Source organism: Bradyrhizobium sp. S3.7.6, assembly GCF_054061875.1.
This window is the reverse complement of sequence record NZ_JBSSEQ010000001.1, coordinates 2699637-2813046: the sequence shown is the minus strand read 5'-3', so window position 1 is coordinate 2813046 and position 113410 is coordinate 2699637. Positions and strand designations below refer to the sequence as shown.

Here is a 113410-nt window from a genome sequence, read left to right as displayed (position 1 = left end):
GCGACGAATGCCTTCTTTAGTCGGTCTCTCTCCACACGTGGCACGACTTGTACGCAGAACCAAGGCGTAACAAGTAGGCGACGCGGCGTGAAACTCGTCAATTCGACGCCCGGGGACTCATCTCCCTCGAATTTTGAAATCTCGTAAGGGGCTCTTCCATACCAAGCAAGACTCCTTGCAATCTCAGTGACCGCATCAGCGATCAATTGCTTTACGTTTGTTCGATCGTATCGAACGAACATTTGGAGAAGATCTACCGCCTGCGCAACATCGCGAGGGTCCCCAGTGATCTTTGCGTCGTACGTGCCTTCCCTGGAATTGATCGGCATTATGGACAGTGGAATGTCTTGAATGAACATCGACGCGCTTGGACTCATGTCGATTGAGCTCTCCCTCAGACTAGGGAAGTGACTTACAGCTCGCAAAGTCGAGCGTCGCTGCGCGCGCGATCTCGGAGACAATCTAATCCTCCTCGTCATCAAATTCTTGCTCGTCATCAACATCACGCGCGTCGGCTTGAGACCACCTTTTCTTCTCCCGAGCGATGGTTTCACCGAGTCTTAACCGACGAGGTTTAATTGCGACGCCGGCAGTATCCGCTCTCTTCTTGAGCAACATCTCTACGAAGACATCGACTCCATCGTAACTCGGCAGAAAGTCTGCTTCTGCAAACACTCGCACGAGAGCACTTTCATGGTCCGCCACGCTCCGATGTATTCCTCCAAAGCGGCTCCCAACTCTAATATTACGCCGCTTAATTTTCCCGAGTGCGTGCGCGACCGATTGGAGCCAAGCCGTTCGAATCAGCGATCTATGCGCAATCTCAAACGCAGAATCTGTTATTGAGATCGCCGAGATCAGCAGCGTAAGCACATCGGCGCCGCTGCCTTTTGAACTGTCCAAGTATTCATTCCAAACATCAATGATGCGGCTCGCAAGTTTGGGGTTGTTATGCACCTCTGCAAGCAGCAGGCCGTATCCACTTGCACTCATCAAATCCAAGACCGGAGCTATCGCCACTTTCATCGCGGATACTCCTCGCCAGTCTTGAACATCTGCCTTTGCTCTCAGGTGATCGAATTGCATCAAACTGCTTACAAAGTAGTACCCGAAGCTCTCATTGACGGCTTCAGCATCATTATCAACGAGAGCGGCAAGCAACCGCTCTCCAACTGAGTGGAGAAATTGGCCGGCAAAATCGGGGTAGGCAGACGGTCGGTTTAACGCCCCCAAACGAGTCGATTCTTCGGCCATCATTTTTGATAATAACTTTTTGCGGCGCGCCTTACGCTCTTCTAGATCATCGAAATCAACCTTTGGCCAGGGCAGACCCTCGATTCGGTTATCAGCGCTCAGCTCATCCCAATGACGGCGCAGTCGGTAGAACTGGTAGTCAACCTTTGACCAGTACTCCGCTTCGCGGTCTATAATTGCAGCTCTTACCCAGTAGGCGCCTTGCTCGGCAGCAAACGCCAACCATTTATCGAAGACCTCCTGTGCAGTAACGATAAAAGCGTTGAGCGAGAGCTTAAGGTCTTCGCACGCTGCCTGACGAACTAGCTCAAATACGTACCAATCCGGGCTGCTCCTAGACGCCTCTGTGCGACGTTCAAATTCAATGCGTGGATATAACCATTCGAGTTGAGGCAGAAGATGCCTCGGCAACCCATGTTCGTAGAGTTCACTTCTCGAGCTCCAGCCTATTGACTTCACGCTCTTGAAAATCGCTTCACGACTATCCTTCACTATTGCCTCGGCGTAGGCCAAGAACAGTGTGATTGGTATCGTTGCCATTGTATCAGCTAGAGCGACGGCCTCTATCGGTTCGAACTCAGGGCCTTCGATCTTCTTAGGAAGAAGAGCTTTTGCGTAGCTTGTTGCAAGATCGTTGATGATTTTGAATCCGACAGGCACTTCGTGCGCGTGACCAAGCGAACGCGCTAGGATGTCGATCCCTTGAACAAGCCGCGTGGACAGATCGTATCGCCCATCATTGACATTCTTGAGGAACCCATCATGCACGATGGAAAGGATCGATCCCTCAAGCCATTGAGCGTCGCTAACCTCCTTCGGGTTCAGTCTTCCCGCGCCTTGAGAACTCAGGGAGGTGCTAGCATCGTTGGAACGGTACCAGTCAGCATGATCGTATTGCCTAGGATACCATCTGCTGTCGGTAGGAATTTTCCTCTTTTGACCACTGTAGTCTGCAAGCAGAAAGAGGAGATTTTCGCAAAGAGCGGCATAGGGCTGCGCGTTTAGTTTATCTTCCTTGCCGGTAATTTCCGCTAGCGCCTCGACGGTATCGAGCGACTGCCGCGCTGTCCGATATGCATGGCTCTGGAACGAGGGGTCCAACCAGCGAAATTGACGGGGACCAACTAGATTATAGGATCGCTTGATTTGCTGCACGAGTTCGCTTGCCAAGCTGGTCGGATCGAAAAGATAGAACGCACGTGCGCCGAGCTTCACAAACGCAATCACGGCAATGCCAGCGCCTATCAAAACCACTGACGCACCAAGCTTATTTGGCGCAAAGCCAGCAGCCTTCATTGAAAGAAGGACTACGCTTGTATAAGTTAGAAGCGCTAGGAAGCGCATATACACGTTGCCAACGCGTTCTCTGGCTAGCAAATCCCTAATGTTGTTAGGTACGCGCGCATAGATCGCGCCCGAGATCGCGATGGTCGCCGCATAATACAGGCCGATAAAGACGCCACCCATTCCAGCGATGGTCGCAAGAAGAGTAGAGTAAACGTCATTTAGGATGACCAGACCCGTGCGCTTGTAGTAATCGTCAAGCAGCGGATCTAGAAACTGAGTAACAGATGCGAACAAGACCGAAGCAAATATTGCGGCGAAGGTCGAGACACTGAGCCTCAGAAATGTTCCCGTTTGAGTTCTGTTCTCCCTGAAGCGCATCTTGGCGCCGAAGGCGCCACGACGGAAAACGAAACCAAGGGAAGAAAACTGATTTCGCAGTTTCCAGAAAACTCGGCGCCCTCCAAAGATTGCAAAGAGCATGGTACGCAAGGCGATTGCCTCACTTCGATAGTTGGGATGACGTGGCCGATGCTTTGGGTTGCATAGCGCAACTTAAAGGAAAAGCTGAAAACAGGTCAGTACGTATCGGCCCGAAACCAGGTTATTCACTCAAAAGTTGCAGATTTTTTTGTGGGGGCATCTAATACAAGAATCGGTGCACATCCCCCGTGCCTAACCTAGTTCGTCACGCCACGCAGTCACCTGCCAGGATGGTTTTCACAGGTGTTTGTGCAATCTTTTGGGTTAATTGGAATTCGCTGAATAGTATCGTTTCCGCTGCAACGTTTGAAGGTATCGAACTCGCCCTCACAAACAAACGCCGTTTGCGAGTTTCCGACGGTTGACCAAAGAGCTACTGCTAATGCGGCAGATGCCGCGAAGGCATACGTTTTCAAAGTCATTCCCTCCGAATACGTGGCCCGGCCCGGCTGCATCTGACGCACACAGTTGGCGCACGATCAACCCCTGATAGTACGCATCTTGGGATGCGCCCATGCTGCCGGCGGTACATCGGTGCGCGGGGTTGCATCCTTACTTGGTCCATTGCTCGCTGCGGCCAGCGCGATACCAGCTGTCGCGATGTTTCGACACCAGGCCCTCTGGCTTGTAGCAATTTCTTCCGTAACAATACCCTTGACCTGTTACGACCTTTCATAGAACATATCAACGGTCGTTGAGATGTTTCAAAATCGGATCAAAATTCATGAGAACGGCAATCGCTTACACCCGCGTCTCGACTACCCAGCAGGGAAAGTCCGGTTTGGGACTTGAAGCGCAGCAGGCCGCGCTCGCCCGATTCGCCGAGACGGAAAGGTTCGACCTGATACAGACGTTCCAGGAGGTTGAGACCGGAAAAGGGACCGATGCGCTCAACCGACGCCCACAGCTCGCCGCCGCCCTGAGGGCGGCAAGAAAGATCAAAGCGCCGATCATTGTGGCTAAGCTCGATCGCCTCAGCCGCGACGTGCATTTCATCAGTGGCCTGATGGCCCATAAGACCCCGTTCATCGTGGCGGAGCTGGGCGCAGACGCCGATCCGTTCATGCTGCATCTGTATGCCGCTCTGGCGGAGAAGGAGCGCGCCATGATCTCCCGCCGTACCAAGGACGCGTTGGCGGCCAAGAAAGCCCAAGGCATCGCGCTAGGCGGTCTCAGAGCCCATGGTGCCCAAGCTCACGAGGATGCGATGGAGCGCGCCGAGCAATTGCGCTCTGTGTTCGACGAATTGGCCAGTCTGTCGGCCCGGAAAATCGCTGCGACTCTAAACGAGCGCAAGATCTCTACACCCACCGGGGGTGTTTGGCATGCGGCCACGGTTATTCGAGTTCAAAAGCGGCTTCTTCTAACATAACAGCCTTTGCTGCACGCGCCGCCATTCCATAGTGGCTGTCACCGTTGTGCAATTATCGGTTGATGTGCTCCCGCGCGCGCGTATTGCGGGGCATCTGAACGTTGTTCTCTCGAACTGACGGCGTCGCCCCCTCATAGAGCGATCGCGAATTACCCTTCCCGCAACTCAATGCCCCGGCTCAATGCCGTTACGCTTTCCTGCGGTACGCGAGTTCGTGAGTACATGATCAACTTTTCAATTCCCATCTCTTAACTCCCGGCAATGCAAATATCCGTTGACAAAAATATGAGTAATATAGGCAGCCTAGGAAGGATGGAGTTACCGGATCACGTACACACGTACACACGTACATCGCGTTGCATCAGCAAGGCGCAGATGGCAATTGCACAGCAATCGGTACGGGCGGCATGGGCACTGATGGCGACGGGGATGGGAATTCCGGCCCCTTAACCATCGCATCGGCAAGTGAGAGCTGATCCGCTTTGCTCAGAGTGCGGCGGCCATAGACAACCCTGCGCTTGCCTGCAATTCGCCATCGACCGTCGTTCGCCTCTGGATTCCGGATCGCTTCGTAACCCGCATCTGCCATCCGATGCCCGATTTTCACGCTATTCCGCCGGTCGCCCAGCCAGGCTCGAAATTCCGGCGTAGCTCCTGGGCTATGTTCAAGCATTGCCAACGTCACCGCGTCAGGTCGCCCCAGCGCGTCCAATGCGTCATCAACGTCAGCACTTTCAGGTGCGCGCGCAGACTGCGCGATTTCCCAAAATGCCGCGGTCTTCGGCGGCGGGGCTTTCGCGTTGAACGCACTAATATCTAGTGCGGCCAGATAATGCGCAACAATCTCGTTACCACCTGTCCGGAACCAACGATACAGAGAGTCATAATACTCGGACGAGAAAGCGCCGGTCGGAGTCGGCGACCAGGCGACATAATGTCGACGATCATCCGGCGGGAGGTAGAGCCCACCTGCCTTGTGGTTTGTTGTCATGATCACACCACAGACATTTACCGCCTGATATTCTCGCATGTTTTTTTCATCGATCCGATGCGTGTCGGGCGGCGCTGCGCAGAGCGTCTTACATTTATCGTGAAAGGCGAACCGATCGATATCGCCAAGGTCATGGACCTCGCTGATTCGAAGTACGACTGACTTGAGGTGGCCATTAAATCTACCCATGACGTTCGTAGGCGAAACATCGCAGAAATTCCATGCGCCTACTGCCGCTTTGACTGGTTCCAATAGGGTGTCCTTACCAACTCCCGGCTCGCCTCCCAGCACCAACGCATGATTAATCTTTTCGCCCGGTCGCTGTACCCGGTGACCAAACCAATTGATGATGTGTTCCCAATCATCTGGATAGATTGTCTTGATGTGGTTTAGCCACAGTGACGCGTCGCCTTCGCGGGCAGCGATCGTGGGCGGTCGATAATTGTTGAGCGTCGTGTCACCAGGTTTTGCGATCCACCCACCCTCGACCAACAATCGATCCTTGATCAACATTGGCTCGCCTGGGCACCAGGCCATAGCGTCGGCCGCGCGGTTTTGAGAGAGCCATGTAGCTGCCCTAATCTTGCTGACGCCATTGACAGTCACGTCGCCGAGCTTCGCATTCGCACCGCTCGCCGGCCACATCTCCCGAGTCGGCAAATAACAAAACGTGCCGCCCGGCAAATACGCCACGAAATCTTCAAGTGCAAAGGCTTGGGGCGCAGTCAGGTTGGGATGGTTCGGCAACGGATCGGCAACAGCGCTCAATGTAACGTCCCGCAAAGGTGATGAAAGGCCCGTGAAGAGTGGCGTTCCTGATGTCGGCTTTCCCGGTTCGACAGTTGCCGCTGCCAATTTCGCCACTCCATTGAACATTGCCGAGAGAGATGTTCGAATGTTAAATTGCTTACCGGTCAATTCCTTGTAGCGGTGGATCATTGAGTTGATCCGACATCTTGGGCCACCGTCATCAACACTGGCCAATCTGTTCCAGCGGGACCAGAACGCTTCATCCGTCGCGTCGTCGGCTGTCATTTGCAACGCGACTTCGACTCCATTCTCTGTGTCCCCGAGCGCGAGTTTGATGGCCCCCATATATTTGAACCAGTCTGGCTCGGTGCTAAATTCCCCATACATATCTAGTTCTGCAACAAGCTTGGCAACATCAGCTTTATCGCTTGTGCCCGCTTGACCGCTGTAAGTCGCTTCAATTGTATTGAGCTTAATCGCCTCAAGCAGGCTCGCCGGCGCCTCATGCGGCGCTGGCGGGTCCGTCATCAGCACATACGGAAGACTGCCGGTCGCCGTGGAAAGCGTCGAGCCCGGCGCGACGCAATAGCCGCGGTTCTTGAACCCGACCACTTCGCCGTCTTCCTCGCCTTCGGTCAATTCCCGGAAATCGGTTATCTTCACCAGCGTTCCGCCACCGCGCAGGTCAGTCGCCGCGAAGTTCGCGGGACGTCTGAAAGGAATGTGCCACCCGCCGCGTGCGGATTGCGTCATCGGCGGGGCGGGGTCGGATAGCCCCCACTCTTGACAAAGCTTATGGTACGCACCCCACGCCTCCTCCCGCGTAACTTTCGACGAGTCCACGTCGATCATGAGAATCTCAGACTTGGCACAATCGATAGCAAGATTGTTGTGGTCGGATTGCCAAGCTGTCCATTGCGCACGATCGCGCGTCGATCCTGCCTTCCATTTTAGGATCGGTCGCTTCGTTCCTTGCGCACACGGAAAAAGTGCGAAACAGTTCTTTTCTGCGTGGTCGAAGAACGCGTTCATGCGCCACCCGTGCTTAGGACGTATTCGTGAATCGAGGGCGCGTCGTGTTTCCCCAACTCTTTTTCGATTTTCTCAGCGAGCCATCGAAGCTGAGAAGGCATTTCGCGTGCTTCGGCGCCACCGCGGATCATCAATTGGCTTCTGCTTTCGCCGTTGTGTTCCTCAAGGCCAATCATGAGCTGATCGTCTACTCCACGTTTCGGTCGAACGATAAAAATAACGGTTGTGATTCCGCTTTGACGACTGCCACGAACCAGCATCTTTTGTGGCGACGATCTTGGAGCAGATACCATCGGTGGAGGGATCAGCGGTATTGGTGGAGCGGTTTTACTCATTGCAGGGTCCTATTAGTGCTCGCTGTTCGGCGTTGAAGCTGCGACTGTCATCACCTTGGGGTCGCCGCATCGGTAACGGTGGTGTCCGGTTGGGACTCGGTCGAATGATGCATTGAAGGCGCGTTTAGGCGCCCCTCGCTGTCGCACCTTTGCTGTCGCCAGTGCGTTGACACTTGCCGGCCTCAAGCCAAGCGTCCAGGTCGTCGGGGTCATACCGAATTAGGCCGTTGCGCTTGATGAAGACCGGCCCACCACCTTTGCAGCGAAGTTTCTCGAGGTAGTTGGGCTGGACGCTAAGATACTCGGCGGCGGCAGGCGTATCGAGCGGCGCCCGTCGCTCTTTAGATTCTGGTGACATTTGGAAGCCCTCGGAAGCGTTGATCATTGGGAGACATTACAACGCAGCAGATAGCGTCCTAAACATTCATACAGAAATTAGCTGAAGGGTTGTTCCGGACACGAGAATGGATAGGCGGTGGAGAATCACGATAGTGGGCGCTGCGCGAGGGCCCCTGCCACGACGACCGAAGCGGACAAGTGCCAGGTAGCTAATTGGCCCGATAGTTGATTGGTTATCAATCTCGGACGTGTCGCCAAACGATCGGCATTGCTGACCGCGTGTTTCCGCGCGCGCCACTGCTATCGGCGAGTTTGTAAAAGCAGCGTGCAACGCAATTAGAGGTCATCCATATGCCCCTCTCGCTGCAGACGCTTCATCATGGCGGAGAATTCATCCCAACAAAGCTGTGCCCTGCGCCTTCCGATCGTCTTGCCGTACGTCGCCGCACACCAGTCGATAGCGGCGTCTAAAATCACTGCACGCTTTCCATGGAGGCGTTTTGCGACAATAGGTTTCGTTACGATATCTGAGAAGATTTCTGCTATGTCGGAGCTTATTCGCCTTACTGCTTCGCGATGAACGCGATGATTTCTAACCGCGACAGGAACTAACGCGAGTTCAGATTGGAATTGCTTCACGTCGCGCAGCTCGGGTCGAGCTCGATACTCTTCCATTGCGCGGTTTAAGGAAAGCTCCCGCCAAAGGCGTGCGCACTCGCCACCAACCGCTAACTTCTCGATCCAAGTAAGGATTGGTTTTCTACCTCGATGCACTATTCCCATCCTCGCAAATATAGCGTCACTGGTTAGATCGGTCGATCAGCGCGCCACAAATTTTGAATTTAGCCGCGCGCAATGTCCCCTGTTAGACAAGCACCCCACCCGCGAATGTTTTCATCATCTAGTCGTCGGATGAGTTTCGAACCAGCCTTGTAACCTTTACTGCGCAGACCGTAGACGAACTCACTTTCCGCGCCGGGCGGCGGCTGAAGGAATCTAACCGAGATTGTGTCAGCTTCAGTTCGATCGTTGGTGTGGATGCGGTTTCGCGAAACAACGAAGGTCAATTCAAATTCGTCGACATAGAGGTCCAACATGATGTGATGTCGAACCGCTACTTTCATCCCCTTCACGCGATCGAATGCATCGCCGGTCTCTCTCAGCCAAGTATCAAGAGCACCGCCGTTCAAATCCTTGGTAATGAGACCGACAAAAAAATCCTTGACCGAGCGGGCCCTGGTAATGGCAAAGCGTTTGTCGCCCGTAGAGCTATCGGCTCGGACCAATCGTTGCCACACGCGGACACTTTCTGCGGCCCTGTTGGCAATCTCCACTCCGCACACGCCCAAGAGCAAATTGATTTTGTCGTCTGCGGTCATCACTGCCCCACCTGGACCACGCCCCTGTGACGAGATCAGACCCGCCGGCCGCAACACACGCGCTACACTGCCGACGTGCGTCTCAGATATGCCCGTCCAAGCGGACGTATGGGGGATGAGTTCTGAAAGTTTCATTTGACGGTTCGTTGATATTGGTATTGGATACTGTTACTAATTCACAATGCGCGGTTAAGTCAACATATTCCGCATGGACACCATTGGGGTTCAAAATGTCAAAACGCATCGACCAGGCTATCCGCAAGTATCAAGCAACTGTCGCAACAGAGGCCGTCAAAGCCGCGCTCAAAGCATCCTCAGATCGCTCCGGCCTCTTTAACTCGAAGAGCATCCGCATGAGCGCGGCCTCCGTACTGCTAGATGTTCTCGCCGAAGAAGTTGCCCGCTAAAAATGTCCCGACGCGTCAGCACCATCCTTCAAGTCGACGTCGCCCGCGCGATTCGGGCGGCGAAGCAGAATGGTGCCGACGCGATTCAGGTGACACCGGATGGCACGATCACCATTCTGCTGAAGGCACCGACGATCGCCCCGGCCGACGAATTCGAAGCGTGGGAACGTAAGCATGAACAGGCGAAAGCTGCCCGGCGTCGCGAGCGCGACTAAGCGCCTCGCCGATGGCACGCACCGTAAATATTATTACGCGTGGCGCGGCGGCCCGATGCTCAAAGACGACAACGGCGCCCCCCTGCTCCCGAATGACCCGCAATTCGTGGTCGCCTATGCCGCTGCACATGCCGAGAGGAAGAAGCCGCCGAGCGGCAATCTCTTTTCGCTAGTTGCAGCCTTCAAAGCGTCGACCGAATTCACCGGGCGCGCGGAGAAGACTCAAAAGGACTATCGGCGATATCTCAAGCTCATTGAGGAAGAGTTCGGAACGATGCCGCTCGCGGTCGTGCAGGATCGCCGAGCCCGCGGCAAATTCAAGGAATGGCGCGACGGCATGGCCGCCAATCCACGAAAAGCTGACTATGCTTGGACGGTATTGGCGCGCGTCCTCGCCGTGGCCAAGGATCGGGGCTTGATTGCCGTGAACGTCTGCGAACGCGGCGGGCGGCTGTACGAGGCCGATCGCGCTGAGATCATTTGGCAATCGGAGCACATCAGCGCTTTCTGCGCCGCGGCCTCGCCCGAGCTGCAATTCGCGCTGCTGATGGCGCTCTGGACTGGCCAGCGCCAGGGTACGTTGATCGCCATTGCATGGTCTCAGTACGATGGTACGCACATAAGGTTGCAGCCGAACAAGCAGAGACGGGGCAAGAAGAAGAAGCGGATAATCATTCCGGTCGGCGCGCCGCTGAAAGTCGTGCTCGATGCTCGCCGGCCCGACAAAGCGGATGGGCCGATCCTGCGCAACACGTTCGGCGAGGCATGGACAAGTGACGGCTTCCGCGCGTCCTGGAGCAAAGCGTTCGATCGAGCGAAGCTCGGTGATGCCGATCTGCACTTCCACGATTTGCGCGGGACGGCGGTGACCAGGTTAGCGCTCTCGGGCTGCACGACCGCTCAGATAGCGGCGATCACTGGCCATAGTCCGCGCGACGTCGACGAGATTTTAAAAGCACACTATCTTGGCGGCCAGGCCGAGTTGGCCGAACAGGCGATCGTCAAGCTGGTGGCTACGTTTGGGTGAAGGCAGCTCATCCGTCAACGGCCCGAATGGGACATGCTCGAGCAGGGAATGGAGGGTCTATTGTTGGCAACCGACGCTTGGCAATAATGGCGGTGGTCGCGGGCAGACTTGGCGACTTTCTAAAAAGAAGAGGATCTGAAACGATGAATGAAGATACTTCCAAACAACAGTGGGTCTTAGTCGAAGGACCACCACTCGGCGCTGCCGAATTCCTAGGCCGTTGGCTAATGAAGGCAGCTGCGGCAGACAAACTACTGCAAAGGCAATTCAAGCGTGATCCCGCGTTCAAGCTTTCGGTCGCAACAATTGAGTTCGTAAACATATTTACGTTCTCACCAACGGCCACCAAATGCATCGAGCTTTTGATGAAGGATCTCACCTTCTTTTCGATGTCAGTATTCGAAGAACCTTGGGGAGATACTTTCGCCGTGATGGCGGAGATCGGATTCTTTTCGAAAACAGATGATCGCTATCAAATGACCGTTCCCAAAAACATCACCTATGAAAGGATAAAAGCTGCGCTCCAGCGGCTGGTTTTGACCCAAGACGAGGACGATCTCTTGCACCCCGAAGATCTGGTTCACTGTCTAGCCAAGGCCGACGTTCAAAATTGGCAGTTGACGTTGAGGCTTGAACGTCCGGCCCGGATGCACTGATTCTCTGCCGCACGGCTAACTGATGGGGCATTAAGTGAACGAAAACTGCAAACCGCGCTGCAAACCGGCCAGACCGTTCTGGTTCTGTCTCAGGCGAAGTTATTGAAATTATTGGTGGGCGCACCAGGGCTCGAACCTGGGACCCGCTGATTAAGAGTCAGCTGCTCTACCAACTGAGCTATGCGCCCGAAAGGCGGTCAATGCCTTGCGAGGCCGGTCGTTTAGCAAAGCGATCCGGGTATGGCAAGCGATGTGGCGCATGTTTTCCAAGGTTCTTCCACAGGCCCGAAAATGCGAAAAGCCGCTGGATTCCAGCGGCTTCGCCAAGGCCAATCCCGGGGTTAATTCCTCGGGAAATACGGGGTGGCTCAGAGCCGGCCCTCGCGATCCCGGTCCGGGCCGCCGTCACGGTCGAAACGGTCGCCGTGGAAGCGGTCCATGCCGCGCTCCATCATGCGGTCCATGCCCCGTTCCATGAAGTGTCGGGACGGGCCGTCCCCACCGCCGCCGAACGGGCCACGGTGGCGGGTCAGCACGGCAAGGCGCCGCTTCTGGCCCTCGTCGAGCGTCTTGTAGAGCGGATCGGCGGCATCGGCGATCTTCTTCAGGGCCGCGGAGGTCGCGCCCATGTCCTCGGCGCGCTGGCGCAGGCGGGCGATTGGATCCTCGGGCTTGTCGGCGTTCTTGCCGGCGTCACCCGGGCCGGCATTCATCCGTGCGTTGGCGCGGTCGATGCGCAGCTTGGCGAAGTCGCGCACGGCTGCCTCGACCGGCGGCCACAGCTTCTCCTGGTCGGCGTTGAGCTTCAGCCCGGCATGGACGGCGGCGATCCGCGCGTCGACGAAGGCGGCACGGTCCTCCGGGTTCATGCGGACGTGGCGGAAGTGCTCCATCCACGGGCGATGAAATTGGGCATAGACCGCGCCCGAGCCGGCGATGCTGAGCACGGCGATGGCGGCGATGGTGAACTTCCTCATACGGACCTCCTCTGGAAGGATGCCGGTGAGGATGAGCGCCGGACGGCTGACGCGCAACTTACAACTTGGACAGAGAGAGCGTTCTTACGAAGATGTAACTCCCCTGAATGTCCATTCAGATGCAGACTGAAATGTTTTGCAACAAAAAGGGCCTCCGCGCAGGCTGCACGGAAGCCCCTTCATTGATGGTCGATCCTGATCAGTTCGTCGTGCTCTTCGATTCCTTGAGGAACTCGTCGATCAGCGGCTGGCCGACGCGGCCTGCGGCGTCCTTGTAGACCGGCTCCATCGCCTTGCGCATCGCCTCGTCCTGCTGCGGCGTGAGCTTGATGATCTCGCTCTTGCCGCTCTTCTTGATCTCGGCCAGCGCGTCGTCGTTCTCCTTCTGCGACTGCGCGTTGTTGAAGTCGGTCGCCTCCTTCATCGCCTTCGACAGCTGATCGCGGATGTCGGCCGGCAGATCGTCCCAGAACTTCTTGTTCACGATCACGACGTAGCCGATGTAGCCGTGATTGGTCTCGGTGATGTACTTCTGCACCTCGTGCATCTTCTGCGTATAGATGTTCGACCAGGTGTTCTCCTGCCCGTCGACGACACCTGTCTGCAGCGCCTGATAGACTTCCGAGAACGCCATCACCTGCGGCAGCGAGCCGAGCGACTTGAACTGGGCCTGCAGCACGCGCGAGGACTGGATGCGGAACTTGACCCCCTGGTAGTCGGCGGGCGTAACCAGCTTCTTGTTCGCGCTCATCTGCTTGAAGCCGTTGTCCCAATAGGCAAGGCCGGTGATACCCTTGGAGTCCAGCAGCTTGAGCAGCCGGAGGCCGAGCGGGCCTTCCGTCACCTTCCGCAGCGTCTTCAGGTCCGGAAGGATGTAAGGCAGATCGAACACCTCGAATTCGCGGATGCCGAGCGGGCCGAACTTCGAGTTGGACGGCGCCAGCATCTGCACGCTGCCGAGCTGGAGCGCCTCGAGCTCTTCCTTGTCCTTGTAGAGCGTCGAGTTCGGATAGACTTCGATCTTGACCTTGCCGCCGGTGTACTTCTCGGCGAGCTCCTTGAACTTCTCCGACGCCTTGCCCTTCGGCGTGTCGGTGGCGACGACGTGGCTGAACTTGATGATGATCGGCGATTGCGCCGATGCCGGCCCGGTCAGGGCCAACGCCCCGGTCAAGACCGCAACCGATGCCGCAGCCCAAATGAGTTTCCGCATGCCTCCTCCCGCACGTTTTTTGGTGGGGCACGAACCGTCGCCCCCAAGCCCTAGATTCAAGACTTGAAGGCAGGATTATAGGGAAGCGGGCACAGGCGCCATTGCCCCTTAGCAGGGGGCGGCTTGCAAAAATGCGGTATCCGGAGGCGAAATCTGCTGGACTGGCTCACGCAGGTCGATGGCAGGGAAACCCTGCCATCGCCGCTGCCGCCTCTCGCAACCTCAGCCGTGCAGCGCCGGCGCGAGCTGGGCCTGCTGCGCGACCGCCGGATCGGTGATCAGGGTGCCGCCGTGCCCGTCCGAGGACAGCGCGAAATCGGCCGCGCTGTACTGACCGAGCAAGTGCAGCGTCGCGACGTGGGCGCCGTCGGAGACTGTCAGCGTGCCGCCGGTGTTGTCGCCATTCTGCGCATAGGCCATCGAGGTCAGACCGTCGCTGAACAGGATGTCGCCGAGATCGAGACTGTCATGGCCCTGCCAGCCGGAGATCGTTCCCGTGAAGGCCGACGCCTGGGCCAGCACCAGCGAGGCATTGGGACCGGCGAAGATCACATCGTCGATCGTCCCGCCCGCATGGACAAAGGCGAGCGCACCCGAGCCGATCGTGGTGTCATCAGCGCTGCCGCCGGCCTGCACGTGCTGCGTCCCGGACAGGACCGTCGTGCCGGTCGCGCTGCCATACACATATTGCACGCCGCCGTTAACGATGGTGGCGCTGGCGGCGCCCCAATCGATCTGGACGCCGCCGGCGTTGACCGTCGTCATCGACGCGTTGCCGTGGAGATACTGGAGGGCGCCATTGCTGATCGTGGTCTGGACCACCGTGCCGCCATAGACCGACTGGACGCCGCCATCCATGGTGGTGTTGATCGCGGTTCCACCCAGATAGACGTCCTGCCCGCCGCCATGGATCGTCGTGTCCGAGGCCGTGCCGCCGCTCTCGACGGCCTGCAGGCCCGAATTGATCGTCGTGAGGCTCGCCGACCCGAACACGTACTGACCGCCGCCGCTGATCGTCGTGATGATCGTGAAGCCCCAATCGATCTGGATGCCGCCGGCATTGATGGTGGATCCGGTCGCACTGCCGTCGATGTAGACGTTCTGCTCACCCCCGGCATTGACGATGGTGTTGAAAGCATTGTTGTGAACGTGCTGGAAGCCGCCATTCGCGACCGTGGTCTGGATCGCAACGCCGAAGACGTTCTGGGTGCCGCCGTCCACGGTGGTGTTGGTCGCGATACCACCGCCGAGGATATCCTGGTCGCCGCCGGCCTCGATCGTCGTGCCGTCGGCCGAGCCGCCGATCTGGATGTACTGATTGCCCGAGATCACGGAGTTCGAGGCCAGACCGAACACCAGCTGCGCGGCGCCCGCGGCAACCACCATTCCATTGGCCGAGCCCTCCAGCACGACCGCCGCGCCGCTCTCGACCTGGATGTCGGAATAGCCGGACGCATCCTTGATCCGCCAGACGCCGCTCTTGACGTCGAGCTTCTCGACATTGACGACGGTGCCAAGGAGCGAACCGGAGCCACTTCCCGACAGCACCAGCGTGTCGACGCCGTCGCCGCCGTCGATCGTGCCGGTGACGATCGAAGCGGTGGCGAGATTGATGCTGTCGTCGCCCGCGCCCATCGAGACGTCACCGATGATGGAGCCGCTGTTGGTGAGCGTATCGTTGCCGCCGTCGGTGGCGACGCTGCCGAAAATGCCGCCCGTGTTGGTGACGGTGTCGCCGAAGGTGCCGACGATCGAGATCGCCTCGCCGTTGTTGCCGCGGATCGTGCCGTCGTTGATGATGGTCGTGACGCCGAAGGCGCTACCGTCATTGCTGTCGTCCACGGTGATCGCGCGCTGATCGCTGATGATCAGGCCGCCCACCTCGTTGTGGACGAAGCCGCCGCCGATCGCGAGCGCCTCGTTGAGGCCGTTGGCGCCGCTGGTCAGGCCGACCGCCGCGATCGTCCCGAAATTGTCGATCGAGACCAGACCGTCGACATCGACGCCGTCGGCGTCAGCACCGCCGACCGCCGTGCCGGTGATGGTGCCGCGGTTGGTCACTGTTGTCGTCGAGTTCGGCGCGCTGTCCATGTTGATGCCGGAGCCGCTGCGGCCGGTGATCGTGCCGTCATTGTTGACGGTGATCGGTTGGTCGCCGGTGATGGCGTGGCGGGCGCCGTCGATGATTCCGCCGGCGTAGTTGTTGACCACGCCGCCGGTGTTGACCGACTGGAAGTCGATCGCGTCGTTGCCGGACGAGGCCGCCGAGGCATTGTGGCTGACGATCTGGCCGTAATTGTTGATGGTGGCGTTGGCGCCGGGCCGGATCGCGTCAGCATCGGCCGCCGAAATCACGCCGGTTGCCGCGTTGTTGATGACGGTATTGGCGCCGCTCGAATTGATGTCGTCAAGATCGAGCGCCTGGCCGGCATTGCCGCCGGTCCCCGTCGACGAGATCGTGCCCTCGTTGTTGACGGTGAAGGTGCCGCTCTTGCCCGAGACCAGGTTCGAGATCTTCACAGCGTCCTTGGTCGCGGTGATGGTGGCGCCGGCCTTGTTGTTGATGGTGAGGCTGCCGCTAGTCGAGCCGCTGGTGGCGATCGCGCGGCTGGTGCCGGTGATGGTGCCAGAATTGTCGACCAGCGCGCCGGGCGAGGTGCTGCCGCCGATCCAGGTGACCGGGGTCGAGCCCGACAGGGTCGCACCGGCGAGGACGGTCAGATGATCGTTGTTCGCCAGCGTGATCGGGTTCGACGAGTTGCCGGAGACGAGAGTGCCGTCGTCATTGGCGATGGTGCCGGTCGCCGTCGCGGTGCCGATCGTAACCGCCGCGCCCGGATTGCTGGCGCTGGTGAGCGTGAGCGTAAAATTCTCGTCGGGCTCCGCGGTGGTGTCGCCGGAGATCGTGATGGTGATGGTCGCCGAGGACGCACCGTCGGCGAAGCTGCCGCTGAAGGTCGAGGCCGGCAGCGTGCCGCCGAAATCGGTCGCATCGGTGGTGCCGGCGGCGAAGCTGCCGGAGAAGCTGAGCACGCCGGTGGTGCCGCCGGTGCGCGCAATGGTGAAAGTCATGGTCTTGGTGCCGCTCTGCCCCTCGGCAACCGACACGCTCGGCGACGAGAACGAGATCGTCTGCGTGGCGGGCGCGGCCACGGTGAAGGCGGTGGTCGGGAACGGCGCGTCGGGCGTGGTGCCGTCGGTGCTCTGGTCGCCGCTGCCGTTCTGGGTGGCCCAGTTGGCGGTGTTGCCGATCGCGGCAAGGTAGTCGGCGAAGCTGGCGAAGCCCGAGCGCGGTCCGTTATAGCCGACGATATCGAGGCCGCCGGTGAAGCTGACCGCGGTCTGGCCGGCAACGAGGCCGGTGCCGGTCAGCGTGCCGTCTGAGGTCGCATAGCCGACATTGGAGATCGCGGCGAGAAAGGTCGGCGCCGTCGAGGTGCCGACATAGGCGTAGACGACCTCGCTGTCGTTGGACAGGCCGGTATTGTTGGCGTTGGTGAAGGTGGCCGAGCCGGCGCTGGTGCCGAACGTGCCCTTGCCGATGTTGTTGATGTCGATGACGGTGCCAGCGGGAATCGCGCCGGTCGCGGTCCAGGCGATCGTGCTTTCGGCGTTGCTGCCGGTTGCGAAGGCGGAGCCGTTCCAGTTGCTGTCGGTGAAATTGATGACAGTGCCCTGCGGGATGTCGGTCAGGGCGACAAAGGATAAATTATCGTTGCCGTCACCGTTGAAACCGGTGAAGGCGATCGAACCAGCGGAAAGGGGCATTCCAAATTCTCCAGCAGCAAGGGCGCGCGACGCTGCCGGTTAATGGAATGTTAACATGACATGTTAATAACATATTTATTGCGATGCACCCCCACATGACGGGATCGTGTGCCAAACGAAAAACGCGGCGCCGAGGGCGCCGCGTTTGCCGATGAACTGGAGAGGATGAAGCGTCAGCTCGCCGCTGCCGTCGTCACCGTATCGCGCTGGCGCTTCATGACGATCTTGTTGAGCGCGCCGAGATAGGCCTTGGCCGAGGCCACCAGCGTATCCGGATCCGCTGCGCGTGCCGTCATGGAACGGCCGTCATGGGACAGCCGCACCGAGACTTCGGCCTGCGCGTCGGTGCCTTCGGTCACCGCATGGACCTGATACAGCTCGAGCTTTGCCTCATGCGGCACCAGCGCCTTGATGCAGTTGAAGACCGCGTCGACCGGCCCGTTTCCTTCGGCTTCCTCGATCTTGATCTGGCCGTCGACGTCGAGCTTCATGGTCGCGCGCTGCGGGCCGTGGGTGCCGGCGATCACGGTCAGCGAGGTCAGCTTGATGCGGTCGTGGGAGGCCGCCATCTCCTCGTCGACCAGCGCCTCGATGTCCTCGTCGTAGATGTCCTTCTTGCGGTCGGCCAGTGCCTTCATCCGCGTGAACGCATCCTCCAGCTGGTTGGCGCCGAGCTTGTAGCCCATCTCCTCCAGCTTGTGCACGAAGGCGTGGCGGCCGGAATGCTTGCCGAGCACCAGCGACGACTGCTTCAACCCGACCATCTCGGGCCGCATGATCTCGTAGGTCGAGGCGTCCTTCAGCACGCCATCCTGATGGATGCCGCTCTCATGGGCGAAGGCGTTGCGGCCGACGATCGCCTTGTTGTACTGGACCGGGAACGAGGTTGCGGCCGACACGACCTTCGAGGCGCGCGTCAGCTGCGTGGTGTCGATCTTGTTCCACCACGGAAACACGTCGTTGCGGACGTTGATGGCCATCACGACTTCCTCGAGGGAAGCGTTGCCAGCCCGCTCGCCGATGCCGTTGACGGTGCACTCGATCTGCCGCGCGCCGCCGGCAATGCCGGCCAGCGAATTCGCCACGGCCATCCCGAGGTCGTTATGGCAATGAACCGAGAATACCGCCTTGTCGGAGTTCGGCACGCGCTCGATCAGCGTGCGCATGAAACGGGCATATTCCTCGGGCGTGGTGTAGCCGACGGTATCGGGGATATTGACGGTGGTCGCGCCGGCCTTGATCACGGCCTCGACGATGCGGCAGAGATAGTCCATCTCGCTGCGGGTGGCGTCCTCGGCCGACCATTCGACGTCGTCGATCTGGTTGCGGGCGCGGGTCACGTTGGCGATCGAGAGCTCCATCACCTGCTCCGGCGTCATGTTCAGCTTGACGCGCATGTGCAGCGGCGAGGTCGCGATCACGGTGTGGACGCGGCCGCGCCTGGCGAATTTCACCGCTTCGGCGCAGCGGTCGATGTCCTTCGGGTTGGCACGCGACAGGCCGGCGATCACCGAGTTCTTGGAGCGGCGGGCGATCTCGCTGACGGCCTGGAAGTCGCCTTCGGAGGTGATCGGGAAACCGGCCTCGATGACGTCGACGCCCATGTCGTCGAGCATCTCGGCGATCTCGATCTTCTCCTCGAACGTCATGGTGGCGCCGGGGCACTGCTCGCCGTCGCGCAGCGTGGTGTCGAAAATGATGACGCGGTCCTTATCGGACTTGTTCACGGGGGCCATTGCAAAATTCCTTTTGAGCTTTTTTGCGCCGTCAGTCTGCTGGGCGCTTGAGGTGTCCGGTGATCTCGACCAACCCCTGAGCGCCCAGGCGCATGGCGCCCAGCCGGCCCTCAGGGGCAAGTAAGAAGAAGGCCGCCAATCAGGAGGGTGGGCAGCAGCGCGGCCGGGATCGTGGCGGCGGCCAGAGCCACCTCCCCCGAAATCCCATCAATTTGGCCGCGAATCAGCATTGCCAGACCCTTTTGAGCCCTCAAATCCTCGGTCAAAACCGTTGACGGTTGGTTGCCGGGAGGCTCGATGCGCCGTTTCTAGACGAGAAATGGCTGCAACCGCAACGCCAAAAGATGGTCAGGAGGACTGACCTGCCGCCAGATCTGCAATGTACGGCACGACGACCGGTCCGTCATCGCGCGGCTCATACGGCAAATCCGAATTACGTAGGCTGGAAATACGACGGTGTCGCCGGGCAGCGCGAGGGACCCACGAGACCGGAGCGATATACGGGAAGGTCGTCCGGATGTCGCACCCCGTACCCGCGTTGCGGTCAGGCTATCCCGCGCGGCGGGCGCGGGCCCTGCTCTCCCACCGATCCAGCATCTGGCCAAGCTCGCCGGTGGCCGGGGGCACGATCTCGTTGGTGTTGGCGGGTGCGGCGGCGCGGAGCCAACCCGGCTCGGTATATTCGCGCCAGCGGCGCGCCTCCGCGCGTCGTTTGCGGGAGGCGAGATCGCGGGTGAAATAGCCGGCGGCGAACGCGATGGCGAGCGCAATGACCAGTGCGACAACGGCTAACACAATGAACTCCGGCTGATACCCCGGAAACGTTCTGCCATCATCGCGCGTGAGGTCAAGGCTTGACAGGTCCTAAAAACGGCACCGGTTAACCGCGCAAAGCGCGACGACATGCCCCGAACGACGAGACCGGGACGAATTGCCGCTTCTGCCCTCGCCTCGCCGCAATGCCGCCGCGTTCCAGCCTTCGCAAGCCTGCCATCGCGCGGAGGATGCGCACCTGCCCCTCGCAACCGGCCGCGGACCGGACTAACCTTCGCCCGCTCGGCCGGATCAACCGGCCAGCCGAACATAACCGGGAGGACGCGATGAAACGCCCAGAGCAGCGTGACCAGGATGCTGCGCTTTCACGACGAACACTTGTGCGGGGACTTGCGCTCGGCGCTGCGGCGACCGTGGCCGGCCCTGCGCTGGCCCAGACCGGACCTGCCGCCCCGCCAACGACGATCACCACCCCGCCGCGCGATTTCGGCCCCAACGGCGCGCCGACGACTTATTTCTCGGACCCCGACATCATCACCGTCGATCCGTCCTTCGACGATCTGGCGCAGCCCAACACCGCGATCAAGCGCCTCTACACCGGCTTGTTGTGGGCCGAGGGCCCGGCCTGGAGCGCGCAGGGCCGTTATCTCCTCTGGAGCGACATCCCCAACAACCGGCAGATGCGCTGGACCGAGGACGACGGCCGCGTCAGCGTGTTCCGCACGCCCTCCAACAATTCCAACGGCAACTCGTTCGACTTCCAGGGCCGGCAGCTTTCCTGCGAACATCTGACCCGGCGGGTGACGCGCTACGAGCATGACGGTACCGCCACCGTGCTCGCGGATTCGTACCAGGGCAAACGCCTGAACTCGCCGAACGACGTCGCCGCGCATCCCGACGGCAGCTACTGGTTCACCGACCCGCCCTATGGCGGCCAGCTCTATGAAGGCGAGCCCGACGTGGCGGGCGGCCCGAGCAATGCAGGCGGCAAGCTCAATCCGCGGATCGGACAGCCGGCCGGCTTCGTGCCGGGCAAGCGCGAGCTGCCCACCAACTGCTATCGCATCGATCCAAGTGGCCGCATCGACCTCGTCGTCACCGAGGAGCAGGTGCCCGATCCCAACGGCCTGTGCTTCTCACCGGACTACAAGAAGCTCTACGTCGCCTCGACCGGCAAGGGACCGGGCGACACCGGGCCCGGCGGCAACGGCGAGATCTTCGTGTTCGACGTCGGCACCGACAACAAGCTCTCCAACGGGAAGAAGTTCAGCGACTGCGTGATCGAGGGGGTGAAGTGCGGGCCCGACGGCCTGCGCTGCGACGTCAACGGCAATGTCTGGTCCTCCAGCAACGCCGGGCGCGCCGTCGGCTATAGCGGTGTGACGGTGTGGTCGCCGGCGGGCAAGCTGCTCGGCCGCATCCGCCTGCCGGAAGTGTGCGGCAATGTCTGCTTCGGCGGCCCCAAGCGCAACCGCCTGTTCATGGCCGCGAGCCAGTCGCTCTACGCCGTGTACACGGCGACGCAAGGCGCCGGCCCAGGCTGACGCGGGACGAGCAGGATCACGACACGGCGCCGGCGTGCCCCGCCGGCGCCGAATGATGCTGTATTGCTCGTTTGAAGCGACCCAACATTATCCCCATTCGTGAAGATGCATCTCATGCGGCTTTACGCCCAGCAGGTCGATGGTCTCGGAGCCGACCTGCAACAGGGTTCCGCCATGATGGTCAGATGATTTCGTGACGTGAACGTCATTCGAAAATTGCAGTTTGTCCTGTTTGGGATCGAAGTCCGTGATGACCGCGGTGTTGTGCTTACCTGCGAGAACACCAAGGTCGAATTCGAATGTGTCGGCACCGGCACCTCCGGTCATGGTCATGCGGCCGGCCGCGGCGACCAGCGTGTCATCCAGATCTCCGCCGGTCAGGGTATCCCTGCCGGGAGATCCGACCACAAGCTGCGCCATGCCTGCTGCAGCCTTTTCTCCGGTCGGGTCTACGCCGCCCAGCGTGCCGCTGTGCCGCTCGGTGGCGACGAAGGCATCGCTCTGCATCGCAGTGGTATCGGTGTCGCGCAGAATGAGGTCCGACAGCGTGGTGTTCTTTATCTCATTCAGGGTCTGCTTATCGAAACCCTGGTTCTCGAAGTAGTAGCGATCGCCGTCGCGCAAAGCGGTGAACTGGTCGGCGATGATTATGCCGAAGGTGGGCCCGATGACGGCTCCTGGCGCATGATCCTCAGCCAATCCACCGGCCCACAAATCGACGGCATCGATCGAACCATAGGCTTTCTCGAACGCTGCTGCCGTCGCCGGATCAGAGCTGAGCTGATCGAAGCTGGTGTAAGGCGCAAGCCCCAGCGCCTCCCGGGTTTGGTTCAGTGTACCCAGCCCAAGATCATGGCCGCGTTGGATATTGATCGCTGCCAGATCCATGCCGTCCGGAGGATCGAACAGGAGGTTTCGCAAGCCATCGACAATGTGAGCGTCCAGCGGGTTGGCCAGGTCCCCCGACAGATGCCGCAGCAGGCCATCCGCTCCAGTCGCCTTGAAAGTCGCCGTGTCTTCGAAGAACGATTGCGCCAGCGTCTGCTCCGACGTAAAGGCACCCAGATTGCTGGTCGCACTGATCTCGTCGGAGACGATGGAGTGACCGAAGCGAAAGGCCGCACCGGCAAACTCTTCGGTGATCCGCGCGTCCGCCGTGCGATCATATCCGTTGTACGGCTTGATGGCGTCCTCGCCCAACAGATGCGGCAGGAACTCGTTGTAGGTGATGTTGACCATCTCGGCCGTGGTGATGGCCTTGGCCGTCTCGTATAGCTTGTCGCCGCTCCAGTTCGGATGGTCCTCGTGCAGTCGATCGACCTGGTAATTGTGCTCGCGCACAAACAAGACTTGCAAGGCGGTCAGGTCGGGATTCTCCTGCGCCCGTACGTCACCGGCCGCAAAGACGTTGCCGTGCTCGGTCTCGACGATCGGGAGATTGTCTCCCGCCGACACCTTCATATGGCCGTCGGCCGTTCGCAGGCTCGCTGCGGTGGCCGCGTCGGAACCGTAGATCTGCGAGCCGTCCAGCCAACCCGTCACCGTATTGATCGCGGCTGCCGGATGCCCGGTGACCCCCGTCGCAGGATCGATCGCCACCCGCGTCAACGGGATCATGCTGCCGGGCGGCAGAAACTCATCATCAGCCGGGACCTTGATCGAGATATCATCCGTGCCTGTGCCCTCCTTCTGCAGATCCAGATCGTGATCGATGAACTGGCCCCACGCATACATCATGCCTGACAGCGCGACGCCGGCGTCATCCACCAGATGCGGGCCTTCCTCGCCATCGCCAATATCCGTCTGCGCCACGACAATGTTGCTGATCTCGCGCGGATTCGGACCTGGCGTCATTTCATTGACCCCATCGACGAAATTTGCCGGCCCCAGCCGAGCAAAGTCGGTGTCGGCCTGGTTCAAGGTGGGATCCGCACGATTGTTGTTGGAGCCGTCGATGCTGCGGAATCTGAGCGCCATGGTTTACCCTCCCCGTAGAGTGTCCGCCCCAGCGCCTGCTCCATTGGCGGCTTGCGGCATGACGCTTTTGTGATTCTTTATGACGCTCGCATGATCGTTGAGTGACGACATTCGATATACGACAGAATTGCACCTCTAGCGGCGAAGCGGCAATCTTCGCCTGAACGATCGTGCCGAACAGGCGATGTTGCGCACATCAGCGCAGCACTATCCAAGGAACAAGCCATGCGCGTCATCATCTGCGGCGGCGGCGTGATCGGGGCCTGCACCGCCTGGTTTCTCCGGCGCCACGGCATCGAGGTCATCGTCATCGAACGGACCGAGGTCGCGGCCGCCGCCTCCGGCAAGGCCGGCGGCTTTCTGGCGCGTGACTGGTGCGCCGGCTCGCCGCTCGACGCGCTCGCGCGGCGGAGCTTTGCGCTTCACGCGCAGCTGGCGCAGGAGATCGAAGGTGATTGGGGCTATCGCCCGATGACCGCCTATAGCGGCTTTGTTGCTCCCGACGGCGATCCGCGCCGGAATGCACCATCCCCGCTCGGCTGGCTCGCCAACGGCGTCGTCATCGCGCAGCGCATCGGTACGACTGAGACGACTGCGATCGTTCATCCCCGCAAATTCACGTCGGCCGTTATGAACGCGGCAGTCGCGCAAGGCGCCGAGCTTCGCGTTGGCCGCATCACGGGCATCGTGCGCGACGCGAATGGCACGACCGCGAAGGGTGTCGAGGTCGAAGGAAGCCTCGTTGAGGCGGACGCCGTCGTGATCGCGATGGGGCCATGGTCATTGCTCGCCGCGCAATGGATGCGCCTGCCCGCTGTCTATGGCCAGCGCAGCCCGAGCATCGTGTACGACGTCGGCACCCACGTGCCGGCCGATGCGTTGTTCCTGGAGTATGACGAGGACGGCAGCGCCGTCTCGATCGAAGTCTTTCCACGCGCCGACGGCAGCACGCATATCACCGCACTCTCGGACATCGCGCCGCTGCCGCTCGATCCGGCAGCCGTGGCGCCGGACGTCGATGCGATCGCGCGCCTGCAAATCATGTGCGAACGGCTATCGCCACTGTTTCGCCCCGAAAAGATCATCGCGCAGCAGGCCTGCTTTCGACCGGTGACTGAGGACGGCTTGCCGTTGATCGGCAAGGTGCCGCAGAGCGAAGGTCTCTATGTTGCGACTGGGCACAATGTCTGGGGCATCCTCAATGCGCCCGCCACCGGCGAAGCGCTGGCGCAGCTGATCGCCAAAGATGCGACGCGTGGTGACTTGTCGCCATTCGATCCGGCCCGATTGAGGCCGCTCGATCCATCGCTGCTGCAAGCGCGCTGAACCGGCATCGCTGCTCGCCTTGTAGCCCGGATGGAGCCAGGCGACCGCCCGCTCCAAGGCTTCGACTATAAGGCTTCGATTCCAAGGCTTCGACGCTCACGCATGCCCGCCGACAGAATCTGCATGCCTGCGCGCGTCATGAGTGTCTCGCACCTATCCTGCCCGCAATTTGCGCAGCGCTAGACTTTGGTCCGTCTCTACCAATCCTGAACGCGGTTTCACTTGCCGAGAATGCCGTCGCCGTTATAGTTGCGACATAATGGCTCACAAGAGGCCTATTCAAAGGGAGAGAACAACATGAAAAAACGACTCTCTGTTGCATTGCGAATAGCGCTCGGTGCGGCCGCGACAGGCGCGATGATGGCAACGTCAGGCGCGGCACTTGCAGCCGATCCCCTCAGGATCGGCGTGATCGCGGAAGCGCAGGCGATCGCCGGCGCCTCCATTCCACAGGCCGCGCAGCTTGCCGCCGACGAGATCAACGCCAATGGCGGCGTCGACGGCCGCAAGATCGAGATCATCTCTTACGACAATCACTCCTCGTCGGCGGATTCAGTGCGCGCGTTCCAGCGCGCGGTGAACGAGGACAAGGTCAACGCGGTCATCGCCAGCTATATCAGCGAAGTCGTGCTGGCGCTGGAACCCTGGGCCTCGCGGTTGAAGACGCCGTTCGTCACGCCAGGGGCGGCCTCCAACGAGATCAGCAAGAGCGTCCACGCCGATTACGAGAAGAACAAATACACGTTTCACGGCTACCTGACCTCGGCGGCACTCGCGCTTTCGGTCTGCGACGGCGCCAAGGATCTGCTCGTCGACAGGATGCACATGAAGACGGCCGTCATCATGAGCGAGGACGCGGCCTGGACCAAGCCGCTCGACGTCGGTTACGAGGAATGCCTGCCCAAGATCGGGCTGAAGGTGCTCGACCACATCCGCTTCTCGCCCGATACGACCGACTTCACGCCGATCTTCAACAAGATCGAGGGCTCCAAGCCCGATGTGATCATCACCGGCATCTCCCATGTGGGCGTGCAGCCGACGGTGCAGTGGAAGAACCAGCAGGTGCCGATCCCGATGTTCGGCATCTCCTCGCAGGCAACCAACGAGACCTTCGGCAAGGACACCAACCAGGCGGCCGAAGGCGTGCTCTATCAGGGCGTCTCCGGGCCCGGCGTCGCGGTGACGCCGAAATCGGTGCCGTTCGCGGAGAACTTCAAGAAGAAGTTCGGCAATTATCCCTCCTATGCCGGCTACACCGCCTATGACGAGGTCTATTACATCGCCGACGCGGTGAAGCGCGCCGGCTCGACCGATGCCGACAAGCTCGTCGCCGCGCTCGAGAAGACCGACTGGGAAGGCACGATCGGCCGCGTCCAGTTCTACGGCAAGGACGATCCGTTCACCCACTCGATCAAATATGGCAAGGGCCTGATCACCGGGCTGATGCTGCAATGGCAGGACGGCAAGCAGAGCGCGGTCTGGCCCAAGGACGTCGCCAAGGTCGACGTCAAGTTCCCGAGCTTCATCAAGCTCAGCAACTAGCAGGAAATGCTCCCGGGACCACCTCCCGGGAGCTTCCACATGCGGCTCTCCGCAGCACCTTTCCTCAAAGCGGCAGCTCGGCTGCCACCCGGCCAATCATAGATGCGAGCTTTCCAGATATTGATCGATGGCTTTGCCATCAGCGCTCTCTACGCTCTCGGTGCCACCGGCTTCACCCTGATCTTCGGCGTCTCCGGCGTGCTCAACCTCTCCCACGGTGCCATCATGGTGGCCGCAGCGGTGGCGGCCTGGGCCGCTGCCAGCATCCTCAACGTCGGCACCTATGCCGGTGCGCTGATCGGAGTCGCCGTCGCCCTCCTCACCGCCTTTGCGACCTATTTCGCGGTGGTGAAGCCCATTCAGGACTCCCGGCGCATCCCCAATGAGGAGAAGGAGATCTTCGTCCTCACGGGAACGCTGCTCTGGGGCATCATGATCCAGGAATTGATCGCCTATTTCTTCACCAACAACGCCAAGACCGTGCTGCCGATCGTCGAGGGCGTCGTCGAGATCCTCGGCGTCCGCACGCCGAAGAACGAGATCTTCACAGCGATCGTGTGCTGCCTCGTGATCGCACTGCTGTGGTTGCTGGTGAATCGTACCCGCACCGGCAAGGCGGTGCTGGCGGCGTCGATGAACCCGCGCGGCGTCACCCTGCTCGGGCTCGAGCTCACCAACATCTACGTCGTGGTCTGGGCGATCTACGGCATCCTCGCCGGCATCGCCGGCGTGCTGCTCGGCATGTTCTTGGGCGTCAGCTCCTACAGCGTCGGACCGCTAACGGCGAGCGCGTTCTCGATCGTGGTGCTCGGCGGTCTCGGCAGCGTCTCCGGCTCGCTGATCGCGGCCTTCGTGGTCGGCTATCTCGAGACGCTGACGGCCTATTTGGTCTCGCCGGCCTACCGCACCATTCCGGCGCTGCTGCTGCTCGTGTTCGTGATGTATATCCGGCCCCAGGGCCTTCTGGGGAGGCGCTGAGATGTCCACCTTCTTCACCTCCCGCCTGTTCTTCATCTCGGTCGCGCTCGTCATCGTCGCGGCGACGCTGCCGCTCTACGTCTCCGGCTACGTGCTCGGCCTGCTCACCGTCGCGTTCTATTTCGGCGTGTTCGCGATGGCCTGGGACCTGCTGTTCGGCTTCGCGGGCGAGGTCAATTTCGGGCCCACTTTCCTGATCGGCGTCGGCGCCTACACCGCCGGCATTTTGAATGCCCAGTTCGGCTGGTCGGTCTATCTCTGCATCGTGCTGGGGGCGCTGGCCTCCGTCATCGCGGGCCTCGTGCTGGCGTTGCCGGCTTTGCGCGTGCGCGGGCCGTATTTCGGCCTGACCACGCTGGTCGCGGTGTTGATGTTGCAGAATTTCATCGTGGTGTTCGCCGATCTCACCGGCGGCGAGATCGGCCTGACCATCCCCGACGTCATCACCATCAACGCCGGCGCCAATTACTGGATCGCGCTCGGCTTCATGACGATCTCGGCGGCGATCCTCTACGGCCTGTCGCAATCGCCGATCGGCCTCGTGCTGCAGGCCAGCGGCCAGGACCCGGTGCAGGCCGGCGCACTCGGCTTCAACATCGTCAAGCACAAGCTCGCCGCCTTCATCGTCAGCGCGTTCTTCTCTGGTTTATCCGGAGCGCTGCTGGTGTTCTATTTCGGCACCGCCTCGGTCGGTACCGTCGTCGACGTCGCGGTCGGTGTGAACGTGATCGTCTCGGCCGTGCTCGGCGGCCGGCGCACCGTGCTTGGCGCCGCGCTCGGCGCGATCTTCCTGATCGTCGCCGGCGAATTCCTAAGGCCGACCGGCGAGCTCGCGACCTTCATCGTCTCGGCGGTTGCGCTGCTCGTCGTGCTGTTCTTCCCCGGCGGCTTCCTCGGAGCGGCCCTCTCGCGTGAGGCGCGCTCGTGATGGATATGATCGCAAACCGGCCCGTGCTCGACGTCCGCGGCCTGACAAAACGCTTTGGTGGATTGACGGCGGTGAAGAACCTCGGCTTCGAGGTCAACGCTGGCGAGATCTTCGGCCTGATCGGGCCGAACGGCTCCGGCAAGTCGACCGCGATGAAGAGCGTGATGGGCATCGAACGCCCGACATCGGGCGAAGTCATCTTCGAGGGCGAGAACGTCGCCGGCCTGCCCGCGCACAAGATCGCACGCAAAGGCTTTGGCATGGTGTTCCAGCACTCGCGGCCGCTGAACCGGCAGACGGTGCTGGAGAACATCATGGTCGCGCTGCTGCCGGACAGCCTGTTCATGCTGTTCCCGGACAAGGCGCTGGTCGAGCGCGCCAAATGGATCGCCGACCGCGTCGGGTTGGGCAGCGTGATGAACCGCCGACCGCCGACGCTGCCTTTCGCCGATTTGCGCCGGCTGGAGCTTGCGAAAGCGATCGCGCGTGACCCAAAGGTCGTGCTGGTGGACGAGCCCTTTGCCGGGCTGACGCGGGCGGAGGTCGACGTCTTCTCCGACCTGATCCGCAGCTTTCGCGACGAGGGTCGCGCCGTGATGCTGGTCGACCACAACGTCAAGAGCGTCGCCGCGCTGGTCGACCGCGTGCTCGCGATGTATCTCGGCGAGGAAATCGTCACCGGCAAGGCCGACGACGTCATGAAGAACGAGACGGTGCGCCGGGTCTATCTCGGCGGCGCCATAGAGACCCATGCGCGGCCCGAGACCAGCTTCAAGGACAAGGTGCCGCTGCTCCAGGTCGAGAATGTCAGCGTGTTCTACGGCAAGGCGCAGGCGCTGGAGAACGTCTCGATCCACGTCCACGAGGGCGAGTTCGTCTCCGTCGTCGGCCTCAACGGCGCCGGCAAGACCACGCTGTTCAACACCATCTCCGGCTTCCTGCCCTATAGCGGCGAGATCGTGCGCAGCGGCGCCAAGCTGCGCGGCACGAGCCCCGCGAAGATCGCGCGCAGCGGGCTCGTGCAATGCCCGGAATCGCGCGAGCTGTTCGGCGAGATGAGCGTGCGCGAAAACCTCGATCTCGGCGGCCAGCATCTTTCCGACGACAAGCGCGCCGCGCAGCTCGCCTGGCTGTTCGAGCTGTTCCCGATCCTGAAGGAGCGCCAGGGCCAGATGGCACAAACGCTCTCCGGCGGCGAGCAGCAGATGCTCGCGATCGGCCGCGCGTTGATGATGCAGCCGCAGATCCTGATCCTGGACGAGCCGACGCTGGGCCTCGCTCCCGTCATCCTCGAGCAATTGTCCAAGGCGCTGACGAAGCTGCGGCAGACCACCGCGATCACGGTGCTGCTCGGCGAGCAGAACGTCACCTTCGCGCTGCCGCATGCCGACCGCGTCTATGTGCTGGAGCACGCCCGCATCGTCTGGGAGGGCGATCCCGGCCGCTTCGCGAGCGAAGCCGGCGCCGATTTTCTTTAAGTCCGTCAACATCAATAAAAAACATAGAAAGGGAAACGACCATGCGACCTTCAATCCTCGGCAGCAGCCTCCTCACCTCCGCATTGGCGCTGTGCCTTGCCGCGCCCGCCTACGCGCAGTCGAACGATCCGATCAAGATCGGCGTCATCGCCGAAGTGCAGTCGATCGCTGGTGCTGCGACCCCCGGCGGCGCGCAGATCGCTGCCGACGAGATCAACGCCAAGGGCGGCATCCTCGGCCGCAAGGTCGAGATCGTCACCTATGACAACAAGAGCTCGTCGGCCGACTCGGTGCGCGCGTTCCAGCGCGCGGTGAGCGAGGACAAGGTGTCGGCCGTGATCGCGAGCTATATCAGCGAGGTCGTTCTCGCGCTCGAACCCTGGGCGGCGCGGCTGAAGATGCCGCTGATCACGCCGGGCGCCGCCTCGAACGAGATCACCAAGGCGATCCACAACGACTACGAGAAGAACAAGTACACTTTCCACGGCTATCTGACGTCGGCGGCGCAAGCCCAGCTCGTCTGTGATGCCGCCAAGGATCTGCTGGTCGACAAGCTCAAGTTCAAGACGGTCGCGATCATGAGCGAGGACGCCGCCTGGACGAAGCCGCTCGACGTCGGCTACGAGGCCTGCCTGCCCAAGGCGGGCCTGAAGGTCGTGGAGCATGTGCGCTTCTCGCCCGATACCACCGACTTCACGCCGATCTTCAACAACATCGAGGGCAAGAAGCCTGATGTGATCGTCACCGGCATCTCGCATGTCGGCGTGCAGCCGACGGTGCAGTGGAAGAACCAGCAGGTGCCGATCCCGATGTTCGGCATCAGCGCGCAGGCGCTGAGCCCGACCTTCTGGAAGGACACCAATGGCGCCGCCGACGGCGTGCCGTCGCTGGCAGTGGCGACGCCCGACGTCGCCGTGACATCCAAGACGAAGCCGTTCGCGGCCGCCTTCAAGGCCAAGTTCGGCACGCCGCCGGCCTATACCGGCTACACCGCCTATGACGAGGTCTACTTCATCACCGAAGCGATCAAGCGCGCCGGCTCGACCGATCCCGACAAGATGGTCGCTGAACTGGAGAAGACCGACTACGAGGGCACGATCGGCCGCATCCAGTTCTACGGCAAGGACGACGAGTTCACCCACGGCATCAAGTCCGGTCCCACGACCGTGTCCGGCCTCGTCTTCCAGTGGCAGGACAGCAAGCAGGTCGTGGTCTGGCCCGAGAAGATCGCGGAAGGCAAGCTGAAGTTTCCCGCCTTCGTGAAGCTGTCGCAGTAACCGGCTCGTCCCGGCATCAGGCCACCGCTCGTTCGCGAGCGGTGGGCTTTTCTTTGTTCTTCAAGAATCTTTGTCCTTCAGGAAACATGCTGCGCCGCGGCCGGCCCGTAGCGACCTTGGGTCACGTTGACGTTTTGCCGCAACCTCCGCCATCTACCCCGCCGGTGATGAAGCGGAGCATCTCAGATGGACGCAGGCATCTCTCCCGGACAATCCCCGGCACCTCAAGATTTCGCCCAGATATTCAGGCTGATCGGTGGGTACCGCATTTCGCAGGCCCTGCGCGTTGCCGTCGAGCTGGGCATTCCGGATCACCTGGCGGCAGGCCCGCGCCATTGCGACGATCTCGCGACAACGACCGGAAGCCATGCTCCGACCCTTTACCGGCTGCTTCGCTTCCTGGCCGGTGCCGGCCTGCTCGACGAGACGTCTCCGAAGCAGTTTGCGCTGACACCGCTTGGGTCTACCCTCCGCGCCGATATCCCAGCTTCGATCTGTCCGGTGGTGCGGCTATGGCTCAGCGAATCGCACTGGCAATCCTGGAGCCATCTTCTGCACTCTGTACAGACCGGCCAGCATGCCTTCGATCACGCACACGGGACCGGGGTCTTCGACTATTTGCGCGAGGACGCCGAGCTCTCCGCGATTTTCAACGCGACGATGACAACCAGCTCCGCCCGGTTGGCCAATGCGCTTCTCAAGCACTACGATTTTCACGGGATAGGCCGCATCGTCGACATAGGCGGCGGACATGGCTTCACGCTCACAACGATTCTGGCCGATCACCCGACCATGCAAGGCGTGCTGTTCGACCTTCCCGATGTCGTAGCCGGCGCGTCTCTGGAGGCGATTGGAGGCACGAACCGATGTGAGATCATCGGCGGGAGCTTCTTCGAAACCGTTCCGGCGGACGCAGACGCCTACATCCTGAAGCAGATCATCCATGATTGGGACGACGATCAATCGCTGGCGATCCTGCGAAATGTTCGCGTGGCAATGCCAGGACATGCTCGGGTTCTGCTGATCGAACGACGGATCGAGCCAGATCATCGCGACGCCATGCGCGTACTCCATATCGACATGGAGATGCTGGTCAATGTCTCCGGCATGGAGCGCACCGACGCCGAATATCGATCCCTGCTGGAGCAGGCCGGATTCCGATTGGCGAGGGTGGTGCGTTGCTCGACGGTGCAGGCTTTGCGGTATTCGAGGCCATGCGCTCCGACACGAACTGAGATCGGGCAGATCGCTCGATGCAGTCCGTCTTCGCAGTTGCGTTCTGCGCCATGCCCCGCCTATCGACCTTTCGCCATGTTGACTTTCCATCGTCCCGCTCCCCATAATTCGCAAAAAAATAACAAGACCAATCAACAGACGGGTTTTGAGGGAGGATAGGATGCCGACTTCACGCAGGCAGCTGCTGAAGAGCACTGCGGCTGCCGCCGCTGCACTCAGCCTCGATTGGACCCGGGCCCAGGCGCAAGCCGAGAATTTGCGCATCGGCCTGATCTACGACCTCACCGGCCCCTTCGCCGCCGGCGGCTCGGTCGCCTCGTCAATCGGCGCGCAGATCGCGATCGATCTCGTCAACGAGAAAGGCGGTGTTGGCGGCAAGACCAAGATTGCTCCGGTCGCCGCGGATTCCCAGAGCAAACCCGACGTTGCGATCAACGAGGCCGAACGCCTGATCAGTCAGGAGAAGATCGACATCATCAACGGCGTCTATGCGAGCTCGCATGCGGTGCCGCTCGCGGCCAAGGTCGAGCAGCAGAAGAAGATCCTCTGGATCACGACCGCGGTCTCGACCGCCGTGTTCAAGGACAAGAACCTGCAATACGTGTTTCGAGCGCAGATCCATTCCGACCAGTATGGCCAGGCCTTCGCGAGCTTCCTCGCCGAGCATGCGCAAGGCAAGCTCGGTATGGATCCGAAGGACGTCAAGGTCGCGCTGATCCACGAGGACGGCCCGTATGGCGTCGGCGTCGCGGCGGCCGACGAGGCCTATGCCAAGCAGGCCGGCATCCAGGTGGTGCTGCGCGAGGGCTACTCCGCCTCGGCGCCCGACCTCTCGGTGCTCGTTACGAAAATCAAGCGCGCCAAGGCCGACGTGATCTCGCATGCCGGTTACAACCCCGACATCACCCTGTTCCTGCGCCAGGCGCGCGAGAGCGGATTGCGCTTCAAGATGCTGTTTGGCGCCGGCGCCGGCTACAGCCAGCTCGACAAGCTGCGCGCGACCTTCGGCGCCGACATCGACAATTTCTGCAACATCGATCCGGTGCCGGCGCAATTGCTCGATCCCGCAAAGCTCGCGCCGGGCATCGGCGATCTGACCAACGCCATGGTCACGCGCTACAAGGCCAAGACCGGCGCGACCGAAGTGCCGCCGCATTGCTCGATGGGCTTCAACCAGACCTGGGTGCTGCTCAACAACGTGCTGCCGGTCGCCAAGGAGAAATACGGCAGCTTCGATCCCGAGGCCATCCGCAAGGCCGCGCTCGACGTCGACATTCCCGCCGGCGGCACCATCCAGGGCTACGGCGTGAAATTCTTCCCGCCGGGAACGCCGCTGTCCGGCCAGAACGAACGCTCGACGCCGGTCGTGATGCAGAACGCCGGCGATCGCATCTCGGTGGTGTGGCCGACGAACATCCGCACGCAGGACCCGGTGTTTCCGCTGCCGAAAGGCTCGACCTACGGGGCGTGAGGTGATGCGGACGGTCTCTTCCCCTCTCCCTTTGTGGGAGAGGGTGGCTCGCCGCGTAGCGGCGAGACGGGTGAGGGGTTATCTCCGCAAGCACATATCTTACGTTCGAACTCGCGGAGAGAGACCCCTCATCCGGCGCTTCGCGCTACCTTCTCCCACAAGGGGAGAAGGGATGGCAGCGTGCCTGCGGTCTCTTCAGCGGCCTACAACACCACCCGCCGTCCCTCCTCCGCGGCCCAGTAGCCCGCGTAGTTCACCTTGATCGTCTCATACGCCAGCGCCAGGTCCGACAGCGGCTGCCGTCCGCTCGACGCGCACTCCATGAAGTCCTGGATCTCCTGCAAGTACCCGCGCGTCCACTCCTCCTCGAGGCAGACATATTGCCAGCCGGTTTTACGATCGACCTTCTCTGTGATGTAGACGCTGGCGAGCTTCTCTTCGCTGGTCTGGTAGCTCATCAGATGCGTGTTCGGGGTGATGTTGGCGAACAGCGAACCGCCCGAGGTGTAGGTCTCGATCAGATTGCGGACGCCGCCCATGATCATGTCGCCGGAAAACACGGTCGCCTTGGTGCCGTCGGAGAAGGTCGCCGTCAGCGTGCCCCAATCCTCGACATCGACCGGATTGGCCTTGATGTAAGTGCGCTCCTCGGGCTTCAGGACGGCCGTGACGTTGCCGACATCGCCGGTGACGCTGGCGACGCGGATGGTTTCGCCGCGCGCCTTGGCCTCCACCTGCTTGAGATAAAGCACGGCCGAGAGCGGATGGCAGCCCATGCGGATCAGCGAGCCGCCGCCGGTCATCGCCCATTGCGCGGCATGCGCGGCGTGCGAGCCGGAATGACTCTCCTCGCCCTTCATGAACAGGATCTTGTCTTTGGTCGCCCTGATGATCTCCGCGGTCTTGGTCACCGCGGGCGCGTAGATCCAATCCTCCGCATACATGAAAAGCTTTCCGGTGCGCTCGATTGCGGCGCGGGTCGCGTCCATCTCCTCCAGCACCCGCTCATACATCAGCGCCTTCGGTACATGCTTGCCGATCGGCTGCGCGTCGCCTGCACGGCCGAAATAGCCGGCGAACGGCTTCTCGCAGATCACGTGCTTGCCGGCCTGCATGCTGGCGACGATCATGTCGGCATGGAGATTGGGCGGGGTGCAGATGTCGATGACATCGAGCTCGCGGTCCGCGATCAGTTCGGCGAAGCTGCGATAGACCCGCGGAATCCCGTGGCGGCCGGCGAATTCGACGACATGATCGCCGCGCGCCGCGACCGCCGCGACCTCGACATCCACACCGTAGACGCGGCGGAACGCATACATGTGCAGCTCCGACACGAAGCCGCAGCCGACAAGCCCCACCCGAATCCTGGCCATAGCGCCCCCCTTAGCCTTGCGTTGGGCGGCACTATAGCGCGACGGCCAGCCTATTCCACCGAGACCCGCACCACGCCGGCGCTCATCATGCCGAGCGCTTTGGCCGCCGGCACCGAGAGATCGACGATCCGGCCGCGGATAAATGGGCCGCGATCATTGACGCGGCACTGAATCGACCGGCCACCGTAGGACACCGTCAGCACGCTGCCGAACGCGCGCGTGCGGTGAGCGCAGGTCAGTTCGCCGCCCTTACCGGCTTTTCCGTAACCGTAGTATGAGGCAAGCCCGCTTTCGGCTTGCGCGACAGAAAATGCAGAAAGCGAAAAAGTGGCCAGACTGAAGAAAAGCGTCGTCTGCGTTCGCACGGCACCGCTCCCGGTTGCCCTGCCCGGCGCTGCAAACGTCGATTTGTTCCGGTAAGTTCCAGGAACACTGCCGGGCGCGCCCGGCAGTGCCATCACACATTGTTACTGTTTATGGAACACCAGCGTGCGGACCTCGATGCTTTCGCGCGGCGCCGCATCGGCCGGCGTGGTCGGATCGACGAAGGCGGTGTGCGGCCCGAACCGGGTGCGGCCGTCGGTTGCGGAATCATAACACTTGAGCAGCAGCGCCTCGTCCGGCGTCATCTCGGGGAAATAGAACCAGCGGTGGTTCGGATTGTATTTCACCGAATAGGTCTCGCCGCGGCGATTGGGATAGATCAGATCGGAGGCGACGAGATCGTCGGGCGCAACCGTCGTGCCGTCCGCCATCGCCAGCGGTGAATCGCGCAAGGGTCCGCGGATCGGCCGCCAGAGGTTGATCACCTGCACACGGCCTTTCAACAGCGCGTCGGCTTCGTCGGGCAGATGCTCACGCACGCGGTTGGCGCCGGAGACGGCGGTCTGGTCGACATGGACGCGCGTCGCAGGCTGGCGCGGGCCACCGTCGCGAATATCCGCCGCCCCCTCGACACGCCTGCGCACGGTGTGATCGAAAATGAAGACGCGATCGGCCTTCAGCGTCGCCCGCAAAAAGGCCTCGACGGCGGGATAGTAGACCGCCCGGATTTCCTCGTCGTTGTAAAAATCCTTCACCTGCGTCGGGTGACGCACCAGCGCAAAGCCCTCGCGATCCAGCGAGAAATTATCCGCGATCAGGCGCGCATCGAAGATCGGGACCTGATGCGGCTCCGGCAACGACGTGCTCTTGGGCTCGCCCGGCGGCGGATCGAAAGCATAGGTGCGTGGCTTGCCGGAAACCGGCGCGAGGTAGTTGAGTTCGGCAGTGACGAAGGGAAGCGATTCGATTTTTGTTTCTTGCAGGCCCATGGCCGGTCTCCCGATGTGGTCGTCTGTCTGATTTTTGACGGAGTGCGGCGTGCTGCAAGGGAGGCGGTGCAAATAGCAATGGGGGTGTTGTCGGGAGTTCGAAATGCAGAAGGAATGTTTCGAGGAAGGCGATTGCGCTGGAAACGTCCTCCTTTTCTCACGATCCCTTGAAGCGCCCGTGAGAGCGTTCTTCCTTCTCCCCTTGTGGGAGAAGGTGGCGCGAAGCGCCGGATGAGGGGTATCTATCCGCGGGCTCCATCGCGAGAGGTGAGTACGCGGAGAGAGACCCCTCACCCGTCTCGCCGCTACGCGGCGAGCCACCCTCTCCCACAAGGGGAGAGGGAAAGCGCCGCGTCCGGTTCACGAGTGGCTTACAACCCCGCCTTGGTGATCGCGTCCGCAAACGAGCGGTCCACGATCTCCGCCGCATCGAGCTTCTGCTTGATCAGGCCCCAGCGGAAATAGAGGTCGATCGTGCTCTGCTCGTCCGCGACCACGCCGTCGTCGATCGGCGCAATGCGGATCTTTGCGCGCGACAGCCAGTTCTGCGGCACGGCGGTCGGGATGTTCATCAGCTTGCCCCAGGTCGCGGCATAGCTATCGACGTTGCTCAGCGACCATGCCCGCGCCGCCGTGAGGCGCCGGATGAAGTCCGTCAGCTCCGCGCGCTTGTCGCGGATGGCGTCGGGCCGTGCGACCTGGAAGCTCAGCCCCGGCGTCAGGCCCTCCGAGGTGATGACACGGCGCGATCTGAACAGCACCTCCTCCTGGCTCACATAAGGCTCCCAGGTCGACCAGGCATCGACGGAGCCTTGCGTGTAGGCGATCTTGGCATCGGACGGCGCCAGGAACGCGATCTGCACGTCGGACCCAGCCCAGCCGTTCTTCTCGAGCGCAGCGAGGATCAATTGATGACCGATCGAGCCGCGGCCGGTCGCGATCTTCTTGCCGCGCAGGTCGGCGAAGGACTTGATCGGCGAATTCTCGGGCACGAGGATGGCGAGCCCCTCGCGGGTCTGACGGATCGCGGCGATCGCCTTCACCGGCGCTCCGGAGGCGGCGGCGAAAGTGAAGGGTGCATCGCCCACGATACCGGTCTCGATCGCGCCGGCGCTGAGCGCCTCCAGCAGCGGTGCCGCCGCCGGAAACTCCTTCCACTCGATCTTGTATGGGACATCCCTAAGCACGCCTGCCGCTTCCATCACGGCCTGCGAGTTGCCCTTCTGGTCGCCAACGCGCAAGGTGGTTTGCGCCGCCACGAGCTCCAACGAGCCGAACAGCAGCGCACCGGCCAGCATGAGACGGATCATTCCGCCGCCTCGCCGCGAACGGCCTGGCGCTTGGCGACCAGCTCGCGCGTCAGCGGGATCAGCTCGCGGCCATATTCAATGGCGTCGATCAGGGGATCGAAGCCGCGGATCAGGAAGTGGCTGATGCCGAGATCGTAATAGTCGCCGAACACTTCGGCGACTTGCTCGGGCGTGCCGACCAGCGCGGTGGTGTTGCTGTTGGCGCCGGTGAGCTTGGCGATCTCGGTCCAGAGCCGCTTGTCGATCAGGCTGCCCTGGTCGGCGAGCGCGAGCAGGCGCCGCGCGCCGGCCGTGGCATGGCCGTCGGCGGGCTTGCGGTAGCCGGTCTTGTCCTGGAGCGCGGTGGCACGTGCCAGAATCTCTTCCGCCTTCTCCCAGGCCTGCTTCTCGGTCGAGGCAATGATCGGCCGCACCGAGAGGCTGAAACGCGGCGTCGGCCGTCCCTGACGAACCGCCGCGTTGTGGACGCGGGAGGTGACGTCGCGCACCTGGGCATAGGATTCACCCCACAGCGCAAAGGTGTCGGCATGCTTGCCCGCGACCTCGATCGCCGCATCCGAAGCGCCGCCGAAATAAGTCCGGATGCCCTCGGGACGATACGGCTTCACCTGCGAGAACGCGTTCTCGACCTGGTAGTACTTGCCCTTGTAGGTGAACGGCTTGTCGCTGGTCCATTCGAGCTTGAGGACATCGAGGAACTCGGAGGTGCGGGCGTAGCGCTCGTCCTTGTCGTCGAGCGTGTTGCCATCCTGCCGAAGCTCGGTCGCATTGCCGCCGGTGATGACATGCAGGGCGACCCTGCCGCGGGAAAACTGGTCGAGCACGGCGAACTGGCGCGCCAGCAGCGTCGGCGCGGTGAAGCCCGGCCGCTGCGCGATCAGCACATTGAGGCGGTCGGTGACGCCCAGCACGTGCTGGGCAATCTGGAGCGCGTCCGGCGTCGTCGAATGAAACGCCAGCAGGGCGCGGTCGAAGCCGGCATTCTCGTGCGCCTTGGCCACCGTCTCGATGTGGGTGGGGTTGAGGACCGGCCCTTCGCGAACGACGGTCTCGGACGAATTGTTGTTGCTGATGAAGCCGATGAACTCGATCGACATGATCGTCTCCCTGTTTGTTGTCCTGAAAGCTAGAGGCCCAATGCGGCGCGGCCGAGGCCGGTGCGGGTGGCATCGTCCTGCGGCGTGTGCACGCGGCCGCACAAGACATCGCGATAGTGCCGCTCCAGCGGATTGGTGCGGGACAGGCCGTGATTGCCGGTCAGCGATAGTGCATCCTCGACCACGGCGACGGCGTTGTTGGTCACCGTCAGCTTGATCACGTTGGATTCGCCGGTGGAGAGATCGACGCCTTCGTCGAAGTCGCGGGCGAACGTCTCGATCAGCCGTGCATTGACTGCGAGCCTGGCCTCGATGGCACCGAGGATCTCCTGCGCCCGTGGCAAGGTCGCAAGCGGCGCGCCGAGGCTGGCGGGGACGCGCTGCTTCAGGAACTGGACGAACCAGTCGCGCGCGGCGCGGGCAACGCCGTCATAGATCGCGGCGACGAACACTGTGTGGACGGTCGCCTGCGCGATGTCGGGCGCACGCCACTCCTGGGGATTGCGGACATCGACCTCGGCATCAAGCGGGATCACGACATCGTCGAAGATGACATCATGGCTGCCGCTGGCGCGCAGGCCGTGATGATCCCAGGTCTCGACGATGCGGGTGCCCGGCAGTCCCGCCGGCACCAGGAACTGGCCGACGCGCGGCTCGGCCTCATCCGTCCGCGCCCAGACCAGATACCATTTCAGGATCGGCGACCCCGTCGAATAGATCTTGTGACCGGTCAGGCGCCAGCCGGTCTCGGTGCGGCGCGCGATCGTCGCCGGCAGGCCGCCGCGCGCGGGCGAGCCGAGCTCGGGCTCGACGCGGAGCGCGTTGACGAGCGCGAGGCCCTCGACGCTCTCACGCGCAAGCTTGCGCGACAGCTTCGCCGGCCAGGTCGGGCTGCGCCCCATCACCAGATGGTTGATGTAGTGCATCGACAGCACCAAGGCGGTCGAAGGATCGGCCTTGCCGATGATGCCGATGACGCGCGCGGCGTATCGTGCGCCCGCCCCGGCGCCGCCATGAACGGCCGGCACCGTCAGCGACAGCAAGCCCGCCTCGGACAGCTCGCGAAAATTCTCGAAGGGAAAGCTGCCGGTGCGGTCGTGCTCGGCTGCACGCGCAGCAAAGCCTTCGGCCAGCGCCTCGGCGCGCGCGATGTAGTCGGGCTCGCTATGGGCCGCCCGGCCCTTGGCTACAGAGGTCACCATGTAGCGTCCAATCCCAACAAGCCGAGGATCTGGCGGCGCAGATCCGCGAGATATGGATCGCCGCGATGGCGCGGATAGGGCCGGTCGACACGGATGTCGGCCTTCACCCGCGCCGGGCGGTCGCTGAACACGATGACGCGGTTGGCGAGCACCAGCGCTTCCTCGGCGTCATGCGTCACCAGCAGCGTGGTAAAGCCCTTGCGCTGCCAGAGCGAGACGAGCTCGGCCTGCATGGTGATACGGGTCAGCGAGTCGAGCTTGCCGAGCGGCTCGTCGAGGATCAGGATTTTTGGATCATTCACGAGCGCGCGGGCGAGCGCGACGCGCTGCGCCATGCCGCCGGAGAGCTGATGCGGATAAGCATTGCGGAACGACGACAGACCAACGAGATCGAGCGCGTCATCGACACGCTGCCGCTGGCTCTTCAAAATGCCCTGGGCCTCGAGGCCCAGGGCGACGTTGTCCCAGACCGACCGCCAGGGAAACAGGGTCGGATCCTGGAACACGACGACGCGCGATGGATGCGGCCGGGTGATGCGCGCCTCGTCCTCGCGGAGCGTTCCGGCCTTGGGCTTGTCGAGGCCGGCGACGAGCCGGAGCAAGGTCGACTTGCCGCAGCCGGAGGGGCCGAGCAGCGCGACGAACTCGCCCGGCTCAACGGAGACGCTGACGTCGCTGAGAACAGGCAGCTCAGTGCCATCGATGTCGAAGGCGTGGCTGACCTGCTCGATGTCGAGCGCGGCGCCGGCGGCCGGCGGGGGCGCGATTTCGGCCAGTGCGGTTGCGGCTACCATTTCACGGTCCCCTTCTGCCAGACCAGCAGGCGATCGCGGATGGCGAACAGCAGCGTGATGGCGCCGGAGCAGAGCAGCGACATCACGATCAGCGCCGCATACATGTTGGCGTAGGCGGCCCAGCCCTGCGCCCATTGCAGATACCAGCCGAGCCCGGCCTTCACGCCGATCATCTCGGCCACGACGAGCACGGCGAAGGACGAGCCGAGGCCCATGAACAGGCCGACGAAGACGTGCGGGAGTGCCGCAGGGATCGCGACCTTCAGCACCAGGAAGGACGGCTTTGCGCCGAGCGTGCGTGCGACGTCGTAATAGGCGTTGCTGACGCTCGCGACGCCGGACCAGGTCAAGACGGTGACCGGGAAGCCGGTCGCGAGCGCGATCAGGAAGGTCGAGGCGCTCCAGCTCGACGGGAACGTGAAGAAGGCGATCGGCAGCCAGGCGGTTGCCGGCAGCGGGCCGATGAAGCGCAGCACCGGATGCACCCAATAGCCGACCGCGCGCGACCAGCCGATCGAGACGCCGGTCAGGAAGCCGACCGTGGCGCCGATCAGATAGCCGCCAAGCTGCAGCTTGACCGAGGCGAAGACACTGTCGAGCAGCTTTGGCAGATCGTCGGTATAGACCTCGATGATCGACTGCGGCGGCGGGAAGAACGGCAGCGGCAGCCAGGCGAATTTTGCGGTGGCCACCTCCCACAGCGTCAGGAATGCGCCGAGCGCCACGAGCCAGGGCGCGCGCTGGCGCAAGGCCTTACCGGCGGAGCCGAGGTAGTCGGCGCCGACGGTGCCGAACAAGGCGATTGCGGCAACGATGAAGGCGGCGATGCCGAGCGAGTGCGTCCGCGACCAGTCGCCGACATCCTCCCACCACAGGCAGGACAGGCCGAACGCGATCCACGCGACGCTGGCGAGAATGCCGACGCCGGATTCCCGGACCCAGCTCGCAAGAACCGGCGCGCGCGAGAGGCGCGGCGCGCCGGAGGCGAGGCCGTCAGACAGCGAATACGTCGACATAGATGCGCTCCGCGAATTTGGCGGTATCGGTGCTTTGCTTGAAGACCTGGACGCTCTTCAAATCGTCGGCATAGGACTTCAGCTCGCGCTTGAGCACTTCACCGACGGGATGATGATGGTGGGTGTGGTAGCGCACCATGCCCTCGATATCGGCGAGTGATGCCGTCTTCGGCGCATAAGGCTGGAACGACTTCGCCGTTACGGTCGGGTTCTGCGCGGTGAACATCGCGGCATCGAGCAGCGCCTGCGTCAGGGCGCGCGCGACTTGAGGTTCTTCGCGCACAAGCGAGCCGCGCAGGCCGAGGATGCAGCAGCTCTTGTCGCGATATTCGCCGTCGAGATTGGAGGCGACTTCCTTGTACTGGCTGTCCTTGAGCCAGAGATAGCCCAGCGGATCGGATGACAGGAAAGCCTGCACCTCACCCTTCTCGACGGCGACGTTGAGCAGGTTGCCGGGATAGGCGCGCCAGTCGACATCCTTGACCGGGTCGATACCGAGCTTGGCGAGCTGAATGGAGAAGAAGTTCTTGTCGGGGCCACCGAGGTCGCCGACCGCGACGATCTTGCCCTTGAGGTCGGCGAGCTTGCTCAGGTTGGAGTCGGCGCGGGTCAGGACGCGCATGCAGCCGCCATGGGTGCCGGCGGCGATCTTGACGTCAAAGCCCTGCTCCAGCGGCTTCAGCCAACGCAGCGCCATGCCGAGCCCGGCATCGCTCTTTCCCGTTGCGATCGCCTCGAGCAGCTGGTCGGTCGAGCCGGAATAGTTGATGAGCTCGATGTCGAGATTGTGCTTCTGGAAGAAGCCGTGCTCGATGGCGACGAGAACCGGGGCGAGACAGACCGCGCCGGCGTTCCAGGAGAGTTTCAGCTTGCGCGGCGCGCCGGTGAGGACGGGGCCATCCGCGGCCGTCCGGCACAGCGGAAACTCAGAGAGATCGACACCGGGCGCGATCGCCTGTGGCGCAAAGGCCTGGGCTGCACCAAAGGCACCAAGCGGCGCGGCGAATGCCGCCGCAAGCCCCGCCTGCAGCAAATGACGCCGGTCGATGCCCGATCCGCTGCCCTTGTTGTCGTTGCCCATCAGTCCCCACTCCTGCGCTGGCACAGCTCCGCCATTCACGCAACGTCTCGCGTTGCGCATGTTCCATGTGGAGCTGCGTTGAGAGAATAATTTTCGCGGGCGCTTACCACGCCGATTGATGCGATGCGCAAATCATGCGGCGCGCCCGCCGCATCGTCAATGAAATGGAATTTCGAATGTAGCGCGAAGCGAGGTCATTCTCTCCATCAGCGCATGGGACAGCGATGAAACGATTTTGGTTGCTGCATCATCTTGCAAGGATGCGCCGCGACTCCGCACCTGCATCATTCTTGCGCATCACCCGCCGCGCACGCGGTGCGTTCTCGAAAGCGGCGCTGCGCTGAAACGTCATTGCCCGACGCATCTGCAATACGGATAGCCATTTCATTGACTGCGCATCGCGCCGTCATAGACTTGATCGTCTCGCTGCATCGCTCGCTCACGCGTCGTGAGCAAAGCAACAAGACAGGCCAAATGAGCATCAACTTCGACGACCATTCCATCACACGCCGGCTCGCAGCATCGCTGTTCGCCGCAGCCATCACCTTGTCGACGGCTGCCGCCTCGTTCGCGGCCGACACCGTCGTGCTGCGCGTCGGCGACCAGAAGGGCGGCAACCGCTCGCTGCTCGAAATCTCCGGCTATGCGAAGGACCTGCCCTACAAGATCGAATGGTCGGAATTCCCTGCCGCCGCTCCGATCCTGGAGGCGCTGAACGCCGGCGCGCTCGACGTCGGCTACACCGGCGATCTCTCCTTTCTCTCGGTCTATGCGGCCGGCGCGCCGATCAAGGCAATCGGCGGCACAAAGTCGGATGCGAAGACGCAAGCGATCCTCGTGCGCCAGGATTCACCGATCAAGTCGGCCGCCGACCTCAAGGGAAAACGCCTCGCCGGCACGCGCGGCGGCTGGGGCCAGTTCCTGATCGACGCGACGCTGGAGAAGGCGCAGATCAAGCTGGAGGACGCGACCTTCGCGCCGCTCGGCCCGGTCGACGCCAAGATCGCACTCGTCGCCGGCTCGATCGATGCCTGGGCCGTGTGGGAGCCCTACGTCTCGTTCGCGACGCTGAAGGACAAGGCCCGCGTGATCGCCGACGGCGAAGGCCTGACGCCGACCATCACCTTCATCGTGGCCTCCGACAACGCCATCGCCACCAAGCGCGCGGTGGTGCAGGACCTCGTGCAGCGGCTGAACAAGGCACGGCTGTGGTCGCTCGATCATGTTGCCGAATACGCAAAGAGCACGGCCGAGCTGACAAAACTGCCGGAGGACGTACTGCTGTCGGCCTACACCGCGCAGCGCACCAGCCCGATCGTGATCGATCAGAACGTGGTGAAGGAGGTGCAGGAAGCCTCCGACCGCTCGACGCGCTACGGCATCCTGCCGAAGACGCTCGACGTGAGCAAAGCCGTCGACCGCAGCTTTACAGCCGCGGCCGCGGGGTCAAACTAGCGCGGGGCGCGGCGGGATGCGCAAGTCCAGCCTCAAGGCCGGCCCGTTGCATCTCGCCGCGATCGTGCTCGCGCATTTCGCCTGCATGAGCCTGATCGTGTGGCTCTCGCTCTAACCGCGCAGGGTCCTTACCAATATCCGCGATCATAGGCCCGGTACGGCCGGTAGTAGCCGTAGCGAGGGCCGTAATATGGACGATAGGCTCGATAGCCGTAGTAGCTGGGACGCGCGTAGTAGCCGCCATACCCATAGCTCGGCCCGTAGCCGCCGTAATAGGCCGGCGCATAGCCATAGGACGGAGCGTAGCCATAGCCGTAGCCCGAGCCATAACCATAACCACCATAACCGCCGTAATACGGGCCGCCGCCATAGTAACCGTAGGGCGCGCTGCTCGCGATGGCACCTCCGATGATTGCTCCGGCGAGGAGGCCTCCTGCGCCCCATCCCCAGCCACGGCCGCGCCAATACACCGGGGTGACATCGTCACCAACGGCGGCCTTCATGGTCGCGACGTTGGTCGGCAGCGGAGCCGCTGCCGCCTGCTCGATTTGGCCGGCCATCACCGCGCCCGCCAGCGAACAGGCAATCGCCGTTTTCCAGATACTCATCGTCTTGCTCCCTGTCTGACGTTCGTTTGGAAAAGGATCGCAAGGCCATGATCGGGCATCCTTGCCCCAAGTCAAAGCCTCCGAAAGTCACAGCCTGCATTGCGTGCACCGCACAAGAATGCCCGCGCATGCCTCGATTGTGGTCCGGCCAACGCCAGCGCCCGCACGGGCATGACACCGGTGCGACGGAGCCATAGGCCACAGCAAAGCATTAAGCTTCCCGGGCGTTCGCAACCAACAAGCACCTTCCCGATTTACTATTCGTGCCGTTACTATCGGTTCCAATGTGCGCGGCCGGGAGGCTTCTCGCAAAGCGCCAGAGGTGTGGGAGGATGACATGAGTGCCGCGAGACCCGAGCCGCTTGCCCGTCAGGCGCTGGCGTTCGTCCTGGCCGGCGGACGCGGCAGCCGGCTTCTGGAACTGACCGACCGGCGCGCCAAGCCCGCGGTCTATTTCGGCGGCAAGTCCCGCATCATCGATTTCGCGCTGTCCAATGCGGTGAATTCCGGCATCCGCCGGATAGCGGTCGCGACCCAGTACAAGGCGCACAGCCTGATCCGGCACCTTCAGATGGGCTGGAACTTCTTCCGCCCCGAACGCAACGAGAGCTTTGACATCCTCCCGGCCAGTCAGCGCGTCTCGGAGAACATGTGGTATGTCGGCACGGCGGATGCGATCTATCAGAACATCGACATCATCGAGTCGCACAACGCACGCTTCATCGTCGTGCTCGCCGGCGATCACATCTACAAGATGGACTACGAGGTGATGCTGCGCCAGCATGTCGACAGCGGCGCCGACGTCACCGTCGGCTGCCTCGAGATGCCGCGCGCGGAATCTTCCGGCTTCGGCATCATGCATGTCGACGAGAACGGCTGGATCCAGCAGTTCCTGGAGAAGCCGGCCGATCCGCCGCCGATGCCGGGCAAGCCAGACGTCTCGCTCGCCAGCATGGGCATCTACGTGTTCGATACGAAATTCCTGTTCGACCAGCTCAAGCGCGACGCCGAGGATACGAACTCCAGTCACGATTTCGGCAAGGACATCATCCCCTATATCGTCAAGAACGGCCGCGCCATCGCGCATCAATTCTCGACCTCGTGCGTACGCTCGGGCAGCGATCCCCGCGCCTACTGGCGCGATGCCGGCACGGTCGATGCCTATTGGGCGGCCAATATCGACCTCACCGACGTCGTGCCGGAGCTCGACCTGTTCGACCGCGCCTGGCCGATCTGGTCCTATGCGGAGATCACGCCGCCTGCCAAGTTCGTCCATGACGAGGAGAGCCGGCGCGGCCAGGCCGTGAGCTCGCTGGTCTCGGGCGGCTGCATCATCTCCGGCGCCTCGCTGCGCCGCTCGCTGCTGTTCACCGGCGTGCGCGTCAACTCCTACGCCACTGTCGAGAACGCCGTGATCATGCCCTACGTGAACGTCGCTCGCGGCGCTCGCTTGAAGAACGTCGTGATCGACCGCGGCGTCGAAATCCCCGAGGGGCTCGTCGTCGGCGAGGACCCGGAGCTCGACGCCAAGCGCTTCCGCACCACCGAGCAGGGCATCTCGCTCATCACCCAGACAATGCTCGACAGGCTCAATACATGACGCCTGTTCGCGTCCTCGCGGTCGCCTCCGAAGTCTACCCGATCGTCAAGACCGGCGGCCTCGCGGATGTCGCCGGCGCGCTGCCGCTTGCGCTGAAGGCGCACGGCGTCGAGATGCGCACGCTGATGCCGGGCTATCCCGACGTGATGCGGATGCTGGGAGGAGCCGGCGAAATCCGGCGCTGGCCGGATTATTTCGGCGGCCCGGGCCGCCTGCTCGCGGGCTCGCATGACGGCCTCGACCTGTTCGTGCTCGACGTGCCGCATCTTTACGCACGACCGGGCAATCCGTACGTCACCCCTGAGGGCGTCGACTGGCCGGACAACGGTGTGCGCTTCGCGGCACTGTCGCGTATCGCGGCCGATATCGGCCACGGCCTCGTGCCCGCGTTCGTGCCGGATGTCGTCCATGCCCATGACTGGCAGGCGGGGCTCGCGCCGGCCTATCTGCACTATGACGGCGGGCCGCGCCCCGGCACCGTGATGACCATCCACAACATGGCCTATCAGGGCAAGTTCGATCGCACGCTGACAAGCGCGATCGGCCTGCCCGCGGCGGCGGCGTTCGACGTTCACGGCCTCGAATATTTCGGCGGCATCAGCTTCCTCAAGGCGGGGCTTCAACTCGCCGATCGCATCACCACGGTATCGCCGACCTATGCGCAGGAGATCCAGAGCGATGAAGGCGGCATGGGGCTCGGCGGCCTGCTGCGCGAACGCGCCGATGTGCTGAGCGGCATCCTCAACGGCATCGACACCGACGTGTGGAATCCGCAAACCGATCCGCACATCGCCTACCGCTTCGGCGCGGAGGATCTCACGTTCCGCGCCGCGAACAAGGCGGTGCTTCAGCAACAGTTCAGTCTCGATTCCTCGGACGAGGCACCGTTGCTCGGCGTCATCAGCCGCCTGTCCTGGCAGAAAGGGCTCGATCTCCTGCTCGAGGCCATTCCGACCATTTTGGGCGACGGCATGCAGCTCGCGCTGCTCGGCAGCGGCGATCGCGATCTCCAGGATCGCTATCAGGCCGTCGCCCGCGCGAACCCCGGGCGGATCGGCGTCGTGATCGGCTATGACGAGATTCTGGCGCACCTGATCCAGGCCGGATCGGACGCGCTCATCGTACCCTCGCGGTTCGAGCCGTGCGGCCTGACCCAACTCTACGCGCTGCGCTACGGCGCTGTCCCGATCGTGTCGCGCGTCGGCGGCCTCGAAGACACCATCGTCGATATCGGCGAGGCCAACACATCGGACCGCGACCCGACCGGCTTCAAGTTCGCGCCCGTCACCGTGGAGGCCCTCACCGGCACGCTGCGCAAGGCCAACACCGCCTTCCACAACAAGGCGACCTGGCGCCGGCTGCAATTGAGCGGCCTTGCGACCGACGTCTCCTGGCGCAACCGCGCCGGCGACTATGCCGTGCTCTATCGCGATCTCATGGCGGCGCGCCGCACCTGAGGCGGCAGGGCTGCCGCATGTGAATAGCGGCTTCCCTGCGGCCATCCTTCGAGACGCCCGCGTTCGCGGGCTCCTCAGGATGAGGGCGGAGTATGCGGCAGCAATTTCGACGGCACCGATGCTGCTTAGCCTCATCCTGAGGAGACCGCAGAGCGGTCGTCTCGAAGGACGAGGCGCGCGCGGGCCGCCGCCAAGAAGCCCGCGCCAAAAACACGGTCACCACCGAATCCATGCTATAGAGCCGGCATGGACCCTTTCGCGATCAAGCTGATCGGCTTTGCCGCCGCAACCTGCACCACCGTCGCGTACGCGCCGCAGTTCATCAAGGTCTGGAAGACCCGCTCGGCGCGCGACATTTCGCTCGGCATGTTCCTGGTCATGGTGCTGGGCCTGGCGCTCTGGCTCATCTACGGCCTGCTCTCTGGCGACGCCCCGCTGGTCGCGGCCAACGCCATCACCATGGTGCTCGCCGGCGGTATCCTGTTCATGAAGCTGAAGTATGGGTGAGGTTGAAGCTGCGTAGGACGGATTGGCGCGTGTACCCATAAAATCCGGGATGTCTGTTTTCGAGGGGCCCCGGAGCGGACATAGACAATCGATCATCGTGTGGTCCGTGCGGTACCTGAAAGGTAACGGTCCTTGATCCAGATCAAGTCAGACTGTTTGTAGCCCGCTGCTTAATTGCCAATATGCCAGGCCGCGGGAGCCGCCTCCGTAGCGGCGCCGGAAACATTCTTCGTCGCTACGACGCCGCCGCAATATGAAGGGGCGGCGACAGACGCATTCTCAACACCGATCTCGCGTTCCCAAGGGGGCGCCTATGAGTAGATCAGAAGTTGACGTCCAAGATCTGCGAATGATGGAAAGGTGCCTCGAACTCGCCCGGCAAGGGGTGAAGGAAGGAGAGCTGCCATTCGGCGCCGTAATCGCGTTTCGAGGACAGGTCATCGCAGAAGCGACCAACCACGTTTCATCGGAATGCGACGTGACCCGACACGCGGAACTCGTGGCTCTTTCAGAGGCGCAGAAGATTCTAAGACAAAAGCGTTTGCCGGATTGCACCTTGTATTCAATCGTCGAACCTTGCCCAATGTGTTCTTTCCCGGCACGGGAGGCGCGGATTGGTCGCGTGGTGTTCGCCATTTCATCTCCGATCATGGGCGGATTTTCGAGATGGGACGTTCTGTCGGACAACAGTTTGTCGAGCAAACTGCCTGAGGTCTTCGGACCTGCGCCGGAAATCGTCTCGGGCTTGCTATCCCAAAGGGCCGAGCAGGTTTGGCGCGACTGGAACCCGCTCGCCTGGCGATTTATGAGACGACGAGGCTGCTTCGGACGAGCGGCCGAGCAGACTTCGTGCCACGCGGGCGCGCCTCGGCCAACGTTTTCCTGGAACGCGCTGGCGGATATTTTGGCCGCGCCGGCTCTTTCGGTGAGTAACGTCTTCCTGCGCCGGCGTGCAGATTCAAACACCATCTCGGACCTGGACAAGCCTGGAGTCTGAGATCGGGAGCGCGCTGCTGCAGGATCAGGCGCGTGTGGCTATCGTTTCAAGTGCACGCGTCGGAATGGGGACGCGGTCTCGTGAACACAGGTGCGGGAAACCAAAGTGAGCTCCGAGCCGTCGCTTGGCGCTGCGCAAAGCCATCACCGCCATGACGGAGTCAATGGCGAGCCGGCCAAGACCAGGGAGTTGCCCCGGGTCTTGAACAAGCGAACGTCCAATCTTGCGCAGTTCAGGCTTACCTGCTGGCCCGATATCTATGAGCGCTGCCCTCGGAAGTTTTCGATGAGCGGGGTTTAGAACAACACGACAGACGGCAAAGGGAATTCTGAGTTCGGAAGCAATTCGAGCGACGATCTGCGACTCCATATCGGCGGCAACCGCCCCGGTGATGCCATGGAAATCCCGTCTCTCTTCAAGACTTGTCATCGGGGAAGCGACACCAGCTATCGCAGAGTAGCTGGCACCCGGGATCATCCGAAGGAGCTCCTCGGCCCAGGGGAGATCAGCTGGATAAGCTTCATCTTTCGCGGCAAATACCGACGAGGCGATGACAATGTTACCTGGTCGGAGCTTCGGATCTAGCCCGCCGCACACTCCGAAACTTATAATGCCGCGCGCGCCATGTCTGATGGCGTCGCGCAAGTAAAAGGCGGTCCGGTCACCTTCAGCGATCATCGCTGGCGCGCCGGCTATTCTGGCCTCGATCGCAAGTCCAACTACGGCGATGACCGCCTTCACGTCACAGCGGGGGGCGCCAGTCTGAGCGTCGTTGACCGTGACATGCAGCGTCATCAGAGGCGTCGATAATCCTGAAACCGAAGTATTTCCAGACTCGGACAATCGAGAGTAAGCCGGCACTAGCACTGTCCGTCTAGACAAAATCGACAGGCCTCCCGATTGGAAGCCAGTTGTTGGAGAACTGTGCCTCTGACACCACAGCTGCCGCCTGATCGCGGCGGAGACTCGCACCTTCAAAGGCGCAACGAAGCTGGCAGCATCCCCAATGCGCGCTCGTTAAAGACCGGTTCGTCTGGCGGTTCTCTTGTTTCGAACTCGCCTGTTGGCCCGAAGCGGCTGATGGCCGACGGGCAAAGCATGTCCGCTCTGCCCTGGTAATTCACACCAATTTGTTCGCCAATCGCGAGCACGTCCTCGATGCCGAGATAGCGCACCGTGCCTTCGATCTTGGTGTGGCCGAGCGAGAGCGGTGCCATCATCGAATTTTGCCGCTGTTTTGCCCGACGTGTCAAACCCGTCGAAATACCGCTCGCGTATCCTGCCCGGCAAAAGTACTCTGCTAAGCCATTCTATTTGCTGGGCCGTTCTACTGTGCATGGGGTTGTTTTCGACATTTTTAGTCGGAACCCCGTAGGGTGGATTAGCCCGCGGCTGCGCGAAGCGCAGTCCGCCAGCGTAATCCACCACCTTCATTGCGGCTCGATGGTGGATTACGCTGCGCTAATCCACCCTACGATTCATCCAAACACATACGACGCCATCGCGACGCTCGCGACCTCGTCGACGAAGACGCGCTTGCCCGCGTCGCTGCCGGCGGCACCTGCCGCGACCATCAGCGGCAGCAGATGGTCCTCGCGGGGATGCGCGAGACGAGCGCTCGGCGCGTTCTCCCAGTCGACCAGCATCGCGTTGCGGCGCGCCGCATCCGGGTTGCTGATCGCCTCGTTCAGATAGGCCTCGAAATCATACGAGACCGGCTTGGACTCCGGCCGGTTGAAGCCGCGCATGTTGTGATAGGTCAGCCCGCTGCCGACGATCAGAATGCCCTCGTCGCGCAGCGATGCAATCGCCTGCCCGACCTTGATGTGCTCGGCCGCATCGTAGCTCGCCTTCAGCGACAGCAGCACGATCGGCATGTCCGCGTTCGGATACATCAGACCGAGCGGCACGAAGGTGCCGTGATCGAAACCCTGATTGGGATCCTCCCGGCAATCGAGGCCCGCGTGCTCGAGCAGCGCCCTCACCTCCTCAGCGAGCTCGGGCTTGCCCGGCGCCGGATATTTGAGATGATAGGTATGCTCGGGGAAACCGTAGTAATCGTACACCATCGGCGGATGCGCCGAGGTCGACACGGTGAAGGCGTCGGCCTCCCAATGGCCGGTGATGACGAGCACGGCCTTGGGCTTCTCGGGGAGAAGCTGCGGCAGCCGGCCGAACTCCGCGGCCGTCTTGGCATATTGCACCCGCCGGTCCTCCATGAAGGGCCAGGGGCCGCCGCCATGCGACAGGAAGAGGGTTGGAAATCGCGTCATGGATGCCGGCTCGTCTCGTTGACAACATGCGCGTGCGAGCTGCCCGCGCGAACGGCGGCGAGCATAGGCAAACCGGTATGGTTAGCAAGTCGTTAACGATTTGCCGCCCACAATCCGGCCATGGCCGAAGGAGTCGGCCTGAAGACAAGCGGGACGTGAGATGAAGAAGTTTGCGCTGGGGGACGTCGTCAACAGTGACAAGGGCCGCCGCGGCGTCGTTCGCGCCGCCTACAGGTCCAAGGACGGTCAGCAGTTCTACGCCGTCGAGAAGGACGGCGCGATGGACCATCTGGAAGAACACCGGCTGAGCCCCGCGCCGCGCGTCGAGCTCGCGGCCTAAGCCCAACTCATTTTCTGCTCTCACTTGCAAGCCGGTCCAGGCGATCCGACCAGGGGTCGTCGCCGCTCGCAATGCGATCGTTCGTGATCAGCAGCAGGCGATCGCGGTCTGCGGCCGCGTCCCAATGCGGCAGATCCGGGCCGTTGGGATTGCCACTCCTTGCAAAGTTGATCCAGTAACCGCGCATGCGGTTCGCGACCTCGCGATCCCCCCATGTGAGCGGTCCCGCGCCGGGCACGCCTTCCGCGCCGAAGATGAATTGCAACTCGCGCCCGTGCCCTTCGTCGGGATTTGTGCGCCGGGCCTCGGTCACGTAAGCGAAGCGATAGCGAAACGTTGGCGCACCGGTTGCCGCATGGAGGCGGGCAAGCAGCCTGACCGGCTCGGAGAAAACCTTGTCGGTGTAGAATCTGGCTGCGCGCTCCAATGGCATGGCGATGTCAGGGTAGAGCTGGCGCAGCTCATCGCTGCTCTCGCCCGAGGCCGCCAGCGTCTCCTTGATCTCCCGCTCGCCGTCGAAACGCGTCTCGTCGTCATTCGAGCCGATCATAAGTGGAATGCGGCTTTCATGTCCTGTCGCAAATCCCGTGGCCACGTCTTCGCGCACCAGGATTCCATCCATCGCGGGCGCGAAGCTGCGTTCGGATTTGGCGAGCAGTTTTTGTTCGGCCGCAAGCAGCCGCGCCGGCGCGGCGACGCGCAAATCCGCCTCCTGCCCAAGCGCCGCCACGAATTGCCGGCCCATGGCCTCCGCCTCCTGCACCGGGCGCAGGCGCGCGCGGCCGGGCAGCGATTGCAGAATGGCTTTCTGGAACAGATCGCGCGATTGCGCACACAGCATCAGCAGCGCGATCGATGTTGCGCCTGCGCCGCCGCCGAACAAGGTGACATTGTTCGGATCGCCGCCGAAGGCCGCGATGTTGTCGTGCACCCAATGCAGCGCCGCGATCTGGTCCATCAGGCCGTAATTTCCGGAGCCGCCTTCCGACAGCGCGGGATGAGTTAGCCAGCCGAGCGCGCCGAGACGATAATTCACGGTGACCACGATGAGGCCTGCTTGCGCGAGCTTTGCACCGTCAAACAGCGGATCGTTCGCGGTACCGCTGACGAAGCCGCCGTCATGAATGAAGACCATCACCGGCAGCGGGCCGTCGACACCGAAGGGACGGAATACGTTCAGCGTGAGGCAGTCCTCGCTCGTATCAGGCAGCGAGGGCTGAAGACACGGCGCGCCGTACTCATAGGCGGTGCGCATCTCGGGGTTCTCGGCCGTTGCCTGCGGTGGGCGCCAGCGCAGCGCGCCGACCGGAGCGGCCGCATAGGCCAGCCCCTTGAACGACGCCACCTCGCCCTCGACCGCGCCGAGCATCTGTCCTTCACGCGTCAGCGCGAACGGAAACTGCCCGACCGCCTGAGCGACGGCAGCACCGTCCCAGCAAAGGAGTGAAGACGCCACAACGAGCGCAAACTGGAGCCGCATCCTGGGGGATCTCGATGCGCCAAAAGGTTCCCCGACAGGTTACGTCTGCGGCCCGCGATGAAGCAAGCTCGGCGGCGCCGGCTAGCCGCCCTTGGCGACGATCTCCGCCAGCGCGCGGCGCGCGACGATGCCGAGCTCACCAAGCGTGGAATGGCCTGATTGCGCCGCCTCGATCAGGCGCTCGGCGATGAACCTGCGGCTGTCGTGATCGCCGCCGTGCGGCAATTGGCGGCACGTCTGCTCCAGGACGACGTCCATGTTCGCTTTCGTCCGCTCACTCAACTCTGTCATGACGCCCTGGGTACGCGTGGCTTGTAACCGCAAGCATACACAGAAGGATGTGGTCTGATTAGCCCGGACAATCCCGGCGGTTGTGCATCGCGGTGCGTGTATCGCCGCAACCTTCGCGCGGCCACGATGGTGCCGCAAACGACTACCGAAGATTGTACCTGTCCTGATGACAAGCCAAGCCTGCGGCGATAGCCTGCCGGCAAAACAAAAGACACGGGAGGAATACCATGCCAGACGCAATGGTCGCCGCACGTGAGTCCAAAGCGGCGAGTGGAACAGCCCAACAAGTCGACGTTGCCGTGGTCGGTGCCGGATTTGCCGGCCTTTATCTTCTCCATCGCCTGCGCAAGTCCGGCCTCACGGCGGTCGCCCTCGAGGAAGCCGGCGATGTCGGCGGCACCTGGTACTGGAACCGCTATCCCGGCGCCCGCTGCGATATCCAGACCATCGACTACAGCTACACTTTCGATCCCGAGCTCGATAACGCGTGGACCTGGTCGGAGAAATACGCGACCCAGCCCGAGATCCTGCGCTATCTCGGCTTCGTCGCCGACCGCTACGATCTGCGCCGCGACATCCGCTTCAAGACCAAGGTCACCGAAGCCAAATGGGACGAAGCGACTGAGCGCTGGCAGCTCACCACGAGCAGCGGCACGCCGGTCTCCTGCCGCCACTACATCATGGCCACAGGCTGCCTCTCCGCGCCGAAGCCGCCGGAGATCGACGGCGTCAAGGATTTCGAGGGCAAAGTCTATTTCACCGGGCGCTGGCCGCATGACGGCGTCGATCTTGCCGGCAAGCGCGTCGCCGTGATCGGCACAGGTTCGTCAGCCATCCAGTCGATCCCGCTGATCGCCGAGCAGGCCGCGCATCTGACCGTGTTCCAGCGCACGCCAAACTTCGCGCTGCCGGCGCATAACGGCCCCTCGCCATCCGATCGCATGGATATTTTCCAGAGCGACCGCGCGGCCTATCGCGAGCAGGCGCGACAGTCGATGACCGGCGTGCCCTATCCGCAGCAAACCGTCGTGAGCTGGCAATTGAGCGATGCCGAGCGCCGCGAGCGGTTCGAACGCGCCTGGGCAGCCGGCGACCTCGTCCACATCCTGACCCAGCTCTGGGCCGACCAGGGCGTCGACTTCAACGGCAATGCGCTGATCGGCGAGCTGATCCGCGAGAAGATCGGCGCTGCCGTGAAGGATCCGGAGACGGCGGCGGCGCTGATGCCGCACGACCATCCCTTCGGCGCAAAGCGCCCCTGCCTCGATACCAATTACTACGCGACCTACAACCGGCCGAACGTCACGCTGGTCAATCTGCGCCAGGAGCCGATCAAGGCGATCACCGCGAACAGCATCACGACGGCCAGGCGCAGCGTCGATGTCGACGTCATCGTGTTCGCGACCGGCTTCGACGCCATGACCGGCGCGATCCGCGCCGTGCATCCGATCACCGGACGCGGCGGCAAGTCGCTGACCGATGTCTGGGCGCAGGGGCCGCAGACCTATCTCGGGGTCACGGTCGAAGGGTTCCCCAACTTCTTCATGATCACCGGGCCCGGCAGCCCGTCGGTGCTGTCGAACATGGCGGTGTCGATCGAGCAGCATGTCGACTGGGTCGTCGACCGCATCGCTGCGCTGCGCGACGCTGGCTTCACCACGATCGAGCCGACCGAGACCGCGCAGGCCGGCTGGGGCCGGCACATGACGGACTGTTCGATGGTGACCCTGCACCGGCTCGCCAACACCTGGTACACGGGCGCCAACGTCCCCGGCAAGGTGCAGGGCCTGATGCCTTACACCGGCGGCGTCGGCCCTTATCGCAGCATCTGCGACGAGATTACGGCCCGCGGCATGCTCGGCTTCAGGCTGACCGGCCCCAACGGCGCCGCGCAATGCAACGACGGCGAGGTGGTACGCCTGCAGCCGGATGTGCGGCTGGTGCTGAACCTGCTCACGTCGCTGAACCTGCCGCCAATCGAGTCGATGGGCGCGCTCGGCGCACGCGCCTTCGTCAACGAGTTCAACAAGGGCCGGCCCGCGGGACGGCCGATCGGCGATATCGTCGACGGCACGCTGCCCGGCACGGACGGCCCGCTGCCTTACCGGATCTACAAGCCAGCAACGCCGGGGCCCCATCCGGTCGTGGTCTATTTCCACGGCGGCGGCTGGGTGCTCGGCGACGAGCAATCGGACGAGCCGCTCTGCCGCGATCTGGTGCGGCGAACCGGCATGATGTTCGTCAGCGTCGGCTATCGCCACGCGCCCGAGCATCGTTTCCCGACCGCGGCCGAGGATGGCTATGCGGCAACGCGCTGGATCGCCGAGCACGCGACCGAGCTTGGCGGCAAGCCGGGCCCGGTGCTGGTCGCGGGCTGGAGCGCCGGCGGCAACATCGCCGCCGTCACCTGCCAGCTTGCGCGCGATCGCGGCGGGCCTGAGATCGCCGGCCAGCTCCTGGTATGCCCGGTCACCGACTGCACCTTCGACCGGCCCTCCTACAATGACAATGCGACCGGCTATTTCCTGACGCGCTCGCTGATGTACTGGTTCTGGGACCTCTACTGCTCACCGGCCGACCGCACCGATCCGCGCGTCTCGCCGCTGCGCGGCAACGTCGCCGGCCTGCCGCCGGCCTTGGTCGTCACCTGCGAATTCGACCCGTTGCGCGACGAGGGCATCGCCTATGCCGAGGCAATGGCGGCCACCGGCGTCCCGGTCGAGCAGCTCAGGGCGCGCGGCCATTTCCACTCGTCCTTTGCGATGGTCGACGTGGTGATCACCGGTGTAGCAGGCCGGGTGCAGATGGCCGAAGCCTTGCGGCGCTTCGCCGGACTTCCGCCGGAAGTCGGCCGCGGCGATGAGGATAGCCACGATCATGCCAGCCCGGGCCACAGAATCGCGGCGGCCGCGAGCTGATTTGCGACAAGGCGGCCGGGAACCTTTTCCCGGCTGCTGCGTTAAGCGCTTGGCATTAAGATGCAGTGATAGGTGTGGGCCCCGGCACGCAGATCCGCGTGTTGGGGCAATTTTTGTTGCGTGAGGGACGATGGGAGACGTGGTTGCGGATTCAAAGGTCGATTTCGGAGCGCCTGCAACCCTGCATAAATGGCCGTCGCTTGCGAACCAGCGCCGACCGGACAGGGATTCTTATCAGGTGAGCGAGGGTACGCTCGACCAGTGCATATCGGCCTTCATGGAGAAGCCGGCCACGACCAGGCATCTCTATGAGATTCACACGATTGCGCAGCCGCCGCTGGTCACCGATATCCTCTCGCCCGAGCATGTCATCGAGCTATCGCGGTTGAGAGAATTTCTCTGATTGCGTGCAGACGCGGAAGCTGCACGCGCGCGACAAGCTTTTCATGAGGCAGGAACCTTCTACCGGATTTTCCCGTTAACCGGGATCGGAAGTCGAGACGAGAGCCCCAAGATGCTTGAAGCCGGCGCACCATCCGCGGTCGTGCCCTATGGCGCAGACCAGACCCTGTTCGTGGTGATTGATCGCCGCGACAAGGCGACTGAAATCCGCATCGAACGAAGCGATCTTGAAGCCACCATTGGCGAGCTTGTCGCCGGCTGCTTCAACGATCCGATCAAGGTGATCTCGTTCAACACGCTCGAGCATTGGATGAAGGACATCTCGACCGAAATCGCCGGCGAGATCAAGGCGCGCTGCGACATCGATGGCGTCCGGCTTCCCGACTATCTCAGCGACTTCGTCGAGAGCCATACCTGATCGCGCCTCGCCCTCGTTGATACGTTTCAAATCGCAGGCAAAAAAAGCGCCGCTTCCGCGGCGCTTTTCGTGTGTCAGCATTATTGTTTGAGTATGATCTTATCGGAAAACAACTCCACGCTTTTCCGGATCATGCTCTAGCAGGCTGTTGAAAAAGGCACTCGCCGTCGACCGGCGACCGTGATTCATTGGCTCCGACGAGATTCGGAGATGGTGCGTGCGCGGCGGGGACAATCGAACGGGCGAGCTGTTCAGCTACGTTGACCTGGAGGCGCGGGTGCGGCGTGATCATCCGCTGCGAGCGACCCGGACGATTGTGAACGAGGCGCTGTCGGCGCTGGAGCGCGAGTTTGCCGCGCTCTATTCGCCGATTGGGCGGCCGTCGATCCCGCCGGAGAAGCTGCTGCGGGCGATGCTGTTGCAGGCGTTTTACTCGATCCGCTCGGAGCGGCTTCTGATGGAGCGGCTGGAATACGACCTGCTGTTCCGTTGGTTCGTCGGAATCGGCGTCGACGAGGCGGTCTGGGACCATTCGGTGTTCTCGAAGAACCGCGACCGACTGCTGGAAGGCGACATTGCGGCGAAGTTCCTGGCCGCGGTGCTGTCGCAGCCCAAGGCGAAGAAGCTTCTGTCGAGCGATCACTTCTCGGTCGATGGCACGCTGATCGAGGCTTGGGCCTCGATGAAGAGCGTCAAGCCTAAGGACGGCGCGGGCGAGCCGCCGGCGCAAGGCGGCGGGCGCAATGCCGAAGCGGACTTCCATGGCCAGAAGCGCTCGAACGACACCCATGCTTCGACCACCGATCCGGACGCCAGGCTGTACCGCAAGGGCAAAGGCAAGGAGACGAAGCTGTGCTTCATCGGGCACGGACTGATGGAGAACCGCCACGGCCTGGTGGTCGACACCTGCCTGACGCTGGCTGACGGGCATGCCGAACGGGTGGCCGCGCTACACATGATCGAGCCTCGTGCTGATCGGCCGACAGCGATCACGCTTGGCGCCGACAAGGCCTACGACACAGAAGACTTCGTCAATGAGCTGCGCTCGATGAACGTGACGCCGCATGTTGCGCAGAACACCAGCGGCCGCAGCTCTGCGATCGACGGGCGAACGACCCGGCACGGCGGCTATGCCGTCAGCCAGCGCATCCGCAAGCGCATCGAGGAGGCATTCGGCTGGATCAAGACGGTAGCCGGGCAAGAGAAGACCAGCTTCCGTGGCCGTGATCGCGTAGCATGGGCTTTTACCTTCGCTGCCGCCGCCTACAATCTGGTGCGGCTGCCCAAACTGATAGCGGAGACCGGCTGATGGCCAAGGTGCCCGGCTTCGCAAAGGCCTTTGCCGGCCGCTGGCGCATCGTCGAAATGGACAACTGGGACAGCGACTTCCTCGATCTTGCCGAAGAGGCGCATCTCACCTTCGATGGCAAGTCCGACGGTGAAGTCGCCTTCGGTGCGCTGAAGGGCTTCCTCGACGTCCGCTACGGCGCGCGAGACGATTCGCCCTGCGCGGAGTTCTCATGGGAAGGGCACGACGAGAATGACCCCGTCTGCGGTCGCGGATGGGTTATGATCGGCACTGCTGGCAGGCTCGTCGGCCATTTCTACATACACAATGGCGACGATTCAGGCCTCGTTTGCGAACGCGGCTGAGTTCTTCAACAGCCTGCTAGTGGTGCCAGAACAACGCCAGCAGCAGAACGATCGGCAGCGGCACGCCAAGCAGCCAAAGCAAAGCACCTCGTCCAAAACCCATGACTTCCTCCTCCACATTCATCATTGACATGACGCCAGAGACGAACAGAAGTTCCGCGCCTCGCAGCGAGGGCGAATGCGTTCAGTGCATGGTTTATCAGGCGCGCCGGTACCTGCCGGCGATGACCTCGATTTCGCGGCGGCGTTCGCCGGCGAAGGTCAGGAGCTTTTCGATGGTCAGCGTATCCGTGATCCGTTTGGCGAGCCGCTCGGCGCGCGCGGCCTGATCTTCGAGATACTGGATCGTGTTCAAACGCCGCCTCCCCCGAGGACTCCAAATTTGGAGCCCCGACTTGTTTGGGCACCCATGGTGCGCCAGGGCGACTAACACTCGGTTAAGCGGGGCGGCTCAAGTCAATCAATCGCGCTCTATCGCACCACGTCGAGCCGGACATTGGTGATGCCCTTGTCGACCATGCCGAGCGCCTCGGCCGCGGACGGCGAGATGTCGACCACGCGCCCGCGAACATAGGGCCCGCGATCGTTGACCCTGACGGTCACGAAGCGGCCTGAGGAGACATCGGTGACGCGCAGCTTGGTGCCGAACGGCAGGCTGGGATGCGCCGCGGTCAATTCGTTCTTGTCGAACCTCTCGCCGCTCGCGGTCTCCGTGTCCGAATAGAAGCTGGCAACGCCGTGCGAAGCGGTTTGCTTTGCGTCACGGTCGGGGACGCGTACCCGGCTGATCGGACGCGGATGCAAGGCCGCTACCCTATGGGGCCGCTGGACCGCAGCCTGCCGATTGGTGCCAAGATCGGCCTTCTGGCGGCCGACCGGCGATTGTGCGCAGGCGGCGAGCGATGCGGCACCGACGATGGCGAGCAGCAACCGGCATGAGCTTGCGAGGGAAATTCGGGCACTTTCGGCACGTGCAATGCGAGACATGGTACGCCCTCCGAACTGCCCGGAGTTTCGGCGGGCAATGAGGGCAGAACCTTGGCTGAAGGAAAGCAGGCTTAGGGCCACGACCGTTTCGCGACGGCTGTGGCGATTCCACCACAGTGGCGTGTTCTAAGTCGAGCCAGACTCGCGAAAAACTAACCCGATACAACACGCCAGACGATCGGGCGCGTCTCCAGCTGCGCGTCGCTCGCCTCGGTGTCACCCTTCAGGAGCCGCATCAGCTCGCGCCGATAGAGCCGCCGCCAGCCGGTTTTCAGACTGGCGAGAAAGTCGAGTTCCCGTTGCGTCAGTGTGCACATCATGGACCCGATCCGGTTGCGCAGGCCGCGCCGTCAGCCGACGAGGCCGCCCATCGGCTTGACGTCAGCACTGCCGGGGAAGACCGCATCCGCCAGCACCTTCTCCTCGACACGCAGATGATCCCTGAGCAGGCCCTTCAGCACGGCGCGGAGATCGGTGGTCGGCTTGAGGTCGCGATCCTCGAACAGTTGCGCCGGCTTGAGGCCCGGCCAGTCCGCGATCACGCGGCCGCCGGCGAGCGCACCGCCAATGAGGAAGGCGACCGTGCCCGTGCCGTGATCCGTGCCCTGCGTGCCATTGATGCGCGCGGTGCGCCCGAACTCGGTGACGACGGCGACGACCGTCTCGCCCCACACCTCGCCCATGTTGCTCTCGATCGCGGCAAACGCACCGTCGAGCGCGCCGAGCAGATTGTAGAGCTGGCCTGACGCTGCGCCTTCCGCGATGTGCGTATCCCAGCCGACGAAGCCCATCGCGCCGACGCGCGGGCCGTCGGGCTTGGCGAGATAGCGCGCGGCGGTGCCGGCGGCTTCGGCGAAGTAGGCGCGCACGCGCGCGATGCCGGGCGGCATCAATGTCGGATCGTCCGACATCGGATCGCCCGTGCCGGGCGCGCCGCCGAGCGAGGCGAGCTTCATGCGTGCCTGGAGCACGGTCGCAAGCTTTGGATCGGTGTGCTGGTAGAGATCGAGCAGGCGGTTCTGCGTGTCCTCGCTCGCCGGCAATAGCTTCTGCGGCACCCATGTCATAACGGGCGCCGAGCCGCGCACCACCAGCGGGGTCACCGAGCCGATGCCGAGCGCGCGGCTGCCGCGCGGATCGACGCGCCCACCCGATTCCATCGCGAGCAGCGCGCGGTTGAGCCATCCCGATGCGGTGGCACCGGGCTTGGTGAATCCGCTCTCCAGCACGTCCTGGCCGTCGAAATGCGAGCGCTCGCGATAGGGCGTCGCGGTGGCGTGGACGATCGCCGCCTTGCCGCCCTTGTAGAGCCGGTGCAGGTTCGGCATCGCCGGGTTGAGCGCGAAGAAGGAATCGAGCGGCAGCGCCGGCGGCTTGCCGTCCAGCACCAGCGCGCGATCGGCGCGCAAGCCGACCCAATCGGGATCGCCGACCGGCGCGACCGCACCGAGACCATCGAGCGCGCCACGCAGGACGACGACGAGAAGGCGCGGATCGCGCCCTTCGGCGCGTGCGATCCGCGGCATCTGGCTCCACGCGAACAGCGCACCGGAGCCGACCAGAAGCTCGCGCCGCGTGGGCAAATGATTGTCGAAGCCCATGCTCACCTCCTCTGAAAATCTGCCGACATGAACAGCAGCGCCAGCGCCTGCTGGCGGCTCTCGGCGCGGCCGACCGCCTGCTTCACCTCGGGCGCGATCTGCGATGCGAAGACGTCCTCGATGATCCCCTGCGGATCAGCAGTGGCCGCCACGCGCTCGGCAAAATTGTTGGCGATGTCGAGCCGCCGGCCAATGCCGTCGATCCAGCTTGCCTCGTCATCCGGATAGCCCTTGGGCGCCGACGGCCGCCACAGCCCTTCGCCGAGCAGCTCCTGGCCGCCGGTGAAGCGCACGGGATCGACGGTCGTGATGCCGGTCGCGCGCACCATGCCGACGCCCCATTCGCTCGGACGCTTCAGTTTTGACGGCGGCCCGCGCCACGCCTCGTCCGACGAGACCATCGTAATCGCGACCTGCTTGAGATCGCCCTCGGTGTTGCGGAACGTCTTCGCCATTTGCTCGACGAGTGGCGGAGGCGGCTCGTCGGCCACGAAATGCCGTGTGAGCTTGGTTGCGACATGGGTCGCGGTTGCCGGATGTGCAGCGAGGTCGCGCAGCACGGCGCGGCCCTGCTCGGCATCCTCCTGTTCGTAGCGCTTGCCGAGCACGGTCTGCCCGCCGGGCTCGTGCAGCCGCGGGTTGAAGGTGAATTCGCCGCCGTGCTCGGGATTGTCTCCGGGCGGAACAAGCGTCCATCCCGTCAACACATTGGCGAAGCTGATCACGTCATCCTGGGTGTAGCCGGTCCGCACACCCAGCGTGTGCAATTCCATGATCTCACGCGCAATGTTTTCGTTGAGGCCGCGGCTGCGGTTGATGCCGGCGATCGAGTTCGCGCCCATCGAGCCGAGATTGTCGAGATAGAACAGCATCGCCGGGTGGCCTTCGACCGCCAACAGAAGATCGACGAAGTGGCCGAGCGCATTGGCACGAACGGCCTCGCGCTCGTAAGCACCCGACATGCTCTGGATCTTGTAGGCCGAGATGCAGAAATGATTGGACCAGAACCACACCAGCCGCTCGGCAAAACCGATGTCGGTGGCGAGCGCGGCTTCGGTGCGCAGCTTGGCTTCCTGCAAGTAGATCGGACGGCCGGGATCGGGAACGGCATCGGCCGCCTGCTTGGCCGCCATCTCGGCGGCATCCTTCGCGGAGCCCTGGCCTTGCGCCTCCCCTTGCGTTTGATCTTCGGACATGACGGGCGCCGCCGCCGTCTGCTGCTTCTTCGCCTGCTGCTGCGCCTGCTTGGCGCGCGCCGCGCGCCGCGCATTGGCGTCGGCCACCGTGCGATAGGCCTTCGCACTGGAAGGCAGGCTTGCCGCTGCGGTCAGCACCAGCGGCCGGTCGAGCTCGGCAATCAGCGCGCCGCGCGGATCTGTCCCGACAGCGGCAACCGACCCCGGTCGCGGCCCCATCCCGAAACGATGAAGCGCCAGCACCGCTTCAGCCTTTGCAGAATTGTTCATGGCGAACGCCCAATTCTCCGAGCCACCCGACGGCAGCGCGATGTTGCCGCGTGCGGACTACGAACCGTAATGCTACAGACCGTAACACTAGAGATCGGCTTGCGCAAGCCGGGATTGAAAACGCCGCCGCACTATCTCGGTAGAACAAGCGCGCATCCGCTGCCCGGCAGACGCGCGTGAGAGGCCTAGAAATTCGGCCCGAGCGCGATCTTCGCCGCGTGCTGCTCCCAAGGCCCAGGATTCAAGATGAGTCCAGAGACTTTGCCCGCGGCGTCCCTGACGAAAGCGATCCGGGTACGATCTTCGTCGGCTGCGGTGAATTCGTTGCTTGATGTCGCCACGAACGGGGTCGCCTTGCCCTTCTCGAATTCGAGGACCGGCCAGACCCCCGTCGCTTCCGCGACGAGCTTGCCTTCCGCGACGCGAACCTGAAGCCGGACCGAGTTGACACGGCGGTCGGCTCTCACGACACTGAGGTCGTTCACGCCGTCTTGCCCCTTGTGGACGAGCTTCATCTTGATCGTCGAGTTGGCTGGCCCTCGCAGCTTGGCCAGGACATCGGCGAGCGCGAGGCCTCTCAGCGGCGCGCCGTCAACTTCAGTGATGAGGTCACCCGCCGTCACACCGGCCTTGGTTGCGGGGCCGCCGCCAGGGTTCGGCTTGTTGATCCTCAGCCCCTCCTGCTCCATGGCGACGAAATTCCCGATTCCAAGCCATCCGGTTTTGCCATCGGCCAGGCCCTGCCTGTCACGCGAGCTCACCGTGGCGCCGAAGTCATAGGTTCCGGCATAATCGGCGAGCGCTTCCGGGCTCAGGGTCACCGGCGCAGCCGGCGGGACGGCGGTCGACTCGGGAATCGTCAATGCGCCATAGACGAGGTGATTGATCCCCGAATACAGCACCGCCTGGCGCCCTTTGCTGCCGGGCGTCGCCTGGACCATCTGTACGCCGATCAATTGCTCGGCCGGATCGATCCAGAAATACGTGCTCCAATGTCCAGCCCAGGAAAAGCTCCCGACCGCGCCCGGTATCCAGCTTTGGACCGGATCGGTGCGGATGGCGAAGCCAAGCCCGAAGGTTGTTCCGGCGCGGGCGCCAACCTCGTCGCCTCCGAAGATGCTGACACCCGATGGCAGTGCGTTCGTCGTCATCTGCTTCACCGCATGCGGGCTGAGCACGCGCACGCCATCGAGCTCGCCGCCATTGAGCAGCATCTGGCAAAAGCGGAGATAGTCGGGCGCGGTCGATACGAGTCCGCCGTCGCCGGAAAACAACTTTGGCGGCGTCGTGACATCCCAGATCGGCGGCCGTTCCGGCATGGGAGAATCGACCAGCCGATCGAGCTTCTCCTTCGGCACAAAGAAGCCGGTGTCGACCATATGCAGCGGCCCGAAGATGCGGCTCTCCAGGAACTGATCGAAGGGCTGACCGGACGCCACTTCAACGACCCGGCTCAGCACTTCGACGCTCCAGCCATATTCATGGACCTCGCCAGGCTCATGCGCGAGCGGCAGGCGGGCCAGGCTCGACACGAAATCCGCTAACGTCGTGTCGCGTCTCCGCACGGCCCTCAAGCCGTAGAGCCCATGGATCATCCGGATCCCGAAGTCGGCGCTTGCGTCGGCAAGGCCCCGTTCCGGGTAGGCAAAATCGAGCTCCGGATAGATCAGGCCAGACGTATGGCGCAACAGATCGCGAACCGTCATCGCACGTTTTGCTGGTTTTGGCAGACCGAGCCCGTACTCCATTTCGCCTGTCGCCGGGTCCGCCTTCTGGAAAGCGACCCGCATGTTCGCAAGCTCCGGCAGATATTGCGATACGGGAGCGTCGAGGTCGAGCTTGCCCTCGTCCACCAGAATCATGGCGGCGACACCGGCCACCGGCTTGGACATCGAGGCGATCCAAAAAATGGAATTCGTCTTCATCGGGACGGTCTTGGCGCGGTCCTGAAATCCGATGGCCTGCAAATAGGCGAGCTTGCCGCCCTTCGCGATTGCGACGACGGCACCGGGGAGAAGGCCGTCCGACGGCGAGAAAGAATCGAAGCGCGCCTGATACCACGGCGCGATCCGCGCCAGACGCGCGGCCGAGAATCCCAGGCTTTTTGCATCGCCCGGCGTCGCGAGGTCATCGGCGAACGCGGTCCCCAACAGGCAAAGCACAACGGGAATCGCCCACATCGATGCGACGAGTCTCATTCCGCAGTCTCCGCAGAAGCACAACAAATCTGAACAGGCACTCCTGCGGCAGATGTGAACCGTTAGAAATTGGGTCCGAGCGCGATCTTCGTGATCGTGCCATTCCTGACGCCGATGCGCCATTCCGCCGAGCCGTTGGCGAACTGCGCGACATAGATGTCGCTGTCGAGCGCCGTGACACCGCGGAAGGAGACCGCACGCAACGCACCGAGCCGCGCCAGGATCGCCTGATCGAACGGAAGCTGCTGGCGCGTGATGTCCGCCAGCTCCGACGTCATGCGCTCGTAGTCCGGCTGTCCCTTGCCGACGCCTTCGATATAGCGGCGCAGCATCTCCTCGCCATTGGCGATCGGAACGGCGCGGCGCGCCGCGCGCCCCGGCCGCGCGCCGATGTTCGACGCTTCGACATTGTGGAAGCGGGTCTGCCGCCCCGGCAGCAGGACCTCGAGGCAGCGCCCCGACTTGTCGGCGATCATCCAGGGATTGTTCACGGTGGTCGTGGACGCCCAGGACACGTTGGGCCTGACGGTGCTCTGCATCCTGCGATTGCCATCGGCGTCGAGATTGAAGACCTGGATGTCGTCGCCCATCTCGTTATAGACCATGATCCTGATCGGCGAAGTGCCGGCGTGGCCACGCACGCGCGCTTCCTCCGAGCAAGGCAGGATACCGCCGAGCTCGTCGTTGCCGTCGGGCCGGAAGATGACGTCGCCGGCCTTGCCGTCGGGCTCGATCATCAGGCGGAATTCAGCCGTGCCGTTCTCGAACTTCGCGCCATAGATGTCGTAGCCGCCGGGGCCGACGCCGCGGAAGAAGATCGACTCCACCACGCCGAGCGCCTGGAACGCCTCGCGCATTTCATTGAGCTGCCGGTGGACCTTGGCCGCGAGCGGTGCGCTCATGCGATCGTAGTTCGGCGTGCCGGCGCGCAGGTCTTCGATCCCGCGCAAGATCATCTCCTTGCCGCCCGCGACCGGGACCTGCTCCCTGAACCTGTCAGGAACTTCGGCAAGGCGGCGCGTGAAGTCCGCCTCGACCGCCTGCGCCACCGTCGCATCGACGCGAGGCGCAAGGCGCGCGCCGAACATTGCGCTCTGCACCAGCACGCGTGCGACCTTCGACTGCTCGTCGCGCAGGAATATCAAGAGATGGTCGCCGCGGAAGGAGAAGGCGTCAGCGCCCTCGGCGAGGACCTGCGTTGCGCCCTGTCCCGTCTCACGCAACCAGAGACGATCGCCGTCACGCCGCAGGGTGAGCACGCGGTTCGGCGCGATCCTGTACCAGCCGACATATTGATCGAGCGACGCGGGATCGACGGCCGCCGTCGGCATCTCGGCGACGCGAACCGCGCGGATATCGCGGCCGTTCATGCGCAGCGTCAGCTCGGAGGAGCGGCGCTCCGCATCGAGCGGGAACGTGATCTCGCCGGACGAGGCCGCGTAGGCCGCGGTGCCGTCACTGCCAACCGTCAGGCGCAGCCTGCGCTGTCCGGTGAGCTGGCCGTAGAGGTCGTCGCCCTCGCGGAAGATGGCGAACACCGAGGCAGGACCCATGGCGTAGAAATTGACGAAGGGGCGGTAATGCTGGGCCGGCACCTCGCCGGTATCCGCGGCGACGGGCACGGGATCCGGGGTGCGATAGGCGATCATGCCGGCGGACACGATCACAGCCGGAATGATCGCGGCTGCGATCCACAGCCGCTTGCGCCAGCCGACCGCGACGGGCATGGCGGCGGCCGCGATGATGCGCTCAACGCGTGCGCGCACGGTCGATACCCGCGCCATCGCGAGCTCCACCGGCCGCGGATTTTCGCTGGTTGCGACATCGAGCAGGATTTCGGCATAGGACCACCGGTCGTCGATGACTTCGATCGCCTCGGCGTCGCTGATGATCTCGGCGAGCTCGGCAAGGCGCGCGAGCTGCCACCACGAGAACGGACTGAACCAGAACACTGCACGGTTGAGCGAGGCGAGCAGCAGGACGTAGAAATCGCGATTGGCGACGTGCGCGCCCTCATGCGCGAGCACCGCGAGGCGCTTCTTCGCATCCCAGCCGGAGAACTGCGGCGGCACCAGAATGGTCGAGCCGAACGTGACGGGCCCGCCGACCTCGCGGCTGACGCGCACGTCGGCGTCGATCAGCTGCGGGCCGCTCATCGGCCTTGCCGCGCGTGCCAGACGCCAAGTCAGGCAGAGACCGATGGCCAGCCGCAGCAGCAACGCGCCGGCGACGCCGGCATAGACGATGGTGGCGACCAGCCACCAATTGATCGATACAGCAGCTTTTGCCGGCGCCACGACAGCAGCGCCCGGCGGAATCGGCAGCGCGGGTTGCGGGGCCTCCAGCATCGAGATGTCGGCCGGCAGGAAATCATCCGGCACGGATACCGGCAGAGGCATCCGGGTGATCGTCAGCGTCGGCCAGTGCATCACGAAAGGCATCGCCAGCGATGCCAGCAGCACGACGACCCACGCCGTCATGTGGACGTGCGGATTGCGCACGCGAAACAGGTTGAGACCGAACCAGACGACGCCTCCCAGCACGAAGGAGCGTAGCGCCGCCTCAGCCAGAGTTGCGATCATTCTTTCTTCACTCCCCTCGCCTTCTTCGCCTTGGCCACCTGGTCGGCCAGTGTACGCAGCTGCTGCTGGTCGAGCATCGCATTGTCCACCATACCGACGAGGACTTCCTCCATCGAGCCGTTGCAGAACCAGTCGACGATACGCTGCACCGCCTTGGCCGCGACCCGCGCGCGCTCTTCCGCAGCGTGGTAGACATAGGTGCGTCCGTCCACGGTGTGCCGAGCATAGCCCTTTTCTTCCAGCCGGCGCAGCACCGTGCGGACCGTGGATTCCTTCAGACGCCGCGACAGCCGCTCGCGCACGACCTCGGCCGTAACGGGACCATGGGCCCAAACCAATTGCATGACCTCGTGCTCGAGGTCGCCCAGTTCGGGCAAACGATCGTCCATGGCATCTGACCTTGCGGATTGAGTTTTCTTGTAACGCTACAGATCGTCGCATATGCGGCCGCGCCGCGCAACGGCGATTCCACCTGAAATGGTGTTGCTATGCCGTCATGCCCGGGCTTGTCCCGGGCATCCACGTTCTTCGTCCCGCGCGGCAAAGCGTGGATGGCCGGGACAAGTGTTTAGCCCGGCCATGACGATGTGGAGGCAGTCAGTACTGCGGCTCGTACATCTGGGACTGGACCAGGCCCTTCACGTCGTTGGGAGCGGGTCCGTCGGCGAGACCGCGCTGGTAGGCGACGTCTGCCACCGCAACGGCGATGCGGGCCGAAACCTCGCGAATGCGAGGGAGTGCCGGATAGAGGCTGCCCTGCGCGAGGTCCTCCTTGCCGACGCAATCGGCGAGCGTATGGGCGGCCGCCATGAACATCTCGTCCGTCACCAGGCGCGAACGGCTGGCGATGACGCCGAGGCCAACGCCGGGGAAGATGTAGGAGTTGTTGCCCTGGCGCGGCACGAAGGTGCGGCCGTTGAGCTTCACCGGATCATAGGGACTGCCGCAGGCGAACAGTGCGCGGCCCTCGGTATAGCGGTAGGCATCCTCGGCCGAGCATTCGGCCTTCGAGGTCGGGTTGGAGAGCGCGAACACGATCGGCTGCTCGTTGAGCGCGGCCATCGCCTTGAGCACCTCGGGCGTGAAGGCGCCGCCGACCGCGGCGACACCGATGATCGCCGTCGGCTTCAGCGTCTTGATCGCGGTGAGGAAATCGGCGATCGGCGCCTGGCCGGCATGGGCATAGCGCAGCTTATGGCCAGAGAGGCCGTCACGGCCGCCGACGACGAGGCCGCGGGAATCCACCAGCCAGTTGCGCCGGAGAGCTTCCGCCTCGGAAATCCCCTCCGCCATCATGGCGGAGACGACGAGATCGGCGATGCCGGTTGCCGCCTCGCCTGCACCGAGGAACAGGATGCGCTGATCCCTGAGCTTGCCGCCATTGACGCGCAACGCCGAGAACAGCCCGGCGAGCGCCACGGCCGCGGTGCCCTGGATGTCATCGTTGAAGACGCAGGCCTCGTCCCGATATTTGTGCAGCAGCTTGAACGCCGAGTGATTGGCGAAATCCTCGAACTGGATCAGCACCCCCGGAAACGTCTTTCGCGCAGCCTGCATGAACTCGTCGACGAAGCTGTCATAGGCCTCGCCGGTGAGCCGCCGCTCGCGCAGGCCGAGATAATAGGGATCGTTCAAGAGCTCATCGTTGTTGGTTCCGACGTCGAGCACGATCGGCAGGCAATGCTCGGGATGCACGCCGGCGCAGGCGGAATAGAGTGAGAGCTTTCCGACCGGGATGCCCATGCCGTTGGCGCCGAGATCGCCCAGCCCGAGGATGCGCTCGCCATCGGTGACGACGATCAGCTTGGCCGGATAAGGCCAGTTCTTCAGGATCTCGGCGATCTGGCCGCGATCGCGCGATGAGATGAACATGCCGCGCGGCCGCTGGAAGATCAGGCCGTATTTCTGGCAGGCGAGCCCGACCGTCGGGGTGTAGATGATCGGCTGGATCTCGTCGATATTGTCGACGACGACGCGGAAGAACAGCGCCTCGTTGCGGTCATGCAGCGAATTCAGCGCGACGTATTTTTCAAGGTCCGTCGGCAGCGTGCGCAGATTGGTGAGCACGCGCTCGACCTGGGTCTCCATCGTCAGCACGCAAGGCGGCAGCAGGCCGCGCAGGCCGAGCGCGTCGCGCTCCGCTTCCGTGAAGGCGGTGCCCTTGTTGAGCAAGGGATCGCGCAGCAGCGTCATGCCGTGAGCGGGGTCGGATGATGTCGAATGGGCGCTGACCCGAGCAGGTCTATTCACGAAATCCCCCAGGGAGTTTCTTATTGAAGGGCAAGCATTGTCGGCCAGCGCTCACCTGAGATCAAGGACGTAGAGACTCAAGGCTCGATTGTGATCTCGCACCGCAGCGAGATTTCGCGAAAAGCCGGCATTTGCGCGCGAGAAGAGGTTAACGTAGCAGGACTACTCGGGCTTGATGTCCGCGGCCTTCACGATCGGCCACCATTTCTCGGTCTCGGCCTTCTGGAAGGCCGCAAGCGCTGCGGGCGTCTGCTGCTCGGTCGGCGGTATCTCCTGCCCCAATTCGCCGAAGCGCTGCTTCACGGATGGATCGGCGAGCACCGCGACGATGGCCGCGTTGAGCTTCGTGACGATGTCCTTCGGCGTGTTCTTCGGTGCCCAGATGCCGTGCCAGTAGGAGATGTAGAGACCGGGCAGGCCCGCCTCGTCGACGGTCGGGATATCAGGCGCGGAGGCGAGCCGCGTCGGCGACGTCACCGCAAACGCCTTGATCGCGCCGTTCTTGTATTGTGGCAGCGAGTTCGAGGCCTGGTCGAACATGATGTCGATCTGGCCTGCAACGAGATCGATCATGGCGGGTCCGGCGCCGCGATAGGGCACGAACTGGAAATCGGTGCCGGTCTTCTCCTTGAAGAAGACGCCCGCGACGTGTGCGCCCGTGCCGGCACCAGCCGTGCCAGCAGTCGCCTTGCCGGGGCTGGCCTTCAGCCACGCAATCATCTCTTTCAGATTGTTGGCCTCGAGCGACTTCCGGCCAACGATCAGCTGCGTTCCCATCGCGATCGTCGCGACCGGCTCGAAATCGGCGATCACATCATAGGGCAGCTTGAAGATTGCGCCGTTCAGCACATGCGTGCCCCAATGGCCGATGGTGATCGTCGTGCCGTCAGGCGTCGCGCGCGCGACGCGGGCGCCCGCAATGCTGCCGGAGGCACCGGCGACGTTCTCGACCACGACGGTCGTGTGCAGCTGAGCGGCGATCCGCTCGGACAGGATCCGCGCCAGCGTGTCGGTCGGGCCGCCCGCCGCGAACGGCACCACGAGGGTGATGGGGCGCGACGGGAACGGCTGGGCGCCCACCGGTACGGCCCACGCCGCGCATCCGATCAATGTGCAAATGACGATCACATGACCGCGTAGTCCGGCCCACAGCCCCTGCATTCCATCCACCCTTTTTCATCGCCCGCATGTTGTCAGCGGGCTGGGGCCGGAGTGAACGCTGCCGGGCGGGCAGAGGCAAGCTGGAAATTATGCCGAGGGCTAACCAGCCGCCCGCCGCGGGGCCAGATTGGCGGCGCCATCAGCCGGCGGCGCGATCTGCATCAGGATGGTCTGGACCGGGGATGCGACCTCGATGCCGTTCTGCTGGAAGCGCAGCTTCATGCGGCGGTTGAATTCGCGCTGGACCGGCCAGCGGCCGGCCTCCGTGCAGCGGATCTGGCCGACGATCGACACCATGGCACCATCGACCTTGTCGATGCCCCACAGTTCGAGGTCGCCGCGAATTGCCGCGCGAAACTCCGGCTCGCGGCGCATCTCCTCGACGATGTCCTTGAGAATCTGGCCGGCGCGGTCGGTGTCTTCCTTGTAGGCGACATTGACGCTGACGGACGCATTGCCGGCGCCGCGGCTGGCATTGGTGATGGTCGTGACCGCGCTGAACGGCACGATGTGCACCGCGCCGTCGCCGGCGCGCAGACGAATGGTGCGGATCGAGACGTTCTCGACCACGCCGGAGAGGCCGGAGACGCTGACGTTATCGCCGACCTGGACCGTGTTCTCCAGCAGCAGGAACAGGCCGGTGATGAGATCCTGCACCAGCTTCTGCGAGCCGAAGCCGATGGCGATGCCAACGATGCCGGCGCCGGCCAGCAGCGGCGCGACATTGACGCCGATCTCGCTCAGCGCGGTAAGGCCGACGACGGTGGCGATCAGGCAGAGCAGCGCCGTTCGCAGCATCGGCTGGAAGGTGCGCAGGCGCGCCGCGCGGGCGTAGTGCCCGTCGCGTGACAGCGTATTGATCTGGCGGTCCAGCAGCGCGTTGCTGGCTTCCCAGATGGCGGCAGCAATGAGCACGGCGATGCCGATGGTCGCCACCGCCGAAATCAGCCGGCCGCCGATCTGGCCTCCATAGAACCAGACGATGGCGTCGACGCCCCAGACTTCAAGCACGGCCACGAAGCCGATGAACGCGATCACGCTGGATACGATCTTGCGCAACAGCGGCAGATAGCGGTTGGCGCGGATCTCGAGGCCCGGAAAGCGCTGGAGGATCTCCGGCTTGATGCGGAAGCCGCGGTCGATCAGGCTCAGCGTCACCATGATGGCGACGCGCGTGATCAGCGCCACCACGACGGTGCCGACGAAATATTGCAGTAGCAGCGAATAGCCGTTGCGGATGTTGAGCGCCCACACCGCCCACAGCGCGAGGTCGAGCGCGATGGCGAGATAGTGCCAGCCGCCGGCAATGCGGTTGCGCAGGCGCGCCGCGATCCCCTGCCGCTCCGCCGGCGCGCGGATGGCTTCGGCGACCTGGCGGCGGCATTGCAGGATGATGACGACGACGAAGAGATGCACGACCAGCAACACCATGCGCAGCAGCGCGGCATAGCCGGCACGATGCAGGCCGAGCAGCAGCGCCACATTGGCGAAGGCGATGCCGGAGACGCCGACGCCGACGATGCGCCGCGCCCAGATCTCGATATAGGCCGCGGTTTCTGCCCGAACCGGAACGAGGCCAAACGGCCCCGCCAGCGCGCGGACGACGCAGATGAGCCCGCGCGAGAAGGCATAGGCATTGACGACGGCCAGGATCACGAGGCGGACGGTTGCGGGATCGCCGATCTCCGTGCCGAGCAATGCGGTTGCGACGCCGATGAAAACGAACACGGGGAGCAGCTCGAGCAGGAGACGCCCCAGCACGAAGGGCAGCCGCAGCAGCAATTGCCAGACACGTGCGAGACTGTTGCGGCGCTTGTGCAGTTCGGGCGCAGGCGTGACATCGGCGACCGATGACGGCGGATCGGCGATGGGCAGCACCTGCGCCGGCAGGCGCGCGGTTTGCGGGACGCGTCCTTCCAGGAAGGCGACCGGTCGCCGGATCGCGCGGAAGATCACCCACTCCGCCGCAATGGCGCAGCCGAGCACCAGCGCGAGCTTCCACGCGATCTCGATCAGGAGGTTGTAGGCGACGGGATCGTTGGCGGTCCGTACGATCCAGTAATAGAAGGCGGGGAAATGCGTCAGCGTCCGCGCCACGTCGGCGATCTCGCGCGAGATCTCGCCGATCTCTTCCGACACCGTGAGCAGGAGCTGTGCGCCAAGGCCGTCGGCCGAGAGCGGGATCGGCGATTTCTGCTTCGGCGCGGCGGGCACAGGCTGCTGCTGACCGGGCACATTCGCGATCACGCGCAGCGTATCGATCATCTGCGCACGTTTTTTGTCGTCCTGGAGCGTCTCCAGCGCCCGCTTGGCTTCCTCCGGCGACAGTGCGACAGCCCTGTTGGCGGCCGGCGGCTCGGCGCGAACGGTGGAAAGAGATGAGATCGCGATGAAGAGAGCGGCGAGGAACGCCGGGGCAAGCTTGTGCGACACGAGGATTCCCTGGAAAAGCGCATGCGCCGGCGGAGTCGGGACTGTCGCCGCCGAAGCACTGCGTCATGTCGTATCGACGCTATTCGCCCCGGCGCTGTGTCGGAAGTTGGCCAACGAGGCGACATTCTCTTGGCATTTGCCGCAATGCAGGAACGGGAACCGTCGGCTCCGCGCGGCCGGACATCAATCGATGTGCGATGCGCACAACAAAATCCTCCCGTCATTCCGGGAGTCGGCCCGGAATGACGGCGAGGAGGAGGAGAAAGCAGGATGTCAAAGCGCCTGTCATGGCGGCCGCATCACGGCCATCCGACACGATCGGTGTAATGCAAAATACAGCGCCGGGTAGGTAGGGGCTTTGCCTCACTGATGCAGCCCGCTAAACCTTTACCCGGCGTGCCGTTCGCGGTTTCTGCCGCTATGCGATAGTCCGAACGAGCTCCATCGCACTTAACGCGGCTGGATCTGCGGAGGTGGTGTCATAGACCTCCCCTTGCTCTTGAGGTGGACAACGCGTCGCTTGTTTGCGACCGAGACCATGCTCCTCCCGTGACATAAAACTGTCAAGCAGGATCAATGGCGCCGGTATCACATTTGAGGACGTGTTCCCTCCCACCTCGACAGATTGATCGCAGTGGATCAGGGAATAAATTCCCTCCCGCCGCGTTTGTGTCAGAGAGTCCATTCGCCTTCCGCATTCCATCCATTTCCAGAAAGCCAGACATGAAAGCATTACTTTGCATCGCCGCTGTCGCGGCCCTCCTGACTGGATCAGCCTTCGCGCAGACCCCGCCGCAGACCTCGACCAAAAAGGTCGACGGCACCGAGAACGTCTACGTCTTCCGCTATGGCGGTCACCAGTCGATGTTCATCGTGACGCCGCAGGGCGTGATCGCGACCGACCCGATCTCGTATTTGCGTCCGGCAAAACCCTATATCGACGCCATCAAGGCCGTCACCGACAAGCCGATCAAATACGTCATCTACAGCCACCACCATTACGACCACATCGCCGGTGGCCAGCCCTTCAAGGATCTCGGTGCCACCTTCATCGCGCACCGGCGGACCAAGGAGCGTCTGCTCGAGCTGAAGAAGCAGAATTCGCTGCTCGCCGACGTCGTCATGCCGGACCAGGTGATCGGCGACAAGAAGAGCATCACGCTCGGCGGCACCACGCTAGAGCTGAACTATGTCGGCCGCAACCATTCCGACAATTCGCTCGTGATGCGGCTGCCGAAGGAGAAGATCGTCTTCGTCGTCGATTTCGCACCGATCGAGTCCGTGCAGTTCCGCAACATCCCCGACAATGCCTCGCCGTTGGAATATATCGCCTCGCTGAAGAAGCTGGCGTCGCTCGACTGGGAGCGGATGATCCCCGGCCATCCCTATGCCGGCGGCCGCTTCGGCACCAAGAAGGACGTCGATGACGACATCGCCTACATGGAAGATCTATCCGCAGAGGTGAAGAAGGCCGCCGATGCCGGCAAATGCTTCGACACCGCGATGAAGGAAGTGAAGCTGCCGAAATACGAGAAATGGGCGAATTACGAGACCGCCCTTCCCGCCAATGTCGAGCGCTTCTGCTACTGGTGGGGCCGCGGGTATTGAGGGTCGGCTTGCTCAGACGCGACGAGCTTCGCTCGCGCTGAGATCGTAGGGTGGGCAAAGGCGCTCTTGCGCCGTGCTCACCACCTCTCGCCGGATGAAGATTGGTGGGCACGCTTTGCTTTGCCCACCCTAGGGATCGCCGCTAGCGAACGCGCCGCCCTGTCCTCGCCGACGGCGCCTGCGCGAAATACGGATTCGTCAGACATGTCGCCGGACGCCCCTGCGCGCTTGCCTGGCACTGGGCGAACGAGGAGAAAATGCAGTCCATCCGCTCGCCCTCCAAGTCGCCGAAGACGTGCAGGCAGACCGGCGCATCGCCCCCATAGGTCTGGGCGCGCGCGGAACCGGCGATCAAGAGCGCGGCGAACAGGGAAACGACGACAGCAGGCTTGTACACGACAACCTCGAAATCAGAGAAACATTTCAGTCAAATCAACCGTCGACGAGCTGCCGATCCAGTCAAAGTTTTGCGTCAGCCAGATTCGCGCGGCCTCGCGCCCCTCGTCACGCAGGCGGCACAAGAGGCTCCATTCGGGATGGAACTGCGTGGCCGTTCCGAGCTGCGACATCAATTGGTCGTTTCCAATCCAGTGCATGAACATGCGGCTGTGCGTGTTGCGATCGAGCTCGCCATTATCGATCAGCCGGGTAGCGAAGGCAATCGCGCGCATCTCACGCATCAGTGACGAATTGAAGCTGATCTCGTTGATGCGATGGAGAACGTCGGCGGCGCTCGCCGGCAGTTCGTCACGCCGGATCGCGGTCACCTGCACGATGATGACGTCTTGGCTACCTTTTCGATAGATCAGCGGAAAGATCGCGGGATTTCCGAGATAGCCGCCATCCCAATAATGCTCGCCGTCGATCTCGACCGCCTGGAAATATGGCGGCAGACAGGCCGAGGCGAGCACGGTCTCCGCGCTGAGCAGCGGCGTCTGGAACACCTTGATCTTGCCGGTACGAACATTCGTGGCGTTGAGAAATAGCTGCGGTGCGTCCGGCGATGAATTGAGCCGATCGAAATCGACCACGCGTAGCAGCAACGACCGGAGCGGATTGAAGTGGAGGGGGTTGAGCAGGTTCGGCGGCACCGTGTGCGTCAGCGTGTGGATGAAAGCATGGACAGGGTGATATTCCGGCGGCAGCTTGAGGGCCTGGATCAACTGGTTGAGTGGCGAGAACAGGTCATAGACCTGATCCATCCGCGAGACCTCGTACCAGAACGCATGCAGGTTCTGCCGCGCCCCCTCGGCTCCGCCGATGGCCATGCCTGAGGCCAGCACCACCGCATTCATCGCGCCCGCGCTTGTAGCGCTGATCGCCTCGATGGCGAGCCTGCCGTCCTCGAGCACGTGGTCCAGCACGCCCCAGACGAAGGCGCCGTGCGCGCCGCCGCCCTGAAGCGCGAAGTTGACGTTCTTCTGGTTGCTGGTCTCACGGGCGGTCACTTTGCGGGCTTTCTGCCTCCCTTCCCCTCGCGCTCCAGCGCCTTGCGCACCTCGTCGAACTCCGCCACCGAGGCCTTGTCGGCGCGGGGGAAGCGCAGGTCCAGCTTTTCGAGCGCCGCGACGATCGCCGAGCCGATCACGACGCGCGCGAACCATTTGTGGTCGGCCGGCACGACATACCAGGGCGCGTGCGACGTTGCCGTATGCCGGACGATGTCCTGATAGACCGCCTGGTAGCGCGGCCACAGCGCGCGCTCCTTGATGTCGTCCATCGAGAACTTCCACTGCTTGGCCGGTTCCTCGAGCCGCTCAAGGAAGCGCTCGCGCTGCTCCTCCTTGGATAGATTGAGGAAGAATTTCAGAACCACCGTGCCGTTGCGGCTGAGGTGGCGCTCGAAGGCGGAGATGTCCTCGAACCGCTCCTTCCAGATGTTCTTGGTGACGAGCCTTTGCGGCAGCTTCTGCTTGGCAAGAATCTCCGGATGCACCCGCGTGACCAGGCACTCCTCGTAATGGGAGCGGTTGAAGATGCCGATATGGCCGCGCTCGGGCAGCGCGATCGCGTGGCGCCAGAGGAAATCGTGATCGAGCTCCTTGGTGCTCGGCGCCTTGAAAGCATGGACCTCGCAGCCCTGCGGATTGATGCCCTCGAAGATCGCCTTGATCGCAGAATCCTTGCCGCCGGCGTCCATGGCCTGGAGCACGATCAGCACCGACCAGCGGTCCTGGGCGTAGAGCTTCTCCTGAAACTCGATCATCCGCTTCTTGTTGGCGTCGAGAATCTCCAGCGCCTTCTCCTTGTCGAGATCGCCCTTCTCGTTGGTCTTGTAATCCTTGAGGTGAAACTTGCCCGATCCGTCGTAACGGAACGGCGTGATGTAGCGGTCAAGTTCCTGGGCGAGCGATTTGGATGGCTTCTTGCTCATGAGCGCGGGACACCTTGCGTTGCGGCTTCAATCGGTCGAGCACGCTACCAAGGATGCCCTTCGGAAGGAATATGATGAAGAGCACAAGCAGCACGCCGTAGACGAGATTGTCCCAGCCCACCGCCTTGGTCCCGAAGCCGATCCGTAAGGTCTCTGCGAGCAGGATGGTGATGACCGCGCCGACGGTCGGCCCGAGCGAGACGAACAGGCCACCGACGATGGCCGCGAACACCATCTGGAGCGACACCGCGATGCCGCTGACCGTGTCGGGCGTGATGAACATCTGGTACTGGACGTAGATCGAGCCCGCCAGCGCCGTCATCAATGCGCTGATCAGCGTAATCTTCAGCTTCTCCGCGGTGACGTTGACGCCGGCGGCGGCCGCGGCGTCCTCGTCCTCCGAGATCGCCTCCAGCGCGTAGCGGCTCATGCTGCGGTCGATCAAGTGCCAGACGACAATGCCCGCCAGCCACACGCCAAGCGCGATCAGGTACCAGGTCGTCTTGTCGTCGAATTGCAGCGCAAGCAGCTTGTTGCCCGACGCGCGGTTCGGCGTATAGCCAAGCGAGCCGCCGGTATAGTCGCGCGTGGCCGTGATGACCTGGAGCACGATGCCGGAGAGCGCCAGCGTCACCAGCACGAAATAGTGCCCGGTGATGCGGAAGCGGAAGCAGGGATAGCCGACGATCAGCGCCAGCACCCCGGCCGCGGCCATGCCGACGGGAATGCCGATCCAGGGCGACACGCCGAGATGATTCCAGAGCAGCGCCGTGACATAGGCGCCGATCCCCATGAAGCCGCCATGGCCGAGCGAGACCAGGCCAAACCGCCCCATTATCGACCACGACGTATAGGCGAACGACCAGATCAGGATCAGCACCAGGATGTGCAGATGATAGGGATCGCGATAGACGAAGGGCAGCGCGATCAATGCTGCAAGCCCGATTGCCCACGCCACAAGCCGGCCCTGCCCCATCATCGGCGCCTCGCAAGCAGGCCCGCGGGCCGGATGAACATCATGACGATGAAGAAGGCGAAGGCGAGCACATAGCCCCATTCGAGATCGGAGAACAGGCCGCCAAGCGATATGATCTCGGCGAACAAAAACGCGGCGATGAAGCCGCCGATGAAATTGCCGAGTCCCCCGAGCACGCAGATCAGGAAGGTGATCGGTCCGAAGGAGAGGCCGACGAAGGGATGCACGTCATATTGCAGCACCAGCAGGCAAGCGGCGAGCCCGGCCAGCGCGCCGCCGAGCGCGGAGGTGATGAGATACATTCTCTTCGTGTCGACGCCCATCAGCGCCATGATCTGCCGGTCCTGGGAGATGGCGCGGATCGCGGTGCCGGTGAAGGTGCGCGTCATGAACAGGTACACTGCGATCATGCCGACCAGCGCGGCCAGAAAGGACAGCAAACGTGCGTAACTGAAATTCATGTCGCCAAAGGCGAGCACGGGCAGGCGGATGCCGAGATTGCGGAAATCGATGCCGAAGGCGACGGTAGCAAAGCTCTGGAGCACGAACAGAACCCCGCCTGTCGCAAGCAGCTGGTTGATCGGCGGCGCGGTAAGCAGCGGCGCGATCACGAGGTAGTGCAGCGCGGCGCCGAGGATCGCGACGAGCAAAATGGTGAACGGCGCTGCGATGAAGTAGCTGAGGCCGTAATACTGCACGATGAAATACATGGCGTACATGCCGATCATCACGAGCTCGGCGTAGCAGATCCAGGTCACGTCGATGACGCCGAAGATCAAGTTGAGCCCGAGCGCGAGCAGCGCCAGCACGCCGCCAAGCAGGATGCCGTTGATCACGGCCTCCAGCAGATAGATGTCGAAAATGCCCAAAAAAGCTTGCATGCCTGCATGAACCTCATACCCCGAGATACGCTTCCTTGACCGTGTCACTCGCCAGCATCTCGGCCGAGGTGCCGGATGCCCGGATCGCGCCGGCCTCGATCAGATAGGCGCGATCAACCACTTTCAGCACCTGCTGCACGTTCTGCTCGACGATCAGCACCGTCAGGCCGCGGGCGCGGATCCGCTTCACCAGCTCGAACACCTGCTGCACCACGACCGGCGCCAGCCCCGCCGACGGCTCGTCGAGCAGCAGGAGTTTTGGATTCGACATCAGCGCGCGGCCGATCGCGCACATCTGCTGCTCGCCGCCGGACATGGTGCCGGCCATCTGGTGGCGGCGTTCCTTCAGGCGCGGAAACAGGTCGAACACGACATCCAGCCGCTCGGCATAGTGGCCGCGCGCTTCCTTCATGAAGGCGCCCATCTTGAGATTGTCGTCGACCGTGAGCTGCGGAAACAGCCGCCGGTTCTCCGGCACATGCGCGATCCCGAGGCTAACGATCTTGTGCGGCGGCGTCGCCACGACATCGACGCCCTCCATCCTGATCGACCCGCGCGTGGGACGGATCAGGCCTGAGATGACGCGCATCAGGGTGGTCTTGCCGGCGCCGTTCGGACCGATGACGCCGACGGCCTCGCCGGCCTTCACGTCGAGATTGACGTCGAACAGCGCCTGGAATGTGCCGTAACCCGCGCTGACCGAACGAAGCTCCAGCATCGTCTAGCCTCCCGAGCGGCGGCGCGCTTCCGCCGCCGCGGCCTGCGTGGTCTCGGCATCGGTGCCGAGATAGACCTCGATGACGCGCGGGTCGCCGGCAACCGCGCTCGGCAACCCTTCCGAGATCTTCTCGCCATGGTCGAGCACCATCACGCGGTCGACGACGCGCATCAGCACGCCCATGATGTGCTCGACCCAGATGATGGTGATGCCGAGCTCGTCACGGATGTTGCGCAGCATGTCCGCCGCCTGGTCCATCTCGGTCTCGTCGAGACCGCCGAGGCTCTCGTCGGCGAGCAACAGTTTTGGCGCGGTGGCAAGCGCTTTCGCCAATTCGAGCTTCTTCAGGCCGGCCGCCCCGAGTCCATCGACGCTGGCATGGCGATCGGTCGGCAAGCCCACCATCGCAAGTGACCGCTCGGCCGCCTCCTCCGCCCTGGCACGACTGTGGCGGCCCTGGCCGTAGAACCCGGCCAGCGCGACATTCTCGAAGATTGTCAGGCGTCGGAACGGCCGCGGAATCTGGAAGGTGCGGCCGATGCCGCTGTTGATGATCCGGTGCGGCGCAAGGCCCGCGATCTCGGCGCCGCCGAACAGGATCGAGCCGGATGTCGGCGCCAGCGTGCCGGAGAGCATGTTGAAGATCGTGCTCTTGCCCGAGCCGTTGGGGCCGATCAGGCCGAGGATCTCGCCCTGATCGACCCGAAACGACACGTTGTTGACGGCGGTGAAGCCACCAAACCGCTTCACCAGCCCGCTGACTTCCAGCACCGTCCTGCTCCGCCGCTACTGGTTGCTGTAGGTGGTGCCCTTCGGCAGCGGCAGCACAGCCTCGCGCTGCGACTGACTCTTGGGCCACACCACAGAGGATTTGTCGTCGATGTACTGGATCACGACCGGGAACGACCGCTCGTTCTGCCCGGCCATCGGCGTGCCCTCGCCGTAGAACTTGACGCCGAAGCCGAGCATCGTGCCGCCTTCGGGGATGTCGGTGTCGAGCGCGGCCTTGCGCAGCGCGTCGGGATCGACGCCGCCATACTTCTTGATCGCGCGCGGCAGCACATCACTCATGAACACGTAAGTGTTGGACGCGCCGATGCCGACATGCGCGGAGCGGATGGCAACGCCGGGCCTGATCTTGTCGAACTCCTCGCCGACCATCTTGATCACGGGCGGGAGCTTCGGATCCATGGTCTTCTGGTTGGCGAGCCAGATCGAGATCGGGTCGGTGTTGAAGATGTAGGTGGCGTCAGCTCCCATCCCCTCTTTCAGCTTCTCGTAGACGCCGTAGCCGGCACCATGGCCCATCAGCGCGCCGAACTTCAGCCCCTGCTCGCGGGCCTGGCGCAGCAGCAGCGTGATGTCAGGGTTGTAGCCGGTGTGGAAAATGACATCTGGCTTGGCACGCTTCAGCTTGGTCACCAGCGCGGAGAGATCGGGCGCAGTCGCCGAATAGCCTTCCTTCATCACGACGTTGAAGCCCGCCTTCTTCGCGCCGGCCTCGTTGCCCCTTGAGACGTCGACGCCATAGGCGCCATCCTCGTGGATGATGGCGACGCGCAGGTCCTTCGGCTCCTTGTCGAACTTCGCCTTGGCATTCTGCGCGATGAAATCCATCGTCATCATGCCGAACTGGTCGCCGCTCGCCTGCGGGCGGAACACGTATTTGTAGCCCTTGTCGTTGAACACGGCCGACGAGATGCAGGTCGTCATCCACATGAACTTCTTGAGCTGCTCGACGCGGGCGGCGACCGGCACGCATTGTGCCGAGGAGAAGAAGCCGAGCACCATGTCCACCTTCTCCTGCTCGAGCAGGCGGACGGATTCGTTGATGGCGATGTCGGGCTTGCTCTGAGCGTCGGCGTAGACCGCCTCGATCTTGTAGCCTTCGACGCCGGTCTTGGCGAAATGGTCGAGAATAATTTTTGCGCCGATATAGCCGAGCTCAGATCCACCGCCCGCGAGAGGCCCGGTCAGGTCGAAAACAACGCCGATCTTGATCTTCTTCTCTTGAGCCTGGGCCGAAGCCATCAAGCCCGTCGCTGATATCGCGACCAACAGCCCACGTACCAAGCGGGCAGCCATGCGCAGGCGCATCAAAACCTCCCTGGACGATTGTGCATTGCAGTCTTGTTGCTTTTGCTTTTTGGCCCATCACATGGGCTGGGGGCAGCGATGTCAAGCCTCGCGCTTCAGCGCGACGCGAACTGCTGCTCGATAAAGGCCGTGACAAATCGCGGCATGGTCGGCGTGAGATCACTCATCCCGCGCACGAGATGAATGGCCGACAACTCCGGTTCGGCTTCGCGGGCGAGGTTGGCCTCGATCCGGGCCCGGGCTACGTCACCCGGCATGTCCAGGTTGATAATTTGAATCATTGCAATCGACGGACCAGTGACGACACAGTGCCAGTCCGGCTGGGTCCGGTAGTCGGCCGCGGTCAAGCCGGTCTCTTCCCCGAGTTCGCGGATGACACTGCCGGGAATGTCGAGCGCGCCGTCACTGACGTCGTCCAGATCGGGCGTGCCCGAGGGGAAATAGATGCGGCCCGCATTGGCGGTGTGCTGCGCCATCTCGCCCATGATGAAGGCGCCGTCGGAGGCGCGCAGCGCGCCCATGCCAAAACCGTTGAACACGGCCTTGTCGGGAAAGCCCCAGTCGCGCCAGGCAAGGAAGCTCGCGAAATCCGTCTCGAAATAGGTCGCGGCGAGATGGCCGTCCGTGAACACGGCATCGCGCCCGAGCAGGACGCGGCCGTTCCACATCTTCGGCCGCTCGCGCTGCTTCTCGGCGAAATGCGCCGCGATCTCGGCGCGGCGTTCCTCCGCGAACGGCCAGGCGATTGGCCGCACGGCAAGATCAAGCGTCGTGACGCGATGAATGACCAATGACGTCATGACAGCTGATTACAATGCCTTCGCGTCAGTTATTTGGCATTCCCCGTGATCTTCTTGGCCTGATCGACATACTTGTTGGTAAAGGTCTTGCTGACGTCGATCTTGGCAGCGGCCACCTCGGGCGAGCCGACGCTGAACACCGCGAGCACCGCATCCGCGCCCTTCGGGTCCATCTTGCCGGTTTCGGAGAACATCGGGATCGTGTTCTTCAGCGCGGCGAGATAAAGCTCCTTGTTCTTGCCGACCATCTCGTCCGGCATCTTCGCCATGATCTCCTCCGGCGAATGCGAATGGATCCAGCCGATCGTGGCGAGCATTGCGTTGGTGAGGGCCTGCGTTTCCTTCTCGTGGCCGTTGATCCAGGCCACGGTCGAGTACAGCGCGCCGCCCGGATATTCGCCGCCGAACGTCTCGAGCGTGTCCTTCTGGGTCCGGGTGTCGCTGAGGATGCGCAGATCCTTGTGGCTGCCCTGGAGCACGGTGACGGAGGGATCGAGCATCACGGCGGCGTCAATCTGCCCCTGCTCCATCGCGGCCACGGCGGTGGCGCCGAGGCCGACGCCGATCACGGCGGTGCCGGCGGGATCAAGCCCGTTCTTTTTCAGGAGATATTTGAGGAAGAAGTCGGTGGAGGAGCCGGGCGCGCTGACGCCGACCTTCTTGCCGGCGAGATCCTTGATCGACTTGATTTCGTTCGTGTGCGACGGCGAGACCACCAGCACGAGGCCGGGATAACGGTCATAGACCACGAAGGCTTGAAGCTCCTGCTTCTTGGCGGCAAGGTTGACGCAATGGTCGAAATAGCCGGAGACCACGTCGGCGCTGCCGCCGAGCACGGCCTTCAGCGCGTCCGAGCCGCCCTTGAGGTCCACGAGCTCGACATTGAGGCCCGCCTTCTCGTATTCGCCGAGTTGCTTGGCCAGCACCGTGGGCAGATAGCACAGGCAGGCGCCGCCTCCGATCGCGATGGTCACCTTGCTTTGCGCCGCGGCAAGACCGGTGGTGAGCGTCAGCGCGAGCAGCGCGCCGGCGAGCCTGGCAATTGTGTTCTTCATTGGTTTCCTCCGTTCGGCTGGCGGCACCATAGAGCAGCAGGATTGGCTTGAGAAGCACTGCCAAAGTGCGACTCGCCATCGGCCTTTCGGCGCAATAGCATGGGTCCACAAGAACAATTCTTGATGGGGAGGATCATCCATGAAGCGCCTTGCAATCGGCCTGTCGATCGCCGCCGCCTTTGCCGCCGGATGCGGCGCGAACCAACTGCTCCGGCCGGCGCTGGCCGCCGAGAACGTCACCGCGCAGATCATCCACACCGGCGAGATGGAAGGCGACGCACTCGGCCCCGCCAACAATGTCGGCTACCGTTCCAAGATGTTCGCCAGCGCCGACGGCGCCACCATCTCGATCCAGGTCGGCAATGTGCCCAAGCACATGCATCCCAACACCAACGAGATCCAGTACATCCTGGACGGGACCGGGACGATCTGGCTCGGCGACAAGGAGGTGACGGTGAAACCCGGCGACCTCGTCATCATCCCCAAGGGCACCCCGCATGGCGGCACCAAGCCGATCAGCGGTCAGGTCAAGGCGATCGCGATCAAGACGCCGCCGCAGGCGCCCGATGACACCAAGCTGCTGGACTAGGCTCCCCGCAACTCGGGCCGGTTGAACGTTCGGGCTCGCACTGCCGTGCGGGCCCATTTCGTCAGTTTCGAGGCTAGATCGGGCGCGTCTGCTTCCGGATCTCGTTCGCGATCGGCTTGAGGGTGTCGCCCGGAAGCTGGCCGACGAGCGTGTAACCCATGCCGCCATCCGCCCACACGAAGCCCGCGACATCGCCGGTCGATTGCGGCATCATCGGCGTATCCAGATTGCGGTTGCTCATCGGACGCGTCAGCACGACAAGCCGGTCGCCGTGATCGTCATCGTACATGAACATCGCGGCCGGGCCGTGCGACGTCGCAACCAGGCGACCGCCCATCAGACGATAGCCGGATACAGAGAGATCCGGCACCTTGACCGGCTGCTTCAACCGCCTGGAGACCCATTGCGTGAGCTCGGCACTGTCGGACGCCCTTATCTCGACCGGCCGCACGCGGTCCGGTGCGTAAACGCCATACGAATAGGCCGCCTCCTGTGCCAGCGCAGACAGTCCGTTCGAGCCCTCCTGCAAGACGCCGCGCATGGTCCATCCGCCGAGACCGCCGATGCCGAGAAGCAACATCGCAGCGATCACCCACCACGCCCGCATGGGAGACCGCCTCCGGCTCTCGATGGTGTGCGACAGATTCAGCTCGGCCGGCAACGGCTCGTCGGCGATCGACGCAAATGCCCCGCGCAGCTCCTCCCGCTGGGTGGCGAAGGCCGCAACGCGCGCGGCGACATCCTGATGATCGTCCAGATAGGATGCGACCTCCGCGCGCCGCTCAGGCTCGAGCGCCTGGTCGACATAGGCGTGGAGATCATCCTCGGTGATCGGCCGGCGGTTCATTTCACGCCCCGCAATGCCACGACGTTCCCTGGAGCCACGCCCTCCATCTCCTGCAATAGCCTCTCCCGCGCGCGCGACAGGCGTGACATCACGGTCCCGACCGGGATCTTCAGCACTCCCGCGGCGTCCGCGTAGGATAGATCCTCAACCGCAACAAGCAACAACACGGCACGCTGCTCTTCCGGCAGTCTCGCAAGCTTTTTCAGGACATCCCGATAGATCAGCCTGTGCTCCTGCGCGGCGGCACTGACAAGCTCACGCTCGCCTGCATCGTCGATCGGCATATGCCTGCCCCGCGCCGTCGCCTGGCGGAATTGCGTGACCGCCAGATTGTGGAGGATGCTGAACAGCCAGGCGCGCACGCTGCCGTCGCGCCGCTGATGCCAATGGCTGACGGCACGTTCCAGGCAATCCTGAACCAGATCATCGGCAGCCACGCGATCGCGCAAAAGCGCGCGCGCGTAGCGGCGGAGCGCGGGGATAAGCGGCCCGACCTGAACCAGCATGTCCTTCACGAGGCGCTCCACCTGCCCTTTGCCGACGTCGGACGGCGCGTCATCGCGCCTCGATCTGGACCGCCTCACCAGGCATGGCCGCGTCGCCGGCCGCAATCACCAGGTACCGCCTTGCTTCAGCGGCGGACTGGTCGACGATCTGCCGGATCGGACCGGCCACATTGACGATGGCAGATCCAGCCGGATTGGTCATGAACGCCGCCAACGGCTGCAACGGGCCGCTTCCGTCGCCATGTTCCGCCAGGGCAAGCACATATTTCTGCTTGGGCTGAAGTCCCGTCACCGAAGCCTGCAAGATCTGAATCAGGCCTTGATCGAACAGCGACACGCTGGTCGGCGCCATGCCGTCCTTTGCACCGTCCTTCGACGTAAGCGTGAGATGAGCGACCTGGCCGGCAACGCCGAGTGCCTGCAAATTCTGGCGGTCATCAGGGTTAGGCGCGGCATTTGGAACATACGCGATTGCCTGCGGCGCCTGGCCGATCGGAACGTTCCCGACCACTTTATTGGTCGCCGTGTCGATGGCCGCGAGCGCGTCGGCGTTCTCCAGCCCGACATAGATGCGTGTGCCATCGCCGGACGGCCAGACGCCGTGCGGCAGATTGCGGACCGGGATCGTTGCGACCTGCGAGAAATCGTCGGTGCGGAACACCTTTACTTCGTTCAGGCCACCGATGGTGACGTAGGCGAACGTGCCCTTGGCAGTGTGCGCGAAATTGACGTGGTTGGTGATCGGCCCGGTATCGATCGTCTTGATCGCGTTGAACGGTGGCTTGGCGTTGAACACCTGTGTCCGGCCGACGTCCTTCAGCGTGAACCACACCTGGTTTCCATCCGGCGTCGCCGCGATGTTCGGGCAGAATGGGCTCTCCTGCTTCACCGTGGCGACGATCTTGTGCTCGGCCACCGCGACGACGTCGGTCTCGGGATTGAACGACGAGCAGATGTAGCCGTATTTGCCGTCGGGTGAGAAAATCTGCATGCCCGGCCCGTTCGGGGTCGTGATGCGGGTCTTCTCCTTGAAGCTGATCGGATCGATGACGGAGATGTAGTTCTCGCCGCGAACGGTGACCCACACTTCCTTGCCGTCCGGCGTGAAGAACGCCTCGTGCGGCGATCGTCCGACGTAAGTGATATGCTTGACCGCGTTGGTCGCGGTGTCGATGAAGCTCACCGAATTCGAGCCGATCGACACCACGGCGAGCGTCTTGTGATCGGGCGAGAAGCCCATGCCATGTACGAGCACCTGGCCCTTGTAGAGCGGGCTGAAATTGCCGGGCTGCGGGTCGCCCAACCGGATCACGCCAAGCAGCTTGTTGTCGACCGGATCGGTGACCGAAACCGTATTCGAGAACTGCTCCGCCGCGTAGACGCGGTCGTGATGGCTGATCGGAATATCGGGGCCGGACAGCGCGCCCGGCGCCTGCCCCGCCCACGCGATCGAACCCGTCGCAAGCATCGTGGCCGCCAGGAAAATGCTCTTCATCATAGTGCTTCGTGACGTCTGCATCTGCGACTCCTACTTCTTCATTCCCGTGGACATATCCATCTGCATGCCCGGATGATGATGAACGGTTGTGTTGGGAGCTGAGGGCGGTTGGGTCGGGGCGGGCGTGGTGTCTGTCGCCGGCTCGCCGATCGCGAGCTTCATGGCCGCGATCTCCTGCATCTGGTCGACGATGATTTCCTGGGCGATGCGCCGCAGCTGCTCGTTCTTGCCATAGCGCAATTCGATGACCGCCATGTCGATCGCGCCCTGATGATGCGGGCTCATCATTGCGACGAAGTCGCGATCGATGTCGCCGGTCGGCTTGGCCGCCATGTCGTTCATCATCTTGGTCATCGCCGCTTCGTTTTCTTCCAAAAACGCACGCTCCTCCGTGCCCACCGCGGCCGGCGCGGCGGCCGGATGGGATTCATGCGCGAACACGAGCAGCGGGAGTACGGACGCGACCAGAATTGGCGCGGCAAGGAACGCCGTGCCGAGGCCGGGCCTGGGCCATCGGCATCTGCTTGCAAGAGCCGCTACGGCGCGGCGAAACTGTGAGGGGGGCATCCTGAACTCCCATGCAGGTGGTTGCATGGGGGTATGACGTATGGCCGCGCGTTCTATTCCGGGCGGTCAATCACATAAACGTCAGCAGCCAAACGAGGCGGCCTACCCCCGCCCGTCCACGGTCGGGCGCCAGACCAGCAGCCTGCGCTCAACCAGCGTCACCCCGAAGTCGATCAGGATGACGAAGGCCGACAACACGAACATGCCGGCGAACACACCGGCGACGTCGAAGATGCCTTCGGCCTGCTGGATCAGATAGCCGAGCCCCGCCGCCGATCCCAGATATTCGCCGACGACCGCGCCGACCACGGCGAAGCCGACCGAGGTGTGCAGCGACGAGAACATCCACGACAGCGCCGACGGCCAATAGACGTGCTGCATCAGCTGCCGCTCGCTCATGCCGAGCATGCGGCCATTGTCGAGCACGGTGCGGCTGACCTCCTTGACGCCCTGATAGACGTTGAAGAACACGATGAAGAACACCAGCGTCACGCCGAGCGCGACCTTGGACCAGATGCCGAGGCCCAGCCACAGCGCGAAGATCGGCGCAAGCACGACGCGCGGCAGCGCGTTGACCATCTTGACGTAGGGGTCGAACACCGCGGCAACCAGCGGCTGGCGCGCGAACCAGAAGCCGACCAGCACGCCGCCGAGCGATCCGATCACGAACGCCAGAATCGATTCCGTCAACGTGATGCCAAGATGCTTCCAGATCACGCCGGACGAGAACCATTTGACGATCTGGCTGAACACGTCGACCGGGTTGGAGAAGAAGAACGGCGGCAACAGGATTTTTCCGAACACCGGCACGGTCGCAAAGAGCTGCCACAGTACGAGGCAGACGACAGCGACCAGGACTTGCAGCGCAAGCAGCGTCACGCGCGACATCAGATCGCCTCCGCCGCTTGGGTCGATTGCGCGTAGCCCTTCATCACCTCGTCCTTGAGCACGCTCCAGATCTCGCGGTGGAGCGCATGGAACTCCTTGTCCAGCCGCACCTCGAAAATATCGCGCGGGCGCGGCAAGCTCACGCGCCAGTCGCCGATGATGCGCGAGGACGGCCCCGCCGACATGATCACGACGCGGTCGGCGAGCGCGATCGCCTCTTCGAGATCATGGGTCACGAACAGCACGGCCTTGCGGTCGGCGTTCCAGAGGTCGAGCAGCAGATTGCCCATGACCTGGCGGGTCTGCGCATCGAGCGGCCCGAACGGCTCGTCCATCAGGAGTATCTTTGGGTCGCGGATCAGCACCTGTGCCAGCGCCACGCGCTTGCGCTGGCCGCCGGAGAGCATGTGCGGATAGCGGTTGGCGAAGGCGCCGAGGCCGACGGAGGTCAGCCATTTTTGCGCACGTTGCAGTGCCTCGGCGCGGGACGTGCCCGCGATTTCGAGCCCGATCGCGACATTGTCGAGCGCGGTCTTCCAGGGGAACAGCGCATCGGCCTGGAACAGGTAGCCGGCGTCCCGGTTCAGCCCCGCGAGCGGCCGGTCGAAAATCTTGATGCTGCCGGCGGCGGGCTTGAGCAGGCCGGCCGCGACGTTGAGCAGCGTCGATTTCCCGCAGCCGGTCGGCCCGACGATGGCAACGAACTCGCCCTGCGCCACCGAAAGATGCGCCTTCTCCACCGCCGTATAGACCCGGTCGTCCCCCAGCCGGAACGCGACCTTGGCGTCTTCCAGCGCCACTGCCGTGGGCGTCGTCATGTGTTCCCTCCGAACTTGGCCCGATGCCTTAGCCGCTCGCGCGGCCAAGTTCAATCGAGCCGCCAAGCGTGCTACGCATGGGTCCTGCCGTGCTCTTACCCTCCCCTGGAGGGGGAGGGTAAGAGAGTGAGCCCCGCCCAATGTCTTCCAGGCCGATGATTGGCTATTCCCACGTCAGCAAGAACTTCGGCTCACTCAAGGCCGTCGACGATGTGTCGCTCGACATCGCCGAGGGCGAATTTCTGGCCATCGTCGGCGGCTCCGGCTCCGGCAAGACCACGCTGCTGCGGCTCGCCAACCGGCTGATCGAGGCCGATGCCGGCACCATCACGGTCGAGGGCGAGGATGTGCAAACCGTCGATCCGGTCGCGCTGCGGCGCCGGATCGGCTACGTCTTCCAAAGCGGCGGGCTGTTTCCGCATCTGAGCGTCGCCGACAATATCGGGATCACGCCAAGGCTGCTGGGCGCACCGGCAGCGGACATCACCGCGCGGGTCGACGAGCTGCTCGAGCTCGTGCAACTCGACCGTCGCGCGCATCGCGATCGCCTGCCCGAGGCGCTCTCCGGCGGCCAGCGCCAGCGCGTCGGGGTGGCGCGGGCGCTCGCGGCACGGCCCCGCATCGTGCTGATGGACGAGCCGTTCGGCGCGCTCGATCCCCTCACCCGCGATGCGCTCGGCGAGGATTTTCGCGAACTGCACCGCAAGCTCGGCCTGACCACCGTCATGATCACCCATGACATGACGGAGGCGATCCTGCTCGCCGACCGCATCGCGGTGATGCGCGGCGGACGACTGCTGGCGCAGGGCACGCCCGCGGAACTCTCAAGCAGCAGCGACGCCTATGTGCTGGAGCTGCTGCGCACGCCGCGGCGCCAGGTCGAGCGGCTGAACGCGTTGCTGCCACAAAGCGGTGCGGCATGAGCCTGTTCGCCGATCCGCGCTGGGGCGAGGCGCTGTCGCATCTGCCCGACTATCTCGGCAACCATGTTCGGGTCAGCCTCGCCGCGCTCGCGCTCGGCCTCGCCGTCAGCCTGCCGCTGGCGATCCTGACGCGCAACCGCCCGGCGCCGCGCGCCATCCTGCTCGCGCTCGCAAGCATCGTGCAGACGGTGCCCGGCCTGGCGCTGCTCGCGCTGTTCTATCCGCTGCTGCTGCTGGCCGCGTCCTTGACACTCGCCTGGTTCGGAATCTCCTTCTCCGCTTTCGGCTTCCTGCCGGCGATGCTGGCGCTCGCGCTCTATTCGATGCTGCCGGTGCTGCGCAACGGCATCACGGGCCTCAACGGCATCGATCCTGCGCTGATCGAAGCCGCCAAGGGCGTCGGCATGACCGCGCGGCAGTCGCTCATCATGGTCGAGCTGCCGCTGGCGCTGCCGGTGATGATGGCCGGCATCCGCACCGCGGCGGTGTGGGTGATCGGCACCGCGACCCTGTCGACGCCGATCGGGCAGACCAGCCTCGGCAATTACATTTTTGCCGGGCTTCAGACCCAGAACTGGGTGTTCGTGCTGTTCGGCTGCTTTGCCTCGGCCCTGCTCGCGCTCGCCGTCGATCAGCTGCTCGGCCTGATCGAGAGCGGCTTGCGTCACCGCAACCGCCTGCCTGCCGCGCTTGGCGGCATCGGGATCGCGGCGCTGGTCCTCGCAACGCTGGTGCCGACGATGGGACGCTCGTCGCAGAGCTATGTCGTCGGCGCCAAGACGTTCGCCGAGCAATATGTGCTGTCGGCCCTGCTGAGGGATCGCCTCCAGGCCGCCGGTCTCCCCGCGACCGCGCGGTCGGGTCTCGGCTCCAGCGTGATCTTCGAGGCGCTCAAGGCCGGCGACATCGATCTCTATGTCGATTATTCCGGCACGCTGTGGGCCAACCAGCTGCACCGCACGGACATCAAGCCGCGCGCGGAGTTGTTGGCGGAGCTCAAGACAGCGCTCGCAGAGGACCATATCACCCTGCTCGGCGAGCTTGGCTTCGAGAACGCCTATGCGCTGGTGATGCCGAAGAAGCGCGCCGAAGCGCTCGGCATCCGCACCATCGCCGATCTCGCCGCGCATGCACCGGCGCTGTCCATCGCCGGCGACTACGAATTCTTCTCGCGCCCCGAATGGGCAGCGCTGCAAAAATCCTATGGCCTCTCGTTCCGCGCCCAGCGCCAGATGCAGCCGGATTTCATGTATGCGGCCGTCGCCAGCGGCGAGGTCGACGTGATCGCCGGCTACACCAGCGACGGACTGATCGCGAAATACGATCTGGTCGTGCTGGACGATCCCAGGCACGCGATCCCGCCCTACGACGCGATCCTGCTGCTGGCGCCGAAGCGGGCCGGCGATGAGCGACTACAGGGCGCGCTCAAGCCGCTGCTTGGCAAGATCGACATCGCCACAATGCGCGAGGCCAATTTGCGCGCCAGCGGCAACGACGCGAATTCATCGCCGGATGCGGTGGCGAAGTGGCTTTGGGAGAAGGTGGGCAAGCGGTAGGCCCGGATTTCGTAGGGTGGGCAAAGGCGCGTAAGCGCCGTGCCCACCGTCTCTCAACACGCGCAACAGGATGGTGGGCACGCTTCGCTTTGCCCACCCTACGATCTGGGTCTGCGTACCCCAGCGCTACAGCCCCCGGATGATCCCGGCATTGATCAGCAGCCGGTTGAGCCGCCGCGCCTCGGCGCCGTCCTTGCAGCCGTAGAAGATGCCTTTGCAGCGGAGCATGATCTGCTTCTGCTCGGCGAAGGAGGGATCGAGCGGAATGCCGGCGGCTTCCTGAATCACCAGCGGGAGATAGGGGCCGTCGACCGTGTCCATCACGGCCTCGCTCTTCACCGGCTCGAAATTGATGGCGTCGATCGCGTAATAGGTCGCGTAGAGACGCGGGTCGTAAGCGTCGAGCTTCTTGCCGAGGGCGCCCTCGTCGAGCCCGGGCTCGAGGAGGTTCGGCGCAAACTCAGGCTGGTGATCGCCGTAGCGCACGATCAGGAAGGGCTCGCCGGGAAAATTCTTCTTCAGCCCCGCCACAAACGCTCTGTACTGCTCGGCGCTCATCGCCTGTCGGCGCAGATATTCGTCGATGGACGCCACATTATTGCCCGGCGCGCGCCAGTTCGGCAGCAGATCGGGGCGGAAGCGCGTCTCCCAGGGGAAATGATTGGCGCCGAGATAGATGAAGGTGAACAGCGGCTTGTTCGGCGGCTGCTGGCCCATCAGTTGGAGCGCCTTGTCGTAGAAAAAGGAGTCCGGCTCGACGTCCTTGGCGCCGAGATCCTTCGAGTCGAGGAAGCGCTCGACGCCCGTCGTCACCTGAAAGCTGCGCGCGCCCATGAAGCCGCCATAGGCGGGATAGAGCGATAGCGTGTCATAGCCGCAGCGGCGCAACGCCAGCGGCAGGCCGCGCTCGACGCGGTTTGAGGCGATGCGCGTCACGAAATAGGCGAAGCGGCCGAACGAGCGCGAGGAGAGGCCAGCGAGCACGTTGTATTCGGTGAACCAGCTCGGCCCGCCATTGCTCTCGGCCAGGAACGTGCGCTGCTTGCCGTCAAAGGATTTGAAATGATCGCCATAGCGCGGCGGCACCTTGATGCCCTGGGCGGCGCGGATGTCGAAGCTCGATTCATCATGGACCATGATGATGTTCGGCCGGCGGCCCGCGGGGTGGCAGGCATCCACCAGCGGCATGTTGAGCCGTTCGTTGGTCGAGGCGGCCGACTCCATGAAACCGTATTGCGCGAAATCGGAGACCGCGCTGACGCCGGAGCGGAAGAATTTCGAGAGATAGCCGTCGTCGTAATAGCCGCGCCAGGCCTCGTCTGGATGATAGAGCGAATAGCCGACCAGTGCGGCAAGACAGGCGAGCGTGGACGCGAACGCCGGCAGGCGGCGGATGCGAAACGGATCGAGCCACCACAGCGCATACATCAGCGGCAGCGTGACGAGGCCGGCCCCGATCACCGACCAGCGCAGGTTCGGGAAGATCGTGAACAGGAACGCCACGGTGTCGCGGTCGATCATCATCAGGTCGATGAAGTTGACCGTCATCTGCACGACGTCGTGCTTGAGACGCGACAGCAGCACCAGCACGACGACCATGGTCAGCGACAGCGCGCCCGACAGCGCCGGCCGCCGCAAGAGCGTGATCCAGAAGAAATTGAGGATGCCCCAGGCGAGCACGAACGAAAGCCGCGAACCCAAATCGGTCTCGGTCTCGTACATCAGCGCGAGGGCGGCAAGATGCGGCGCGGCAACCGCAAGCAGGCGCCAGATGCCGAGCGCGGCAACGCTCGCCAGCACGGCGGTGGTGGCAGAAGGACCTGGATTCGGCGCGGACGCCATCGACGGCACGCAACTTCTGGTCCGGCGCGATGAATACCCAGCCGTCGGGCCGGCCTGCGGCGTTCGGCGCAGCCGGAAGCCTGCACCGTGTCATAAAACTGTAATTGAATGGTCGCGGACAAGCAACGCGTGTCGCGGTCCGACCTTCGCTTAATGTTAGCAGGCGCCGAACAGCCGCACGGCCAACTCCATCCCCTCACCCTGAGGAGCCTGCGAAGCAGGCGTCTCGAAGGGCGAGGCCCGAGTGGGCCTGCATGGTTCGAGACGGCGCTACGCGCCTCCTCGCCATGAGGGTCAGTCAGTTCAGGAGCCGCGGCCCGACTTCACGATCCCCGCGATGAAGAGGTCGATCACCCCTTCCGCCATCCGCTCGGTCTCGCCCTCCTCCACCCCCCAGCGCGGAAAGTGGCCGTCGAGGTTCATCCGGGCAAAGCCATAGACCAGGGCGCGGCCGGCGATCTGGATGCGCTTGAGGTCGGCCGACCGCAGCAGGCCCTGCTCCGCCGCGTCTGCCAGCATCCGTTCGGTCAGAGCGATCAGCTCGGCATTGTCGCGCGTCAGCTCCGCGGAGCTGCCATGGGCGAAGTAGCGCCCCGTGGAGATGATCTCGAAATGCGCGGGGTTGCGCGTCGCCCAGCGCAGGTAAGCGAGCCCGAAGGCGCGGAAGCGGCCGAGCGGGTCGGTGGCCGGCGCCTGATCCAGCGCCACCTCGATCTCGGCGCGAAAGCGCCGCTGCGCCTCCCCGGCCACCGCCGCCATCAGCGCGTCGCGGTTGGGGAAGTGCCGGAACGGCGCCCCCGGCGAAACCGCGGCCCGGCGTGCGGCCTCGCGCACCGAGACTTCGGCACCCTCCGCCGCCAGTTGCAACGCAGCATCGATCAGCACGCGGCGGAGGTCACCGTGATGATAGGGCCGGGCTTCCGGCGTTTGGCGGCGGGCGCGCGGCTTGGACGGCTGTCGGGCGGGCATGGCGCTGCCTAGCATCACCCGAACGTGAATGTAAGCACCGATTACACCGTTGACGATTTCGCCAGCCTGAAATGTAATCAATGCTTACATTAGGGAGGAGACCGCCATGTCACAACGCCAAAACTGGTTCGAGGGCTGGCGGCTGCTCGCCGTGCTCACCCTGAGCCTGATCGCGCTCAGCCTGTGGATCGCGTCGATGCGGCAGTTCGAGGTCGAGGGCGTACGGATGGTGATCCGTTTCACGGCGCGAAGCTCGCTGCTGCTATTCTGCCTTGCCTTCAGTGCAGCGGCGCTCGCCCGGCTGTGGCCAAACGCCTGGACCCGCTGGCAGCGCCGCAACCGCCGCGATCTGGGCCTGAGCTTTGCGGCCTCCCACGCCATCCACGCAGTTGCGATCGTTGCCTTCGCCAAAATGGACCCGGCCGGCTTTGTGGACGCCACCTCGGCCGCCTCCTACATCTTCGGCGGCATCGGCTATGCGTTCATCATCGCCATGAGCGCGACCTCGTTCGACCGCACCGCCGCGCTGCTCGGACCGCAGGCCTGGCGCGTGCTGCACCTCGTGGGCGGCTATTACCTCTGGTTCCAGTTCATGGTGTCGTTCGGCAAGCGCGTGCCGGCGATGCCGCTCTATGCCGCCTTCCTCATTCCGCTGCTCGCCGTGATGGCGCTGCGGCTGATCGCGATGGCCGCCCACCCCCGCCGACGGACGGCCGAAGCGAGCTGAACGTCGATCAGCCCTGCGGCAGGAACCCCAGGCGCTTGGCGATGATGCGATCAACCGTCCGTTTCGGCAGCAATGCGCCGACCAGATGGCGCAACGGATCCGGCGTGATCTGGTAGCGCACCTTGGGGCTCGCGGCGGTCAGCGCCTCGAACACGATTTCGGCGATCCGCTCGGCCGGCAGACCCTTCGCACCGAGGTCCATCATGAACGCCATGACCTTGTTCAGCGCCGGCAGATAGGGCGAGTTCTGATAGACGGAGAGATCGATCTCTTCGGCCTTGCTCCAGATCGGCGTCTTCACTGCGCCCGGGGCGACGATGATGACGTCGATCCCGAACAGCATCAGCTCACGCCGCAGGCTCTCCGACAGGCCTTCTATGGCGTGCTTGGAGGTGCAGTAAGGCGCCGACAGCGGATTGCCGTTCTTGCCGGCGACCGAGCTGATCATCACGATCCGCCCCTTCGGCCCCTTCAGCGACGGGTCCGCGCCGAGCAGCGGCCCGAAGGCTTGCGTCGCGATGACCGGGCCGATGACGTTGATGTCCATCTGGCGGCGGAAATCGTCGACCGATAATTCCAGGACCGGCCCCGCGACCGCAATGCCGGCATTGTTGACGAGCCCCGCCAGCGTCTCGCCAGCCAGCGCCTCGCGAACCTGGCGCGCAGCGGCGAGCACGGCGGCCTCGTCGGTAACGTCGAACAGGAGCGGCGTGAAGTTCGCGCCGAACTCACCCCTGAGCCGGTCGGCGTCGGCCTGCTTGCGGACGCTGCCGAAGACGCGGTAGCCGCGCCCGATCAGAAATTTCGCAATGGCCCAGCCGATGCCGGTGGACGCGCCGGTGACGACGACAGATCGCATAGACCCCTCCCCTCAAGTTCCCGCGATCATGGAGAGAAGGATGTGTCAGCGCAATGCCACCCAACGCTCAAAGGGACGTCGCGGGTGTCGATTCTTAAGATGAAGCGGCGCGCGAGCTTCGCGACATGAGATTGAGTGCGCCCTGAAGATGCGGATGAAGAGCCGAATCCTTGACTCTGAAGACGCTGGGGTTTTGGCGATCGCGAGCTTTTGGAGAAGTCATGAAAACGACGCGAGACCAAGAATGTGGTTTAAGCGTCAGTTCTTCGTGCTCAGAGGGCACGTCAGCTCGCGAAGAATTTGAATGAAGCAGCAATGCTTCGCGCGAGATGAAAGGAGCGAGACCGCCGTTCGCGATCTCGCTCCGATGTAGTCGAGAAGGTTTAAAATTTGGTTTGGCGAGCGAAGCTTGTGTTTCGCTCGTCATTCCGGGGCGCGACGAAGTCGCGAACCCGGAATGACGGCGCAGCCGTCAGTTCTTGCTCTTGTCGACCAGCGCGCCCTTCTTGATCCAGGGCATCATGTCGCGCAGTTTCGCGCCGACTTCCTCGATCGGATGCGCGGCGAGCTTGGCGCGGGTCGCCTTGAACGAGGTCTGGTTGACCTTGTTCTCGAGCATCCAGTCGCGGGCGAACTTGCCGCCCTGGATGTCGGCGAGAACGCGCTTCATCTCGGCCTTGGTCTCCGCCGTGACGATGCGCGGACCGGTGACGTACTCGCCGTACTCCGCGGTGTTGGAGATCGAGTAGTTCATGTTGGCGATGCCGCCTTCATAGATCAGGTCGACGATCAGCTTCACTTCGTGCAGGCACTCGAAATAGGCCATCTCCGGGGCGTAACCGGCTTCGACCAGGGTCTCGTAGCCGGCCTTGATCAGCTCGACCAGGCCGCCGCAGAGCACGACCTGCTCGCCGAACAGGTCGGTCTCGCACTCTTCCTTGAAGGTGGTCTCGATGATGCCGGCACGACCGCCGCCGACGGCGGAGGCGTAGGAGAGGCCGAGGTCATGGGCGTTGCCCGAGACGTCCTTGGCGATCGCGATCAGGCAGGGCACGCCGCCGCCGCGCTGATATTCCGAACGCACCGTGTGGCCGGGGCCCTTCGGCGCGATCATGAGCACGTCGAGGTCGGCGCGCGGGTCGAGCAGGTTGAAGTGGACGTTGAGGCCGTGCGCGAACACGAGGGCGGCGCCCTTCTTCATGTTGTCGTGCAGGTGCTCACGATAAATGTCGCCCTGGAGCTCGTCCGGGGTCAGCATCATGACGAGGTCGGCCCATTTGGCGGCGTCGGCGACTTCCATCACCTTGAAGCCGGCGGCTTCCGCCTTCTTGACCGAGCCCGAGTCCTTGCGCAGCGCAATGGCGACTTCCTTGACGCCGGAGTCCTTGAGGTTGAGCGCATGGGCGTGGCCCTGGCTGCCATAGCCGACGATGGCGACCTTCTTGCCCTTGATCAGGTTCAGGTCGGCGTCGCGATCGTAATAAACACGCATGGTCGTTTCCTCGTTCAGGGCCAGAATCGGCCAAAGGTCAGTGTCCGAAGGGTGAAATTTGCGGATTTCGGGGGCTGTCTAGAGCATTTTCAGCCCCTAGGGAAACCCGTTTCTGCATGGAAATCCGCGACATCATGCATCCATGAAAACGGGGTAGAGGGAGGCGAGCAGCAGGAGCGCCATCACGATATTGAAGGCGCGGACCAGCCGCTCCGAGGTCAGTACCGGTCGTAGTGCAGTGCCGAACAAGGCCCAGACCACCGTCGAGACTGTGCCGACGAGCAGGCTGATCAGGGTCTGGATCGCGATGTTCAGGGGGAATTGGGCGATGGCGGCATAGGCGGTGATGGTGCCGATCACAATCACCCAGCCCTTGGCGTTGATCCACTGGAACATCGCCGCGCCCCAGAAGGTCATCGGGCCGCGGCCGTCCTCCTCGCCCCGCTTGGCCGGCCCCGAGAAGGCGATCACCGCGGCGAGGTAAATCAAGTAGGCGGCGCCGGCATATTTCAGGATGGTCTGGAGGATCGGATAGGCCAGAAACACCGTGCCGAGCCCGAGGCCGACGGCGCCGACCATGAAGGCGAAGCCGATCGTGATGCCGGCGATATGCGGGATGGTGCGGCGGAACCCGTAAGTCAGTCCCGACGACAGCAGCATGATGTTGTTCGGCCCCGGCGTGAAGAACATCACGAGGGCGAAGATGATGAAGGCATAGAGCAGCGACTGGGACATGCTCACCTCACGCGGTCTTCGGCAGCGGCTGCGGGCGTCTCGCCAGCACCATCACCGCGATGCCGCCGATGACCGTCAGCATCCCGGCCAGCCGCAACGGGCCGAACTTCTCGCCAAACACGATGCTGGAAGCAGCCGAGCCGACGAACGGCACCAGCAGCGCGAACGGCACCACTTGCGCTGCGGGATAGTCACGCAGCAGCCGGCCCCACAGCCAATAGGCGATGCTGGTCGAGATGGCGCCGATCGCCAGCAGGCAGACGAGGCCAGTCGGCGACATATGGATCAGCGACTGGAAGGTCGGCGCCGGCCCGTTGACGACCAGCGCCAGCGCGAACAGCGGCACGGCGGCGGTCAGGCAGAGCCAGGCGAACAGGTCGAACATCGGCGCGCCACGGGCGCGGCGCAGCAGGAGATTGCCGACGGCAAAGCAAATCGGGGCGATCATCAGCACCGCGAAGGCACCAACGCTGAAATCGTAACCGACGGTACCGCAGATCAAGAGCAGGCCGACTGCGGCGACGACGATGCCAAGCGTCTGCACCGGCGTCGGCCGCTCGCCAAATGCGATCGCGGCAAAGCCGATGGTGAACAACGCCTGGCTCTGCACGACGACAGAAGTCAGCCCCACCGGCACACCGTGGGCGATGCCATAGGCCTGGCTCAGGAACTGGCCGAGGAACAGCGTGAAGCTGATCGCGATCAGCAGCGACCAGGCGATCTTCGGCTTGGGAATGAACAGGCACGGCACCGCGGCAATGGTGAAGCGCATCGCCGTCATCAGCTCCGGCGAAAATTCGTCGAGCGCGATCCGGCTCGCCACGAAGGCAAGCCCCCAGATGACCGCCACCAGAATGGCGATGAGGATATCGGCCGGCTTCATTGTTGTTCTCGGTTCTGCTTTGTCGTGCAGCCCTGTTTGTTGTTCGGTTCTAGCCTTGCTCGCCGGCTTTCGGTTTCCGCAGCAGATAAGTACCGTGCATGGGCGCGTGGTAGTCGACCGAGACCAGCGTGAAGCCGACATCGGTCAGCATCCGCTCCATCACCCAGCCGAAGGTGGAATATTCGTCGCGCATGTGCGTGACGACGCTTTCGCGCGAAAAATCGTGGTTCTTGATATGGAAGTCGGCCCATTGCTCGACGTCGCGCTCGATGGCGTCGGGCATCGAGGCGTAGACGATGTCGCGCAGATAGAAGCTCGCGCCCGGCTTCAGTGCACGATAGATCCGCGACATCGCCACCGCCTTCCAGAAATCCGGCAGATGGTGCAGCGTGAACTCGCTGACGATCAGATCGTAGGATTCCGGCCGGTAGGCGAAGCTGAGCAAGCCGGCGGACTGCGTGCGCACCGGCGCCTTGCGGTCGCGGGCGTAGATCTCGGCCAGCGCCAGCATCGCCGGCGAGATATCGATGGCGTCCACCTCGGCACCCATCAGAGCCGCTTCGGTCGCGAGCACGCCGTTGCCGCAGCCGATATCCGCGATGCGCCAGCCGCGCTGCACCCCGAGCATTTTTAGCGCGGCGCGCGCCCGCAGATCGGCATCGTCATGGGCGTCGTAGATCGAGGCCACTGCGGGCTCGATCCCCATCCGGTTGCGCTCGTTATAGTACCAGTCGCGCGCCAGCATGGCTCACATCCCCTCAGGCCCGCGGCCGATCGCGGCAACGCCGGTGCGCGACACCTCGACAAGGCCGAGCGGGCGCATCAGGTCGATAAACTGATTGATCTTGTCAGTATTGCCTGTGATCTCGAACACAAAGCTCTCGGTGGTGGCGTCGATCACGCGGGCGCGGAACGCATCCGCCAGCCGCAGCGCCTCGACGCGATACTCGCCCTGCCCGCGCACCTTCACCATCGCAAGCTCGCGCTCGATCGAGCGCTTGGTCAGGGTCATGTCGACGACGCGATAGACCGGGATCATGCGGTCGAGCTGGTGCTTGATCTGCTCGATCACCATCGGCGTGCCCGTGGTAACGATGGTGATGCGCGACAGGTGCTTCTGGCTCTCGGTCTCCGAGACGGTGAGACTTTCGATGTTGTAGCCGCGCCCGGAGAACAGCCCGATGACGCGCGCGAGCACGCCCGGCTCGTTCTGCACGAGCACCGAGAGCGTATGCGTCTCGTTGGGATCGTGGCGGTCCTCGATGAAATAGGCGGATGCCGGCTGGTTCATGGTCGTCCCCTCTTGTCTCTCCGTCACGCCATCGCTGGCGCCTCTGCCCCGACCCAACTGCGGAACAGATCGAAATCGATATTGCCGCCGGACAGCACGAGACCGACGCGCTTGCCTGACAGCTTGTTCTTTTCCTGAAGCGCCGCAGCGAGCGCGGCGGCGCCGGCGCCTTCGGCGAGATTGTGCGTGTCGGTCCAGTAGGCGCGGATCGCGGCGGCGACCTCGTCGTCGGAAACCTGCACGATGCGCGCGGCACCCTTGCGGATCAGTGCGAACGCGTCTGCATCGGGAATGCGCGTTGCCATGCCGTCGGCCAGCGTGTTGCTGGTCTTCGTCGTCACGACCTTGCCGGCCGCGAACGACAGCGCGTAGGACGGCGCTTCGGTGGACTGCACGCCGACGATCTCGGTCTTCAGGCCGAGCAGGTCACGCGCCATGATGCAGCCGGAGATTCCAGAGCCCTGTCCGATCGGCACATAGAGAACATCGAGATCCGGCGCCGTCCGGAACAGTTCGAGCGCATAGGTGGCGACGCCGAGCACGAGATCCGGATGGAACGACGGCACCATGTGCAGGCCGGTAAATTGGGCGCGCCGTTGCGCCTCTTCGGCGGCCGCCTGAAAGTCCTCGCCATGCTCGACGAGCTCGGCGCCAAACGCCTTCATCGCCCGGTTCTTCTCGACCGAGTTGCCGCGCGGCACGTAAATCACTGCCGGCACGCCGTGACGGCTCGCGGCAAAGGCCAGGCTCTGGCCGTGATTGCCGCGCGTCGCCGAGATGATGCCCGGAATGTTCGGCCGCTCGCGCTTCAGCCGTTCGAGATAGACGAGACCGCCGCGCACCTTGAAGGCGCCGATCGGCGTGTGGTTCTCGTGCTTGACGATGACCTGCGTCCCGAGGCGCTCGGCGAGCAGCGGCCAGCCGCGTGCCGGCGTCTCCGGCACCGCCTGTCCCACGATCGCATGTGCGCGCTCGAGCTCCGTCAGGTCGAACATGACGTCACACCAGCGCCTTGCCGCCGGCGAACGCCTTTGCCGTGGCCTCGTCGTTCGCCTGCTCGGGCAACAGCATCTCGTTATGCGCCTTGCCGGAGGGGATCATCGGGAAGCAGTTTTCGAGCGCCGCGACGCGGCAGTCGAACAGCACCGGACGCTTGACCGAGATCATCTCCTGGATGGCGCCGTCGAGATCGGAGGGCTTGTGCACCTGGATGCCGACGCCGCCATAGGCTTCTGCGAGCTTGACGAAATCCGGCAGCGCCTCGGAGTAGGAATGCGACAGCCGGTTGCCATGGAGCAGTTGCTGCCACTGCCGCACCATGCCCATGTACTGATTGTTCAGGATGAAGATCTTGATCGGCAGCTCGTACTGCACCGCCGTCGACATCTCCTGCATCGTCATCTGCACCGAGGCGTCGCCCGCGATGTCGATGACGAGGCTGTCGGGATGGGCAACCTGCACGCCGACCGCGGCCGGCAGGCCGTAGCCCATGGTGCCGAGACCGCCCGACGTCATCCAGCGATGCGGCTCCTCGAAGCCGAAGAACTGCGCCGCCCACATCTGGTGCTGGCCGACTTCCGTCGTGATGTAAGTGTCCTTGCCGCGCGTCGCCTCGAACAGGCTCTGGATCGCGTGTTGCGGCAGGATCACGTCGTTGCTCTTCTTGTAATAGAGCGAGTTGCGGGCGCGCCACTGCGCGATCTGCTGCCACCAGGCCTTGATGTCGGGCTTCTTCGCTTCCGCCTTGAACACCTGGAGGATATCGCCGAGGATGTTGCCGCAGTCGCCGATGATCGGCACGTCGACACGGATGTTCTTGTTGATCGAGGACGGATCGATGTCGATGTGGATCTTCTTCGAGCCGGGCGAGAACGCGTCGACGCGGCCGGTGATGCGGTCGTCGAAGCGCGCGCCGACGCACAGCATGACGTCGCAATCATGCATGGTCATGTTGGCTTCATAGGTGCCGTGCATGCCGAGCATGCCGAGCCAGTTCTTGCCCGACGCCGGATAGGCACCCAGGCCCATCAGCGTGGAGGTGATCGGGAAGCCGGTGACCTCGACCAGTTCGCGCAGGAGCTTGGTCGCCTCGGGGCCGGAATTGATCACGCCGCCACCGCTGTAGATCACAGGGCGCTTGGCGTTCGCGAGCAGCGACACGGCCTTGCGGATCTGCGTCGCGTCGCCCTTCACGCGCGGCGCGTAGGAGCGGTGCACGTCCGACTTGCGCGGCGGATGATAGGTGCCGGTCGCGAACTGCACGTCCTTGGGCACGTCGACGAGCACCGGGCCGGGACGGCCGGAGGTCGCGACATAGAAGGCCTCGTGCAGCACCTTGGCGAGATCGTTGACGTCGCGCACCAGCCAATTGTGCTTGGTGCAGGGCCGCGTGATGCCGACGGTGTCGCACTCCTGGAACGCGTCGTTGCCGATCAGATGCGTCGGCACCTGGCCGGAGATGCAGACCAGCGGGATCGAGTCCATCAGCGCGTCGGTCAGCGGCGTCACCATGTTGGTGGCGCCGGGTCCGGAGGTCACCAGCGCAACGCCCGGCTTGCCGGTCGAGCGCGCATAGCCCTCGGCGGCGTGGCCCGCGCCCTGCTCGTGGCGGACCAGGATGTGCTGGACCTCGCTCTGCTGGAAGATCTCGTCATAGATCGGAAGCACGGCGCCACCGGGATAGCCGAAAATGTCGGTCACGCCATGATCGATGAGCGCGCGAACGATCATCGCGGCGCCGGTCATCTGGTTCGGATCGTGGCTCTTGTCGCTCATTGTCTTGCTCCGGATGCGCTGTTGTCAGCGGCTTCGTTCGTGTCGGGTTCGGGAAATAAAAAAGGCCCCGAAGAGGGCCCATGCACACCGCCTGTCTTGTGGATGGCAGCTAGCCACCCCCGGCGGTGTGCCTGGGTACGACGGCGATAAGGAGTTTGGTAATAATGTTACGCATGGCAGGTGCCCAGCTTCCCAAAGGTTGCGCGAAACATAACGGTCAAAGCCCGGATGTCAAGGCAATGCGACCGTTCCCGCGCGATTTTGGCAATGTAGCGGTGTTCCCAGGGTTCGGCGAGAGGTAAATTCGGGAACCCGGGTACAAAAGCGCGTCAGCCGGGGTCTCGGGCCGCATTCACGATGGCGGCAAGCCACCCCCTCGCCTCCTCCGGCTTCACCCATTCGAACTCGGGCAGTTGATGCCGGAACCAGGTGAATTGCCGCTTGGCGTAGTGGCGGGTGTCGGCACGACCGATCGTGGCCGCCTCGTCCAGGCCGATCTCACCGCGCAGATGCCGGATCAGGGCCGGCACGCCATGGGCTTTCATCGCCGGCAGCAGCGGATCGAGATGTCTGGCGGCGAGCCACTCCACCTCCCTCAACGCGCCGGCACCGAGCATGGCATCGAAACGGGCATCGATGCGGGCATAGAGCTCGTCGCGCTCGGGGGCGAGAAACACCGCGCGAAAACTGTCCTTGGGCAGCAGCGGCGGCTGGCCTTCATGGTGCCAGTCGAGCAGCGAACGGCCCGTCGCTTCGACCACTTCGAGCGCGCGCGCGATCCGGGTGCGGTCGCGCAGGTTCAATCGTTCGGCGGCGCGCGGATCACGGCGTGCAAGTTCCTCATGCAGCGCCTCGACGCCGTTCCGCTCCAGCCGCGCGCGCACGTCGTCGCGGACTTCGGCGGGGATCGGCGGCACCACCGAGAGGCCCGCCGTCAGCGCCTTGAAATAAAGGCCCGTGCCGCCGATGAAGATCGGCAGGCGGCCTTCGGCTTTCGCCTCTTCCAGCGCCTTCGTCGCGTCGACCACCCATGCGCCGGCGGAGAAATTCACGGCCGCATCGATGTGGCCGTAGAGACGGTGCGGCGCGCGTCCTTCCTCGCCATGTGTGGGGCGCGCGGTGATGATGCGGAGGTCACGATAGACCTGCATGGAATCGGCATTGATGACGATTCCGCCCGTACTCAGGGCAAGCTCGAGCGCCAGCGCCGACTTGCCGCTGGCGGTCGGGCCTGCGATAAGCACGGCCTTGCCAACATGTCTTCTGCTGACTTGTCCCTCGCTCACGAAAACCTCAATGTCCCTCGTCGCCACGCTGATCTGCAATCCCGACAATCCCGCGCTCGACAGCACCATCGTCGACGGCGCCCGCGCCGTGCTGCCCCAGGCGCAACCTGCGCACTGGCTGTTCGACGGGGTTGCGGTCGACATTCCCTTCGGCGCGCAGGATAACCTGCAAGGCGACCGTCACGCCATCGAACAGCGGTTGCGCGAGCTTCGCGGCGACCTTCCCATCGACATCGTGGTGCAGCCAGTCGGCTTCCGGCGCAAGAAGCTTTTTCTCGCCGACATGGATTCCACCATGATCGGCCAGGAATGCATCGACGAGCTCGCCGATCTCGTCGGGATGAAGGCCCACGTGGCGGCCATCACGGAACGCGCGATGCGCGGCGAGATCGAGTTCGAGCCGGCGCTACGCGAGCGCGTCGCGCTGCTGAAGGATCTTCCCGCCAGCGTGGTCGACGAGGTGCTGGCCAAGCGCATCACGTTGACGCCGGGCGGCCGCGAACTGGTCGCGACCATGCGCGCCCACGGCGCCTATACCTGTCTCGTCTCCGGCGGCTTCACGCTGTTCACGCGCGCGGTCGCCGCCAAGATCGGCTTCCAGGAGAACCGCGCCAACGAGCTCGTCGTCCGCGACGGCAAGTTCACCGGCGAGGTCAAGGAGCCGATTTTGGGCCGCGCGGCGAAGCTTGCGACGCTGGTGGACCTGATGGAGTCGTTCGATCTCGACGACATCGACTCCGTCGTGGTCGGCGATGGCGCCAACGATCTCGCGATGATCCAGGCGGCGGGACTGGGCGTGGCGTATCACGCCAAGCCAGCGGTCGCGGCTGCGGCCGCCGCGCGGATCGACCATGGCGATCTCACCGCGCTGCTCTACGCGCAGGGGTATCGGCGGGACGAGTTCGTGGAGGCTTAGCCTCTCCCGTCGTCAGCACTTGCGGCACGCCCAGCGGCCGTAGGGTGGGCAAAGGCGCACTTGCGCCGTGCCCACCACTCTTGTCGCGATGGTGGAGAGATGGTGGGCACGCTTCGCTTTGCCCACCCTACTGGATTGTGCGGCGACTACTGCACGCTCAGCGCCACGAAGCGCAATTCGCCGTCGGCGTTGGAGACGAGCAGCAGCACGGACTTCTTGCCGTCCTTCTTGAGCTGGTCGACCCGCTTCTGGATGTCGGCGCCGCTGGAGACGGCCTCCTGCGCAACCTCGACGATGACGTCGCCGGCGGAGAGGCGCTTCTCGGCAGCGTCCGAATTGGCGTCGACATTGGTGACAACCACGCCCTTGACGCTGTCCTTGATCTTGTAGCGCGTGCGCAAATCCTTGCTGAGCGCGGCAAGATCGAGACCGAGCGCCTTCTGCGTCACCGGCTTCTCGGGCGCCGGCTCGTCGGTCTTCACCGCGGCCTGCACCTTGTCGGGATCCTGGAGACGGCCGAGCGTGACCTTCTTGGTCTCCTCCTGGCCCTTGCGGATGATGACGACATCGACTTCCTTGCCGACCGCCGTGTCGGCGACGACGCGGGAGAGATCCTTGGGATCCTTGACGTCCTTGCCGTCGAACTTGACGACGACGTCGCCGGGCTCGATGCCGGCGGGCTTGGCCGGGCCCTTGTCATCGACGCCGGCGACCAGCGCGCCGCGCGCGGGCTTGATGTTGAGACTCTCGGCGATCTCGTCGGTGACGCTCTGGATGCGCACGCCGAGCCAGCCGCGGCGCAGTTCGCCGAACTGGCGGAGCTGGTCGACCACGGCGACAACCGTCTTCGAGGGCACGGCAAAGCCGATGCCGATCGAGCCGCCGGAGGGCGAGATGATCAGCGTGTTGACGCCGATGACGTCGCCATCGAGGTTGAACAGCGGACCGCCGGAATTGCCGCGGTTGATGGAAGCGTCGGTCTGGATATAGCTGTCATACGGCCCCGAGGAGATGTCGCGGTTCTTGGCCGAGACGATACCGGCCGTCACCGTGCCGCCGAGGCTGAACGGATTGCCGATCGCGATCACCCAGTCGCCGAGGCGCAGCTTGTCGGAGTCGCCGAACTTTACGGCCACCAGCGGCTTCGGCGGCTTGATCTTCAGCACGGCGAGGTCGGTCTTCTTGTCGACGCCAACCAGGTCGGCCTTGATCTTGGTGCCGTCGTTGAGGATGACGTTGATCTCGTCGGCGTCCGCGATGACGTGGTTGTTGGTGACGACGACGCCCGCGGTGTCGATGATGAAGCCGGAGCCGAGCGAGTTGGTCTTGCGGGGCGGGTTGTCACCGCGCTCGCCGCCCTTGCTGCCGCCGCCGGGGCCGCGGCGGTTCTTGAAGAAGTCGTCGAAGAACTCCTCGAAGGGCGAGCCGGGCGGCAGTTGCGGCATGGTGTTGCTGCCGCCGCTGCCGCCCTTGGCTTCGACGGTCTGCGAGGTCGAGATGTTGACGACCGCGTCGATCACCTTCTCGGCGACGTCGGCGATCCCGTCCGGGCCACGCGCAAGGGCCGGCGTGCCGAACGCGCTGAATGCACTGACGGCGAGCGCGGCCAGCCCTAAGCGCAAGCGGGTCGGGGCAATGGTGGCAGCGGTCATTGGTATCTCCAGAGAAAAGGATCAGGCGCCAAGGATTCGCCTCCAAGACTGCGCTCGAACGGGGGGACGGCGCAAGCGCGGAGCTTAACGGGCCTCAAGACCCGGATAATACGGCGAAAACCAGTCTCTCGCCTTCACTTTGGCGTTGGCGTGACGCCTAAATCGGACGGCGCATAACCCAGATCAAGACCAGGCCGGCCACGGCCGAACCGATCCCAACGGCCCGCAGGATATTGTCCGGCGTGGCGATGGCGCTTTTCATGGCCTTCCGCATCCAGTTGGGACTTGCCGCGAACATCAAGCCTTCCAGCACGAACAGGATGCCTAAGCCGATGAGGAAGTCGGCGAACGCAATGGACCTCATCGGAATGGAACCTCCCGTTGTGCTGTTCTTGTCTGGACGAAGGGCGGCAGAACTGCCGCCCTCTGTCTAGCTCACGGCTTCGCCGGCGTCTCGGTCGCCGTCTTGCCGGACGGGTTACCAAAGAACCGGAAGAAATCCGAGTCCGGCCGCAGCAGGAAGCGGGTGTCGTTTGCGCGCAGCCCGTTCTCATAGGCTGTCATCGACCGGTAGAAGGCGAAGAAGTCGGCGTCCTTGCCGTAGGCTTCCGCGAACAGGCGGTTGCGCTCGGCGTCGCCGACGCCGCGGATCTGCTCGGCCTGCGATTTGGCTTCCGCCTCGATCACGGTCGCCTCGCGGTCGGCCTTGGAGCGGATCTCCTGTGCCTTCTGGCCGCCCTGCGCACGGAACTCGGCGGCTTCACGCTCGCGCTCGGTCTTCATGCGCTGGTAGACCGCCTGGCTGTTCTGCTCCGGCAGGTCGGCGCGGCGGATCCGGACGTCGACGACCTGGATACCGTAGCCGTCGGCCTCGCGATCGAGCTGGTCGCGGATGCGCTGCATCAGCTTCTCGCGGTCGTCGCGCACCACGTTGATGAAGGTGACCTCGCCGAGCACGCGGCGCAGCGCCGCGTTCAGGAGCGTGGTGAGCTGGATGTTGGCAGCTTGGATCGAGCCGACGCTCTGGTAGAAGCGTAGCGCGTCCTTGATGCGGTAACGCGCGAAGGCGTCGACCACGAGCCGCTTCTGGTCGGACGCGATCGCTTCCTGCGACGGGTTCTCCAGATCGAGGATCCGCTTGTCGATGTTGATCACCGAATTCCACGGCGCCTTGAAGTGCAGGCCGGGCGCGGTGACGACGTCGACGGGACGGCCGAACTGCAGCACGATGGTCTGCTCGGTCTGTTGCACCGTGAACAGCGACATGTAGCCGACGATCACGACGAGCAGGAGGGCGAGCAGCGTGACGATACCTGTGACCGGAGACCTCATCGGTTGCCTCCGCTCGACTGCTGACCGGTGGTAGGCGGCCGCTTGGTCGTCAACTCACTGAGCGGCAGATAGGGCACGACGCCCTGGCCCGAGGGGCCGCCGTCATAGACGAGCTTGTCGGCGCCGCCGAGCACGCGCTCCATCGTCTCCAGATAGATCCGTTCACGCGTCACGTCGGGCGCCTTCTTGTATTCCTCGTAAACCTTCAGGAAGCGCGAGCTCTGGCCCTTGGCCTCGGCGACCGTCTGCTCCCTGTAGCCTTCGGCGGCCTGCGTGATCTGCGCCGCACGTCCGCGTGCCTGCGGCACGACCTGGTTGGCGTAGGTCTGCGCCTCGTTCTGCAACTGCTCGAGATTGGCGCGCGCCGCCTGGACGTCGCGGAACGCGTCGATCACCTGCGCCGGCGGGTCGACCTTCTGCATCTGCACCTGGCTGATGAGAATACCGGCGCCGTAGCTGTCCAAAGTCCTCTGGATCAACTCCTGCACGCCCTGTTCAGTGACGTTGCGCGCACCGGTCAGGATCGGCTGGATCTGCGAGCGGCCGATCACCTCGCGCATCGCGCTCTCGGAGACCGCCTTCACGGTGCCTTCGGGATTCTGGATGTTGAAGAGGAAGTCGCCGACGCCGTCCGGCTTGATGCGCCAGAGCACGGTGAAGTCGACGTCGACGATGTTCTCGTCGCCGGTCAGCATCAGGCTCTCTTCCGGCACGTCACGAATGGAGCGGCCGCGTCGCGCCGGATCGTCGATCAGCGTCATGCCGATGGAGATCGTGTTGACGCGCAACGCCTTCGGCAGCAGCACGGTTTCGATCGGATAGGGCAGATGATAGTTCAGACCCGGCTGCACGGTGCGGACATGTTTGCCGAAGCGCAGCACGACGCCGAGCTCTTCGGATTGCACCCGGAAGAAGCCCGACAGCAGCCAGAACGCGATGATGAGCAGGACGATCAGCGTGATGCCGATGCCGGAGAAATAGCCGCCCGGCATGATCTGCTGGAGGCGGTCCTGGCCGCGCCGCAGAAGGTCTTCCAGATCCGGCGGCCTTGGCCCGACCGGTTGCGGGCCGTTGCCCCATGGTCCCTTCGGACCCGAGCCCCATGGGCCACCGCCCTGATTCTTCCACGGCATTCGACGCTCTCCTCGGCAGGGTGAAAATCGCCCCCGCCCGCTTTGTCCGGTCCGGCTTTATAGGGGACAGGCAAGTCCCTTACAACGCGGCCCGGGCTGTCCCTCGAGCTATGCTCGGGCACGAAAAAGTCAATGTAAACATTGACGAATGCGGTTAATTGCCCGCCCGCCGACGATATGTCACATAGGAGTAGTCGGCGCTGTCGTCGGGTCCGGCAGGATGCCGGATGCGCTCAACCTCATCCCACTCTGCCTTGTCGATGTCGAAATGCGTGTCGCCTTCGGGGCGCGCATGCACTTCGGTGATTTCGAGGCGATCGGCGCGATCGAGCCATTGCCGGTAGATCTCGGCGCCACCGATCACCGCGATCTCGGCGACCGAACGCCGCAGGGCATCGCCAAGCGCAACCGCGCCCGCATCGGCAGCCGATGTCGTGACGATGGCGCCATTGGCGCGATAATCCGCATCGCGCGTGATGACGATGTTGGTACGGCCAGGAAGCGGCCGGCGCAGGGTTTCGAAGGTCCTGCGGCCCATGATCACGGGCTTGCCGATCGTGAGCGCCTTGAAGCGCGCCATGTCGGATTTCAATCGCCACGGGAACCCGTTGCCGGCGCCGATGACGCCGTTCTCCGCGATCGCTACGACGAAGATGATCTCCATCAGGACGCGCTCCCTGCAAGTCGTGTCAGCGCGGGGCCGGTGACGCGGCACAGCGTCCAGTCGTCCATCATGACGGCGCCGAGCGATTTGTAGAACGCGATCGACGGCGCGTTCCAGTCGAGCACCGCCCATTGCAGCCGCGACCAGCCGTTGTCGACGCACTCCCTGGCGAGATAGACCAGCAGCGCCTTGCCGAGGCCCTTGCCCCGATGCGACGGCCGCACATAGAGATCTTCGAGATAGATGCCGTGACGGCCGCTGAAAGTAGAGAAATTGACGAACCAGACCGCAAAGCCGACGGGCTCGCCGTTCCACTCGGCAATGGCGCAATAGAGCTGCGGACGCTCGCCGAACAGCGCTTCCGCAATCATCGCCTCGGTCGCCTCGACTTCGTGCGAAAGCTTTTCGTATTCGGCAAGCTCGCGGATGAGAGCAAGAACCAGCCCGGCTTCACCGGCGCGCACGCGGCGGATGGTCAACGACATCTGCGTTAGACCGCGACTTCCGCCTTGATGTGCGGATGCGGGTCGTAGCCGACGAGCTCGAAATCCTCGTAGCGGAAGGAGAAGATGTCCTTCACATCGGGATTGATCCGCATCACCGGCAGCGTCCGCGGCGCGCGCGTGAGCTGGAGCCGCGCCTGCTCCAGGTGATTGGAATAGAGATGGGTGTCGCCGAGCGAGTGGACGAAGTCGCCGGGCTTCAATCCCGTGACCTGCGCCACCATCATGGTGAGCAGCGCGTAGGAAGCGATGTTGAAGGGCACGCCGAGGAAGACGTCGGCCGAGCGCTGATAGAGCTGGCACGACAATTTGCCGTTGGCGACATAGAACTGGAACAGCAGGTGGCAGGGCGGCAGCGCCATCTTCTCGACGTCGGCGGGATTCCAGGCGGTGACGATCAGCCGGCGCGAGTCCGGGGTGCGCTTGATCATGTCGATGACATTGGCGATCTGGTCGATGCTGCGCCCGTCGGCCGTGGGCCAGGAACGCCATTGACGGCCGTAGACCGGCCCGAGATCGCCATTGGCATCGGCCCACTCGTCCCAGATGGTGACGCCGTTGTCGCGCAGATATTTGATGTTGGTGTCGCCCTTCAGGAACCACAACAGCTCATGCACGATCGCCTTCAGCGGCAGCCGCTTGGTGGTCAGCATCGGGAAGCCGGCAGACAGGTTGAAGCGCATCTGATGGCCGAACACCGACAGCGTGCCGGTGCCGGTCCGGTCGGTCTTCTCGGCGCCGTCTGAAAGAATCCGCTCGAGCAGGTCCTGATACTGGTGCATGTGCCATTGAGCCTTTGGGGAGGCGGCGAACTTAACGGCGCGCCCCGCGCTACGACAGCAGCGATTCGCTGTTTAAGCCCATTATACCCCGAAAAGTGACTGTTCCCGGTGCAAACAACAAGAGGCGGAACTTGCGTCCCGCCCCTCGCCTATCGGCTTGAAAGTGCTCGTTAAGTTGCCGGCTTGAGCACCGGGGTCCACTTCGCGATCTCGTTCTTGACGAGGGTCGCCAGCGCCTCCGGCGTCCGGTCCTTGGGCCCCGGAATGACGCTGCCGAGCTCGAGCAGGCGCTTCTTCACCGTCTCGTCGTCGAGCGCCTTGATGGCGGCGGCATTCAGGCTCGCGATGATCGCGGGCGAAGTTCCCTTCGGCGCGAACATCGCGTTCCAGGCCTGGGCCTGGAAGGCAGGCAGGCCAGCCTCCGCCGTCGTCGGCACGTTCGGCAGCGACGGATTGCGCTCGGCCGTCGCGATCGCATAGGCCTTGATGGTGCCGGCATTGATCTGCGGCACCGCATTGACGATCTGGTCGCACATGTAATCGACCTGTCCGGCCACCAGCGCATTCATCGCGGGGCCCGTGCCGTTGAAGGGCACGCCGACCGGCTTGACGTCGAGGATCGAGTGCAGGAGCTCGCAGGAGACGTGCGAGACCGAGCCGACGCCGGCATGCGCGGCGTTGACCTTCTCGGCGTTCGCTTTCAAGTAGGCGACGAACTCCTTGAGATCTTTCGGCGGAAAGTCCTTGCGCGCCAGGATCAGGATCGGCGTGCCCGCGAGCAGCGCGACCGGCTCAAAATCCTTTTCCGGGTGGTAGGCGAGTTTCGGATAGAGCGGCACGGAGGCGGCATGCGTGC

104 protein-coding genes and 1 tRNA gene (2 of these 105 only partly in view) are annotated in these 113410 nt (G+C 63.5%); 31 read left to right on the top strand and 74 right to left on the bottom strand.

Annotated features, from left to right (window positions below; translation table 11 throughout):
- Positions 1 to 359, bottom strand: the 5' end (the start) of a protein-coding gene (locus tag ACVJ5M_RS13320) for a hypothetical protein (RefSeq protein ID WP_456679307.1). Its footprint begins 481 nt before the window's first position; only the first 359 of its 840 coding nucleotides appear in the window; the start codon lies at positions 357 to 359; its stop codon lies beyond the left edge, outside the window.
- Between the two features lie 103 nt (positions 360 to 462).
- On the bottom strand, positions 463 to 3030 hold the full coding sequence (locus ACVJ5M_RS13315; protein ID WP_456679306.1) for a hypothetical protein: 2568 nt from the start codon (positions 3028 to 3030) through the stop codon (positions 463 to 465).
- A 715-nt stretch (positions 3031 to 3745) separates the two neighbouring features.
- On the opposite strand from ACVJ5M_RS13315, the gene ACVJ5M_RS13310 reads away from it, so the two are divergent.
- Positions 3746 to 4393 (top strand): recombinase family protein, encoded by a 648-nt coding sequence (locus ACVJ5M_RS13310; protein WP_456679305.1) that lies wholly within the window; start codon positions 3746 to 3748, stop codon positions 4391 to 4393.
- A 361-nt stretch (positions 4394 to 4754) separates the two neighbouring features.
- Here the strand turns inward: ACVJ5M_RS13310 and ACVJ5M_RS13305 are convergent, their stop codons facing one another.
- The 4 genes from ACVJ5M_RS13305 to ACVJ5M_RS13290 form a co-directional block, all read right to left on the bottom strand.
- Positions 4755 to 7166: a bifunctional DNA primase/polymerase gene (locus tag ACVJ5M_RS13305; RefSeq protein WP_456679304.1), complete on the bottom strand. Its 2412-nt coding sequence runs from the start codon at positions 7164 to 7166 to the stop codon at positions 4755 to 4757.
- Positions 7163 to 7501 (bottom strand): hypothetical protein, encoded by a 339-nt coding sequence (locus ACVJ5M_RS13300; RefSeq protein WP_456679303.1) that lies wholly within the window; start codon positions 7499 to 7501, stop codon positions 7163 to 7165. Before ACVJ5M_RS13300 ends, ACVJ5M_RS13305 begins: the two co-directional genes overlap by 4 nt.
- Before the next feature lie 124 nt (positions 7502 to 7625).
- Positions 7626 to 7859 carry a helix-turn-helix domain-containing protein gene (locus tag ACVJ5M_RS13295; RefSeq protein ID WP_456679624.1) on the bottom strand — a complete coding sequence of 78 codons (234 nt, stop codon included), beginning with the start codon at positions 7857 to 7859 and terminating at the stop codon, positions 7626 to 7628.
- Between the two features lie 823 nt (positions 7860 to 8682).
- On the bottom strand, positions 8683 to 9219 hold the full coding sequence (locus tag ACVJ5M_RS13290) for a hypothetical protein (RefSeq protein WP_456679302.1): 537 nt from the start codon (positions 9217 to 9219) through the stop codon (positions 8683 to 8685).
- A gap of 230 nt (positions 9220 to 9449) precedes the next feature.
- On the opposite strand from ACVJ5M_RS13290, the gene ACVJ5M_RS13285 reads away from it, so the two are divergent.
- The 4 genes from ACVJ5M_RS13285 (at position 9450) to ACVJ5M_RS13270 (ending at position 11524) form a co-directional block, all read left to right on the top strand.
- On the top strand, positions 9450 to 9626 hold the full coding sequence (locus ACVJ5M_RS13285; protein ID WP_456679301.1) for a hypothetical protein: 177 nt from the start codon (positions 9450 to 9452) through the stop codon (positions 9624 to 9626).
- A 2-nt stretch (positions 9627 to 9628) separates the two neighbouring features.
- Complete coding sequence (locus tag ACVJ5M_RS13280; protein ID WP_456679300.1) at positions 9629 to 9841, top strand: hypothetical protein; 213 nt, start codon at positions 9629 to 9631, stop codon at positions 9839 to 9841.
- Complete coding sequence (locus tag ACVJ5M_RS13275; protein WP_456679299.1) at positions 9801 to 10868, top strand: tyrosine-type recombinase/integrase; 1068 nt, start codon at positions 9801 to 9803, stop codon at positions 10866 to 10868. The genes ACVJ5M_RS13280 and ACVJ5M_RS13275 overlap by 41 nt, the downstream gene beginning before the upstream one ends.
- Positions 10869 to 11011: 143 nt before the next feature.
- Entirely contained in the window at positions 11012 to 11524 is a 513-nt protein-coding gene (locus ACVJ5M_RS13270; protein ID WP_456679298.1) for a hypothetical protein, read from the top strand.
- Positions 11525 to 11636: 112 nt separating this feature from the next.
- Here ACVJ5M_RS13270 and ACVJ5M_RS13265 read toward each other — a convergent pair.
- The 6 genes from ACVJ5M_RS13265 to ACVJ5M_RS13240 form a co-directional block, all read right to left on the bottom strand.
- Positions 11637 to 11712, bottom strand: a tRNA-Lys gene (locus ACVJ5M_RS13265).
- Positions 11713 to 11892: 180 nt separating this feature from the next.
- Positions 11893 to 12501, bottom strand: a complete 609-nt coding sequence (locus ACVJ5M_RS13260) for a Spy/CpxP family protein refolding chaperone (protein WP_094184102.1) — start codon at positions 12499 to 12501, stop codon at positions 11893 to 11895.
- 199 nt (positions 12502 to 12700) lie between these two features.
- Positions 12701 to 13714 (bottom strand): TRAP transporter substrate-binding protein, encoded by a 1014-nt coding sequence (locus ACVJ5M_RS13255; RefSeq protein WP_063981683.1) that lies wholly within the window; start codon positions 13712 to 13714, stop codon positions 12701 to 12703.
- Positions 13715 to 13936: 222 nt separating this feature from the next.
- On the bottom strand, positions 13937 to 17482 hold the full coding sequence (locus ACVJ5M_RS13250; protein ID WP_085401586.1) for a beta strand repeat-containing protein: 3546 nt from the start codon (positions 17480 to 17482) through the stop codon (positions 13937 to 13939).
- Between the two features lie 173 nt (positions 17483 to 17655).
- Positions 17656 to 19218: a 2-isopropylmalate synthase gene (locus ACVJ5M_RS13245; RefSeq protein ID WP_085401585.1), complete on the bottom strand. Its 1563-nt coding sequence runs from the start codon at positions 19216 to 19218 to the stop codon at positions 17656 to 17658.
- Positions 19219 to 19767: 549 nt separating this feature from the next.
- Positions 19768 to 20013 carry a hypothetical protein gene (locus ACVJ5M_RS13240; protein WP_063981680.1) on the bottom strand — a complete coding sequence of 82 codons (246 nt, stop codon included), beginning with the start codon at positions 20011 to 20013 and terminating at the stop codon, positions 19768 to 19770.
- 305 nt (positions 20014 to 20318) lie between these two features.
- Here ACVJ5M_RS13240 and ACVJ5M_RS13235 point away from each other — a divergent pair, with 305 nt between their 5' ends.
- A complete protein-coding gene (locus ACVJ5M_RS13235) occupies positions 20319 to 21536 on the top strand; it encodes an SMP-30/gluconolactonase/LRE family protein (protein ID WP_456679297.1) in 1218 nt (405 codons plus the stop codon).
- An 87-nt stretch (positions 21537 to 21623) separates the two neighbouring features.
- On the opposite strand, the gene ACVJ5M_RS13230 is transcribed toward ACVJ5M_RS13235, so the two are convergent.
- The gene (locus tag ACVJ5M_RS13230; RefSeq protein ID WP_231143013.1) at positions 21624 to 23513 is read right to left on the bottom strand and encodes a peroxidase family protein; all 1890 of its coding nucleotides are present in this window, start codon (positions 23511 to 23513) and stop codon (positions 21624 to 21626) included.
- Positions 23514 to 23738: 225 nt separating this feature from the next.
- Between ACVJ5M_RS13230 and ACVJ5M_RS13225 the strand changes: the two genes are divergently transcribed.
- The 8 genes from ACVJ5M_RS13225 to ACVJ5M_RS13190 all read left to right on the top strand — a co-directional run bounded on the left by ACVJ5M_RS13225 (position 23739) and on the right by ACVJ5M_RS13190 (position 33749).
- Positions 23739 to 24839, top strand: coding sequence for an NAD(P)/FAD-dependent oxidoreductase (locus ACVJ5M_RS13225; RefSeq protein WP_085401582.1), 1101 nt, complete (start codon positions 23739 to 23741; stop codon positions 24837 to 24839).
- Positions 24840 to 25196: 357 nt separating this feature from the next.
- Positions 25197 to 26381, top strand: a complete 1185-nt coding sequence (locus tag ACVJ5M_RS13220; protein ID WP_231145368.1) for an ABC transporter substrate-binding protein — start codon at positions 25197 to 25199, stop codon at positions 26379 to 26381.
- Between the two features lie 102 nt (positions 26382 to 26483).
- Positions 26484 to 27359: a branched-chain amino acid ABC transporter permease gene (locus tag ACVJ5M_RS13215; protein WP_028156504.1), complete on the top strand. Its 876-nt coding sequence runs from the start codon at positions 26484 to 26486 to the stop codon at positions 27357 to 27359.
- A gap of 1 nt (position 27360) precedes the next feature.
- Entirely contained in the window at positions 27361 to 28287 is a 927-nt protein-coding gene (locus ACVJ5M_RS13210; protein WP_085401580.1) for a branched-chain amino acid ABC transporter permease, read from the top strand.
- Positions 28287 to 29765 carry an ATP-binding cassette domain-containing protein gene (locus tag ACVJ5M_RS13205; protein ID WP_085401579.1) on the top strand — a complete coding sequence of 493 codons (1479 nt, stop codon included), beginning with the start codon at positions 28287 to 28289 and terminating at the stop codon, positions 29763 to 29765. The genes ACVJ5M_RS13210 and ACVJ5M_RS13205 overlap by 1 nt, the downstream gene beginning before the upstream one ends.
- 41 nt (positions 29766 to 29806) lie before the next feature.
- Positions 29807 to 31042: an ABC transporter substrate-binding protein gene (locus ACVJ5M_RS13200; RefSeq protein WP_085401578.1), complete on the top strand. Its 1236-nt coding sequence runs from the start codon at positions 29807 to 29809 to the stop codon at positions 31040 to 31042.
- 186 nt (positions 31043 to 31228) lie between these two features.
- Complete coding sequence (locus tag ACVJ5M_RS13195; RefSeq protein WP_354097219.1) at positions 31229 to 32437, top strand: methyltransferase; 1209 nt, start codon at positions 31229 to 31231, stop codon at positions 32435 to 32437.
- A gap of 1 nt (position 32438) precedes the next feature.
- On the top strand, positions 32439 to 33749 hold the full coding sequence (locus ACVJ5M_RS13190) for an ABC transporter substrate-binding protein (RefSeq protein WP_085401575.1): 1311 nt from the start codon (positions 32439 to 32441) through the stop codon (positions 33747 to 33749).
- A 203-nt stretch (positions 33750 to 33952) separates the two neighbouring features.
- Here the strand turns inward: ACVJ5M_RS13190 and ACVJ5M_RS13185 are convergent, their stop codons facing one another.
- The 9 genes from ACVJ5M_RS13185 to ACVJ5M_RS13145 form a co-directional block, all read right to left on the bottom strand.
- Entirely contained in the window at positions 33953 to 35122 is a 1170-nt protein-coding gene (locus ACVJ5M_RS13185) for a Gfo/Idh/MocA family protein (RefSeq protein WP_085401574.1), read from the bottom strand.
- A gap of 50 nt (positions 35123 to 35172) precedes the next feature.
- Entirely contained in the window at positions 35173 to 35487 is a 315-nt protein-coding gene (locus ACVJ5M_RS13180) for a septal ring lytic transglycosylase RlpA family protein (protein WP_071910599.1), read from the bottom strand.
- A 102-nt stretch (positions 35488 to 35589) separates the two neighbouring features.
- Positions 35590 to 36435, bottom strand: a complete 846-nt coding sequence (locus tag ACVJ5M_RS13175; protein ID WP_085401573.1) for a CmcJ/NvfI family oxidoreductase — start codon at positions 36433 to 36435, stop codon at positions 35590 to 35592.
- Positions 36436 to 36806: 371 nt separating this feature from the next.
- On the bottom strand, positions 36807 to 37745 hold the full coding sequence (locus ACVJ5M_RS13170) for an ABC transporter substrate-binding protein (RefSeq protein WP_085401572.1): 939 nt from the start codon (positions 37743 to 37745) through the stop codon (positions 36807 to 36809).
- Positions 37742 to 38842, bottom strand: a complete 1101-nt coding sequence (locus tag ACVJ5M_RS13165; RefSeq protein ID WP_085401571.1) for an LLM class flavin-dependent oxidoreductase — start codon at positions 38840 to 38842, stop codon at positions 37742 to 37744. The genes ACVJ5M_RS13170 and ACVJ5M_RS13165 overlap by 4 nt, the downstream gene beginning before the upstream one ends.
- A gap of 29 nt (positions 38843 to 38871) precedes the next feature.
- A complete protein-coding gene (locus tag ACVJ5M_RS13160) occupies positions 38872 to 40044 on the bottom strand; it encodes an acyl-CoA dehydrogenase family protein (RefSeq protein ID WP_063981664.1) in 1173 nt (390 codons plus the stop codon).
- Complete coding sequence (locus ACVJ5M_RS13155; RefSeq protein ID WP_085401570.1) at positions 40038 to 40838, bottom strand: ABC transporter ATP-binding protein; 801 nt, start codon at positions 40836 to 40838, stop codon at positions 40038 to 40040. Before ACVJ5M_RS13155 ends, ACVJ5M_RS13160 begins: the two co-directional genes overlap by 7 nt.
- Positions 40832 to 41854, bottom strand: a complete 1023-nt coding sequence (locus tag ACVJ5M_RS13150; protein WP_063981662.1) for an ABC transporter permease — start codon at positions 41852 to 41854, stop codon at positions 40832 to 40834. Before ACVJ5M_RS13150 ends, ACVJ5M_RS13155 begins: the two co-directional genes overlap by 7 nt.
- A complete protein-coding gene (locus tag ACVJ5M_RS13145) occupies positions 41832 to 42935 on the bottom strand; it encodes an ABC transporter substrate-binding protein (protein ID WP_085401569.1) in 1104 nt (367 codons plus the stop codon). The genes ACVJ5M_RS13150 and ACVJ5M_RS13145 overlap by 23 nt, the downstream gene beginning before the upstream one ends.
- 474 nt (positions 42936 to 43409) lie before the next feature.
- On the opposite strand from ACVJ5M_RS13145, the gene ACVJ5M_RS13140 reads away from it, so the two are divergent.
- A complete protein-coding gene (locus tag ACVJ5M_RS13140) occupies positions 43410 to 44390 on the top strand; it encodes an ABC transporter substrate-binding protein (protein WP_063986156.1) in 981 nt (326 codons plus the stop codon).
- Between the two features lie 128 nt (positions 44391 to 44518).
- On the opposite strand, the gene ACVJ5M_RS13135 is transcribed toward ACVJ5M_RS13140, so the two are convergent.
- Positions 44519 to 44998, bottom strand: a complete 480-nt coding sequence (locus ACVJ5M_RS13135) for a hypothetical protein (protein WP_063981660.1) — start codon at positions 44996 to 44998, stop codon at positions 44519 to 44521.
- Positions 44999 to 45335: 337 nt separating this feature from the next.
- Between ACVJ5M_RS13135 and glgC the strand changes: the two genes are divergently transcribed.
- From glgC to ACVJ5M_RS13115, 4 genes are all read left to right on the top strand, one after another.
- Entirely contained in the window at positions 45336 to 46598 is a 1263-nt protein-coding gene (gene glgC, locus ACVJ5M_RS13130) for a glucose-1-phosphate adenylyltransferase (RefSeq protein ID WP_085401567.1), read from the top strand.
- Positions 46595 to 48055: a glycogen synthase GlgA gene (glgA, locus tag ACVJ5M_RS13125; RefSeq protein WP_085401566.1), complete on the top strand. Its 1461-nt coding sequence runs from the start codon at positions 46595 to 46597 to the stop codon at positions 48053 to 48055. The genes glgC and glgA overlap by 4 nt, the downstream gene beginning before the upstream one ends.
- A gap of 246 nt (positions 48056 to 48301) precedes the next feature.
- Positions 48302 to 48562, top strand: coding sequence for a SemiSWEET transporter (locus tag ACVJ5M_RS13120; RefSeq protein ID WP_085401565.1), 261 nt, complete (start codon positions 48302 to 48304; stop codon positions 48560 to 48562).
- Positions 48563 to 48875: 313 nt separating this feature from the next.
- Entirely contained in the window at positions 48876 to 49559 is a 684-nt protein-coding gene (locus ACVJ5M_RS13115; RefSeq protein ID WP_161495839.1) for a nucleoside deaminase, read from the top strand.
- Positions 49560 to 49583: 24 nt separating this feature from the next.
- Here the strand turns inward: ACVJ5M_RS13115 and ACVJ5M_RS13110 are convergent, their stop codons facing one another.
- The 3 genes from ACVJ5M_RS13110 to ACVJ5M_RS13100 form a co-directional block, all read right to left on the bottom strand.
- The gene (locus ACVJ5M_RS13110; RefSeq protein ID WP_085401563.1) at positions 49584 to 50354 is read right to left on the bottom strand and encodes a phosphorylase family protein; all 771 of its coding nucleotides are present in this window, start codon (positions 50352 to 50354) and stop codon (positions 49584 to 49586) included.
- Positions 50355 to 50533: 179 nt separating this feature from the next.
- Entirely contained in the window at positions 50534 to 50779 is a 246-nt protein-coding gene (locus tag ACVJ5M_RS13105; RefSeq protein WP_085401562.1) for a hypothetical protein, read from the bottom strand.
- A 258-nt stretch (positions 50780 to 51037) separates the two neighbouring features.
- Positions 51038 to 51832, bottom strand: a complete 795-nt coding sequence (locus tag ACVJ5M_RS13100) for a DODA-type extradiol aromatic ring-opening family dioxygenase (RefSeq protein WP_085401561.1) — start codon at positions 51830 to 51832, stop codon at positions 51038 to 51040.
- A 160-nt stretch (positions 51833 to 51992) separates the two neighbouring features.
- Here ACVJ5M_RS13100 and ACVJ5M_RS13095 point away from each other — a divergent pair, with 160 nt between their 5' ends.
- Entirely contained in the window at positions 51993 to 52172 is a 180-nt protein-coding gene (locus ACVJ5M_RS13095; protein WP_014493109.1) for a hypothetical protein, read from the top strand.
- Positions 52173 to 52179: 7 nt separating this feature from the next.
- Here the strand turns inward: ACVJ5M_RS13095 and ACVJ5M_RS13090 are convergent, their stop codons facing one another.
- On the bottom strand, positions 52180 to 53652 hold the full coding sequence (locus ACVJ5M_RS13090; protein WP_085401560.1) for a carboxylesterase/lipase family protein: 1473 nt from the start codon (positions 53650 to 53652) through the stop codon (positions 52180 to 52182).
- A gap of 81 nt (positions 53653 to 53733) precedes the next feature.
- Positions 53734 to 53910, bottom strand: coding sequence for a hypothetical protein (locus tag ACVJ5M_RS13085; protein WP_231143017.1), 177 nt, complete (start codon positions 53908 to 53910; stop codon positions 53734 to 53736).
- A 260-nt stretch (positions 53911 to 54170) separates the two neighbouring features.
- Here ACVJ5M_RS13085 and ACVJ5M_RS13080 point away from each other — a divergent pair, with 260 nt between their 5' ends.
- The 5 genes from ACVJ5M_RS13080 (at position 54171) to ACVJ5M_RS13060 (ending at position 59334) form a co-directional block, all read left to right on the top strand.
- A complete protein-coding gene (locus tag ACVJ5M_RS13080) occupies positions 54171 to 56861 on the top strand; it encodes a flavin-containing monooxygenase (RefSeq protein ID WP_085401558.1) in 2691 nt (896 codons plus the stop codon).
- A 130-nt stretch (positions 56862 to 56991) separates the two neighbouring features.
- A complete protein-coding gene (locus ACVJ5M_RS13075) occupies positions 56992 to 57264 on the top strand; it encodes a hypothetical protein (protein WP_063979744.1) in 273 nt (90 codons plus the stop codon).
- A 111-nt stretch (positions 57265 to 57375) separates the two neighbouring features.
- Positions 57376 to 57681, top strand: a complete 306-nt coding sequence (locus ACVJ5M_RS13070) for a hypothetical protein (RefSeq protein ID WP_085401557.1) — start codon at positions 57376 to 57378, stop codon at positions 57679 to 57681.
- A gap of 217 nt (positions 57682 to 57898) precedes the next feature.
- On the top strand, positions 57899 to 58990 hold the full coding sequence (locus ACVJ5M_RS13065) for an IS5 family transposase (RefSeq protein WP_354081279.1): 1092 nt from the start codon (positions 57899 to 57901) through the stop codon (positions 58988 to 58990).
- Positions 58990 to 59334 (top strand): hypothetical protein, encoded by a 345-nt coding sequence (locus ACVJ5M_RS13060; protein ID WP_354081277.1) that lies wholly within the window; start codon positions 58990 to 58992, stop codon positions 59332 to 59334. The genes ACVJ5M_RS13065 and ACVJ5M_RS13060 overlap by 1 nt, the downstream gene beginning before the upstream one ends.
- 199 nt (positions 59335 to 59533) lie before the next feature.
- On the opposite strand, the gene ACVJ5M_RS13055 is transcribed toward ACVJ5M_RS13060, so the two are convergent.
- From ACVJ5M_RS13055 to ACVJ5M_RS13005, 11 genes are all read right to left on the bottom strand, one after another.
- Complete coding sequence (locus tag ACVJ5M_RS13055; RefSeq protein ID WP_166343542.1) at positions 59534 to 59689, bottom strand: hypothetical protein; 156 nt, start codon at positions 59687 to 59689, stop codon at positions 59534 to 59536.
- Positions 59690 to 59805: 116 nt separating this feature from the next.
- Complete coding sequence (locus ACVJ5M_RS13050) at positions 59806 to 60321, bottom strand: septal ring lytic transglycosylase RlpA family protein (protein ID WP_085401556.1); 516 nt, start codon at positions 60319 to 60321, stop codon at positions 59806 to 59808.
- Positions 60322 to 60473: 152 nt separating this feature from the next.
- Complete coding sequence (locus ACVJ5M_RS13045) at positions 60474 to 60641, bottom strand: hypothetical protein (RefSeq protein WP_166101541.1); 168 nt, start codon at positions 60639 to 60641, stop codon at positions 60474 to 60476.
- A 30-nt stretch (positions 60642 to 60671) separates the two neighbouring features.
- The gene (locus tag ACVJ5M_RS13040; protein WP_085401555.1) at positions 60672 to 61922 is read right to left on the bottom strand and encodes a DUF1501 domain-containing protein; all 1251 of its coding nucleotides are present in this window, start codon (positions 61920 to 61922) and stop codon (positions 60672 to 60674) included.
- Between the two features lie 2 nt (positions 61923 to 61924).
- Positions 61925 to 63388 (bottom strand): DUF1800 domain-containing protein, encoded by a 1464-nt coding sequence (locus ACVJ5M_RS13035; RefSeq protein ID WP_231143021.1) that lies wholly within the window; start codon positions 63386 to 63388, stop codon positions 61925 to 61927.
- 185 nt (positions 63389 to 63573) lie between these two features.
- Complete coding sequence (locus tag ACVJ5M_RS13030) at positions 63574 to 65586, bottom strand: serine hydrolase (protein WP_231143023.1); 2013 nt, start codon at positions 65584 to 65586, stop codon at positions 63574 to 63576.
- A gap of 62 nt (positions 65587 to 65648) precedes the next feature.
- Positions 65649 to 68168: a M56 family metallopeptidase gene (locus tag ACVJ5M_RS13025; RefSeq protein WP_354099561.1), complete on the bottom strand. Its 2520-nt coding sequence runs from the start codon at positions 68166 to 68168 to the stop codon at positions 65649 to 65651.
- Positions 68165 to 68557: a BlaI/MecI/CopY family transcriptional regulator gene (locus ACVJ5M_RS13020; RefSeq protein ID WP_014493096.1), complete on the bottom strand. Its 393-nt coding sequence runs from the start codon at positions 68555 to 68557 to the stop codon at positions 68165 to 68167. The genes ACVJ5M_RS13025 and ACVJ5M_RS13020 overlap by 4 nt, the downstream gene beginning before the upstream one ends.
- Positions 68558 to 68765: 208 nt before the next feature.
- Entirely contained in the window at positions 68766 to 70418 is a 1653-nt protein-coding gene (locus tag ACVJ5M_RS13015; protein WP_084794999.1) for an NAD-dependent malic enzyme, read from the bottom strand.
- 162 nt (positions 70419 to 70580) lie between these two features.
- Positions 70581 to 71579: a Bug family tripartite tricarboxylate transporter substrate binding protein gene (locus tag ACVJ5M_RS13010; protein WP_085401553.1), complete on the bottom strand. Its 999-nt coding sequence runs from the start codon at positions 71577 to 71579 to the stop codon at positions 70581 to 70583.
- Positions 71580 to 71678: 99 nt separating this feature from the next.
- On the bottom strand, positions 71679 to 74012 hold the full coding sequence (locus tag ACVJ5M_RS13005) for a mechanosensitive ion channel domain-containing protein (RefSeq protein WP_085401552.1): 2334 nt from the start codon (positions 74010 to 74012) through the stop codon (positions 71679 to 71681).
- Positions 74013 to 74735: 723 nt separating this feature from the next.
- On the opposite strand from ACVJ5M_RS13005, the gene ACVJ5M_RS13000 reads away from it, so the two are divergent.
- Complete coding sequence (locus ACVJ5M_RS13000; RefSeq protein WP_085401551.1) at positions 74736 to 75620, top strand: MBL fold metallo-hydrolase; 885 nt, start codon at positions 74736 to 74738, stop codon at positions 75618 to 75620.
- Positions 75621 to 75762: 142 nt separating this feature from the next.
- On the opposite strand, the gene ACVJ5M_RS12995 is transcribed toward ACVJ5M_RS13000, so the two are convergent.
- The 10 genes from ACVJ5M_RS12995 to ACVJ5M_RS12950 form a co-directional block, all read right to left on the bottom strand.
- Complete coding sequence (locus tag ACVJ5M_RS12995) at positions 75763 to 76017, bottom strand: DUF3551 domain-containing protein (protein ID WP_231143026.1); 255 nt, start codon at positions 76015 to 76017, stop codon at positions 75763 to 75765.
- A 13-nt stretch (positions 76018 to 76030) separates the two neighbouring features.
- Positions 76031 to 77068: a patatin-like phospholipase family protein gene (locus ACVJ5M_RS12990; RefSeq protein ID WP_071910557.1), complete on the bottom strand. Its 1038-nt coding sequence runs from the start codon at positions 77066 to 77068 to the stop codon at positions 76031 to 76033.
- Entirely contained in the window at positions 77065 to 77994 is a 930-nt protein-coding gene (locus ACVJ5M_RS12985) for a polyphosphate kinase 2 family protein (RefSeq protein WP_231143028.1), read from the bottom strand. The genes ACVJ5M_RS12990 and ACVJ5M_RS12985 overlap by 4 nt, the downstream gene beginning before the upstream one ends.
- Positions 77954 to 78973, bottom strand: a complete 1020-nt coding sequence (locus tag ACVJ5M_RS12980) for a branched-chain amino acid ABC transporter permease (protein ID WP_354097217.1) — start codon at positions 78971 to 78973, stop codon at positions 77954 to 77956. The genes ACVJ5M_RS12985 and ACVJ5M_RS12980 overlap by 41 nt, the downstream gene beginning before the upstream one ends.
- Complete coding sequence (locus ACVJ5M_RS12975) at positions 78970 to 79851, bottom strand: branched-chain amino acid ABC transporter permease (RefSeq protein WP_085401547.1); 882 nt, start codon at positions 79849 to 79851, stop codon at positions 78970 to 78972. Before ACVJ5M_RS12975 ends, ACVJ5M_RS12980 begins: the two co-directional genes overlap by 4 nt.
- A 13-nt stretch (positions 79852 to 79864) precedes the next feature.
- Positions 79865 to 80569 (bottom strand): ABC transporter ATP-binding protein, encoded by a 705-nt coding sequence (locus tag ACVJ5M_RS12970; RefSeq protein WP_085401546.1) that lies wholly within the window; start codon positions 80567 to 80569, stop codon positions 79865 to 79867.
- Between the two features lie 3 nt (positions 80570 to 80572).
- Complete coding sequence (locus ACVJ5M_RS12965; protein WP_028150401.1) at positions 80573 to 81340, bottom strand: ABC transporter ATP-binding protein; 768 nt, start codon at positions 81338 to 81340, stop codon at positions 80573 to 80575.
- A 15-nt stretch (positions 81341 to 81355) separates the two neighbouring features.
- A complete protein-coding gene (locus ACVJ5M_RS12960) occupies positions 81356 to 82666 on the bottom strand; it encodes an ABC transporter substrate-binding protein (protein WP_085401545.1) in 1311 nt (436 codons plus the stop codon).
- A gap of 95 nt (positions 82667 to 82761) precedes the next feature.
- Positions 82762 to 83466 carry a hypothetical protein gene (locus ACVJ5M_RS12955; RefSeq protein WP_085401544.1) on the bottom strand — a complete coding sequence of 235 codons (705 nt, stop codon included), beginning with the start codon at positions 83464 to 83466 and terminating at the stop codon, positions 82762 to 82764.
- A 29-nt stretch (positions 83467 to 83495) separates the two neighbouring features.
- Positions 83496 to 84521 carry an ABC transporter substrate-binding protein gene (locus tag ACVJ5M_RS12950; protein WP_085401543.1) on the bottom strand — a complete coding sequence of 342 codons (1026 nt, stop codon included), beginning with the start codon at positions 84519 to 84521 and terminating at the stop codon, positions 83496 to 83498.
- A 139-nt stretch (positions 84522 to 84660) separates the two neighbouring features.
- On the opposite strand from ACVJ5M_RS12950, the gene ACVJ5M_RS12945 reads away from it, so the two are divergent.
- Complete coding sequence (locus ACVJ5M_RS12945; RefSeq protein ID WP_085401542.1) at positions 84661 to 85110, top strand: cupin domain-containing protein; 450 nt, start codon at positions 84661 to 84663, stop codon at positions 85108 to 85110.
- A gap of 73 nt (positions 85111 to 85183) precedes the next feature.
- On the opposite strand, the gene ACVJ5M_RS12940 is transcribed toward ACVJ5M_RS12945, so the two are convergent.
- The 6 genes from ACVJ5M_RS12940 to ACVJ5M_RS12915 form a co-directional block, all read right to left on the bottom strand.
- Positions 85184 to 85957 (bottom strand): anti-sigma factor family protein, encoded by a 774-nt coding sequence (locus tag ACVJ5M_RS12940; protein ID WP_354099560.1) that lies wholly within the window; start codon positions 85955 to 85957, stop codon positions 85184 to 85186.
- Positions 85954 to 86463 carry a sigma-70 family RNA polymerase sigma factor gene (locus ACVJ5M_RS12935; RefSeq protein WP_231145375.1) on the bottom strand — a complete coding sequence of 170 codons (510 nt, stop codon included), beginning with the start codon at positions 86461 to 86463 and terminating at the stop codon, positions 85954 to 85956. Before ACVJ5M_RS12935 ends, ACVJ5M_RS12940 begins: the two co-directional genes overlap by 4 nt.
- Before the next feature lie 49 nt (positions 86464 to 86512).
- Positions 86513 to 87982 (bottom strand): YncE family protein, encoded by a 1470-nt coding sequence (locus ACVJ5M_RS12930; protein WP_456679296.1) that lies wholly within the window; start codon positions 87980 to 87982, stop codon positions 86513 to 86515.
- A gap of 9 nt (positions 87983 to 87991) precedes the next feature.
- Positions 87992 to 88528 (bottom strand): DUF305 domain-containing protein, encoded by a 537-nt coding sequence (locus ACVJ5M_RS12925; RefSeq protein ID WP_231143035.1) that lies wholly within the window; start codon positions 88526 to 88528, stop codon positions 87992 to 87994.
- A 102-nt stretch (positions 88529 to 88630) separates the two neighbouring features.
- Complete coding sequence (locus ACVJ5M_RS12920) at positions 88631 to 89416, bottom strand: ABC transporter permease (protein ID WP_014493076.1); 786 nt, start codon at positions 89414 to 89416, stop codon at positions 88631 to 88633.
- Positions 89416 to 90234: an ABC transporter ATP-binding protein gene (locus tag ACVJ5M_RS12915; RefSeq protein ID WP_071910541.1), complete on the bottom strand. Its 819-nt coding sequence runs from the start codon at positions 90232 to 90234 to the stop codon at positions 89416 to 89418. The genes ACVJ5M_RS12920 and ACVJ5M_RS12915 overlap by 1 nt, the downstream gene beginning before the upstream one ends.
- 140 nt (positions 90235 to 90374) lie before the next feature.
- Here ACVJ5M_RS12915 and ACVJ5M_RS12910 point away from each other — a divergent pair, with 140 nt between their 5' ends.
- Both ACVJ5M_RS12910 and ACVJ5M_RS12905 read left to right on the top strand, forming a co-directional pair.
- Complete coding sequence (locus ACVJ5M_RS12910) at positions 90375 to 91157, top strand: ATP-binding cassette domain-containing protein (RefSeq protein ID WP_231143039.1); 783 nt, start codon at positions 90375 to 90377, stop codon at positions 91155 to 91157.
- On the top strand, positions 91154 to 92713 hold the full coding sequence (locus ACVJ5M_RS12905) for a glycine betaine ABC transporter substrate-binding protein (protein WP_231143041.1): 1560 nt from the start codon (positions 91154 to 91156) through the stop codon (positions 92711 to 92713). Before ACVJ5M_RS12910 ends, ACVJ5M_RS12905 begins: the two co-directional genes overlap by 4 nt.
- Before the next feature lie 126 nt (positions 92714 to 92839).
- Here ACVJ5M_RS12905 and ACVJ5M_RS12900 read toward each other — a convergent pair whose 3' ends face one another.
- Complete coding sequence (locus ACVJ5M_RS12900) at positions 92840 to 94555, bottom strand: sulfatase-like hydrolase/transferase (RefSeq protein ID WP_166101617.1); 1716 nt, start codon at positions 94553 to 94555, stop codon at positions 92840 to 92842.
- Between the two features lie 303 nt (positions 94556 to 94858).
- Complete coding sequence (locus ACVJ5M_RS12895) at positions 94859 to 95524, bottom strand: TetR/AcrR family transcriptional regulator (protein ID WP_354097216.1); 666 nt, start codon at positions 95522 to 95524, stop codon at positions 94859 to 94861.
- A 106-nt stretch (positions 95525 to 95630) separates the two neighbouring features.
- Here ACVJ5M_RS12895 and ACVJ5M_RS12890 point away from each other — a divergent pair, with 106 nt between their 5' ends.
- Entirely contained in the window at positions 95631 to 96251 is a 621-nt protein-coding gene (locus tag ACVJ5M_RS12890; protein ID WP_231143045.1) for a hypothetical protein, read from the top strand.
- A gap of 7 nt (positions 96252 to 96258) precedes the next feature.
- On the opposite strand, the gene ACVJ5M_RS12885 is transcribed toward ACVJ5M_RS12890, so the two are convergent.
- The 9 genes from ACVJ5M_RS12885 to miaA form a co-directional block, all read right to left on the bottom strand.
- Entirely contained in the window at positions 96259 to 97110 is an 852-nt protein-coding gene (locus ACVJ5M_RS12885; protein WP_231143047.1) for an SDR family oxidoreductase, read from the bottom strand.
- 472 nt (positions 97111 to 97582) lie between these two features.
- Positions 97583 to 98602 (bottom strand): ketol-acid reductoisomerase, encoded by a 1020-nt coding sequence (ilvC, locus tag ACVJ5M_RS12880; protein ID WP_063981628.1) that lies wholly within the window; start codon positions 98600 to 98602, stop codon positions 97583 to 97585.
- Between the two features lie 132 nt (positions 98603 to 98734).
- On the bottom strand, positions 98735 to 99337 hold the full coding sequence (locus tag ACVJ5M_RS12875) for a LysE family translocator (RefSeq protein WP_085399752.1): 603 nt from the start codon (positions 99335 to 99337) through the stop codon (positions 98735 to 98737).
- A gap of 7 nt (positions 99338 to 99344) precedes the next feature.
- The gene (locus ACVJ5M_RS12870) at positions 99345 to 100220 is read right to left on the bottom strand and encodes an EamA family transporter (protein ID WP_231143049.1); all 876 of its coding nucleotides are present in this window, start codon (positions 100218 to 100220) and stop codon (positions 99345 to 99347) included.
- A gap of 49 nt (positions 100221 to 100269) precedes the next feature.
- Positions 100270 to 100965 (bottom strand): class I SAM-dependent methyltransferase, encoded by a 696-nt coding sequence (locus ACVJ5M_RS12865; protein ID WP_014493065.1) that lies wholly within the window; start codon positions 100963 to 100965, stop codon positions 100270 to 100272.
- Positions 100966 to 100968: 3 nt separating this feature from the next.
- Entirely contained in the window at positions 100969 to 101511 is a 543-nt protein-coding gene (gene ilvN, locus ACVJ5M_RS12860) for an acetolactate synthase small subunit (protein WP_231143051.1), read from the bottom strand.
- Between the two features lie 23 nt (positions 101512 to 101534).
- A complete protein-coding gene (locus ACVJ5M_RS12855; protein WP_231143053.1) occupies positions 101535 to 102506 on the bottom strand; it encodes a threonine dehydratase in 972 nt (323 codons plus the stop codon).
- Positions 102507 to 102510: 4 nt separating this feature from the next.
- Complete coding sequence (locus ACVJ5M_RS12850) at positions 102511 to 104286, bottom strand: acetolactate synthase 3 large subunit (protein ID WP_063981624.1); 1776 nt, start codon at positions 104284 to 104286, stop codon at positions 102511 to 102513.
- A 329-nt stretch (positions 104287 to 104615) separates the two neighbouring features.
- Positions 104616 to 105572: a tRNA (adenosine(37)-N6)-dimethylallyltransferase MiaA gene (gene miaA, locus ACVJ5M_RS12845; protein WP_231143055.1), complete on the bottom strand. Its 957-nt coding sequence runs from the start codon at positions 105570 to 105572 to the stop codon at positions 104616 to 104618.
- A 10-nt stretch (positions 105573 to 105582) separates the two neighbouring features.
- On the opposite strand from miaA, the gene serB reads away from it, so the two are divergent.
- A complete protein-coding gene (gene serB, locus ACVJ5M_RS12840) occupies positions 105583 to 106488 on the top strand; it encodes a phosphoserine phosphatase SerB (protein WP_085399727.1) in 906 nt (301 codons plus the stop codon).
- A 146-nt stretch (positions 106489 to 106634) separates the two neighbouring features.
- Here serB and ACVJ5M_RS12835 read toward each other — a convergent pair whose 3' ends face one another.
- The 8 genes from ACVJ5M_RS12835 to ACVJ5M_RS12800 all read right to left on the bottom strand — a co-directional run.
- The gene (locus tag ACVJ5M_RS12835; protein ID WP_231143058.1) at positions 106635 to 108140 is read right to left on the bottom strand and encodes a Do family serine endopeptidase; all 1506 of its coding nucleotides are present in this window, start codon (positions 108138 to 108140) and stop codon (positions 106635 to 106637) included.
- 157 nt (positions 108141 to 108297) lie between these two features.
- A complete protein-coding gene (locus ACVJ5M_RS12830) occupies positions 108298 to 108504 on the bottom strand; it encodes a DUF2065 domain-containing protein (RefSeq protein WP_025038031.1) in 207 nt (68 codons plus the stop codon).
- Positions 108505 to 108575: 71 nt separating this feature from the next.
- Positions 108576 to 109472: a protease modulator HflC gene (gene hflC, locus ACVJ5M_RS12825; protein WP_063981620.1), complete on the bottom strand. Its 897-nt coding sequence runs from the start codon at positions 109470 to 109472 to the stop codon at positions 108576 to 108578.
- The gene (gene hflK / locus ACVJ5M_RS12820; RefSeq protein WP_063981619.1) at positions 109469 to 110605 is read right to left on the bottom strand and encodes an FtsH protease activity modulator HflK; all 1137 of its coding nucleotides are present in this window, start codon (positions 110603 to 110605) and stop codon (positions 109469 to 109471) included. The genes hflC and hflK overlap by 4 nt, the downstream gene beginning before the upstream one ends.
- Before the next feature lie 154 nt (positions 110606 to 110759).
- A complete protein-coding gene (locus tag ACVJ5M_RS12815; RefSeq protein WP_084794997.1) occupies positions 110760 to 111269 on the bottom strand; it encodes a dihydrofolate reductase in 510 nt (169 codons plus the stop codon).
- Complete coding sequence (locus ACVJ5M_RS12810) at positions 111269 to 111754, bottom strand: GNAT family N-acetyltransferase (protein ID WP_063981618.1); 486 nt, start codon at positions 111752 to 111754, stop codon at positions 111269 to 111271. The genes ACVJ5M_RS12815 and ACVJ5M_RS12810 overlap by 1 nt, the downstream gene beginning before the upstream one ends.
- Before the next feature lie 5 nt (positions 111755 to 111759).
- Positions 111760 to 112554, bottom strand: coding sequence for a thymidylate synthase (locus ACVJ5M_RS12805; protein WP_063981617.1), 795 nt, complete (start codon positions 112552 to 112554; stop codon positions 111760 to 111762).
- Positions 112555 to 112724: 170 nt separating this feature from the next.
- Positions 112725 to 113410: the 3' portion of a tripartite tricarboxylate transporter substrate binding protein BugD gene (locus ACVJ5M_RS12800; RefSeq protein WP_063981616.1), read on the bottom strand. It continues 295 nt past the right edge of the window; only the last 686 of its 981 coding nucleotides appear in the window; its start codon lies beyond the right edge, outside the window; it ends in the stop codon at positions 112725 to 112727.

What these genes read in the sequence shown, in the direction of transcription:
- ACVJ5M_RS13310 (WP_456679305.1), top strand. Translation starts at nt 3,746, where the DNA reads ATGAGAACGGCAATCGCTTACACCCGCGTCTCGACTACCCAGCAGGGA.
- ACVJ5M_RS13305 (WP_456679304.1), bottom strand. Translation starts at nt 7,166, where the DNA reads ATGAACGCGTTCTTCGACCACGCAGAAAAGAACTGTTTCGCACTTTTT.
- ACVJ5M_RS13300 (WP_456679303.1), bottom strand. Translation starts at nt 7,501, where the DNA reads ATGAGTAAAACCGCTCCACCAATACCGCTGATCCCTCCACCGATGGTA.
- ACVJ5M_RS13295 (WP_456679624.1), bottom strand. Translation starts at nt 7,859, where the DNA reads ATGTCACCAGAATCTAAAGAGCGACGGGCGCCGCTCGATACGCCTGCC.
- ACVJ5M_RS13290 (WP_456679302.1), bottom strand. Translation starts at nt 9,219, where the DNA reads ATGACCGCAGACGACAAAATCAATTTGCTCTTGGGCGTGTGCGGAGTG.
- ACVJ5M_RS13285 (WP_456679301.1), top strand. Translation starts at nt 9,450, where the DNA reads ATGTCAAAACGCATCGACCAGGCTATCCGCAAGTATCAAGCAACTGTC.
- ACVJ5M_RS13280 (WP_456679300.1), top strand. Translation starts at nt 9,629, where the DNA reads ATGTCCCGACGCGTCAGCACCATCCTTCAAGTCGACGTCGCCCGCGCG.
- ACVJ5M_RS13275 (WP_456679299.1), top strand. Translation starts at nt 9,801, where the DNA reads ATGAACAGGCGAAAGCTGCCCGGCGTCGCGAGCGCGACTAAGCGCCTC.
- ACVJ5M_RS13270 (WP_456679298.1), top strand. Translation starts at nt 11,012, where the DNA reads ATGAATGAAGATACTTCCAAACAACAGTGGGTCTTAGTCGAAGGACCA.
- ACVJ5M_RS13260 (WP_094184102.1), bottom strand. Translation starts at nt 12,501, where the DNA reads ATGAGGAAGTTCACCATCGCCGCCATCGCCGTGCTCAGCATCGCCGGC.
- ACVJ5M_RS13255 (WP_063981683.1), bottom strand. Translation starts at nt 13,714, where the DNA reads ATGCGGAAACTCATTTGGGCTGCGGCATCGGTTGCGGTCTTGACCGGG.
- ACVJ5M_RS13250 (WP_085401586.1), bottom strand. Translation starts at nt 17,482, where the DNA reads ATGCCCCTTTCCGCTGGTTCGATCGCCTTCACCGGTTTCAACGGTGAC.
- ACVJ5M_RS13245 (WP_085401585.1), bottom strand. Translation starts at nt 19,218, where the DNA reads ATGGCCCCCGTGAACAAGTCCGATAAGGACCGCGTCATCATTTTCGAC.
- ACVJ5M_RS13235 (WP_456679297.1), top strand. Translation starts at nt 20,319, where the DNA reads ATGAAACGCCCAGAGCAGCGTGACCAGGATGCTGCGCTTTCACGACGA.
- ACVJ5M_RS13230 (WP_231143013.1), bottom strand. Translation starts at nt 23,513, where the DNA reads ATGGCGCTCAGATTCCGCAGCATCGACGGCTCCAACAACAATCGTGCG.
- ACVJ5M_RS13225 (WP_085401582.1), top strand. Translation starts at nt 23,739, where the DNA reads ATGCGCGTCATCATCTGCGGCGGCGGCGTGATCGGGGCCTGCACCGCC.
- ACVJ5M_RS13220 (WP_231145368.1), top strand. Translation starts at nt 25,197, where the DNA reads ATGATGGCAACGTCAGGCGCGGCACTTGCAGCCGATCCCCTCAGGATC.
- ACVJ5M_RS13215 (WP_028156504.1), top strand. Translation starts at nt 26,484, where the DNA reads ATGCGAGCTTTCCAGATATTGATCGATGGCTTTGCCATCAGCGCTCTC.
- ACVJ5M_RS13210 (WP_085401580.1), top strand. Translation starts at nt 27,361, where the DNA reads ATGTCCACCTTCTTCACCTCCCGCCTGTTCTTCATCTCGGTCGCGCTC.
- ACVJ5M_RS13205 (WP_085401579.1), top strand. Translation starts at nt 28,287, where the DNA reads ATGGATATGATCGCAAACCGGCCCGTGCTCGACGTCCGCGGCCTGACA.
- ACVJ5M_RS13200 (WP_085401578.1), top strand. Translation starts at nt 29,807, where the DNA reads ATGCGACCTTCAATCCTCGGCAGCAGCCTCCTCACCTCCGCATTGGCG.
- ACVJ5M_RS13195 (WP_354097219.1), top strand. Translation starts at nt 31,229, where the DNA reads ATGGACGCAGGCATCTCTCCCGGACAATCCCCGGCACCTCAAGATTTC.
- ACVJ5M_RS13190 (WP_085401575.1), top strand. Translation starts at nt 32,439, where the DNA reads ATGCCGACTTCACGCAGGCAGCTGCTGAAGAGCACTGCGGCTGCCGCC.
- ACVJ5M_RS13185 (WP_085401574.1), bottom strand. Translation starts at nt 35,122, where the DNA reads ATGGCCAGGATTCGGGTGGGGCTTGTCGGCTGCGGCTTCGTGTCGGAG.
- ACVJ5M_RS13175 (WP_085401573.1), bottom strand. Translation starts at nt 36,435, where the DNA reads ATGGGCCTGCAAGAAACAAAAATCGAATCGCTTCCCTTCGTCACTGCC.
- ACVJ5M_RS13170 (WP_085401572.1), bottom strand. Translation starts at nt 37,745, where the DNA reads ATGATCCGTCTCATGCTGGCCGGTGCGCTGCTGTTCGGCTCGTTGGAG.
- ACVJ5M_RS13165 (WP_085401571.1), bottom strand. Translation starts at nt 38,842, where the DNA reads ATGTCGATCGAGTTCATCGGCTTCATCAGCAACAACAATTCGTCCGAG.
- ACVJ5M_RS13160 (WP_063981664.1), bottom strand. Translation starts at nt 40,044, where the DNA reads ATGGTGACCTCTGTAGCCAAGGGCCGGGCGGCCCATAGCGAGCCCGAC.
- ACVJ5M_RS13155 (WP_085401570.1), bottom strand. Translation starts at nt 40,838, where the DNA reads ATGGTAGCCGCAACCGCACTGGCCGAAATCGCGCCCCCGCCGGCCGCC.
- ACVJ5M_RS13150 (WP_063981662.1), bottom strand. Translation starts at nt 41,854, where the DNA reads ATGTCGACGTATTCGCTGTCTGACGGCCTCGCCTCCGGCGCGCCGCGC.
- ACVJ5M_RS13145 (WP_085401569.1), bottom strand. Translation starts at nt 42,935, where the DNA reads ATGGGCAACGACAACAAGGGCAGCGGATCGGGCATCGACCGGCGTCAT.
- ACVJ5M_RS13140 (WP_063986156.1), top strand. Translation starts at nt 43,410, where the DNA reads ATGAGCATCAACTTCGACGACCATTCCATCACACGCCGGCTCGCAGCA.
- ACVJ5M_RS13135 (WP_063981660.1), bottom strand. Translation starts at nt 44,998, where the DNA reads ATGAGTATCTGGAAAACGGCGATTGCCTGTTCGCTGGCGGGCGCGGTG.
- glgC (WP_085401567.1), top strand. Translation starts at nt 45,336, where the DNA reads ATGAGTGCCGCGAGACCCGAGCCGCTTGCCCGTCAGGCGCTGGCGTTC.
- glgA (WP_085401566.1), top strand. Translation starts at nt 46,595, where the DNA reads ATGACGCCTGTTCGCGTCCTCGCGGTCGCCTCCGAAGTCTACCCGATC.
- ACVJ5M_RS13120 (WP_085401565.1), top strand. Translation starts at nt 48,302, where the DNA reads ATGGACCCTTTCGCGATCAAGCTGATCGGCTTTGCCGCCGCAACCTGC.
- ACVJ5M_RS13115 (WP_161495839.1), top strand. Translation starts at nt 48,876, where the DNA reads ATGAGTAGATCAGAAGTTGACGTCCAAGATCTGCGAATGATGGAAAGG.
- ACVJ5M_RS13110 (WP_085401563.1), bottom strand. Translation starts at nt 50,354, where the DNA reads ATGACGCTGCATGTCACGGTCAACGACGCTCAGACTGGCGCCCCCCGC.
- ACVJ5M_RS13105 (WP_085401562.1), bottom strand. Translation starts at nt 50,779, where the DNA reads ATGATGGCACCGCTCTCGCTCGGCCACACCAAGATCGAAGGCACGGTG.
- ACVJ5M_RS13100 (WP_085401561.1), bottom strand. Translation starts at nt 51,832, where the DNA reads ATGACGCGATTTCCAACCCTCTTCCTGTCGCATGGCGGCGGCCCCTGG.
- ACVJ5M_RS13095 (WP_014493109.1), top strand. Translation starts at nt 51,993, where the DNA reads ATGAAGAAGTTTGCGCTGGGGGACGTCGTCAACAGTGACAAGGGCCGC.
- ACVJ5M_RS13090 (WP_085401560.1), bottom strand. Translation starts at nt 53,652, where the DNA reads ATGCGGCTCCAGTTTGCGCTCGTTGTGGCGTCTTCACTCCTTTGCTGG.
- ACVJ5M_RS13085 (WP_231143017.1), bottom strand. Translation starts at nt 53,910, where the DNA reads ATGGACGTCGTCCTGGAGCAGACGTGCCGCCAATTGCCGCACGGCGGC.
- ACVJ5M_RS13080 (WP_085401558.1), top strand. Translation starts at nt 54,171, where the DNA reads ATGCCAGACGCAATGGTCGCCGCACGTGAGTCCAAAGCGGCGAGTGGA.
- ACVJ5M_RS13075 (WP_063979744.1), top strand. Translation starts at nt 56,992, where the DNA reads ATGGGAGACGTGGTTGCGGATTCAAAGGTCGATTTCGGAGCGCCTGCA.
- ACVJ5M_RS13070 (WP_085401557.1), top strand. Translation starts at nt 57,376, where the DNA reads ATGCTTGAAGCCGGCGCACCATCCGCGGTCGTGCCCTATGGCGCAGAC.
- ACVJ5M_RS13060 (WP_354081277.1), top strand. Translation starts at nt 58,990, where the DNA reads ATGGCCAAGGTGCCCGGCTTCGCAAAGGCCTTTGCCGGCCGCTGGCGC.
- ACVJ5M_RS13050 (WP_085401556.1), bottom strand. Translation starts at nt 60,321, where the DNA reads ATGTCTCGCATTGCACGTGCCGAAAGTGCCCGAATTTCCCTCGCAAGC.
- ACVJ5M_RS13045 (WP_166101541.1), bottom strand. Translation starts at nt 60,641, where the DNA reads ATGATGTGCACACTGACGCAACGGGAACTCGACTTTCTCGCCAGTCTG.
- ACVJ5M_RS13040 (WP_085401555.1), bottom strand. Translation starts at nt 61,922, where the DNA reads ATGGGCTTCGACAATCATTTGCCCACGCGGCGCGAGCTTCTGGTCGGC.
- ACVJ5M_RS13035 (WP_231143021.1), bottom strand. Translation starts at nt 63,388, where the DNA reads ATGAACAATTCTGCAAAGGCTGAAGCGGTGCTGGCGCTTCATCGTTTC.
- ACVJ5M_RS13030 (WP_231143023.1), bottom strand. Translation starts at nt 65,586, where the DNA reads ATGAGACTCGTCGCATCGATGTGGGCGATTCCCGTTGTGCTTTGCCTG.
- ACVJ5M_RS13025 (WP_354099561.1), bottom strand. Translation starts at nt 68,168, where the DNA reads ATGATCGCAACTCTGGCTGAGGCGGCGCTACGCTCCTTCGTGCTGGGA.
- ACVJ5M_RS13020 (WP_014493096.1), bottom strand. Translation starts at nt 68,557, where the DNA reads ATGGACGATCGTTTGCCCGAACTGGGCGACCTCGAGCACGAGGTCATG.
- ACVJ5M_RS13010 (WP_085401553.1), bottom strand. Translation starts at nt 71,579, where the DNA reads ATGCAGGGGCTGTGGGCCGGACTACGCGGTCATGTGATCGTCATTTGC.
- ACVJ5M_RS13000 (WP_085401551.1), top strand. Translation starts at nt 74,736, where the DNA reads ATGAAAGCATTACTTTGCATCGCCGCTGTCGCGGCCCTCCTGACTGGA.
- ACVJ5M_RS12985 (WP_231143028.1), bottom strand. Translation starts at nt 77,994, where the DNA reads ATGAGCAAGAAGCCATCCAAATCGCTCGCCCAGGAACTTGACCGCTAC.
- ACVJ5M_RS12980 (WP_354097217.1), bottom strand. Translation starts at nt 78,973, where the DNA reads ATGATGGGGCAGGGCCGGCTTGTGGCGTGGGCAATCGGGCTTGCAGCA.
- ACVJ5M_RS12975 (WP_085401547.1), bottom strand. Translation starts at nt 79,851, where the DNA reads ATGCAAGCTTTTTTGGGCATTTTCGACATCTATCTGCTGGAGGCCGTG.
- ACVJ5M_RS12970 (WP_085401546.1), bottom strand. Translation starts at nt 80,569, where the DNA reads ATGCTGGAGCTTCGTTCGGTCAGCGCGGGTTACGGCACATTCCAGGCG.
- ACVJ5M_RS12960 (WP_085401545.1), bottom strand. Translation starts at nt 82,666, where the DNA reads ATGCGCCTGCGCATGGCTGCCCGCTTGGTACGTGGGCTGTTGGTCGCG.
- ACVJ5M_RS12955 (WP_085401544.1), bottom strand. Translation starts at nt 83,466, where the DNA reads ATGACGTCATTGGTCATTCATCGCGTCACGACGCTTGATCTTGCCGTG.
- ACVJ5M_RS12950 (WP_085401543.1), bottom strand. Translation starts at nt 84,521, where the DNA reads ATGAAGAACACAATTGCCAGGCTCGCCGGCGCGCTGCTCGCGCTGACG.
- ACVJ5M_RS12945 (WP_085401542.1), top strand. Translation starts at nt 84,661, where the DNA reads ATGAAGCGCCTTGCAATCGGCCTGTCGATCGCCGCCGCCTTTGCCGCC.
- ACVJ5M_RS12940 (WP_354099560.1), bottom strand. Translation starts at nt 85,957, where the DNA reads ATGAACCGCCGGCCGATCACCGAGGATGATCTCCACGCCTATGTCGAC.
- ACVJ5M_RS12935 (WP_231145375.1), bottom strand. Translation starts at nt 86,463, where the DNA reads ATGCTGGTTCAGGTCGGGCCGCTTATCCCCGCGCTCCGCCGCTACGCG.
- ACVJ5M_RS12930 (WP_456679296.1), bottom strand. Translation starts at nt 87,982, where the DNA reads ATGCAGACGTCACGAAGCACTATGATGAAGAGCATTTTCCTGGCGGCC.
- ACVJ5M_RS12925 (WP_231143035.1), bottom strand. Translation starts at nt 88,528, where the DNA reads ATGCCCCCCTCACAGTTTCGCCGCGCCGTAGCGGCTCTTGCAAGCAGA.
- ACVJ5M_RS12920 (WP_014493076.1), bottom strand. Translation starts at nt 89,416, where the DNA reads ATGTCGCGCGTGACGCTGCTTGCGCTGCAAGTCCTGGTCGCTGTCGTC.
- ACVJ5M_RS12915 (WP_071910541.1), bottom strand. Translation starts at nt 90,234, where the DNA reads ATGACGACGCCCACGGCAGTGGCGCTGGAAGACGCCAAGGTCGCGTTC.
- ACVJ5M_RS12910 (WP_231143039.1), top strand. Translation starts at nt 90,375, where the DNA reads ATGTCTTCCAGGCCGATGATTGGCTATTCCCACGTCAGCAAGAACTTC.
- ACVJ5M_RS12905 (WP_231143041.1), top strand. Translation starts at nt 91,154, where the DNA reads ATGAGCCTGTTCGCCGATCCGCGCTGGGGCGAGGCGCTGTCGCATCTG.
- ACVJ5M_RS12900 (WP_166101617.1), bottom strand. Translation starts at nt 94,555, where the DNA reads ATGGCGTCCGCGCCGAATCCAGGTCCTTCTGCCACCACCGCCGTGCTG.
- ACVJ5M_RS12895 (WP_354097216.1), bottom strand. Translation starts at nt 95,524, where the DNA reads ATGCCCGCCCGACAGCCGTCCAAGCCGCGCGCCCGCCGCCAAACGCCG.
- ACVJ5M_RS12890 (WP_231143045.1), top strand. Translation starts at nt 95,631, where the DNA reads ATGTCACAACGCCAAAACTGGTTCGAGGGCTGGCGGCTGCTCGCCGTG.
- ACVJ5M_RS12885 (WP_231143047.1), bottom strand. Translation starts at nt 97,110, where the DNA reads ATGCGATCTGTCGTCGTCACCGGCGCGTCCACCGGCATCGGCTGGGCC.
- ilvC (WP_063981628.1), bottom strand. Translation starts at nt 98,602, where the DNA reads ATGCGTGTTTATTACGATCGCGACGCCGACCTGAACCTGATCAAGGGC.
- ACVJ5M_RS12875 (WP_085399752.1), bottom strand. Translation starts at nt 99,337, where the DNA reads ATGTCCCAGTCGCTGCTCTATGCCTTCATCATCTTCGCCCTCGTGATG.
- ACVJ5M_RS12870 (WP_231143049.1), bottom strand. Translation starts at nt 100,220, where the DNA reads ATGAAGCCGGCCGATATCCTCATCGCCATTCTGGTGGCGGTCATCTGG.
- ACVJ5M_RS12865 (WP_014493065.1), bottom strand. Translation starts at nt 100,965, where the DNA reads ATGCTGGCGCGCGACTGGTACTATAACGAGCGCAACCGGATGGGGATC.
- ilvN (WP_231143051.1), bottom strand. Translation starts at nt 101,511, where the DNA reads ATGAACCAGCCGGCATCCGCCTATTTCATCGAGGACCGCCACGATCCC.
- ACVJ5M_RS12855 (WP_231143053.1), bottom strand. Translation starts at nt 102,506, where the DNA reads ATGTTCGACCTGACGGAGCTCGAGCGCGCACATGCGATCGTGGGACAG.
- ACVJ5M_RS12850 (WP_063981624.1), bottom strand. Translation starts at nt 104,286, where the DNA reads ATGAGCGACAAGAGCCACGATCCGAACCAGATGACCGGCGCCGCGATG.
- serB (WP_085399727.1), top strand. Translation starts at nt 105,583, where the DNA reads ATGTCCCTCGTCGCCACGCTGATCTGCAATCCCGACAATCCCGCGCTC.
- ACVJ5M_RS12835 (WP_231143058.1), bottom strand. Translation starts at nt 108,140, where the DNA reads ATGACCGCTGCCACCATTGCCCCGACCCGCTTGCGCTTAGGGCTGGCC.
- ACVJ5M_RS12830 (WP_025038031.1), bottom strand. Translation starts at nt 108,504, where the DNA reads ATGAGGTCCATTGCGTTCGCCGACTTCCTCATCGGCTTAGGCATCCTG.
- hflC (WP_063981620.1), bottom strand. Translation starts at nt 109,472, where the DNA reads ATGAGGTCTCCGGTCACAGGTATCGTCACGCTGCTCGCCCTCCTGCTC.
- hflK (WP_063981619.1), bottom strand. Translation starts at nt 110,605, where the DNA reads ATGCCGTGGAAGAATCAGGGCGGTGGCCCATGGGGCTCGGGTCCGAAG.
- ACVJ5M_RS12815 (WP_084794997.1), bottom strand. Translation starts at nt 111,269, where the DNA reads ATGGAGATCATCTTCGTCGTAGCGATCGCGGAGAACGGCGTCATCGGC.
- ACVJ5M_RS12810 (WP_063981618.1), bottom strand. Translation starts at nt 111,754, where the DNA reads ATGTCGTTGACCATCCGCCGCGTGCGCGCCGGTGAAGCCGGGCTGGTT.
- ACVJ5M_RS12805 (WP_063981617.1), bottom strand. Translation starts at nt 112,554, where the DNA reads ATGCACCAGTATCAGGACCTGCTCGAGCGGATTCTTTCAGACGGCGCC.